Source organism: Tessaracoccus sp. OH4464_COT-324 (assembly GCF_003932855.1).
Classification (GTDB): Bacteria; Actinomycetota; Actinomycetes; order Propionibacteriales; family Propionibacteriaceae; genus Arachnia.
Window position 1 is genome coordinate 1 of sequence record NZ_RQYZ01000012.1, and the last position, 98,218, is coordinate 98,218.

The following is a 98,218-nucleotide window of genomic DNA, read 5'->3' on the forward strand; positions in this document are numbered from 1 at the left end:
CGTGCACAGGACACACACAAAAAATGTGCAAAAATTGGCATTGACTTAAAGCACGCTGTTGAGTTCTCAAGATTCGCTCGCGACCCTCACGGTGGCCTCATGTGAGGCATCCCATTCGGGGCTTTTAAACCTTCCGGCCCGACCACTCTATCACGACTTCGACGCGCTGTCAAATCGGATCTTCCTGAGGCTGGCCACAGGGCCAACGCGGTTGAAGCGGTGGGCTGGATTGCTTGGCCGCAAAGCGGCTGCTGTCTATCCTAGCCAAGTTCACTACTTCGGTCAAATCCGATCTCAGCTCGTCTCTGTGGAGTTGTGCGGTCGTCACCTTCAGGCAACTTGCCTAACTGTACTCCCCTGGTTTCTCGAAGTCAACTTCGCCACCAGGTCTTGATCCGACTTCTCCCGATCTTGAGTGGGTACTAATCGCACGCACACTCATCGGTTTCCGTCGCCTCAAGTCAGGCCCTGCCCCTTCCGGCCCATCGGCCCGGCCGAGGCAGCCCGGTGAACATTACACACCTCAAGAGGAACATTCAAATCGGCTTGCCAGCACCATGCTTCCCATAACTGCGACGGCGCGGCCAGCCCCTCGTGGCTTCGGCGTAGAGTGCTGCCATGCGACTCAACGTTCTGGCCGCCGGCTTCTGCTTGGCGCTGGTTTCTTGCTCGCCGGTTCTCCGTGCGGACTACACCGGTATGGCTATTTGGGACGCCTCCCATTGGCCGGACGAACTCCCAGACGTGCAGATCGCCAACTCACCCCACCCTCAACCAAGCTCGACTCCAACACCCACACCAGTTCCTTCCCCCAAGGCTCTACGCCGGGTGACAATCAACGTCTCCGGCGACCTTCTCTGGCACAACACACTGTGGACTAGCGCCCAACAGGACGCCAGCCGAACCGGCCGAGGCCAGATGGATTTCTTCCCCCAACTCGCCCACCTACAAAGCTTCGTATCCCGAGCAAGCATCGGGATCTGTCACTCCGAAGTGCCCTTTGCCCCTCCCCAGGGTCCCTTCCGGAACTTTCCCCTCTTCGCAGCCCCTCCCTCCATTGCCCCAGCCCTCAAGGAGGTTGGCTGGGACATCTGCACCACTGCCTCGAACCACACCATGGACGGCGGATGGCCCGGGGTCGTGCGCACGATCGAGACTCACGAAGAGGCGGGACTGCGCACCGTCGGTACCTACCGCACCCGGGAAGAGGCCGAAACCCCCACGATCTACGAAGCTGCCGGGGTGAAGGTGGGCTTCGTTTCCCAGGCCTACGGGCTCAATGGCCTCTCGCGACCCGCCGACAAGCCCTGGGCAGTCAGCTTGTTGGACGCCGACAAAGCGATAGCCGACGCCCGCAAGGCCAAGGAGGCCGGAGCCGACATCGTCGGTGTCCACATGCATGCGGGTACTGAATACTCCCGGGAACTGAATCGCGAGCAAATCGATTTTGTCGCTGCGGTCACGGCCTCCGAGCACGTCGACTTCGTTTTTGGCCAACACGCACATGTCGTGCAACCCATCGACCGTGTCAACGGGAAATGGGTCGTCTACGGCGCAGGAAACCTGATCGCCCAAAGCGGCCCACCCTATCCGTACACCTACGACGGCTACATGGCGGAGTTCACCTTTACCGAAACCTCACCAGGTGTGTTCGACTCAGAGTTGCTCTGGGCGCCGACACACATCACCCGTCATCGAAACGGCTCCCCTGCGCGGGTCTACCTCATACCCGAGGCGCTGGACCAAGGAATCGGCCCCACCACTCAACTGAAGGAATCAGCCGCGCGGACCCGAGCCATCGTCGGACAAGTCCCCGGGCTCAGGGAACTGGGCCAAGCCGACAACAACTGACCAGCCGCGCCGACCTCCGGTCAGCAGATCACTCCGCCCACGGTCTTGCGCCCCCGACGCAGCACCGCGAACCGTCCGTGCAACAGGTCGTCCGCGCCCAGCACTCGTTCGGAATCAGTCACCTTCTCGTTGTTCAGGTAGGCGCCGCCTTCGGCAATCGCCCGGCGGGCCGCAGACTTCGATTCCACTACCCCGGCCAGCACCATCGCGTCCACGACAGGTAGAGGCGCTTGCGCCTGAGCCGCACGCAGCGCTCGCATTGCTCCGGCGATGGATTCTTCGGACAGTTCCCGGAGCTCCCCTCGGCCAAACAGCGCCTGTGCTGCAGCGACTGCTTCGCGCCGCGCAGTGGCCCCATGGACCACATCAGTTACGGCGTCCGCCAGCGCCCGCTGCGCGGCCCGCTTGTGGGGGGCGTCAATCGTCTCCTGTTCAAGGGCCTCGACCTCTTCGCGACTGAGATCGGTGAATACCTTGAGATAGTCCACGACTTTCGCGTCCTCGGCGTTCAGGAAGAACTGGTGAAACTCGTAGGGGGTGGTCAAGTTCGGGTCGAGCCAAACCGTACCGCCCTCGGTCTTGCCAAACTTCGTGCCATCCGCCTTCGTGATCAGCGGGGTGGCCAATGCATGAACCCGAACCTGGTCGGAACGCCGCAGCAACTCCACCCCCGCCGTAATGTTGCCCCATTGGTCAGAGCCACCGGTCTGCAGCGTGACCCCGAAACGACGATGCAACTCCCGGAAGTCGTTCGACTGCAGCAGAACATAGCTGAACTCCGTGTAACTGATCCCTGACTCCAGGCGCCGCGCAACGACGTCCCGGGCCAGCATCCGGTTCACCGGGAAATGCTTACCGATGTCCCGCAGGAAATCGATCGCGCTCAGACCAGAAGTCCAGTCCAGGTTGTTGACCAGCACGGCAGCGTTCCCGCCTTCGAAGGAGACAAACCCCGTAGTCTGCTGGCGGATCGCCTCGACCCATCCTGCCACGATGTCAGCATCGTTCATGACACGCTCGCCGGTCTCCTTCGGGTCACCGATCAGCCCCGTCGCTCCCCCAACGAGCAGATGTGGGATGTGCCCGGCGAGCTGCAGGCGACGTGCCATGAGCAGCTGCATCATGTGTCCGATGTGCAGGCTGGAAGCCGTCGGGTCGAAGCCAACATAGAACTTGACCGGCCCCGCCGACAGGTGCGCGGCAAGCGCCTCCGGATCAGTGGAATGCGCGACGAGGCCGCGCCAGCAAAGGTCTTCGAACAAGTTCATGGGGCCAAGCATAGAGCCTCCGGTTGCGTCAATGCGCGGCCCAATCAGCCAACTCCGCCTGAGCTGCGCGCAGTTCCATGATCTGTTCCGCCACTCGCTCAGGCGCAGTTCCTCCGCGGCCGTTGCGCGCCTCAACCGAGCCGGCAACCGTGAGCACCGTTAGCACCCCGGCGTCGAGATGCTCCGAAATCTGCGGCAGGTCCGCACTCGTGAGATCACCAAGCTCAATCCCCTTAGACTCGCAGTATCGAACGGCCTCTCCCGCCACCTCGTGAGCGACCGCAAACGGCACCTTCGCACGCACCAGGTAATCCGCAACATCGGTGGCCAGCGAGAAACCCTTGGGCGCCACCTCGGCCATGCGCGCTGGGTGGAAGGTCAAAGTCGCTACCATGCCCGCAACCGCCGGAACCAGGACGTGCAGCTGGTCAATTCCATCGAAAATCGGTTCCTTGTCCTCCTGCAAATCCCGGTTGTAGGCCAGCGGGAGGCCCTTCAACGTCGCCATCAGCCCCGCCAAATTGCCAATCAGTCGACCGGCTTTGCCCCGGGCCAGCTCTGCCACGTCGGGATTCTTCTTCTGCGGCATGATCGACGATCCGGTGGACCACGCGTCGTCCAACGTGGCAAAGCCAAACTCCGCCGTGCACCACAGGATCACGTCCTCGCTGAGCCTGGACAAGTCCACTCCGATTTGCGCCAGCACGAAGGCGCACTCTGCGACGAGGTCGCGCGCTGCTGTCCCATCAATGGAGTTAGGCACCGAGGATTCGAAGCCCAACTCACGCGCCACCAGTTCCGGGTCCAGCCCCAACGAAGTACCAGCCAACGCGGCCGAGCCATATGGGCTGACCGCCAGGCGTCGGTCTAGGTCCCGCAGCCGCTCCACGTCCCGGACCAGCGGCCAAGCATGGGCAAGCAGATGATGGCTCAACAGAATCGGTTGCGCGGACTGCAGATGCGTGCGCCCCGGCAAAACGGCTCCCAAGTACCGTTCGGCCTGCTCCGTCAAGGCAGCAATCACCCCATCGAGGTCCTGCGCAATCAGGCGGGCCTCTGTGCGCAGATAGCTCCGAATCAGCGTCGCTATCTGATCGTTGCGCGACCGCCCAGCGCGCAACCTACCGCCCAGCTCGGTACCGACGATCTCCTTGAGGCCACGCTCCAATGCGCCATGCACATCCTCGTCGCTGTCGGCCGCCACGAATTCTCCCATCGACACCCGCCTGGCCAGCTCCGCCAGGCCGGCGTCCATCTCGGCCGCCTGCGCATCGCCAAGGTACCCCGCCGCATGCAAGGCCTTGGCATGAGCCCGCGACCCGGCGATGTCATGCAGAGCGAGGCGCCAATCGAACTGCGTCGACTTGCTGAGCGCGAACATTGCCTCGCTGGGCCCGCCCGAGAACCTACCGCCCCAGAGCCTTCCCTCAGTCATTCTTCCTCCGTAGCTTTACCAGTGATGGTCATTCTCTCCAGTTGCTCCGCAAGTGCCGCCGCGGACGGCTCGTCAACGGCGATCACCAGCACAGTGTCGTCGCCGGCGATCGTGCCTACGACGCCGTCCAACCCTGCCTGATCCAGTGCCGCACCAAAATACTGCGCTGCCCCCGGCGGGGTGCGCAACACAATCTGGTTCAGCGCCCGACGGATGGTCAGCAGCAGTTCAGCACACAGCCGGGCCAAGCGGGTGGCTGCCCGGGTATCCAACTCCTGCAACACGTAAACCAGCGAGCCGTCCGCACCGCGCTGGCGGGCGGCCCCCAAAGCCAGCAGATCCTTCGAAAGGGTGGATTGGCTGGCCAGGATGCCACGCGCTTCCAACGCCGCAGCCAACTCCGCCTGCGACGAGTAGCGCTGCTCGTGCAGCAACTGACGCAACGCCGCGTGGCGGCCAGCACGGGACACCTCCGTCATTGCCGCTCCAGCAAGGCCGGCAGCTGGGCGACGAACTCGCCAAGTTGCTCCCTCGTTATCACCAGCGGCGGCGCAAGCCGAAGCACGTTGGGCCGGGCCGCGTTCACAATGAAACCCGCAGACAGCGCGCGTTCCACAACCTCCGGCGCACCGTCGTCGTTTAGGACGATGCCGCGCAACAGCCCTCGACCTCGGACTTCGCGAATCCTCGGATGACCGAGCGCCACAATCTGATCGGCGAGCCAACCACCGAGGGCATTCACCCTCTCCAGCAGTTGCCCGACCTCATGCAGCACGGCCAGCCCCGCCGCAGCAGCCACCGGGTTCCCCCCGAACGTGGTTCCATGCATTCCGGGTCGTAGCCAGCCGGCGGTGGCGCCCGTGGCCAGGCAGGCCCCGATCGGGAAACCGTTTCCCAGCCCCTTCGCCAAGGTAACCAGGTCTGGCTCAACCGAGTAGTGGTGATGGGCGAACATGGCTCCACAACGCCCGATGCCCGTCTGCACCTCATCGATCCACAGCAACGCGCCCGCATCCCTCGTAAGACGCCTAGCCAGTTCAACGAACGACCCGGACGCCACCACCACCCCATTCTCGCCCTGGACTACCTCCAGCACTACGGCGGCCGTTCGCTCGTCCACCGCGCTTGCCAGCGCCGCTTCATCGCCGAATGGGACGAACTGCACCTCGCCGATCAGCGGGGCGAATGGCTCCCGGTAGGCCGGATTGTGCGTCAGCGCCAGCGAGCCAGTAGTTCGCCCGTGGAATGCTCCCTCCATCGCCACCAGCTTCATCCGACCGGTGAGACGCGAGATCTTCAAGGCCGTCTCGTTGGCTTCCGAGCCGGAGTTGCAGAAAAAGACCCGTGCGCTTGGGTCGCCCAACTCAGCGGCCAGCCGCTCGGCCAGTCGAATCTGCGGCTCGGAGGCGAACAGGTTCGAGATGTGGCCCAGCGTGTCCAGCTGACGGGCGATGGCACCGTTCACCGCTTGGTTCGCGTGGCCGAGCCCCACGACCGCCAACCCGCCGAGCAGGTCGGTGTACCAGCGGCCATCCGCGTCACGCAACCGGGCCCCTCGCCCCTCGACGAACACCCTTTTCGGGCTGCCGAACGCGTTCATCATCACCGAGTCGTACCGGCCCAGCAACTGCGCATTGCTCAACTCCACAGTCATTTTCTCACCATCGTTCCCACGCCCTCATCTGTGAAGATCTCAAGCAGCAACGAGTGAGGTTGGGTCCCGTCACTGATCGTTGCGCTCTGCACACCGCCGTCCACGGCAGCCAGGCAGGCCTCCACCTTCGGAACCATGCCCGTAGCCAGGCTCGGCAGCATGGCGCGGGCATCGTCGGCGCTGATCTCGGTGATCAGCGAATCCGGGTCTGGGTAGTTCGCGTAAAGGCCCGCGACGTTGGTGAGCATCACAAGCCGTTTAGCGCCAATGACCGCCGCGAGCGCGGCCGCAGCGGTGTCCGCGTTCACGTTGTGGATCACGCCGCCGGCGTCGGGCGCGACCGAGGCAACCACCGGGATGCGCCCCGCCTCGATCAGATCAATCAGCCCGGATGGGTTGACCGAGTCGATGTCGCCGACCAGCCCGAGATCAACCTCCTCATCGCCGACGGTGGCCAACCTGCGCACGGCCGTGAACAGCCCACCGTCCTCACCCGACATGCCGACCGCGTAGGGACCCTCCTGATTGATGAGGTTCACCAGCTCCCGGCCCACCTGGCCAACGAGCACCATCCGCACAACCTCCATCGCCTCCGGAGTCGTCACCCGGAAGCCGCTGCGAAACTCCGAATCAATGCCCAGCCGGTCCAGCATCGAAGAAATCTGCGGGCCGCCGCCGTGCACAACGACTGGCTTCACCCCCACCTGCCGCAAGAAGACGATGTCCTTCGCCAGGTCGCGTTTCAGGCCCTCGTCCGTCATGGCGTTGCCACCGTATTTGATCACCATGATCTCGCCGGCGTACTCCTTCAACCACGGCAGCGCCTCGATCAGTGTCGCGGCCTTCGCGGTGCTGTTTTCCAGGCTCACGATGAATACTCCGCGTTCTCCTTGACATAGTCATAGGTCAAATCGTTTGTCAGGATGGTCGCGCTCGCGGTGCCCGCGTGCAGGTCCACCAGAACGCGCACGTCCCGGGCGGACAGTTCGACCAGGGACCGGTCGTCACCGATCGCACCAGCCCGGCACACCTGAACGCCATTGAAGCTGACATCAAGCTGGTCAGGATCGAACTCGGCGTCCGTCACCCCAATCGCGCTCAGCACCCGCCCCCAGTTGGGATCCCCGCCAAAAATGGCGCACTTGAACAGGTTGGAACGCGCAATCTCCCGCCCGACCACCTCCGCGTCACGCTCACTCGCGGCGCCAACGACCTCGATGGCGATGTCATGCCGGGCGCCCTCCGCGTCGCGGATCAGCTGCCGCGCCAAGTCGGCTGAGACCGTCCGCAGTGCCTCGGCCAGTTCCGCCTGCGAAACCGGCACTCCAGAGGCTCCCGAACCCAACGCAATCACGGTGTCGTTGGTGGACATGCAGCCGTCGGAGTCGGCTCGGTCGAAGGTCGTGCGGGTGGCCTCGCGCAGCGCCCGGTCGAGACAGTCCGCGTCGACCTCGGCGTCGGTTGTGAGCACGACGAGCATCGTGGCCAGCCCGGGCGCGAGCATGCCGGCCCCCTTCGCGATGCCGCCGACGCTCCAGCCAGTCCCGCGGAACTCGCTCGTCTTGTGCACGGTGTCCGTCGTCATGATCGCGCGCGCGGCATCCTCCCCGCCGGTGATGCTCAGCCGCTCCACGGCCTCGGCCAGCCCCGCCAGGATCTGCGGCATGGGTAGCCGCACGCCGATCAGCCCCGTCGAGCACACCGCAACGTTGTCCGCAGGAAGCCGTAGCAGTTCGGCGGCGCGCACCGCCGTCGCCGCAGCATCAGCAAAGCCCGCCGCGCCCGTGCAGGCGTTTGCCCCGCCGGAGTTCAGCACAACGGCCTGCACCTGCCCGTCGGCGACCGCCTGACGGGACCACTTGACTGGCGCGGCGAAAACCCGGTTGGTCGTGAAGACGGCAGCCGCCGCCATCCGGGGGCCATCGTTGACCACCAACGCCAGGTCCGGTCGGCCGGTGGGCTTGATCCCAGCCGCCACGCCGGCGGCCCGAAAACCCTTGGGTGTGGTGACGCTCATGGAGCTACCCCGTTCCCGCTCAATCCGATGGACTCGTCGAGCCCGAGAGCGATGTTCATGGACTGGATGGCCCCGCCTGCGGTGCCTTTGCTCAGGTTGTCGATGGCGGCACAAACGATCACCCTGTCCGCGGCCTGATCCACCGTGATCTGGAGCGAAACCCTGTTGGAGCCGAGCACCGCCGCCGTCATCGGCCACCGGCCTTCCGGAAGCAGCTCGACGAAGGGCTCGTCGGCGCACCACGCCTCGTAGGCGGGGCGCACCAGCTTCGGGTCGCCGACCAGCGGTGCGCTGCACGTGGCCAGAATGCCGCGGGACATCGGCGCCAGGAGCGGAGTGAAACTCAGCCCGACCGGGCCGGAAGCCACGCCCGAGAGGTTCTGGATGATCTCGGGAATGTGCCGGTGCCCGCCGCCCACGGCGTAGGGCAGCACGTTGCCCATCACCTCGGAGCCCAACAGGTGCGGCTTTAGCGACCTGCCCGCCCCCGACGTGCCGGACACCGCGACGACGTTCAGCTGACCCGCGTCCACCATGCCCTGCGCCACGGCGGGCAGAAAAGCCAACGTCACCGCCGTCGGGTAGCAGCCAGGCACGGCGATACGCTTCGCCTGCCGCAGTACCGCGCGTTGGCCAGGCAACTCGGGCAAGCCGTAGGGCCAGGTGCCCGCGTGCTCCGTGCCGTAGAACCTCTGCCAGGCCGCCGGGTCGGACAGTCGGAAATCGGCGCCCGAGTCGATCACGAGAACATCTTCGCCGAGCTCTCGCGCGATAGGCGCCGAGGCACCATGCGGCAGAGCCAGGAAGACGACATCATGCCCAGCGAGCGTCTCAGCGGTGGTCGGTTCGACCACGCGCTCGGCGAGGGCCGCCAGATGCGGCTGGTGGTTGCCGAGCTTATCTCCCACCGACGAATTGCCCGTGAGCGCGCCGATCCGCGCGTTCGGATGGCCAGCCAGAAGGCGGAGCAGCTCTCCCCCGGCATAACCGGTGCACCCTGCAACAGCTATCGAGAAGGTCATAAGATAACTATGACATAGATTCCATATTTATTCTAGGGCTTGGGTCGGCTTTCGCAGCAGCCACAAACAGCTCAACCCCCACCCGGAACCGACGCTCAGCCGCCTCGGCATCCAACTCCGGGATGACACCGAGCTCCAACAGCTGTCGCTGGGTCTGATCGTGCATCGTCGCGCCCAGGATGAAATGCTCACAGGCCGCCAGCAGATCCTCCGAAACGACGCCGCGCAGCCCCGCCCACGGATCGGCGGCGCCCAGCCCCAAGGCCCTGCTGGACGCCACCAACTCCGCCCCGTCGCGGCAACTCAGCAGCGTCGCGCGATACTCGTCAGCCCAGACCCGCAGGTCATCGGCCCCCACCGGGCGCAACAGCTCGTCCGCCAGCGCCGCCAACAGCTGCTGCTTGTTCGGCACGTGGTAATAGAGGGCTCCCGCCTGCACCCCAAGCTCCTCCGCCAACCTGCGCATCGTCAAATCGGCCAGGCCATAGCGGGCCAGAATCTCCAATCCGCCCGCGACGATGGCCGCCTTCGTCAACGCCATCGTCGCACCATCCCCCAACGGCTCGTTCTCCTCACCCACCCTACGACGGAGCGACAGCCGTCGAAAGCGAAACGACAAGAGCCCGAACCGCGCCCCGTTCCGGGCTCTGCACCCCCGGCAGCGGTTGTTCCCAGCAAGCGGTCGCCCCTGGATACGACGCCCTTAAACGACGGACTGTCAGTGGCGGTCCACCCCCATCCCAGCTTGGCATACCGGCCGACCCAAGCAGCGAAAGCGAGCAGGCCCGCTACCGACAACACCACAACATGATTCCCGTGCGCCCGCACCGCGCCCCCGAGCACCAACGCTCCCTGGGGGAGCGCAACCCGGACGAATGGCTGGTATCCGGCACGAGGCAGCACCCCGTCAGCCGCCGTCGACTCATTCGTTAGTGACATGGAGGTGATTCTGCCAGTTAGCAACCTCGCCCCGGCAGGCAGCCTGGCGAGGCCCCGGGGCAGACGGTCCCCTCAAAATCAGGCGCGCTGAACGGCCCCGAAGCGCGCCACGGCCTCCGCCACCGCCGCCTGCCGGACCTCTGCTGCCTCAGCGTCAGTCAGCGTACGATCACCGCGGATCCGCAACGCGAAGGCGAGGGACTTCTTGCCCTCACCAACCTGTTCACCCGTGAAAACGTCGAACAACCGCACGGATTCCAGCAACTCTCCTCCTCCGGCGACCAGGGCCGAGTGCACGTCGGCCGCCGCCACCGATTGATCCACAATCAGGGCAACATCCTCCTTGGCCACCGGGAAGCTGTGCAGCAGGCCAATTCGCCCGGCGTGGGGCGCGGCGTCGAGCAGCGCGTCCAGGTTGAACTCCACCGCACAGGTTCGTGCCGGCAGACCGAAAGCAGCGATCACGTCGGGGTGCAGCTCACCGGCGTAGCCCAGCGAGGCCTCACCAACCAGCAGCTCCGCGGTTCGGCCCGGATGCCAGGGCGCTACATCGTCGCGCTGCCGCCGGACGAGGGCAACGCCCACCGCATTCGCCGCGCTTTCGGCCAGGGCCACGACGTGGGTCCAGTCAGCGGCCACCGCCGGCCCGGACCAACCTGCCGGAACCCAGTTGCCCGCCACGAGGCCGGCCACGAACTGCGGCTGAGCTGGCAGCGCCGCGTCGAGTGCGCGAATCTCCTTGTCCGACGGCCGATGCGTCACCGCCGGACGCGGCGCATCCATCGGTTCACCGGCGAAGAAAACACTGCCCACCTCAAAGATCGCCACGTCGTCAATCGACCGAGAAACGTTCGTTGCCAACGCGCGCAGCAGCCCGGGCAACAAGGTGGTACGCAGCAGCGGGTGAGCATCGGACAGCGGGTTGCTGAGCCGGACAGCGGAGCGCGCAGCCGACTGCTCGGGCAGGCCCAGCCTATCCAGTTCCTCGCTGCCGATGAACGGCAGGGTCATGCACTGCGTGAATCCGGCAGCCACCACCGCGTGGATGACCTCTCGCCGCGCCGCCTGACGACGAGTCAGCCCCCCGCCTCCCGCAGCCACCGGAAGTCGTCGACCAATGCGGTCATAGCCATACTTGCGGCCGACCTCCTCGACAATGTCATAGGGGTCGACCAGGTCGTTGCGCCACGTCGGAACCTCCAACGTAATGGAGTCGCCGAAGGCAGTGACCTCCGCACCCGTGGCCGTAAGCAGTCGAACTACCTCGTCGTAGTGGACTTCCGCGCCGAGCACGGCAGACACCAGCCCGGCTAGCAGCCGGATCGTGTGCCGCTCAGGCACCTGCCCGACGAAGGTCTCTCCCGCCACTTCACCGCCGCCGTACTTGATGATCAGTTCCGCAGCCTGACGGGCCGCGGAGAAGCCGAGTGCCGGATCCACGGTGCGCTCGAATCGCTTCGACGCCTCCGAGAACAACCCGTGGGCGCGGAAGGTGCGAGACACCGAGACCGAGTCGAAAGCAGCAGCCTCCAGGACAATGCGGGTGGTCCGCTCGTTCACCTCGGTGGTTTCACCACCCATGACACCGGCCAGGCCGATCGCACCCGAGTCGTCGGCGATGACCATGTCCTCGACGCGCAGCTTGCGCAGCTGCCCGTCAAGAGTGACCAGTTCCTCGTCCTGATCCGCCTGGCGAACACGGATGGCTCCCTGGAGCCGATCAGCGTCGTAAGCGTGCAGCGGCTGTCCGGATTCGAGCATCACGTAGTTGGTCACGTCCACGGCAAGCGAGATCGAGCGCACGCCCGACGCCCGCAGTCTGTCGACGATGTACCGGGGGGTCTTGGCCTGCGGGTTCGTCGCGTTAATCGTGATCGCGGTGAAAGCCGAACAATTCGGGGTCTGCAGAATCACCTCGTGCCCGCTGGCTGCATCCGCCACCGGCGGAAGTCGGTACGGGTCGGTGAAGCTGCAGTTGAAAGCGATCGCCGCCTCGCGCGCCAGGCCGCGCAGCGACAGGCAGTAGCCGAGGTCCGGGGTCACGTCGATCTCCAGCACCTCGTCCGAAGTCCACAGCAGCTCGATCGCGCTCTCGCCCGGCGTGCCGGAACCCAGCACCATGATGCCTTCGTGATTCTCGCCCAGTCCGATCTCGTCCTCGGCACAGATCATGCCGTCCGATACGTGGCCGTACGTCTTGCGCGCAGAGATCTGGAAATCGCCCGGCAGGACCGTACCAGGCAGGGCAACCACGACGAGATCCCCGACTACGAAGTTGTGCGCGCCACAGACGATGCCCCGAGAGGCAGGTGTGTCCTCGGTGGCCGCTTCGTTCAGTTCCTCGCCGACGTCAACCCGGCAGTAGCGGATAACCTTCCCGTTCTTTTGCGGTTCTTCGACGAGGCTGAGCACGCGGCCAACCACCAACGGGCCGGTTACGGGGGAGCCGACGCTCTCGATCCGCTCCACCGTCAGGCCGACGTTGGTGAAACGCCTAGCGATCTCCTGCGCGGTGGCCTCCTCTGGCAACCTCACCAAGTCACGGAGCCAAGAAACAGGAACCTTCATCGGGCGCCTCCAATCAACGAACGGCTGAAACGCACATCCCCCTCAACGAAATAGCGAATGTCGGGCGCTCCGTTTCGGAACATCACGGTGCGCTCGATCCCCATCCCGAACGCGAACCCTGAGTACTCCTCCGGGTCGATGCCGCAGGCCTGGAGGACGCGCGGATTAACCACGCCACAGCCGCCCCACTCGATCCAACCCTCGCTCCGGCATGTCCGGCATGAGTTCTGCGGGTCCCCCACGGACTTGCCGTGGCAGGCGAAGCACTGGAGATCCACCTCTGCAGATGGTTCGGTGAACGGGAAGTAATGCGGGCGCATGCGGGTCTCCACCTGGCCGAACAGCGCCTGAGCTAGGTGGTCCAAAGTTCCTCGAAGGTCCGCCATCGAGATTCCCTTGTCCACCACCAGGCCCTCCAGTTGGTGGAACATCGGCAGGTGAGTGGCGTCGTACTCGTCGGATCGGAACACTTTGCCCGGGCTGATTATGTACAGCGGCACACCACGGCTGAGCAGAGCGCGGGCTTGCACCGGAGAGGTCTGGGTACGCAACAGCTTGGCCGCGCTGGGCGGATCCACCCAAAGGGTGTCCTGTTCGCCGCGCGCAGGATGGTCCGGGGGCAGGTTGAGCGCGTCGAAGTTGTACCACTCGGCTTCAAGCTCCGGGCCCTCCGCGACCTCGTAGCCGAGCGCGACGAACACGTCGGTCATGCGATCGATCATGGCGGTTACGGGGTGGATGGCGCCCAGCGGCCGATGCTCGATCGGCAGCGTCATGTCCACCCGCTCCGCGACGAGTGCCTGCTGCAGCTCTTGGCGCGCCAACTCCTCCTGACGCGCGGCAACAGCCTGGTTCACTTGGCCGCGAGCCTGGCCCACCCGTTTGCCGACCTCCTTGCGGGCGGCAGGCGGCAGGGCCCCGATCTCCCGGTTCGCCAGCGCGAGTGGAGAGCGATCCCCGGCATGGGCGAGCCTCGCCTGTTTCAATTCTTCCGTCGTCGTCGCGGCAGCTACGGCCGCTAAAGCGTCCGCAACGTAGCCCTCGACTGTTTCGGGGCTGAGTTGAGAAACCTGCTTGGGATCGTAATTGTCATTGGGCCCGCTCATTGCGCACTCCTTCACTATTCCTTCGCTGTGCGGATGCCGTGGCGTACAGACAAACCGCCGCCGCGCTGGACAGGTTGAGGCTCTCTGCCCCGCCCCACATAGGGACGGCAACCACCTCGTCAGCCAGTGCGCGGTCGGCAACGGGCAGCCCCCAGGCTTCGTTGCCCATGATCCAGGCGGTAGGCCGCCGAAGTTCGCCGCGCAGCGCCTTCAGATCTAGCGGTTCCCCCTCCCCGTCGGCCGCCAACACGTGCAGCCCCAGGGAGTGCACGCGATCTACCGCGTCGCGCAGATCAACTCCGGTGAGTATGGGCATGTGGAAAAGACTACCGACAGTGGAGCGCACCACCTTCGGATTATAAATATCGACGGACCCCGTGGTCAGGATGACCGCGTCGGCCCCGAAGGCGTCAGCGCAGCGGATCACGGTACCCGCGTTTCCGGGGTCGCGCACCTGTGAACAAATCACGACGAGTCGCGCATCAGAAATGTGCTCCCAGCCGAAGCTCAGTTGACGACAAACCGCTATGACGCCCTGCGGCGTCACCGTATCCGAGAGCTGACGCATGGCCGATTCGTCGGCACGCCAGAGGGTTCCCGAGTAGCCGTCGAGCAGATCGGCGTGCTTGGCCGGGTCGTCGACGACGACCTCCTCGACGATGTCACCCGCTGCCAGGGCTTCGCGGACGGCTTGCCGCCCCTCCACGAGGAACTTGTTCGCGATGTCCCGACCGCGGCGCTGCGTCAAACGACGAACCGAACGCAGCACCCCGACCGGGAGCGCTGCGTCCGGTTCGTGGCGCACGGCAGACTCAGGCTGCGGGAGTCTGGTGTTCCTTCGCGACGGCAACCAGCGCGTTGAAGGCCACAACATCGTTCACGGCAAGCTCGGCGAGGATCTTACGATCAACCTCCACGCCCGCGTTCTTCAGACCGCTGATGAAGCGGTTGTAGGTCATGCCCTCCGCGCGGCAGCCCGCGTTGATCCGCTGAATCCACAGGCCACGGAAATCGCCCTTCTTGGCACGACGGTCGCGGTAGCTGTAAGTATACGAGTGAAGCAGCTGCTCCTTCGCCTTGCGGTACAGCCGAGAGCGCTGACCACGGTAGCCAGATGCCTGCTCAAGTACTTCGCGGCGCTTCTTCTTCGCGTTTACGGAACGCTTCACGCGTGCCATGTTGACTCCTTAGGAAAACGTATGAGGGATGCGGGTGGGTGGGTTGGCTCAGCGGCCCTTGTGCTTGCCAAGCAGCTTGCGCGCTTTCTTGGCCTCGACCTCGACGACCTCCACGTTGCCCTGCAGGCGACGGATTCGACGGGACGACTTGTGCTCGTTCAGGTGGCCGAGGTTGGCCTGACGGTGCATGAGCTTGCCCGACCCGGTAGTCTTGAACCGCTTCTTGGCACCGGAGTGCGTCTTCATCTTCGGCATGACGTGCTCGCTTTCTTCTTCTTTGGGGGTTACGAATCCGGCAGACGACCGACGCTCAGAAGAGGTCGATGTCCGGATCGATGTTGTCTGCGGGGCCGCGACGCTTCTTGGCGGGCTTGCTCTGTGCCGCCTTTTCGCGCAGCTTGGCCTCCGCGGCCTTTTCGGCAGCGGCGTCTTCCTGACGCTGGGCCATGCGACGGTCGCGATCAGCATCGCGGTCGGCCTTCGCCTCGGTCTTCTTCTTGGTGGGCCCGAGCACCATCAGCATGTTCCGGCCGTCCTGCTTGGGGGCGGATTCAACATAGCCGAACTCGGCCACATCGTCGGCCAGCCGTTTCAGCAGATCAATGCCCAACTCGGGGCGCGACTGCTCACGGCCGCGGAACATGATGGTGATCTTGACCTTGTCGCCGGCCTTCAGGAAGCGGACGACGTGACCCTTCTTCGTCTCATAATCGTGGCTGTCAATCTTGAGCCGCAGCTTCATCTCCTTGGTGGAGACATTCGACTGGTTCCGCCGCGCGTCCCGCACCTTCTGTGCGGCCTCGTACTTGAACTTGCCGTAATCCATCAGTTTCGCGACCGGCGGCCGCGCCTGCGGAGCGACCTCGACGAGATCCAGATCACTTTCCGCGGCGAGGCGCAGCGCGTCCTCCACGCGGACTATGCCGACCTGCTCCCCCTTGGGGCCAACAAGCCGGACCTCAGGTACTCGGATGCGATCATTGATCCGTGGTTCAGTACTGATGACAACTCCTATAGAGACAATCCGCGATCAACAAAAAGGCCTCCGCGCGCGCAGAGGCCGAGGCGGATAAGTCGCCTAATCGAACCCGGCCGCCTCGGCGATCGCGGGTGGGAGTGGCCTCCACTTGAACGGATCAGTGATTCGCTGATCATGTGCGGAACGATCTTAGCCCAACGTCGGCCCTGTTCCAAACCCGCGCTCCCCGTCAGACCTTAGTGTCCTCCCCCGCAGCTTGAGTCTCTCCGGCTGTCTCTTCAACCGAGCTTTCTCGCTCTGCCTCCTGGGCGGCGGCCGCCTCGGCCTCTACCTCCGCGATCATGGCCTCAAGAGAGCTGAGGGCCCCCTCAAGATTCGCTATCTGATCGGCATCGCTCTTCTTGACCCACCCGAAGGCCTCACCCTCGAACTCGACCAGCGCGAAACCTTGCGCGAACCGCTGCAATGGCTCACCCGAAATCACCAGGGACGTGGGGCCTGCAGCATCGATAAGCAATTGGTCGGCACCCGCCTCTCGCACGGTCACGCACAGGTCGTCGAGCGTGCACGGGACCGGGCGGGCACCCTTCTGCCAAGTTTCCATGGAGTCGAGGCCGGTGAACGCCAACAGGAAGGTTCCGTGATCGTTCACTAGCTTCACCGCCGCCATCTCCGCCTGTTTCTCCCCGCCCGAGTCGTCACCCGTCGCGACGATCGGCATCAGCAGTCGACTGGAGCAAAGAGCTACCAACGCTCGGATGTAGGAAATCTGGTCAGAAACCCGGGCGATTGCCTCCCGAGCGATCGGATCCGGCTCGCCGTGGTCGTCGGCAAAGCGAGCGTTGGGGTTAGACAAAGTTCGCATGAGCCCAACACTAGCGGTGGCGGCGTGCACCCTGTGCCAGACTTGATCCATGCTTACTCCATTGTTCGTCACCATCGTCCTCATGGCCTTCATCGGGGCGCTCGGTATCGGCTTCTGGGCCCGCAGCCGCCGAGCACGGCCCGTCGTCGGCGCGGTGGGCGCGATGCTGATTCCTCTCGGCCTGTATCTGCTGGGCGTAACGGGGTTGGTGATGCAGGGCATCAAAGCTGCCATCGACTGGGTGATCCAGACCCAGTGGACGGACGTGATGACCTGGGGAATCGGCCTGCTCGGCGGCGGCGTGATCCTGTGCGTGATAGCTGCTTTCCTGCCGAAGGATCCCAAGGAGCAGCAGTCACCCACACCTGCGCCAGCACCCGCCGTTCCCGGGAAACCCGCCCGGCCAGCGGTGGCCTCGCCCTCGGCCCCGGCCGCCGCTCCCACGCCCGGCGCAAAGCCCAGCAAGGGCGGCCTGACTGCCGAGGATCAGGAGATCGAGGAATTGCTCAAAAAGCGCGGCATCATGTGATGTCGCGCTCGACGCCGGTGGCGCCATTTGCCTTGAGCCAGCGACGCAATTGACGCACCTTCCTGCTTGCTTGTTCGCCCTCCACCGACTGGATGGCGAGCGCTGCCTTTCGCACGTAGCCGGCCTCGGCGTCCGGATCCTTCACCAGCAGGTAGGCCCAGGGGTCGCCTTTACGCAGACGGACCCCCGCGATCTGCTCGACCCGATAGCGACGCACGAACAGCCCGTTGCGAATCACCACCTCGTCCCCAACGGCCCACAGGTGGGAATACCCCAAGGACAGCATCACGCCGAGCAGGAGAAGCACGATGAACAGGAGCGTGCCCACTTGGAACACTGTCACCTGCGCGTGCACGCTCGGGCCCAGCAGGTACCACACCCATAGCGAACCCGCGAACAAAACGGTGGAAAGCAGCACGCTGGTCACCAGCGCCGGCACGCTGATGAAACTGAGTCGCTCTTCGGCGGAAGATTCCACAGTGTCCTCCTCAAAGTCTGCAAGCGGCCAGCTGGGTCAGCAAAATACCCCGAGCTCCCGCGTCGTAAAGCCGGTCCATCAACAGGTGCGCCCCTTTGCGGGGAACCAGTGCGCGCACTGCGTACCATCCGTCCTTGGCCAGCGAGCTGACCGTCGGACCATCAACCCCCGGCGCAAGCCGCAACGTTGCTTCGAGCTGATCAGCGGGCACGTTGTAGTCCATCATCAGGTAGTTCTGCGCAACCATCACCGAGCGCAGCCGTGTCTTCAACGCGCTTACCACCACGTCGTCCCCGCCCCCATCGGCTCGGCGAATGAGGACGGCCTCCGAATCGCAAATTGGCTCCCCGAACATCGCCAACCCGGCCTTGCGCAGCGTCGTCCCCGTATCGACGACATCGGCGACGACGTCCGCCACACCCAACCGAATGGCGGATTCCACCGCGCCGTCTAGATGAACGATCTCCGCCGCGATCTGCTTCTCGGCAAGGTAACGACCCAGCAGCCCTGAGTAGCTGGTCGCGATCCGCTTGCCCGCGAGATCCTGCACCGAGAGTTCCGCCTCCGCGGGGGCCGCAAAACGGAAGCACGAAGCCCCAAATCCGAGGGACATCTCCTCGATCGCGCTGGCACCGGAGTCGAGCAGCATATCCCTGCCGGTTATCCCCAGGTCAAGATCTCCCCGGCCAACGTACGTCGCGATGTCCCTCGGGCGCAGGTAGTAGAACTCGACGCGATGCTCGGAATCGATGAGAGTCAACTCCTTGCCGTCCGATCGCTGCCGGTAACCCGCGCTCAACAGCATCTCTTTGGCGGAGTCCGCCAGCGACCCCTTGTTGGGCACGGCCACACGCAAAAGTTCAGCCATTCTTCCTCCTGTCACAGGTGGCGGTAGACGTCTTCGAGCTTCATATCCAGCTTCAGCATCAGCACCTGCAGGTGATACAGCAACTGGCTGATTTCCTCGGCCGCCGCGTCCTTGCTCTCATACTCGGCAGCCATCCAGACCTCGGCTGCCTCCTCAACGATCTTCTTGCCGATGCTGTGCACGCCTGCGTCGAGACGCGCAACCGTCCCGGAACCCTCTGGGCGAGCCTGGGCCGCCAGCGACAGCTGTTCGAACAACTGCTCAAAGCTTTTCATCTGAACGCTTACCTCCTCGCTACCCGCCGCTCAGCTGCTCGGGGCACAGGGCTGCGGGTCTCGGCCACAATCTACCCCAGAAGAAGCACCGATCGTCGCGGCCCAGGTACGTGCGGCAACGGCGGAGCCTGTTCCGAAGGCGCCGCTATCCCAGATACACTGTGGGAGGTTCCGTTGAGTCCGCAGCAGCCGCCCATCGCGCCGGGCGCGCAGACTGGGATGCCACAGGGCCTTTTTCACCCATCACGACGTTCCGTAGCCCGCCACGGGCTCCCGAAACAGGTCCTAGCCGTGGAACAGCGGACGACGATAGCCGTTGGAGCGCGGGCAGATGTGGCTGTTGAAGATGGGCTGCCCGCACACGGGACAGGCGGGGCGACCTGCCTCAATGATGCGTTCCACGCGCCCGACAAATTCCCTTGTCCTGCTGGGAGTCAACCAGATCTGGATCAACCGCATATCGTCAGGATCCTCGGAGAACAACTCGATCTGGGTGCAAGAGTTGGCGTTGTCCCAGGCCAGGCCGATACCGCCCACCTTGAATTCCACGTCGACAGGAGAATCCAGCGGGCCCATGTCCCGGGGCGCGAAGGCTTCGGGGATCGGCCGGCCCAGATCCATCAGTTGATCCATCACATCGCCAAGCCGCCGTCCGAGCTTGAGAATCTGCTGCTTCTCCACCTCAACCGACACCAATTGACCACGACCGGAAATCTGCAGAATGAAGCGCCGCTTACCGGGTTCTCCCAAGGTGCCGAGAACGAACCGGTCCGGCCGGAAGAACTCCATCAGCATGTGCAACCTCCTCCCAACTAGTCAGCGGCCGATATCCCTGCCGAGATACTAATGCCTCGCACGCTGGGGGCGTCCCCGTACTCGACGATACTCACCGATCCCGGGGACACCTGGATGCGCTGATAGTTCGCGAATGGCATCCCGAGGGCATCGGCAAGAATGAGCTTGATCGGGTCCCCGTGGGTGAACACCGCGACGGTTCTCCCAGGAGATTCATATGCTATCGCCCGCGCCGCAGCCAGAACCCTCTCCCGGACCTCCGGAAGCCGTTCTCCCGCAGGAAAGAAGACCTGCTCCGGGGTGGCGCACATTCGAGACCAGTAGCTGAGCACCACCTCGTCGTCGAAGCGTCGCCCGGTGAGTTCCCCATAGTCCACCTCCGTCAGCGCAGCCACCAGCCGGGGCGCGGCGAAACCGGCCAGTCGCGCGGTGGCCACGCACCGCTCCAACGGCGACGAGTAAGCTCGACTCACCTGAGCCAAACCAGCTCTCAATCCAGCGGCCTGCGCCTGGCCTACTTCGTCCAGCGGAACCCCAGGAGCGCGTCCAGCGAGGATCCCCGTTGCGTTTGCCACGGAGCGCCCGTGTCGCACCAACAGCAGCGTAGTCATGTGCCCAAGCTACCCCGCTGAGCGTAAGGTTGGCCCCGGCATTCTTGTTTTGTTCCCCTAAGGAAGGACCGACATGGGTTGGATCGAGGCCATAGTTCTGGGCATCGTGCAGGGTCTCACGGAGTTTTTGCCGATTTCGTCCAGCGCGCACATCTCGATCGTCGGCCAGCTGTTCTTCGCGGGCCACGATCCCGGAGCTGCTTTCACGGCCGTGACTCAACTGGGTACTGAGGCCGCTGTCCTCGTCTACTTCGGCAAGGACATCATCCGAATCATCCGGAGCTGGTGCCTGGCTCTCGTCGGCAAGCATGAAAAGGACGACCCGGATGTTCGCATGGGATGGCTGGTGATCATCGGTTCAATCCCGATCGTGTTGCTCGGGCTCTTGTTCCAGGACGCCATCGATACTTTCCTGAGGAATCTCTGGATCACCACCGCGATGCTGGCCGGCGTTGCGCTTCTCCTGGAGGCTGCCGACCGTTTCGGCGCCGAGAACGACCGCGACCTGACCCGACTCACCTGGGGCCACGGCATAGCGTTCGGCTTCTTCCAGGCGGCGGCGCTGATCCCCGGTGTTTCCCGATCCGGGGCCACGATTTCCGGCGGGCTGTTCCTTGGTTACAACCGCGAAGCTGCGGCACGTTACGCCTTCCTGCTTGCCATCCCGGCTGTCTTCGGCTCGGGCCTTTACAAGCTCAAGGACATTGGGGGGGACCAGACAGTGGCGTGGGGCCCGACGATCGTCGCCACCGTGATCTCTTTCGTAATCGGGTATGCGGTGATCGCCTGGCTGTTGCGCTACATCTCCACGCATTCCTTCCGAGTATTCGTGCTCTACCGACTATTGCTGGCAGCAATCCTCGTTGTCCTGCTCCTGACCGGCGTGTTGGCCGCGTAGGCTGAGGAGCCATGGACAATCGCGCGCTTGGCTTGACCGGCCTGCACGTCTCCCCCATTGGTTTGGGGACCATGGCGTGGGGACGCGACGTGGAGCCCAACGAAGCCAGGCGGCTGTTGGAGGCCTTCGTGGACCGGGGAGGAAACCTCGTCGACACAGCGCCCGCCTACGGAGCGGGCACGGCGGAAAAGATCATCGGAGCGACGTTGAAGCGCGGCCTGCCTCGCGAGGAACTGGTGGTCGCTTCCAAGGCGGGTTTCGTGGTCCGAGACGGCAAGCGCGTCATCGATACATCGCGCGGGGCGTTGCTCGCGGATCTGGAGAACTCGCTCAGACGTCTCAGCACCTCGTACATCGACCTGTGGCAGATACACGCTTGGGGAGAGGCCCCGCTGGAGGAGACGTTGGCCGCCGCGGATTCCGCTGTCAGCCGTGGCCTGGTTCGCTACGTCGGGGTATCGAACTTCGTTGGGTGGCAGACGGCGACCGCAGCCACCTGGCAGTCTGCGCTCCCGGGGCGGGCACGTCTCGCAAGTGTCCAGGTGGAGTACTCGCTGCTGGCCCGGCGCGCCGAGGTGGAAGTGGTCGGCGCCGCCAGTTACCACGGCCTCGGTTTGATCGCCTGGAGTGCGCTCGGGCGAGGGGCCCTCACCGGCCAGTACCGCAATGGCAGGCGTCCGCGCGGTTCCCGGGCGGTATCGCAGCACTTCAGCTGGTTCCTGGAGCCGTACCTTCAGCCCCGCTCGGAAGCCATCGTCGACGCTGTGGCCCATGCCGCGCAGGGACTCGGGCTGACCCCGACGCAGGTGGCGCTCCTATGGGTACGCGACGCCCCACAGGTCGCTTCGGCCCTGGTCGGGCCCCGCACGCTGGATCAGTTGGACGAAATCATGGACTGCGATGGGAAGCGACTCGTCAACCCTATCGTCGAGGCCCTTGACGACGTCTCGGGCGGGACCAACGCGCTGCGCAGCTGACCCGGCGCCCGTCCCTGTCGAAACACCGGTGGCCCAAAAGCCGGTTCCTGATCATCGGGCCGCGCAGCCCACTGCCCCGGCTCCGAGGACAATAGTTCTAGTCCCGGCCTTGTCACGCGGGGTATTCACCCGAGCACCGTTACCGGTTTTACGACAAGCGTGTCAGGAGAACTCACCACGGGGCTTTGGTGGAGGGAAAGGGGGGACGAGGTCGCTGCCGGGAGGTCCCGCATCACCAAGGCTTCGCCGTCCAGCTGCTTCCACCTGCTCCTACGAGTCCTCCAGGAGCTTCTGATCGCCGATAGCCTTCCTCGTCCCCGAGCGTCAACGAGTTGAGCGTGAGATTCACAGGTTGGCGAGTCCCAGCGCCGCACGCATGGAAGGAAGCTGCGCGACAACCGGGACACCGCCGAACGTCTCAACCATGAGCCGAGCTTCTCGCCTCGGCCAGCCGATCGTAGATCTTCTCCATTCCATGATGCCGTTGATGCTCGCCCGTTCGATGGACGCGTCCGAAAGGGCAAGTGGGCTGACCCGGGGCAGGATGCCCGCCGCGCTTTGGGCGCGAGCATCGAACTCGTAGACGGCTTCCCGCGCGTTCCAGGAGATAGGGTTTGCGCCCTCGATCGTCGGGGCCGGGGATTCCAGGGCGAGACGTAGGATTCGCTAGTCCCCGACGGATTGTCTGAGAAGTTGAAAGTTGCCGCCAAAGGCGGTGGAACCCTGGTCGATCAGGACGATCCGCGCGCCGAGATCTTCGCGATCTGCCGTATTGTGGCTGGTGAAGTCCCCCGGCGTGTCTGGAGAGTGAATTCATTGAAAGGATTACTCTCATACCAGGTGTTTCGAAGTACCGGTCGGGGCTGCGGGAGCGGGACGTGTGGATGATGTTGGAGTCGCAAGGCGGCTATGCCCAGCCGGACTGCGACGATCAAGGCGGTTGCGGGCATGCTGGGGATCGCCTCGCCCAAGTAGTTACGAGTCTGGGTGAAGCAGGACGAGATCGATGCCGGGAAGCGTCCCGGGACGGCTAGCGAGGAGTCCGCGAAGCTGAAGCGCCTGTGTAAGGAGAACGCCGAGCTGCGACGGGCTAACGAGATTTTGAAGACGGCCTCGCCTTGTCTATCGCGGCGGAACTCGACCGCCCGCACCGGTTTGAGTCGCCCTCATCGAGCGCCTCTACCGCGCCCAGGGATGACACGGCAGATCTCGGCGTCACAAGTTCAATCTGACGGTTTCTGGTCAAGGTTGGACCCCGGTTGGGTTTTCCTGCATTGCGGCCCGCTCAGGATGACCATTCGGAGCCGCCTAGCCGTCACGTTGACCGCCAGTAGCAGCTCCACAGCGCTGGGCGGCACAACGTATTCCGAGAGGCAAGGGAACCAGCGCGTCAGAGGACAGTCCCGACGGTCCAAGCCGCTGAAACTCGACGCTGCCCCGTCGCCGATTTGGCAGGATCGGCAAGCATTGGTAGAGTTCAGTTTCGCTCCAGTACGGAGCGAAGTCCGGGTGGCGGAATAGGTAGACGCGCTAGCTTGAGGTGCTAGTGCCCGTTACAGGGCGTGGAGGTTCAAGTCCTCTCTCGGACACCGTGGAGTATCCCGCTTAGCAGCAGGGGCTGCTGGGCGGGTTTTCTTTTGATCGATTCGGCCCCGCCCGGCCTGGTTTGAGTTCTCTCGTCCCGAGGGGCGCAGCCGCGCTAAACAACATGACCGCTCGGCACTCCTTGTACCCCGCTGTGGCCCAGGCTTTGTGCCCCGCCCGAGCCGGACTGTGCGTCTTGACCGTCCATCGGCTTCCGAGCAAGATCGTTTCCTACCTCTTGCGGTACGGATAAGACGATCGTCAGGAGGCCCGGGCAGCAAGACAGAGGTGGGGCACCCCCACGGGCACCCCACCTCGATCTGCGTTGAGCAGTTGATCGCTCAGACGCCGGTCTTCGGCAAACCTGGCTTCTTCACAACCGGCTTCGACGGCTTGCCCGGCTTCGACGGCTTGCCCGGCTTCACCGGGTCAGACGGCTTGCCCGGCTTCACCGGGGGCATCGGCTTGCTGTCCACGCCGTATCCGAGCCAACGCGGGGTGACCTCAGCGGTCTTCCCCAGCGAGAGTCCGGCGACGTTGCCCACCTTCAGCTTCGGGCCACCGCTCCAGGCCTTCCACTTGATCGGCTTCGCGCCGGAAGGAGCGGACCAGATGTTCCAAGACTTTCCTGCCCCGGCTTGAACACCGTTCACGGACAACACCTTTCGGCCCTTAACAGCCTTGGCATCCAACGGCAGTAGGGAACGCGGCACAGACATCGTCGACCGCTCTCCGACAGGGCTCTGCTCGAACTCGACGGGGAACCCAGCAGCCTGCGCAGCGGTGATCGGATCATCGAATTCACCCTTGGCGCACGCACCCCATGCGGCATCGCCTTCCACCGAGTCGACCACGACGTATACCCCGCCATTGGCGGAGCAGGTCTTCGCAGCCTCGTCGTCCACAGGCGTAGTCACCAGTTTGGGAGCAGGCGGACAAGCAACCACATCCGGAATCGTCAACGTCCACTCAGCAACCGCACCCTCAGCCAACACAAAACCAGCCTTGGCCACAGGCACCCGAACCGTCTTCTCATCAACCCGCTCCTGAGAGTACTCAACACCCTCCACCTCAGGAATAACCACCTCAGCCAACTTGCCACACTCAGGCACAGTCAACGAAGGAGCCAACGGAGTCACCGCTATCCGCGACAAGCGCATGCACCGCGAGTTCCGCGACAGAGGCGAATTTCATGCCCGGCTGGGAGTTGTAGGTGTCCTTGATCGTCAAACGCAGATACTTTGACTTGTGGCCAACGAGATCAACGAACTGCTGCGCTGAACTGTTGGGCCAGCGGCCTTCGGCAACCGGGCGAAGGTTCGCCAAATCGTCACCAACCAGGATTTGGTAGTCCGCGATCCTGCCATTGTCACCGCCGGTGCGGCGCGGAGCATGCATCAAGAACCCAAGATCCTGCGGCTCTTCGCCCAGTTTAAGGTCGATGTTGAGCGGCAGCCGAACCGAAGTGTTCCACGGGGAATGCCACATGCTGTCGAGATCGTCGTCGAACATCTTCGATGGCGGCTCGGCATTTTGCCCGCCTTGGAACGGCAAATCATTGACCAGCTCGACATCCAACTTGCGCGAGGCGCTCTGCCCCGGACGGAGTTGCAACTCCACCGGAACCTCACCTGTCACGGCCACGTCACCGAAGGTGCCCTGGGCCACAAGCACGTGTGTTGCCGGGTCCGCAGCGGATGGCGCGGTCACGGAAACCTGATAGGTCTTCGTCTGACCTGCAGACACGTTGATATCAACCGGCCCGCTCACGGACCAGCCCGCAGGAACGCTGAACTCGACCGAGCCGACAGCCGCTTTACTGCCCTTGTTCGTGACAGTGAAGGAGACTGAGTTCTCCCCGCGCCGCACCGTTTGCAACTCGTGGCCGATCTGAACTCGCAGCAGCTTCAGCCAGTCAAGGGACACCGGCATGTACTCGATGCGGGGGCCGGGCCCCTCAAAGAGCAGACCGTACTTGCCCTGCTGGTTGAGTGGCGTGAGGGTCGAATAGGCCATCTCGCCGGGGGCGAAAACCTTGTGTTGCGACCATGTCTTACCGTCGTCGAGCGAAACACGGACGGCGCCGTTTCGTCTACCCGAAGCGCTAAACGAGTTCGAGAAGAGGAGCACCTTGGCATCCTCGCTGCCCTGTGCTGCGTTCGGGAACGCACGAATGATCGAGGCGTTGTTGACGGGGTCGACGAGGGACTGATCCACGTGCAGATCGGTCCACGTCTGACCCTGATCCTTCGAGTAGGCAACCCAGCGACCGCCCCCGCCGCTGGAACGGCGCGAGTTCATCATCAGAGTCCCGTCCGAAAGCTCAACGACCTTGTTCTCGTCCATGCCCGGTCCGATTGGGGAGCCGACATGCCAGGTCTGGCCGTGGTCATCGGAAAACACTGAGGCCGCGTAGTAACCGCCACCCACCTTGGCGAAGGTGAACTGCTGCACCAAGCGACCGGCCTTCGGGCCGTAGCGGAGTTGGATCCCCTCACCGGAGGCGGCAAACCGGCTGCGCCAGAGGTTGGTCTCACCGTTGGGAACGATGTCGCCCGTGATCACGCGGGGCTGGGACCAGGACACACCGTCGTCGGTAGATTCCACCACCACAGCATGCAGGACGTTGCGCTGCTGCGGGTCAGTGCCCACCCCAGAGCCTTGGAAGCTCTGATCATATGACTTGACGAAGAAAGCGAAGATCTTGTCCTGATCGTGGTCCACGACGTACGAGGGGTCGGAGTAGCCGAATTTGGCTGGACCACCCTGCCCGGCCGCGATGGTCGTCGGTTCCTCCCAGCTCTTGCCGCCATCTTTGGAAACGCGTTGGATGATGTGGTTCGGGTTCGGCGCATCACCGCAGTTGTTCGGGCGGCCGTCCCAGGCCGCGAGCAGCCAACCGTTCTTCGGCGATACCGTGAGTGCGGGAATCCGGTGACAGGTAAACCCGAAGTCTCCCGGATTGGCTAGAACTCGTGAAACACCGTCTTCCAGTTCGGGCCACACGATTGGCTCCGGATCACCCACCGCGACCTGGTTCTCGATAGTGATCGACGGGTAGATGGTTCCCGTCGCTGTTCCCGATGCCGTCCAGGTCACGGAGAACTTCGCAAAACCCTGCTGCAGATCCTGCTCGGTGATCGTGTAGGTGGTGTTCCTACCGCAGTTGTACTTCCCACCCGGGCCGGCTGGCAGATTCCGCCAGTTGCATGCGTTGGCATTGACGACGGAATCCGAAACGACGGAAATGTTGCTGATCTCGCTCAGATTTGCCTCAATGCGATAGCTGAGATTAAGCACATCACCGACTTGGTACTTCGTCTTCTGCGGGGCAATGCTGGTCAGCCGCACCCTAGCCCATTCCCCAGAAACCCAAGTTCCGGGATCCACCGGGTCGGCGTTGGCCAGCCCGGCCGGCAGCACGAGAACCAACGCGAGCAGCGCCACGATTAGTCCTCGCAGCCCCCTCGGTCTGCGAACAGTCATGTCATCCTCTCTGATGGCAGCCATAAATCAAGAGAACTCTAACTCAACAGACATCGGATCTCTACAAGGCTACGTACCTTGCCCGGATTCGCTCACCCGGGTTGCCCAGCTCCTGGCTGTTCCTGCCTCGGCAGCCGCGAGGCCGCCACCATTCCGACTGCCCCGGCAAGAATCACCGGGACAAAACCAAGCCTCGGGTCGGCAACCAGCTGCCCCGCCGTCGCGGCTCCCGCAGACACCCCAAGTGTCAGGCACATCGACAGCAAGGTCATTGCAGAAGCTATCCGGCCGCTCGGAGCAACCGACTCGGCTCGCGCGAAACCGTTGACCAGGATGATCCCGACGGCCCCGCCAATGGCCAACGCCAGGGCCACCGCCACGGGAGTTGGCGGCAACGATACGAAACCGAGAGCCACCAACACCACAGTCGCGGCCCCGAACATCAGCTTTCCCCGAAGTGACCAGCGCCGAGGGAGTCTCGGCGCCAACAATGACGCCGCCGCGCTGCCCGCGCCCACGCAGCCGTAGATCACGCCCGTCAGACCCGGAGTGCCGCGCTGATCGTTGACCGCCGTCAGCGCGGTCTGGGTGGAGCCGAAACAGACCCCGACGGTCACCAACAGCACCATCGGTACCATTACTTTCCTCAGCGGCATTCTCCCCGACGGGGCGCCCCGATGGGCTCCTGCCCCCCAGCCTCTACCCAAGCCGATCAGGTAACCAATGAAGATGCCCTGACCGACCAGGGTGCACCCCAGCAGGACAAACAATGCGTCGGTCGGCCCCAGAACCGCGACGAGTATGCTCGCCGCTATCGGTCCGACGATGAAACTGAGTTCGTCCATCGCCCCCTCGTAGCCGAGGGCGTCGCTGATCAGCCGCGGATCGTCGAGCGATCGGCTCAGATGCGACCAACGCGCCCGAACGATCGGACCAATCTGTGGATTCGCGAATCCGCACACCCCGGCCAGCGCGAGCAAAACCCCGCTGCTCAGCTGTCCAGCAACCAGTCCGGGCGTGCACAGATGGATCGCATAGAGCATTCCGGTCTGCACCAGCGTTGCGCCCAGAACCACGGGCAGCGGACCAAACGCGTCCACCAAGCGCCCCAGCACGGTGGCCCCGAGCGCCGTGCCCAAGCCCACAGCCGCGACGGTGAGCCCACCCAGGCTGAGCCCGAGACCCACCTCCGACACGTACATCAGAAGACCGAGCTGGATCATGGCGGCTGGCAGTCGACCCACCGCCGCCGAAACCAGGAAGGCCCAGCCGCCGGTAGCGACCAACGAAGTCTTTGACGACATTAACACTCCAAGGATGCGACGCCCGGCCGCAAATCCCAACCTCACTTTGCGGCGCACATCCCTTTGGCCCGGCCAGCCTACACCAGGGACAAGGATTTCATCCAGCCGTCCTGAAGCTCGTGTCGATCGTGAGGTAGGTTTGACGCCGGAGGTTAGCTCATGGGTTTCTTTGGCAAGCTGTTCAAATCGCATCCGCAACCAACACCGGAGCCGCGATTCGATGTCGAGGTGAAGCGCCAGCAGTTGATGGATCTCTCGCAGGCGCTGACGACCTTGGTTCGACGCATGAGCGAAGGCGATTTCCCCACCGACAACCCTGGCTGGCAAGGTAGGATCTCCGATCTCGCCGGGGCTCGGAGAGCAGCCGACGAACTGTATGGCCGAGATTTCACCCGCCAGGACCTTTTCGACTTCGGTACCACGGTGCGCCCGCTGTACCGTGGTAAGGCACCCGAGATATTCGCGGGGCTTGAGACAGAGAACGAGCTTGTGGTGCGCACGCTTGACGCGCTCCTCGACTGATACGGAGATTCCCCATGGAAGACACTTTGGAAACCCGCATTGTGCAGGCGGTGTCCGCGACGCCGAGGGAAGAGTTTCTGCCGGAGAAGTTGCGCTCCCGAGCCCACGAGGACCGCCCGCTGCCTATCGGACGCAACCAGACCAATTCTCAGCCGACCACGGTCAAGGACATGCTCTACCTACTCGATGTGCCGCCGGGGGCGAAGGTCCTCGACGTGGGGTCGGGGTCCGGCTGGACCACCGCCCTGCTCGCGGAGTTGACGGGCTCCACCGGGAGCGTGCTGGGTGTTGAGATCGAACCAGAGCTGGTCGAGTTCGGCAAGGGCAATCTCGGGAAGTTCAACCGCCCGTGGGCGCGTATCGTCGAAGCGACGAAGGGGCGCCTGGGCCAGCCCGATGAGGCTCCGTTCGACCGCATCCTCGTGTCGGCGGCAGCCCGCAAGATGCCGCCCGAACTCTTCGCTCAACTCGCGCCGGGTGGCATCCTGGTGATGCCTGTTCGAGGTCAGCTCTGGCGCGTGGTTAAGGACGAGAACGGCAAGCCGGTAATTGATCGCGTAGGCGAGTACCTCTTCGTCCCACTGCGTTAGCGCAGCCCGGCAACGAGTTCGTGGTTCAACTCGACGAGGCTGCGCAGCACCACGGTCTGCGCCAGCAGACCAGGGGCTGGACGGTGGAAGTCCTGGGGTACCGAAACCACGGCCAGCCCGGCTGACAGCGCGGCCTGGATTCCCGCCGCCGCGTCCTCCACCGCTACGCAGGCTTTCGGGTCGGCACCGAGCCGGCTGCAGGCAAGCAGATAGGCGTCCGGTGCGGGCTTTCCTCGCTCACACTCCTCTGTCGATACCGTCGCCCGCAAGCAGTCACGAATCCCAAGCACCTCCGTCGCCGCATCGATCAGCACGGGCGGGGATGAGGAGGCGATAGCCACCGGATAAGTCTGGGACATCAGCCGCACGGCCTCCGTGGCCCCCGGAAGCACCATGGGACCAGCCATGTAGTGATCCACCATTCCCTGCACCGTGATCCGAGCCGCTTCCTCGGGAGAGTAGGGCAGACCAACCTCCTCCGTAAGGTAGCGGCTCCACTCGGCGGTGGACATGCCCATCATCGACCTCGTGAACTCATCTCGCCATTCGATGTCTACGTCGGCCGCCATCTTGCGCCGCACCACATCCCAAACGAACTCGGTGTCGACGAGGGTGCCGTCCAGATCAAAAATTACGGCTTCAGGTGCCACAATATCCTCCTTGTCTCCTGCCACGATTGTGGCAGAGCTAAGCGGCCAACACGAGGAACCGTGATCAACAACCCCGCGTGGAGCCAATCTCCGTAGCGGCTGTCGACACGTGTCGAGCAACCGGGCCGAATCGGACGCCTCGTCATAAGACTGCAAACAACATGGGTGCACGTGACCTCGCAGCAACACTGCGGCCCCTTCGAACAAGGTCTGCGTGGCGAACGACGCTTCAGCCTGAGATGCCCGAAACCGCGTGGAGACGGCGACGCTGCCTTGTACGATGTCGTGGCCGCCGCGCTAGGGTGGTGAGGGCGAAAGTCGCCGAGCAACCTCGATCCCGTGTTGCTACGCCTAGCCATTCGTGCACCCGATGCGGCGCAGGCATTGTCGTATCGCGCGCTTGTCGTGGGCGGGGAACTTGCGTCATAGGCAGCAGAGCTCACGCGCCACGGCGGGAACTACCTGGAAGCGGGCTAGGCATCCGAAGGTATGCCGGATATCGTGCGAGATCATCAAGGCGATCGCCCCAGTCGTCAGCGGTACTGAAGGAGAGCTAACCCATGAGCACTCGGCCGGTAGAATTCACCCTTGACGGAATTCCCGCTCTGAGGTGGGGAAGGCCCGGCGGTCGGGCCGTTGTCGGCGTACACGGCCAGTTCTCGAACAAGCTTGATCCCGTCATGGCACGGTGCGGTGAGGTGATTGCGTCGCGGGGCGGCCAACTGATCGTCTTCGATCTGCCCGCCCACGGTGATCGCCAAGACGATAAGGCGTTCAACGCCATGGTAGCGAGTCCCGAGATACGGGCATTCGCACGATTGGCCCGCAGCCAGTCGACTGAGGTCGGCCTGCTCGCGAGCAGCGTTGGGGCCTACTTCGCCCTGTGTGACACACCCGTCGGGACGTTCGAGCGCGCTTGGCTAGTGTCGCCGCTCATCGACCTCGAGTACTACATCCGAGACGTGATGACCGAATATTCGGTGACGGACGAGCAGTTAGAGGCAGAGACCGCGATCGACACGCCTCGTGCGATGCTCGAATGGCCGTACCTACGCTTCGTCGAGGATCATCCCGCGAGGCTTGACATCCCCAGTTGGACCATTCGCGGCGACCGGGACGAGGTGGTCCCCCTAGACGCCCTCAGCCAGTTCGCGGGGGCGCCCGGGGCCGAACTCGTCCAGGTCGAGGGCGGCCAGCACTTCCTTGGCCGGCCCCCGCACCTCGACACGGTGGTTGCGTGGTTCGAAGAGCGCTATCCGGCCTGACTGCGGCTGTTTGGTTTGTCACCTCCTCGGGAGAATTCGTGGCCGGCTGTGCCGTGTCGCTCATCGAACTCCGCGATGGGGCAGTTATGGCGACGTTAACGGAGCGCCAAGCATCGGGAGAAGGACGGCTGGTTGCCGCAGGCTGTGTGCGGGCAGTGATGCTTGGAGTAGTGCAGCCAGCCGTCGAGGTCGCCGCGTCATTCGGCTTCGGAGGTGTAGCAGCGGGCGTAAGCCCAGCCGTCGGCCAGGGGCGCGGGGGAAGCCGTTCGATCTTGCCGCTGGTCTGCGGATGGTAGGAGGCGGGTGCGTTTGTGCGTGATGCCGAGTTCGGTGCAGGTATCTCGCCACAGGTGTGAGCGGTAGCCGCCGTCGTTGTCCGATAGCACCCGCCCGACGGTCACCCCGCGGGCGGTGAACCACTCGACGGTCCTCACCAGGACCGCGGTGGCGGTGTGGGTGGTTTCATCGTCGTGGATCTCTGCGTAGGCGGCGCGGGAGTGGCCTGCTCAGCGCTTCACGGTGGGCCAGGAGACCTGGAAACGGGCAGCTATCTCGTTGATCGGCCACCCATCATCAACGACGAGACGGGCGACACGAAGTCGATGGCAAGGTGTGGAGGCAGCGTTCCTGTGGCTCGTTCGGAGCTTTTCGTGTCAGAGGACGAGGGGCCAGCCATGACGGCCGGCCCCTCGGGGGTGGGGGGTGAGGTCAGTCGGTCAGGCTGGCTGAGGTGCGAATGGCGTCGGCGAGCTCTTGTGGGCGACTCCACATGGGCCAGTGGCCGGTCGGCAGATCGACCACCTCCATCTGGGTGAGCTGGGCCACGGCGCTAAACATGGGGTGTCCTTGCGCAGCCAGTTCGAGGACCTGGGCGCTGGGCAGGGAACAGCAGATCAGGGTAGTGGCCACGTCGTGGCGTGCAGCATTGGTCAGCTCGACGCGTGCACGAGCGACTCCAGCGGGTTCGGGCACAGCCTTGGAGCGGAATCGGGCGAGGTGATGGTCGTTGAGACCTTCAAGGCTCGCTTGCTGGCCCAGCGTGTCGAAGTCAGGTAGCGGCACCTCGGGGACCGCTGCCGGCAGTTCTGGGGCGAACGCGCCGTCGTTGGCCATCGGGCCGGAGTCGACCCAGATCACGCGGCGGATCAGCTCCGGGTTCCTGTCCAGGACGAGGCTTGCGGGCCCATTGGCGCCGCTGTGTACCACCAGAACGGCATCACCACCCAGCTGATTCAGCACGCCGGCAATGGCCTCGGCCTGGTCGTCGAGCGTCCGCGCCGCGCGCTGGGGGTCCCGCGGGTCGAGGCCAGGCAAGGTCAGGGCCGTGGCCAGGGCACCTGCGGAGGTCAACTTCTCAATCACCTCGTCCCAAGCCCAGGCACCAAGCCAATAGCCGGGGACTAGGACGATGTGCGGCTGCCGCGGCGAAAGCGATGTCGATGTCATGTGGAGAGTCTTGCAGGGAGCACGGACAGCAGGGTGTCACTATTTGTGACATGAAGGTCACTGAGGTCGGGCGGTGAGGCGATCGGAGCGGCTCCACGCACTGACCGAGTCACTGCGCCGGAGCGGAAATCGTGGACGGACCGCCGAGCAGCTGGCGACCGAGTTCGAGGTGTCGGTCCGCACGATCAAGAGAGACCTGGTCGCCCTTGAGGCGTCCGGGTTGCCGCTCTGGTCGCGACCTGGCCCCGGCGGCGGTTACGGACTGCTCAGCCGCGGAACGCTGCCGCCGGTGACCCTCACTGACGCTCAAGCCCTGTCGCTCCTGGCTGCTGTTGCGGCAGCCCCGGATGCGCCCTACTCCGACCTTGCCGCCGCCGCGGTCCGCAAGATCATGGATGTCCTCGATCCACACACGCGAGCGCGGGTCAATCAGCTCGCTTCACGCGTGTGGGTGAACCCAGCACCCAACGTTTCGAGAGTCATTCGTTCTGCTTGTGAGCAGGCCATGACCGAGCAGCGCGTACTGCGCATCGACTACGTCGCCGCCGATGGCGCTGCCACCCGGCGCGATGTCGAACCGATCCTGTTCGCCAACACCAACGGCACCTGGTACCTCATTGGATGGTGCCGCCTGCGCGATGCCGTGCGCTGGTTCTCGATCAGCAGGATCCGACGGGCGAGCGTCACCCGCGAACCGTGCACGGGTCATACCGTGGCTGAGATCGGCACACCCCCACCCACTGCTACGAGCGTGGGAATCAACCGCGGCTGACCACCCGATCAACCTGTCCGGCCAGTACACCTGATGTAGGACGGTGCTTTCGGCTTGGAACGTCACGCGCGTCTAGCTGTACTCCGCCATCAGGTTGGTGACAGTCGGCTGATTGGGGATAGTCCGCCGAGTGCGGTGTGGCGTCGTCCAGTGCTGTAGTTCTCGAACCAGAGCACAAGGGCTGCGGAGCGGTCGGCGTTGGATGTGAAGATCTGTCGATAGACCCACTCGGTTTGCAGGGATCGATTGAACCGTTCAACCTTGCCGTTTTGCCAGGGGCAGTGCGGGCGGATGAATATGTGCCGGGCCCCCAACGCTGACTTCAGCGGCCCCACGGGTGTGGCGGTAGGAGAAGCGCTTGTCAGTCATCACGCGTTCGATCCGGTCGATGCCGTGGCTGGCGAAGTAGGTCGCGGCCCGGGCGAGGAAAGCGGCACAGGCGGTGCCCTTCTCGCCCGGGCAGGATTTCGGAGTAGGCCAGACGAGAGTGGCCATCAACCATGGAGTGGACGTAGTCGTAGCCGATGCGGGCCTACTTGCGGGCCGCGGTGGAACCCATCTGGCGGCTGTGAGCCCGCCAGCCCCCCGCCGTCGGGGATCCGGCTGATCTTCTTTACATCCATGTAGACCAACTCGCCGGGCCGGTCGCGTTCGTAGCCGACCGCGGTCGTTTTTCGAGGCCCTGACCACCGCTGCGGTCAGCAGATCACAGTCACGCAAGTAGAGCAGGTGGTGGCAGCGCAGGATCCGCGACACGGCCCGTGGTGCGAGTCCGAGTTCGGGACCCAGCCAGTCCTGCCCGCAGCGTTGCTCCTGGCGCAGGGCTACCACGCGCTCCTCAACTCAACTGCGGGCGCTGTTCGGCGCGGGCTGTGGTGAGGGCGCGATGACCGACCGTACAGGCCAGTCTCGCCCTGGAGGTCGTAGCCGGCGATCCAGCGGTGCGCGCACCGCCGTGAGGCCCCTTGAGCCTTGACCGCGTGAGCGATGGGCCACCCCAGCACACGGACACGGTGGGACGTGAAGACCTCCGGTTCGGGGACGGCTTCAGCACCAACCACCGCACCGGAGGTCCTCCCCCATCTCAACCAGAACCTGTCACCAACATCCTGCCCGAGTACACCTAGCCGACTCTGGAGGGTAGCCGCCATTCACCAGAAAGACTCTGCTCAACCCAACCCTCGTCGAGCAGAAGCTGCAACGCCGCCAAGCATTGCATCATGGTAAGACCGGCTCGTCTGGCCAGGGCACCGGCCGTAGCTTCCTCACCTACGTGAATCGCCTCGCGCACCAACTGAGCATCCTCCGGAAGCAGATCGAAGGGTTTGTCAGGGCCCCGGGTTGCTGCCTCGGGCAGTCGGCCCACCGGCCCGACGACCTCTAGCACGTCCCGGCCCCCTGTCACCAGCACCGCCTGTCCGCTGCGGATCATGTTGTGCGGCGTAGTGGAGAGCGAAGAATGCACCGACCCTGGGGTCGCCATCACCACTCTGCCCAATTCCGAGGCCCAGGCGGCCGTGTTCTTCGCGCCAGAGCGCAAAGCCGCTTCCACCACAACCACCCCAACGCTCAACGCGGCAATCAACCGATTCCGCGCCAGGAAGGCGGCCTTGGTGGGATGAGTGCCCGGCGGGGCCTCCGACAGAATCGCCCCACGTCGAACCAGCAGCGACGCCAGGCTGGCGTTGGAAGCCGGGTAAGGCTTGTCCACCCCGCTAGCCACGATTCCAACCGTCACTCCGCCGGCTCGCAATGCCCCATTGTGGGCAGCTGCGTCGATTCCAAACGCGAGTCCGGAAAGAATAGGTATCCCGCTCGCGCTCAGCTCCGCTGCCAGTTCTCCGGCAACGGTGGTGCCATACTGCGTCGGCGCTCTGGAACCGACGATCGCAACGCTCTGCGACGTATCCGGCAGGTCGGCTCCTTTGATCCAAAGTCCGAAAGGGGCACCCGCCTGGTTGTTGACCATCGCGACGTTCAAATCCGCCAACTGCGCTGGCCAATCCGGGTCATCGGGAATCAGGAAACGCGCCCCAGCAAGCCGAGTGGCTCGAAGTATCTCCTCCGGATCAATGCCCACAGCCTTGCGCGACCAGCGGTTCTCCGTCGATTTCCTCAACTGCGCCCAGACCCACTCCGGCCCCTCCCGCTCAACGAGCTGAACCAGTTGCGGCGAACCCAGATGACCCAGCGCGCACAATCCCATCCGTGCCAACCGTTCGTTCAGATTCGACACGAGTCCTCCCCGTTCCTGAGCCGCATCGCCACACGCAAATGCGTCTTCGTCACCCGATCCTCGCCCGCCAGATCTGCCAACGTCCACGCCACGCGAAGGATCTTGTCCACGCCGCGCAGACTCAACGCACCCAACGCCAAAGAACGATTGATCAGCTCGATCCCCTCAGGCAACGGAAGCTGCTTACGCATGAATGAACCCGCAACCTCACTATTTGTCCGCCAAGGCGTGTCCTTGAGCCGACGCGACTGCCGCTTCCTCGCCTCCAAAACTCGCTCACGCACCTCGAAGCTACTCTCCCCCGGCTGCTCCGCCGAATCAACAAATCGCTGAATGGCCGGCAGCCGATGGACAATGTCGACCCGATCGAGGATGGGCCCGCTCAACCTCTCCTGGTACTGCCGGACACGAGCCGGGGCACACGAACACTCCCTCCCCACGACGCCATGAAAACCGCAAGGGCAGGGGTTGGCAGCCAGCACAAGCTGAAACCGCGCAGGAAAACGAACCTGATGCATAGCCCGCCCGATACTCACATAACCGTTTTCCAAAGGCACCCTCAGCGATTCCAACGTCTTCTGGCCAAACTCCGGCCCTTCATCCAGGAAGAGCACACCTCGGTGTGCCAGGCTGACTGCGCCCGGCCGCACCTCGCGCCCACCCCCACCCACCAAGCTCTGCCTGCTGCAGGTGTGATGAGGATCCTGGTAGGGCGGCCGCGTCATCAACCCGGCTTCGACGCGCGCCCCGGCCAAGGAGTGCAAAGCAGACACCTCGATCGCCTCGTCCGGCGTGAGTTGCGGCAATATCGTGGGCAGCCTCGACGCCAGCATCGTCTTGCCCACCCCGGGCGGCCCTTGGAAGAACAGGTGGTGCCTGCCCGCGGCGGCCACCTCCAGCGCAAACCGGGCCTCCTCGTTGCCCTGTACGTCAGCCAGATCGGGCTGCATCGCCTCCGGCTCGGGGATAGCTGGGGGCACGTCGTGCACCACTGGCTCCCCAGCCAGGACGCTCAGAGCTTCCAGCAGGCAGCTAACCGCCCAAACGGTGACTCCGGGAACCAGCTGAGCCTCAGCGAGTTGTTCGGCTGGCACGATCACCGCTTCGAACCCCTGCCTCGCAGCCGCGAGCACCAACGGGATCACTCCTCTGACCGGCCGCACCCGGCCGTCGAGCCCCAACTCCCCGAAGATCGCCGTCCTCGGCAGGCGCTCGGGATCGACCGCGTTGCCGGGTTCAACGCTCATCGCGGCGATGGCTATGGCCAAATCGAAGTGGGTGCCGTGCTTGGGTAGCGACCCAGGAGAGAGGTTCACGGTGACCACACCGTCGGGCCACTTCTTGCCGGCAGCCTTCACCCCGTGCCGCACCCGCTCCTTCGCTTCGCTCAGCGCAGTGTCGGGCAAACCAACGAACACCGTGCGCGGCAGGTTCATCGTGGTGGCCGCTTCTATCTCCACCTTCGCACCGACGAGTCCCTGCAGTGCGATACACCAAGTGCTGCAGCTCATGCCGACACCGCCTCCAGATGGCTGATCTTCCGACCCTCCCGGCCCAGCAGTACACCGACGCCATCGACACGCACCCGGCTTGCCCGCACAGAGTGGGCCTTCATCCACATTCGCGCCAACTCGTACAGCTTTCGCGCTTTGGCCTGAGTGATCGCCTCAAGCGGCGTGCCAAAACCCAGCCCGGTTCGCGTCTTCACCTCAACGAAGATCAGCGTGCGCGAGGCGTCGTCAAACGCCACCAAATCAATCTCTCCATGCTGGCAACGCCAGTTTCGGTCGAGTACGCGCAACCCTTTCTCAACCAGATACTCTTCTGCCAGCCGCTCACCATACCTGCCGAGTGCCTTCGACGGCCTACCCAGTCGAACCATTCGATCACCTCCTGCCCAATAACTAGGAGGTGAAGATCCGCTAGCGCCGGTTATCCACAGAAAAGCTACGGGCGATCCGGGATCTGCAGCTCGGAGTGCGCGATCTCCTCGATCGACACGTCACGAAACGTCAGAACCTTCGCCGACTTCACGAACCGAGCGGGCCGGTACATATCCCAGACCCAGGCGTCTCCCATCGACACCTCGTAATAGACGTCCCCGCCCTCCGTGCGTACCTTCAAGTCGACGGCATTGCACAAGTAGAACCGACGCTCTGTCTCCACCGCATACGTGAAGATCCCGACCACGTCCTTGTACTCGCGGTAAAGATCCAGTTCGAGCTTGGCTTCGTACTCGTCAAGGTCCTCGGCACTCATGGGCACAACTCTACTGGGCTGAGGTGCGCACGGGCAGCCCGAACGTTCGCATAGCTCATCCGATGCTCGACCGAGGGCCCAAACTGCGCCAGTCTGGCCGAGTGCAGCTTCGTGACATACCCCTTGTGCACCTCGAAGCCGTAGTTCGGGTACCGCTTGGCCAGTTCGACCATCAAACGATCCCGCGTCACCTTCGCAACAATGGAAGCCGCGCTGACGCAGGCGGCCACCTTATCACCTTTCCACACACCCAGGCTGGGCACCCCCAACCCGTCCACCGCGAACCCGTCGGAGAGCACGAAACCGGGTCGCTGAGATAACTTGCTGACCGCTCGGCGCAGCCCCTGAATGTCGGCCTCGTGCATGCCCAGGGCATCGCACTCAGCGGCACTGACCTCCGCCACGGCCCACACCGCACACCCCGTTATCTGGTCATAGAGTCGCTCGCGCTTCCCCGGGCTCAGGGTCTTCGAGTCTCCCAACCCATCAATCGGCCGATCGGGATCCAGGATGACAGCGGCCGCCACCAGCGGGCCAGCGCAGGCGCCTCGACCCGCCTCGTCGGTGCCAGCTATTGGCCCCAAACCGGCCGTCACCAGTGTCGCCTCGAAGTCAAAGCCTCCGCGCATCAGCGGCAGGGCTCGACGTGGTTCAGCACGGGCTTCTCGGGCGCCGGTTCCGCCGGGGCCGGGACTTCCTTAAAAGCCTCCGGCACCCGGAACGTCGCCATCCGATCCAGCGGGGCCACGATGGCCACCGACGCCCCAACCACCTTCTCAACCGGCACGAAAGCCGTCATGCCCGGCGGATCCCCCTGACGCACGTTGGTCAGTTTGCATCGCGAATCGCTGGACGCGTTGCGGTGGTCACCCAACACGAAGACATGCCCGGCTGGCACCACGACATCGAAAACTACTGTGGAGGGCGCGATCTGCACGCCCTGCTCCGAATACAGGTAGGCGGACTCATCCAACGCTTGGCCGTTGACCTCGACAAAGCCCTGCTCGTTGACCCGCACGCGGTCCCCCGGCATCCCGATAACCCTTTTGATCAGGTACTCGGTGCTGCTGTTAGGCAAAACGCCAACGAACTCCAGCGCCTGGATCACCGGGCCGCGTTCCTTGGGCGCATGGCTCAGCCAGCCGCCTGGATCCTCGAACACCACGACGTCCCCGCGCTCGAAGCCGCCAAACTTCTTCACCGCCACCCGGTCGTTGACCAGTAGTGTGTTCTCCATCGATCCGCTGGGGATCAGGAACATCTGCGCGATGAACAGCCTAACGAGCGAAGCGATGACGACCGCCACCGTCACAACCCAGACGGTATCCCAGACCCAGCCACGCACTCTGCGCCCGAAGGTGGGTGGTGACTCGATTTCGTCTGGTTTTTCTTCACTCACGATGCCTCATCCTACCCGCAACAGGGAGGGCCACCGGGTATTCCCAGTGGCCCTCGGTAAAGCTTTGCCAATTCAGGCGCGCTTCTCCTTGATCTTCGCTGCTTTGCCGCGGAGGCCCCGCAGGTAGTACAACTTGGCGCGCCGCACGTCACCGCGACGCTCGACCTCGATCTTCTCGATGATCGGGCTGTGCAGCGGGAAGGTACGCTCCACTCCGACGCCGAAGCTCACCTTGCGCACAGTGAAGGCCTCCTGAACGCCACCGGAGTTCTGGGCAATCACGACACCAGCGAAGACCTGCACGCGCGAGCGGTTGCCTTCGACAACCCTGACGTGTACCTTCACCGAGTCACCGGCGCGGAATTCCGGGCGATCCTCCTTCAGAGAAGCCTTGTCGATTTCCTTGATCAGCGGATGAGTCATGTTAATCCTCGTCAGTGCCACAGGTCACCGCGGTCGTAGTTCGCCGGCCGCCTGGTCAACCCCCCTGTGGCAGGAGCCAGACACACCGTCGGACGCCCTAACGGGCATCAGCTGCCAATGATGCCAGAAAACCCGGTGCCCCGCATAATCCTGCTGTGGGGCGCGCACCCGGCTACCTGAACGGCAGTGGGCGGCGACCAGCCCAAAGACTTGCCACCGCCCACTGCCGTGTGACGATTACTTGCCGTCGCCCTTGAACATCGCCTTCATGAGGTCGCGGTTCAACTGCGAGATGGACGCAAGCGGGATGCCCTTCGGGCAGACCTCAGCGCACTCACCAATGTTAGTGCAGTTGCCGAAGCCCTCGGCGTCGTGCTGAGCCACCATCGACTTGACACGCCGGTAACGCTCCGGCTGGCCCTGGGGAAGCATCGCGAGGTGCGTGATCTTCGCGGAGGTGAACAGCATGGCGGAACTGTTCGGGCAAGCCGCGACGCAAGCGCCGCAACCGATGCAGGTGGCGTTGTCGAAAGCGACGTCCGCTTCCCGCTTCGGGGCGGGGGTCGCGTGCGCATCGGGAGCGGAGCCCGTGTTCGACGAGATGTAGCCGCCAGCAGCAATGATCCTGTCCAGCGCCGTGCGATCCACGACGAGGTCCTTGATGACCGGGAACGGGCCGGCCTGCCACGGCTCGATGTCGATCGTCGCCCCATCGGAGAACGATCGCATGTGCAGCTGGCAGGTGGTGGTCACCTCGGGTCCGTGCGCGATGCCGTTGATGACGAGCGAGCACATACCGCAGATGCCTTCCCGGCAGTCATGGTCGAAGGCCACCGGCTCTTCATTCTTCTCCGTGAGTTGCTCGTTCAGCATGTCGAGCATCTCGAGGAAAGACATGTCCTCGGACACGTTGTCGAGCAGGTACTCGACCATCTTTCCCTGGGCGTCGGTGGAGGCCTGACGCCAAATGCGCAGCTTCAGCTTCACTTGTAACTCCGTTGCTTCAGTTCGATTGCCTTGTAGTTCAGGTCCTCACGGTGCAGCACCGGCTTGGCGCCGTCGCCGCCCCATTCCCACGCCGCGACGTAGAGGAACTCGTCGTCGTGACGCAGCGCCTCACCGTCCTCGGTCTGCGACTCAGCGCGGAAGTGGCCACCGCAGGACTCGCGACGGTGCAGCGCGTCGATGCACATCAGCTCGCCCAGCTCCATGAAGTCAGCAACCCGGCCGGCCTTCTCCAGCGCCTGGTTGAAATCCTCATTTTTGCCCGTGACGCGGACGTTGCGCCAGAACTCCTCGCGCAGCTCGCGGATCAGGCCGATTGCCTTCTGCAGGCCGGCCTCAGTGCGCTCCATCCCGCAGTACTCCCACATGATGTGGCCCAGTTCCTTGTGGAAGGAGTCAACCGAGCGGGTGCCCTGGATGGACAGCAGCTTGTCGATGCGGCCCTTGGCGGATTCGAAGGCCTCCACAACCGCGGGATGGTTGTCGGGCAGCTTCTCGAACGGGGCATCAGCGAGGTAGTCGTTGATGGTGTTCGGGAGCACGAAGTAGCCGTCGGCCAGGCCCTGCATCAGCGCCGAGGCGCCCAAGCGGTTGGCGCCGTGATCGGAGAAGTTGGCCTCGCCGGTGACGAACATGCCGGGGATGGTGGACATGAGGTCGTAATCCACCCACAGACCACCCATGGTGTAGTGCACGGCCGGGTAGATGCGCATCGGCACCTCGTAGGGGTTCTCCCCGGTGATGCGCTGGTACATGTCGAAGAGGTTTCCGTACTTCGCCTCGACGGCCTTCTGACCCATCCGGTTGATGGCGTCGGAGAAGTCGAGGTAGACGCCGCGCCGCACCTGCTTGGTGGAGCCGTCGGGCTGCTTCTCCGTGATCGCCGGACCAACGCCACGGCCCTCGTCGCACATGTTCTTCGCCTGCCGCGACGCGATGTCGCGCGGCACCAGGTTGCCGAACGCCGGGTAGATGCGCTCCAGGTAGTAGTCGCGCGCCTCCTCCGGAATCTGACGCGGATCCTTCGCGCAGTCATCCGCCTTCTTCGGCACCCAGATGCGGCCATCGTTGCGCAGCGATTCGCTCATCAGGGTGAGCTTCGACTGCTGGTCGCCATGCACCGGAATGCAGGTGGGGTGAATCTGGGTGTAGCAGGGGTTGCCGAAGTAGGCACCCTTGCGGTGCGCACGCCAGGCCGCAGTGACGTTGCAGCCCATCGCGTTGGTGGACAAGAAGAACACGTTGCCGTATCCGCCGGTGGCCAGCACGACGGCGTCCGCGGTCCAGGTCTCCACCTTGCCGCTGACCATATCGCGGGTGACGATGCCGCGAGCGCGGCCATCAGCGACGATGAGTTCCACCATCTCATGGCGTGGGTACATCTTGACGGTGCCCGCATTGACCTGACGCTCAAGCTGCTGGTAAGCGCCGATCAACAGCTGCTGACCCGTTTGGCCGCGGGCGTAGAAGGTGCGCTGCACCTGGACGCCACCGAACGATCGGGTGTCCAGCAGACCGCCGTACTCGCGCGCGAAGGGAACACCCTGCGCAACGCACTGGTCAATGATGTTCGCCGAGACCTCGGCCAGGCGGTAGACGTTGGTCTCCCGAGCCCGGTAGTCGCCGCCCTTGACTGTGTCGTAGAACAAGCGGTGCGTCGAGTCGTTGTCGTTGCGGTAGTTCTTGGCAGCGTTGATACCGCCCTGCGCAGCGATGGAGTGGGCACGACGCGGGGAATCCTGGTAGCAGAAGTTCAGGACGTTGTAGCCGGCCTCGCCGAGCGTCGCGGCCGCCGCGCCACCAGCCAGGCCAGTGCCGACGATGATGACGGACAGCTTGCGGCGGTTGGCCGGGTTGACCAAGCGGGCCTGGAACTTGCGTGTGGACCACACCTTGTCGATCTCCACTTTCGGGGCCTTGGTGTCCTCGATGGGCTCGCCAACGGTGTAGTAGTTAAGAGCAACATCAGTCATGAGTTTCATCCAATCCAGCCGACGAAGACGGACACCGGCATGATCATGAAGCCGACGTAGAGGACGACGGCCACGAACATTGCGAGACAGTTGAGGATCTTGCGCGACTTGGCCGACAGGTTGAGGCCGAGCGTGGCGAACGCGCTCCAGAAGCCGTGCCGGATGTGCATGCACACGAGCACCATCCAAACGGCGTACAGCGCGACGAACCAGGGCTGAGTGAAGGCGTGAACGACCATCTTGAAGGGGCTTTCCAGGTCGCCGCCGAACTGCCCGGGAATCACGGTGAACTGCAGCAGGTGCACGATGAGGCCGAGCAACACGATAATGCCGCCCCAACGCATCGTGCGGGCCGAGTAGGTCTGCGCGAGCCTAGCGGTGTTCTGATAACCAGGGCCGGCCGCCTTGGCCGAACGCTGCCACAGCGTCACCGCCGACCAGAAGTGCAGCACGATGGCCAGCAGGAGCGCCGCGCGGAACACCCAGATGAACGTGCCTGCCGGCATGATCGGGTACAGGATGCCGCCGTCTTCGGTGGCGCCCTTGAGCCAGTGCGCGTAGTGGTCGAAAGCGTGGGCGCCCAAGAACATCTTGAGGTTGCCGTACATGTGCATGAGCAGGAAGCCGATCATGATCAGGCCGGTCACCGCCATGATGAACTTCCTGACCACAGTCGAGCGCAGTGCTCGCTGATGAGTTGTCAATGTAGTCGTCACGAGCCGTACTTTATCCAATAAACCCGACGCTTGCGGACGCCGGGCCCACTTTTAATAACAATTTCAGAGCCCACCCGACAAGGCAATTTTCAGCACGTTGGCCTATCTTAAATATCTGGAAAATGAATCCCTGAAACTCAATCCAACAGGTCCGGACGTCGCTGACGCGTGCGCTCCTCCGCCCGCTCACGGCGCCAGCGAGCGATGAGCGCGTGATTGCCGCTCAGCAGGATTTCGGGAACCTCTCGGCCCCGCCAGACAGGGGGCTTGGTGTAGTTGGGATACTCAAGCAGGGAGTCGTGACCCAGCGAATGGCTCTCCTCCCGCAGCGACTCCGGATTGCCGATGACGCCTGGGATCAGCCTGGTCAGCGCCTCGATCATCGCCAGCGCCGCAACCTCCCCACCGTTCAGGACATAGTCGCCAAGGCTCACCTCGAATGTCTCGTAGCGCTCATGGCAGTGCTCCAGCACACGCTGATCGATGCCCTCATAGCGTCCGCAGGCGAACACCAGATGTTGACGCTCGGCCAACTCGTGGGCCGTGCCCTGGGTGAAGGGCCTGCCCGCCGGCGTCGGAATCACGACGGTCATCGGCGCGCCTGCCGAGGCCTCGATGCCATCCAGCGCCTCTCCCCAGGGTTCGGGCTTCATCACCATGCCCGCCCCCCCGCCATAGGGGGTGTCGTCCGTTGTGCGATGCCTGTCGTGAGTCCAGTCCCGCAGGTCGTGCACGCGGACGTCGAGGATCCCAGCCGAGATTGCCTTGCCGACGAGGCTGAGCCTCAGCGGCGCGAAGTAGTCGGGAAAAATGGAGACGACGTCAATGCGCATCTCAGATGTCCTCCAGCAGCCCTTGCACATCTGCCAGGCGGACGAAACCGCCCGCGATATCCACGACGGGCACCAGTTGGGCGACAAATGGCACCATCCGACGCTGACCGTCTACGTCGACCAGTAGCAGGTCCTGTGCGGGCAGGTGCGCCACCTCGGAGATCGTGCCCCGCACGGCGCCCGACGCGTCCTGCACGGCGAGGCCGATCAGCTGCCGATCAAAGAACTCATCTTTTCCGCTGGGCTGTTCCTCCTCGTCCACATCGACGAAGAGTTGTTGCCCGGTGAGCGCCTCGACCACGGTTCGATCGCTCAGCCCAACAAAAGAGAGCAGGAGGCGGCCGCCGTGCCAGCGCACGGCAGCCACCTCCAACACTGTTCCATCGCCACAGCGCAGCTTCACTCCCTTGGCGAAACGGCGGTGCGGCTCGTCGGTTGTCACGTGGATCGCGACGTCGCCACGGATCCCGTGAGCGCGACCGATCCTTCCAACAACGACTTCGATGCTCATCGACGGCGCGGACGATCCACGTCGACGAAGTCGACCCGGATCTGTTCCTTGCCGGCCAAGGCCCCGATCACGGTACGCAACGCCGAAGCGGTACGCCCCTGTCGACCGATAACCTTGCCCACGTCGTCCGGATGGACGCGGACCTCAAGCAGCCGCCCACGGCGGAGGTCCTTGTCACGAACGGTGACATCATCGGGGTTGGCGACAATGCCAGCGACGAGGTGTTCGAGTGCGTCGGCGAGCACTGTCAGGCCTCTTCGGCCTCGGCCGGCTCGTCGGCGACCTTGGCGGCCTTCTTCTCGCCGGCCTTGGTGATGGCGGACGCGACGTAGCTGGAGTCCTCGGCGAGAGCCTTGGCGAACTCCGCCTCCCGGTCCCGACGCTCCGGCTGCGGATCGATGCCCGCCGGGGTGGTGTCACCGGTGAATTTCTGCCAATCCCCCGAACGCTTGAAAATCGCGACGACGGCCTCGGTGGGCTGTGCGCCGACCGAGAGCCAGTACTGGGCACGCTCCGAGTTGACGCGGATCACCGAGGGGTCGTTCTTCGGGTGGTAGATGCCGATCTCTTCGATGGCCTGGCCGTCGCGCTTCTTGCGGGCGTCCATCACGACGATGCGGTAGTGCGGGCTGCGAATCTTGCCCATGCGCTTCAGACGAATCTTGGTTGCCACTTGTGTGGTTACTCCTTGTTTTAGCAGTTTGGGGCGGCAGCCTGGCGTGTGGGGCACGCTCGGCTGCAAACCATCAGGTCCTTCTTGGCAGATGAGAGAGGGCTCTGCACAAAAAGGTGCATCGGACATTGTGCCAGAGCATTCGCGGTTCGCCTAATGCGCGTCCAACAGTGGCTAGGCTTTGCCCATGACCGAGGCCCCCACCCAGCTCACCGAACTGACCGACGACGAGTTCGCGACGCTCGTCGAGGAGGCACTCGACGAGCTGCCTCCCGCCCTGACCGAGAACGTCGAGAACCTGCTGTTTCTCGTCGAAACAGAGCCGGACGATGGCTCGGACACCCTCGGCTACTACGAGGGCACATCAATCACGGAGCGCGGCGGCACCGAGTACGGCTTCGGCGAGTTGCCGGACCGCATCGTGCTGTTTCGTGGGCCGCTGACCCGCATGTGCGCCTCCCTCGACGAGTTGCGCGAGGAGATAGCCATCACCCTGATCCACGAGCTGGGCCATTACCACGGCATCGAGGAGAACAGGCTGCACGAACTCGGGTGGGGCTGAGCCACCCGAGCCCGGCGAAACGGCTCCAAGTAATGAAAGCGCTGCCAAGCTCGGGAGGTTCTTTGTCAAGAACCTCCCGAGGTGGGCGCACCGGTTAGAAAAGGTGCAGGCTTCCCTTTCCCCCAGCCCGGCGCGGCTTTCGCTGCAAGGCTTATCCGCAGACGCTGTGCAGCGAGCCGTGGTAGACCACCACGGACTGCGGGTTGCACACCCCGGAGTTGAGCGTAGGAACGATCCCCGGCCCCTGCTCCACCGGGAGGCTGGCTCCGAAGGCGCGCTTGGCGCCGAGCAGCTCGGCCAGGGGCCCGGGCTCGGCCACCATCTCGACCTTGGTCTCGTTGGGGTTCACGCCGAACTTCTCCGCGGCATAGCGGAAGAACTCGTCACGCCCTTTCACCCCGTTGATCAGGCCGTACGCCTTGGCCTTATCAGGCGCGAATACGGCGGCGCCCATCTCGTTGCGAATCACATCGGGGCTGATGCCGCGCCCCTGGGCCACCCGCTCGACAAAGTTGGCGTAATCCTCATCAATCATTTCCTGATACTGCTTCTTGACCGCTTCATCTGCAGGAGCGAACGGATTGCCGAAAACCTTCCCGCGCCCAGCGGAGATGAATTCCTGCTCGACGCGTTCCGCAGTGACGCCGGGCTGCAGGATCGTGCTGCCGATCCCAGTGACGTTCTCGTAGCGCGAGATCGGCCCAATAAACACGCCGATCGAGCCAACCATCGCACCCTCGTCTACCCAGATCTCATCCGCGGAGGAAGTGGAGTAGACACCGCCCGACGCCGACATTGACGAAACGTGCACGAGAACCGGCTTCCCCGTGCGCTGCTTGTAATCGCTCACCGCATTGGCGATCGCGGCCGATCCCGTGACGGAGCCGCCCGGAGTGTTGACCAGCAGGACGAGACCCGCCGCCTCATCCGCATCGAGCTCGCGGATCATGTCGGCGACCTCATAACCGTACGTGCCGCCCCCGAGCACCCCACCCTCGCCGCTCTCGGTAAGGATCGTGCCAGAGATCTGCACCGCGCGCAGCTTGTCCTTGGCGGAGTCCGGCCCCCAGATGGTCTCCAGTTGTGTGCTGGCGGTGCCCGCAGGTGTCTGGATCAGGGTGGCCAGCGACGCCATCATTATCACGGTGGTGATGATCGAGGACACGGTCAGCACGATCCCCAGGCCGAGAGCGAAGCCGAAGCCCGCGCCGAAACCGCGGCCGAATCCTCCCCGACCAGACTGGCTCTGGACGTAGGTCGGCTGCGCAACGACCGGTCTCTCGGGTGCGCTGGGCGGGGGCCACTGCTCGCTGGATGCGGGTTTGGCCTGCTGCGGTTGATCCGCTGTGACCGGCGGCTGGGACTGGGGCGACGGTGCTGCCGTATCGGATCGGAAGTCTGGTTGATCAGTCATGGATCGACTCTCCTCTTAAGAACAGGTGAACAGGGGAAAAGAGAACGTTGAGGTCCTTCAAAGGGTCGTGTTCAAAGATCAGGAAGTCCGCCGAGGCTCCTTCGACGATGCCCTCCGCCCCCAGCCATTCCCGGGCACGCCAGCTCGCGGCTCCGAGAGCGAACTCCGCGCCACCGACCTTCGCCAGCTCCAGCACTTCGTCGACTATGCGCCCGTGCCGCACGACGGTGCCCGCGTCGGTGCCCGCATAGATCGGCACCCCGGCGTCGCGCGCCCGGCCGATGGTGTCGTATCGGCGTGCGTGCAGATCGAGCATGTGCTGAGCGTATTTGGGGAATTTGGTTTGCCCCTGGGCCGCGTAGGTGGGGAAGTTGGCCAGATTCACCATCGTCGGCACCAGCGCGACGCCGCGTTCCGCCATCAGCGCAATCGTCTCGGCCTCCAGCCCCGTGCCGTGCTCGATGCAGTCCGCCCCGGCTTCGACGATCTCAGCAACGGACTGCTCGGCGAAACAGTGCGCGGTCACTCGGGCCCCGGCCTCGTGGGCGGCTGCGATGCCCTCCCGAACGGCAGCCGCCGGGAAGCTGGGCGCGAGATCCCCCGCGCCGCGCTCGATCCAGTCGCCGACGAGCTTCACCCACTCCCCCGGCCTGGCTTCCGCGGCCATCACCGCGACCAGCTCGTCGGGCTCAATCTCGTGGGCCGCGTGCCGGATGTAGCGGCGGCTGCGCGCGATGTGTCGCCCGGCGCGAACGATCCTGGGGGCTCGTGGATCTCCGTCGAGGAAACTCGTGTCCCCGGGCTGGCCGCAGTCCCGCACCAACATCACGCCCGCCGAGAGATCGTCCCAGGCCTGTGCGCGGGCGGTGGCCTCGTCGACGGCCCCCTCGACGCCCAACCCAATGTGGCAGTGCGCGTCCACCAGACCGGGCACGAAGAAGGCTCCCCGGACCACGGTGCGCGCTCCCGCCACGGGAGCAAACGTCACCCGCCCCCCGACCACCCAAAGATCGACTGCCTGGCCAGTGGGGACGACCACCCCGTTGAAGTGCAGCTGCTCCATAGGCAGAGAGTCTACGGCCACACCAGATCAGAACTTGTGTTGGTCGAACATCTTCTTCAGTTCCGGCGGCAACTCGAAGTCTTCCATACTCTGCGGCAGTTGCTGCGCCTGCTGCTGCGGCAGCGTGCGCTTGGCGGTGGTTCGCTTGCCCTTCTTCTTCGCCTTTGCCTTGGCCTTGGCGCTCAGCCGCTTCCCGGGGCCGCGCATCCCACCGGCGCCTGGCATCCCGGGCATCCCCGGCATACCGCCCAGGCCCGGCATCCGCCCGGCCATCGACTCCATCATCTTGCGGGCGTCCACGAACCGGTTGACGAGATTGTTCACCGCGCTCACCTCCACCCCGGCGCCTTTGGCGATCCGGGCGCGACGCGAGCCGTTCAGGATGGAGACATCATCGCGCTCCGCCGGCGTCATCGAGCAGATGATGGCCTCGATCCGGTCGATCTCGCGCTCGTCGATCTCGTTGATGGCGTCCTTGAACTGCCCAGCCCCGGGCAGCATGCCCAGGATCTTGGTCAGCGGCCCCATCTTCCTGAGCTGGCGCATCTGGTTGAGGAAGTCGTCGAGGCCGAATTGGTTCTTGCCGCCCAGCAGCTTCTCCGCGGCTGCCCGGGACTGTTCAGCGTCGAAGGTCTTCTCGGCCTGCTCGATGAGCGTGAGCATGTCGCCCATACCCAGGATGCGGCTGGCCATTCGGTCGGGGTGGAAGAGGTCGAAGTCCTCCAGCTTTTCGCCGTTGGAGGCGAACATGATCGGCTTGCCGAGCACGCGGGCGATCGACAGCGCGGCACCGCCCCGGGCGTCGCCGTCAAGCTTGGTGAGCACGACGCCGTCAACGCCCACGCCCTCGTCAAAGGCCTTCGCGGTGTTGACCGCATCCTGACCGATCATCGCGTCCACGACGAACAGGGTCTCGTGCGGGCCGACGGCGGCCTTGATGTCTGCCGCCTGCCGCATCAGCTCGGCGTCGACGCCGAGGCGGCCCGCGGTATCCACGATCACGATGTCGTAGAGCTTCTGCGCGGCGTACGCGATGGAATCGCGGGCGACCGCCACCGGATCTCCGACGCCGTTTCCGGGCTCGGGAGCGAAGACGTGCACACCCGCGCGCTCCCCGACGATCTGCAGCTGGTTGACCGCGTTCGGGCGCTGTAGGTCGGCCGCCACCAGCAGCGGGGAGCGTTTCTCGGCCTTCAGCCACTTAGCGAGTTTCCCGGCCAGCGTGGTCTTGCCCGCGCCCTGCAGGCCGGCCAGCATGATCACGGTAGGCGGGTTCTTCGCGAACCGGATTCGGCGCGCCTCGCCGCCCAGGATGGCGATCAGCTGCTCGTTGACCACCTTGATGATCTGCTGGGTTGGGTTGAGCGCCTTAGAGATTTCGAGCCCGGTGAGCTGCTGCTTCGAGTTGGCGATGAACTCCTTGACCACCGCCAGGTTGACGTCGGCTTCCAGCAGGGCAATCCGGATTTCGCGCATGGTGGAATCGATGTCGGCCTCGGTCAGCCTTCCCTTGGCGCGCAGTCCCTTGAAGACGGAGGCCAGCCGGTCCTGGAGAGTGTCAAACACCTTTAATCGCCCTTCTTGTGCTCAGCTACCCGCACAAGGATACCTACTTCTCCACCTCGCCCCGGAACCGAGCGGGCGCCCAAGCCCCCACGGAGCCGGGCGCCCGCCCTCGTTGACTTGGTTCTATTCGCCGAGGATGCCCGCGACGAAGCCTTCGGCGTCGAACGGGGCCAGGTCATCGACGCCCTCGCCCAGCCCGATCAGCTTCACCGGCACCCCGAGCTCGCGCTGCACCTGGACCACGATGCCGCCCTTGGCCGAGCCGTCGAGCTTGGTCAGCACGACGCCCGAGACGTCCACCACTTCGCCGAACACCCGCGCCTGGGTCATGCCGTTCTGCCCGGTGGTGGCGTCCAGCACCAGCAGGACTTCGCTCACCTTGGCGCGCTTCTCGACGACTCGCTTGACCTTGCCCAGCTCATCCATCAGGCCGGTCTTGGTGTGCAGCCGCCCCGCTGTATCGATGAGCACCACGTCGACCCCGAGCTCGATGCCCTTACTCACCGCGTCGAAGGCCACGGAGGCCGGGTCGGCTCCCTCGTGGCTGGACACCGTCTCGACGCCCACGCGCTCGCCCCAGGTGGCGAGTTGCTGGGCTGCTGCCGCCCGGAACGTGTCCGCGGCGCCGAGCAGCACCGCCTTGCCCTCTGCGACGAGCACCCGGGCCAGCTTGCCCACGGTGGTGGTCTTTCCAGTGCCGTTCACACCGACGACGAGCACGACCGCAGGGTTGTCCCCGTCCTTGTCGAGGTTCAGTGAGCGATCCAGGCTGGGGTCGGTCAGCGCGATCAGCTCACGGCGGAGCACTTCCTTCGCCGTGCTTACGTCGGAGACACCGTCCACGGCGAGCTCCTTGCGAAGCGCGGTGGTGAGCTCGGTCGTCGGGCCGACCCCCAGATCGGAGGCAATCAGCGTGGCCTCGAAGTCGTCCCAGACCTCTTCGTCGATGCGGTCCACCGAAAGCAGATCGGCGAGGGCACGCGCAAGCACATTGTTAGACGAGGCCAGCCGACGGCGCAGCCTGCCCATCCGGCTCCGCGACGGCTCCGGCCGTTCCACCTCAGGGGCGGGCTCAGCTTCGGGCGCGGGCGCCTCGGCCTCAGCCTCCACCGTCGTGGGCTCGACTTCGGGCCGCGCTGTCAGCTCGGCAGTGTCGGGCTCCTCGGGCGAAAGCTCCTCTAGGCCTGACGGCGGTTCGAGTTCACCCGGTTCCCCGCCCGCCTCGAGCCTCTTGCGCTTGTTGTCGAGGATCACGATGACAGCACCGGCAACGATGGCCAGGCCGACACAGCCGAGGACGATCCAGAAGATCAACGAATCAATACTGAGCAGAATCACCAGGCCATCCTAACCTTCGCCCGCCCGTCCGGCTGATGAGCAGCCACCCACCCGCCTTTTCACACACGGTGTTAGATTCAACTTCACTGGGCGAAAGGAGCGATGTTGCGGGGCCCTCAAGCTGAACTGCTGTACCAAGTAGCACAGCGGCACTACGTCGAAGGCGCGACGATGGACGCGATAGCGGCTGAGCTGGGCGTTTCCCGCCCGACAGTTTCGCGTCTGCTGGCCAAGGCCCGTAACACTGGTTTGGTTCGAATCACGATTGCCGAGCCGCCGGGCTCGCAGTCGCCGACGGCGGTGGCCATCGCCGAACGTTTCGGCATCCAGGTGCACATCGTGAACGTCGTGGACAGCGTTTCTCCCACGACACGAATCAATATGGTGGCGAAGCTGGCCGCGAAGATCCTCACCTCGCTCGTCAAGGACGAGTCCTCGCTCGGCGTGGCGTGGGGGGTCACTGCAGCCCGGGTGGCCCGCCAGCTCGACCCGGTGAAAGTCCATGGGGTGCGTGTCGTGCAGATGAACGGCAGCGCCCACGCCTATGAAGCGGCCCTACCGTATGCCGGTTCCCTGCTGCAGATGTATGCCCAGGCCTACGGTAACGCCACGATTGTGCCGTTCCCGGTCCCCGCCTTCTTCGACCACGCAGGCACCAAGGAGGCCATGTGGCGGGAGCGCTCGGTGCTGCGGGTGCTCAACGAAATCCGGCGCCTGGATGTCGCGGTGTTCGGTGTCGGCTATCCGAACGCTCGTGTACCGAGCCACGTGTACGCGAACGGCTACATCGATCCGGGAGACCTTTCCAACGCGATCGCCGACGGTGCCGTCGGGGACATCTGCACGGTGCTCATCCGGGCCGACGGCAGCTTCCGCGGCATCGCACTGAACGATCGTGCAAGCGGGCCGACGCCCGAGGAGATGCAGTCGATCGGGCGGCGCCTGTGCGTCGTCGGAGATCCCAGCCGCTCGGCGGTCCTGCTGGCCGCTTTACGCGCAAGAGCCGTTACGGATTTGGTTTGCGACAACGTGACGGCACGCACCCTGCATCGGATGATCGAGAGCACTGAATAATCGTTCACATGAACAAGTTTTCATGACCGTTGGTTCCTTCCTCACGACGATGAACCCCTCCTGCGGTTAGCTATTGGTAGCTCAACGTGCCCTCCGGCTGCGGTCGGACAGGCTGAAAGGACTTCAACGGTGAAACGTCTTCAAGCTGACGTGGTGGTCATCGGCGGCGGTTCCACCGGGCTGGGCGTCGTGCGCGACGCCGCGATGCGCGGCTACAAGGCCGTTCTGGTGGAACGTGACGACTTGGCAGTGGGCACCACAGGCAGATTCCACGGTCTCCTGCACTCCGGCGGGCGCTACGTCGTGAGCGACCCGCAGTCCGCCCGCGAGTGCTCCCTCGAAAACGAGGTCCTGCGCCGCATCCAGCCCGGCGCGATCGAGGACACTGGCGGTTTCTTCGTCTCCCTGCCCGGCGACGATCCGGCCTTCGTCGACCAGTTCCTCGCCGGAGCCAAGGAGACGGGGGTACCGGCCCGGGAGATCAGCGTCGGTGAGGCGCTGCGGCGCGAGCCTCGGCTGAACCCAGGCATCCAGCGCGCCGTGGAGGTGCGCGACGGGTCCATCGACGGATGGCAGCTAGTGTGGGGCGCTGCGCGTTCCGCCCGCGAGCACGGCGGCGAGGTACTCACCTACCACCGCGTAACCCGGATCGAGCGCAGCGGCTCGCGGGTGGCTGCGGTGATCTGCCGAGACACCAAGCACCACGACAACGTCACCATCGACTGCAATTTCGTGCTCAACTGCGGCGGCCCATGGGCCGGTCAGATCACGATGATGGCAGGCTGCGACCCGGTGCAGGTTGTTCCTGGACGCGGAATCATGCTCGCGATGAACCATCGCCTGGTGAACACCGTGGTCAACCGATGTGTCTATCCCACGGACGGCGACATTCTCGTGCCCGCACACACTGTGTCCATCATCGGCACTACCGACACGCGGGCCCAGGATCCCGACGACTGCACCATCCCCGCTGACGAGGTGCAGCAGATGCTGGACGCGGGCGAGCACATGATTCCCGGCTTCCGCAGGGCCCGGGTATTGCGCGCCTGGGCCGGGAACCGACCGCTGATCAAGGATCCTCGGGTCAGCGCCTCCGATACCCGGCACATGAGCCGCGGCATGGCGATCATTGATCACTCCGAGCACGATGGCCTGGACGGGATGCTGACCATCGGCGGCGGAAAGCTCACCACCTACCGGCTCATGGCCGAGCACATCGTCGACGCGATGTGCGAGAAGCTGGGTGACAACCGTCCCTGCCGCACCGCACAAGAGCCGGTGCCGGAGGCCCATCCGCGCATCCACAGGGTCACCGATCGGCTGAAGGAACGCGAGGCCCGGCGAACGGTGGAGCGCACGCTCTGCGAGTGCGAGTTGGTCAGCGAGTCTGCCTTCGTGCGCGAACTCGCCGAGCAGCCCGACGCCAACCTCGACGACGTGCGCCGCCAGTTGCGCGTCGGCATGGGGCCGTGCCAGGGCGGGTTCTGCGCCACGCGCGCGGCGGGCGTCGCGTGCAGTTCCGGGCACGCCGACCCCGAGCACTCCACCGCGCTGCTGCGCAACTTCCTGTCCGCCAGGTGGAAGGGAATCCGGCCGATTCTCTTCGGCGAACAGGTCAGGCAGACGGTGCTGGACGACTGGATCTTCACGGGCACCCTCGATGTCAACCACCTGCCCGCCAGCGAGGACCCGAAGGAGGAAGCACGATGAATAGAGTCGTAGTGATCGGTTCCGGCCTGGCTGGGCTGACCGCCGCAAACCGGCTGCTCGATGCGGGGCTGCCCGTCACCCTGATCGCTAAGGGGCCCGGCGGGCTGCAACTGGGGCAGGGCAGCATCGATGTGCTGGGCTACACCCCCGCTCGCGTACATCGGCCGCTGACCGCGCTGCCCCAGCTGGACTCCGCCCATCCCTTCGCCCAGCTCGGCGCCGATCTGGTGGACCGCTCGGTTCGCTGGGTGGGCGAACAACTCGGCTTCGTGGGCAGCCCCGAGACCAACTTCCACCTGCCCACCGCGGTGGGCGCGCTTCGCCCCACAGCGCTGGCGCCGCGCTCCTTCGTCGCGGCGGACGTCCGCGACGTATCCAGTTATGCGGTCGTTGGCGTGCGCCAGCTCAAGGATTTCCAGGCGGACCTCATCGCCGGAAACCTGAACCGAACCATCTTCGAGGGACGACAGTTGTCCGCGCAAAGCGCCTGGGCCGCCTTCGAGGCGCGCACGGGCGAGATCGACTCCGCCAACGTGCACTTCGCCAACGCCCTGGACGACCCCAGGGAGGCGGAGTTGTTCGCGGCCAAAGTGGCCAGCGTCGCCCCGGCCGGGGACGTGGTGCTGGTGCCTGCGGTCATCGGCCTGCGCAACCCCGACGCCTGGCGGGCGTTCGAACAGGCCCTGGACCGCCCCGTGGCGGAGGTGCCGACGCAGCCACCGTCGGTGCCGGGGCTGCGCATGTTCAACGCTCTCCTCGCGCGGGCGCGCAGGCTCGGGCTACGGCACATTCAGGGTGCGCTGGCCACGGGCTTCACCAGCGACGCCGGCCGCATCAACGCGATCAAGGTCGAGTCAGCGGGACACCCCACCCGGGTCGCCTGCTCGCACGTGGTGTACGCGCCGGGCGGGTTCGAATCCGGGGCCCTCGGCGTCGACTCCTACGGCAGGATCTCCGAACGGCTGTTCGGCCTACGCCCCACCCAGGAGGACGCCACCAAACTGCTGGTCGCCGACTACTGGTCGCCCCAGCCCCTGTTCGCCGTCGGGGTGCGCACCGACGACGCGGGCCGCCCCTTGGTAAATGACCACGCCCAGTACACGAATCTTTACGTCGCCGGAGGCATCCTGGCGGGCGCCCAGCGCTCGCACGAGAAGTCGGGCGACGCCATCGCAATCGCGAGCGCGGTGCGCGCTGCGGACAACATCATCGGAGGTGTGAGATGAGCGCTAAGAAAGCGGCCGAACTCAGACAACGGCTCGACAACGAGCTCAGGCGTGCCAGCCTCGATCACTGCGTGAAGTGCACCATCTGCGAAACCAACTGCCCGGTCATGGGTGTGACTCCCCTGTTCGGCGGCCCCAAGTATTCCGGCCCCCAAGGCGAGCGCTACCGCGACGGCGCGTCAGTGGACAGTTCGATCGACTACTGCTCGTCCTGCGGCACCTGCACCGTGGTGTGTCCCCAGGGCGTGCAGGTCTCCGAGATCATTTCCCTAGCCAAGGCCGTCATGCGCGCGGAGAACGGCATCCCGCTGCGCGACAAGCTCCTCACCCACACCACGCTCATGGGCAAGATGATGACCCCGGTCGCCCCGGTCGCCAACTTCGCCCTACGCAACCGACCGATCCGCAAGGCGATGGAGGCCATCGTCGGAGTTGCCAAGGACGCGCCGATGCCGCCCGCCCAGACGCGCTCGCTCTACGGGTGGTTGAAGAAGCGCCCACCCCGGCAGTCTCCGGCCACCAATGGTCCCGTCGTGTTCTTCCACGGATGCGCAGGCGGCTACTTCGAGGTGGAGGCGTCCAAGTGCTCGATCGAGGTGCTCGAACACCTAGGCTACGAAGTCCTCGTGCCCAAGCAAGGCTGCTGTGGGTTGGCCGCCCAGAGCAACGGGCTGTTCGATCAGGCAACCAAGTCCGTACTCAATCTGGTCAAGGACCTGGCCAGCGCGGGCAAGGACCTGCCCATCGTGTCCAACGCGGGCAGCTGCGTCGGCATGCTGAAGCACGAAGCCAGCCACTACCTGGGCATCAAAGATCCCGCGCTGGAGGAGATCGGCACTCGCTCTTACGACATCTCGCAGTTCCTCATGGAACGCTACGAGGCGGGCGAATTGGTCTTCAACCTGCAGCCCATCGAGATGACGCTGCCCTATCACCAACCCTGCCAGGTGCGTTCCCAGGGGATGGGCGCGCCTGCGTCAGATCTGCTGCGACTGATTCCAGGTCTGCGAGTGATCGATTCCAACGCGACGTGCTGCGGAATCGCGGGCACCTACGGGCTGAAAAAGGAGAAGTACGAGGTGGCCGCCGCCGTCGGAAAACCGTTGTTCGACATGGTTGCGGAAACCAACGAGGGGCTCGTGGCCTGCGACACAGAGACCTGCCGCTGGCAGATCGCGAAGGCCACAAAGGTGCCGACGGTTCACCCGATCGTGCTGTTCCACCAGGCGCTCGGGTTGAAAAGCGGCGGCCGCGGCTGAGAGCGTTGCGCAGCGAAGCGAATCTTGTAACTGCCTGAACATACGTTCATTCCCACGCCCCCCGACCAGCCGGGCTGCTTGCATTTGGGCATAGAACCGCGCAATGGCTGCGCGGCGACAATGAAGTCAGAAATCGGAGTGTTCTAATGGAATTGACATTTGGGACTATCTTCCTGGGCGAGACCGTCGGCACGGCGGTGCTCATCCTGTTGGGTTGTGGCACCGTAGCCAACACCCTGCTCACCAAGTCGAAGGGCAAGGACACAGGCTTCCTCTTCGTCAACTTTGGCTGGGGTCTCGCGGTCATGATGGGTGTGCTGGTTGCGGGCCAGACCGGCGGCCACCTGAACCCCGCAGTCACCATCGGTGTGCTGGCCGCAGGCACGAAACTCACCGCCACCCAGGTGGCGGCCTACATCCTCGGGCAGTTCGCGGGCGCCATGATCGGCGCGACGCTGTGCTGGGTGGCCTACAAGGAGCACTACGACGAGGAGCCAAACCCGGCGCTCAAGCTCGCCACCTTCTCGACCGCTCCGGAGATCCGCAAACCGCTGTGGAACTGCCTGACTGAGATCGTCGGCACCTTCGTGCTCGTCTTCGTCGTCGTCGGTGCCGGAGTCTTCGGAGCGGGGGCCCAGAACCTGGGTTGGCTCAACGCCCTGGGTGTCGGCCTTCTGATCGTGGTCATCGGCATCGCGCTCGGTGGCCCAACGGGCTACGCCATCAACCCAGCCCGTGACCTTGGCCCGCGCATCATGCACGCCATCCTGCCCATCAAGGGCAAGGGCAGCTCCGACTGGGGCTACGCCTGGGTGCCCGTCGTCGCCCCGATGATCGGCGGCGTCCTGGGCGGCCTCGTTGGCGCGGCCGTCTTCTGATCCCACCACACACAATCCAACGCCGAGGAGCAACTGAATGACTGAGAAGAACTACGTAATCGCCATCGATCAGGGCACGACGAGCTCGCGGGCCATCATCTTCGATCGCTCGGGCAAGATCGTCGCCGTGGGTCAGAAGGAGCACGAGCAGATCTTCCCCCGCGCCGGCTGGGTGGAGCACAACCCGATGGAGGTGTGGGATAACGTCCGCGAGGTCGTGGGCACCGCGCTGACGCGTGCCCAGATCAACCGGCACCACATCGCTGCGGTCGGCATCACCAACCAGCGCGAGACCACCGTCGTGTGGGACAAGAACACCGGTGAGCCCGTGTACAACGCCATCGTCTGGCAGGACACCCGCACCAACAAGATCGTCGAGGAACTCGGCGGCGAGGTGGGCCAGGACAAGTACAAGGAGCGCGTCGGACTGCCGCTGGCCACCTACTTCTCCGGCCCCAAGGTGAAGTGGATCCTCGACAACGTCGAGGGGGCTCGCGAGCGCGCCGAGGCCGGCGACCTGCTGATGGGCACCATGGACACTTGGGTGCTGTGGAACCTGACCGGCGGCGTTGACGGCGGCGTGCACGTCACCGACGTCACCAACGCCTCCCGCACCATGCTCATGGATCTCAAGACCCTAAGCTGGGCCGAAGACATCGCTGCGGACATGACCATCCCCATGTCGATGCTGCCCGAGATCAAGTCGTCCTCCGAGGTCTACGGCTACGGTCGCAAGCAGGGCCTGTTGGTGGATACCCCGATCTCCGGCATCCTGGGCGACCAGCAGGCCGCCACCTTCGGCCAAGCCTGCTTCGAGGTCGGTATGGCCAAGAACACCTACGGGACCGGCAACTTCATGCTCATGAACACCGGTACCGAGCCAGTCCCGTCCAAGAACGGCTTGCTCACAACGGTGTGCTACCAGATCGGCGACCAAGCCCCCGTCTATGCTCTGGAGGGCTCGATCGCGGTGACCGGCTCGCTCGTGCAGTGGCTGCGCGACAACCTCCGCATGTTCGACTCCGCCCCGGAGATCGAGCAGCTGGCGGCCACCGTCGAGGACAACGGCGGCGCCTACTTCGTGCCCGCTTTCTCGGGCCTGTTCGCGCCGTACTGGAAGTCCGACGCCCGGGGCGCCATCGTCGGCCTCACCCGCTTCGTCAACCGCGGCCACATCGCCCGAGCGGTGCTGGAGGCCACCGCCTTCCAGACCCGCGAGGTGCTCGACGCCATGGAAGCCGACTCCGGTGTGAAGTTGGCCGAGTTGAAGGTTGACGGTGGCATGACCGCCAACGAGATGCTCATGCAATTCCAGTCCGACCTGCTGGACGTGGACGTGGTGCGCCCCGTCGTCGCGGAGACCACCGCGCTCGGAGCAGCCTACGCGGCCGGCATCGCCGTCGGATTCTGGAAGGGCGAGCAGGACGTCATCGACAACTGGGCCGAGGACAAGCGCTGGAAGCCGCAGATGGAGGTCGAGGAGCGCGACCGCCAGTACCGCCTGTGGAAGAAGGCAGTCACCCGGACCTTCGACTGGGTGGACGACGACGTACGCTGACCCCGACCTGTGGGCCCCGGAGTTTTCCGGGGCCCACAGCCGTCAATCGTGCAAGCGCTGGCTCACCACCGTCGAGATGCCATCGCCACGCATCGAAACCCCGTAGAGGCTGTCCGCGATCTCCATCGTCCGCTTCTGGTGCGTGATGATCAGCAGCTGGGAGTTCGTGCGCAGCTCCTCGTAGATGCCGAGCAGGCGGCCTAGGTTGGCGTCGTCGAGGGCGGCCTCCACCTCGTCGAGGATGTAGAACGGGCTGGGTCGCGCGATGAACAGGGCGAACAGGAACGCGACGGCCACCAGCGAGCGCTCGCCACCGGACAGCAACGACAGGCGTTTGACCTGTTTCCCAGCCGGGCGGGCTTCGACGTCGACACCGGTGTTCAGCCAGTCGCCGGGCTCGGTGAGCACGAGTTTGCCCTCGCCGCCAGGGAACAGCCGCTCGAACACCTTGCCGAAGGCGCGCTCCACGTCCAAGTAGGCCTGCTCGAACACCTCCTGAACCTTCTGATCCACCTGGCGCACGATGTCGGCGAGATCGGCTCGGGTGTCCCTGATGTCTTGCAGCTGGTCGCTCAGGAATTGGTGCCGGGCCGTCAGCGCGTCGAACTCCTCCAGCGCAAGCGGGTTCACCCGGCCCAGCAGCTGGAGGTTCTTCTCCGCCGCCTTTAGCCTGCGCGCCTGCTCTTCCCGCACGTAGGGAACGTACTCAGGCCCTTCCTCTGTCGGCGCCGAGCCGTCGGACGCCGACAGCTGCGGCACTGGCTGATCCGGTCCGTAGTCGGCGATCAGCGTCGCGGGATCGAGGCCCAACTCCGACTGGGCGCGCTCCGTCAACTGTTCCACGCGCATCCTGAGTTCGATGCGCGACATCTCCTCGCGGTGCGCACCGCGCACCATCTCGTCCAACCGCGCCGCGGCGGCTTTCACCGCGTTCCGGGCCAGTGTCGTGCCCGCCTCGGCCGCCCTGCGTGCGCCGTCGGCTCGCTCGCGGTCCGCGATCGCCTGCTCCAGCGCGGCATCAACCAGCTCTGCAAGCCGGCCGGCTGCCCCGGCCACCGCCGACGCCACTTGGGCTTCCTGCTGCAGTTTCGCTAGCCTCGCCGCCGCCTTCGCTCGGGACTGCCGCTCCTGCTGCGCCGCGTTCAGCAATCCCTCCGCTCGGCCTGCGATGGCCTTGGCCTGCTCCTCGGCTGTGCGCAACTTGAGCCGCACATCCATCTCCTGTTGCCGCGCAAGTCGCGCCGCCGTCGCCTGCTGCTCACGTTGGGCGGGGTCTGGCTCGACCATTTCCTCCGCAGCCGCGAGGCTCAGGCGCTGCTCCAGCTCGCCGAGCAACGCCTGATCGGCCACGCGTGCCACCACGGCCTGGCCCGCAGCATCAGCGAGCCGATCGGCCTCGGCGCGCGCCGCGTCGGCCGTCAACCGATGGGAACTCGCCCGGGCCTGCAGCGCGGTGAGCGCGGAACCCGCGTCCTGCAGCTTGTCGCGCAACTCCTTCTCGATGGCCTGGTGCCCGGAGAGTTCCTCCTCCGCGACGAGAATCCACTCCTCCAGTTCCTGCCCGCTACTCTCCAGTGCCTGCAGCTCCGAGCGGGCCTCAGCGAGTTCTGCGGCCACTTCGATGAGCGACGGCCCGTCCCCGGAGCCGCCCTCCACCAGGCAGGCACGGTACACGGTGCCCCGCCGGGTCACGACGCAGCCCGCCTGCTCCAGCCCGGCCAGTGCCCCCTCGTCGTCCTCCGCTAATGCGATGCCCGCCAGCAGCCGGCTGACGGCGTTGGCCACCGCAGGGGCCGGCTGCACCACGTCGAGAATCTGTTCGTCAGGCGCTGCTGGCTCGGCGTCGGCGACGACGATGCTTGCCCTGCCGCCCTCGGTCTCCGCCAACTGCTGCGCGGCGGCTCCTGCCTCGGCGAGGGAACCTACGACCACCGCCTCCGCCGCCGAACCGAGCGCCGCAGTCACGGCTGCCTCCCAGCCTGGGGCCACCTGTAGATGATCGCTCAGCCTGCCTAGGGAGGAAAAGTCGGGGTCGTCGAGGAGCGCGGCAGCGCCGTCCTTGCGCTCCGCCAGCAGCCTGAGCGCCTCCACTCTTGCGTCGAGGGCCACTCTGCGGGCGAAGATCTCGCTTTCCCGATGCCGAAGCTCCTGCAGGTTCTCTTGCCTGGCCGCCACTCGGCGTGTTGTCTCTCCGTGCGCCGCGCTCAGCGCGCTCTTCTCCGCGGTCAGCTCGGCCAGTTCCGCGTCGACCTCCTCGGCCTCCGCATCGGCTGCCGCGGCTCGCCCCAGCGCCTCCGCCCGACGAACCTTGAGCCGGCGGGCCTCGTCGTCCGCGGCCTCAAGCCGGGTGCGCACCGTCTGCGCACGGCCGCTCAGCTTCGCCAGCCCCTCCCTCCGGTCGGCGGCTGCCCGCAGCGCCCGGGAGTAGGCGACTTCCGCCTCGCTGTGTGCCTGCTCGGCTGCGGCGCGTGTCATAGCCGCTGTACGCAGCTCGGCCTCCGCGGCGGCCACGCCAGCCATCAGCTCGGCCTCCCGGGCGCGAAACTGCTCCGCCTCCTGCTCCAGCTGTTCGGGATCTCGTCGGCTGATGTCCAGCTCAGGTTGGCTGTCTGCCAACCGGGAGCGCTCCCGGGCGACAGTCATGGTCGAGGCAATTCGTTCCTTGAGAGCTGAGAGCCCGTACCAGATTTCCTGGGCCCGGTCGTAGTCCCGCGCGCTCTGCTTCAAGGCCCTCTCAGCCTCTTCCTCGCCGACTGTTGCCGTAGCCAACGCTGACTCTGCCCGGGCCTTGGCCTCAAGCAGCGCTCTCTCGCTGTCGAGTTCAGCCTGCAGCTCCGTCTGAGCCGCGACGAGGTCGTCAGCGAGCAGCCGCGATTTGGCATCGCGCAGTTCGGCCTGGATGAAAGCCGCCTTGCGGGCCGCCGCCGCCTGCCGGCCGAGCGGCTTCAACTGCCGACCCAACTCCCCAACCAGGTCGGTGAGGCGCTCCTGGTTGGCCCTCGTCGCCTCCAGCTTCCTGAGCGCTTTCTCCTTACGCTTGCGGTGTTTCAGCACCCCTGCAGCCTCTTCGATGAAACCACGCCGAGATTCGGGCGTGGCCTGCAGGATTGTGTCGAGCTGCCCCTGCCCGACGATGACGTGCATCTCCCTGCCGATGCCAGAATCGGAGAGCAGCTCCTGCACGTCCAGCAGCCGAGCGTGCGCACCGTTGATCTGATACTCCGAACCGCCGGAGCGAAACATTGTGCGGGTGATCGTCACCTCGGAGTACTCAATCGGGAGGGCGCCGTCGCTGTTGTCTATGGTGAGTTCCACCTCCGCGCGCCCCAGCGGCGCCCGCTTCGTCGTACCCGCAAAGATGATGTCTTCCATCTTGCCGCCGCGCAGCGATTTCGCGCCCTGCTCTCCCATCACCCAGCTGAGTGCATCCACGACGTTGGATTTGCCGGAGCCATTCGGCCCGACGACGCAGGTGATCCCCGGTTCGAACACCAGCGTGGTGGACGAGGCGAACGATTTGAAACCGCGCAGGGTCAGCTGCTTCAGATACACCTACGCGCCCCCGGAGGTCTCCGGCTGCGGGCCACGCACCGCCTTAAAGGTCCAGAGCTTGTTCACGACGAAGTTGATCGGCAGCGTCAGGAAGATGGCGATCAGCTGACTCCAGTATTCCCTGGAGCGCCACCACACGGCCTCCGTGAAGTAGGGCTCCGGCAGCAGCAGCGGGCTGGCCGGGTTGGTCATCACCCACTTCAGCAGGGCTCCCACGAGCATCGCCACCGAACCCACCGCGAAGAACGGCCAGAACTCGCGCCACCAGCCCGCCGCGCGGTGCGACTTGAAGGTCCACCAACGGTTGAGTTGGAAGTTCCACACGTTCGCCACCAGAAAAGGCACAAACCAAGCAACCATCGTGAACCGAAGGTTGAACGGGGTCCCCGGGAACGCGAACAGCACTGCCTGCGAGTTCTCCGGCCCACCGTTGATGCGGTTCATCAGAACGTTCACCGCCATGTTGACGAATACCCCGGAGCCGCCCACGATGCCGAACTTGATGAACTGCCACAGGGAGTACCGGTAGCGGTTGAACAGCCTCCTCACGAGCGCAACTCCTGACAGCTGGGACACCAATAACTAGACCGATTCATGAACTTGCTCCGCCGAATCTCGCTGCCGCACCTGACGCACGGCAGACCCTCTCTACCGTAGGCGTTCAGCCCCCGTTCGAAGTAACCCGACTCGCCGTTGACGTTCACATAGAGGCTGTCAAAGGAGGTGCCGCCCGCGTCCAGCGCCTCGGTCATCACCTCGCTGGCCGCCGCCAGCACGTCGAGGGCTTCGGCTTGGCTGAGCAGCGCCGTGGGCGTGTCGCCGTGCAACTGCGCCCGCCAGAGCGCTTCGTCGGCGTAGATGTTGCCAATGCCGGACACCAGCCGCTGGTCGAGCAGAGCACGCTTGATCGTCGTACGTCTACTAACGATGCGCGCCGCAGCCGCGACCGGATCGAAGCCCGGGCTGAACGGATCTGGGGCGACGTGGCTCACCGGGTTCGCCGTGTCCCGTCTCAGTTCCAGCCCGCCGAACATCCGCTGATCGACGAAGCGCAGCTGGCTGCCGTCATCCAGGTCGAACAGCACGCGGGTGTTGCGGGGTTGCTCGTCGCCCGGCGCGGCGACCCGAAACTGGCCGCTCATGCCCAGGTGCACGAGCAGGCAGTCGCTCGCCATCGCCAGCCAGAGATACTTGCCCCGACGGTGCGCGCCGGTGATGGTCCTGCCGGTCAGGTCCGCGGCGAAGCCCCCCGGCCCGGCGGCATGGTTGCGGACGGGACGCGGGTGCAGCACCGCCACCGCGACGATGGTGCGGCCGAGCGCGTGCTTCTCCAGGCCGCGACGAACGACCTCCACCTCGGGTAGTTCAGGCATCGCCCAGCTCTGCGACCGCTTGGCGAGCAGCCAGCTGCTCGGCTCGGCGCTTGTTGGGGGCGGTACCCTGGCCGCGCGCCACCCCGTCAATGAAGACGGTGGCGTGGTACTCGCGGTTGTGGTCCGGGCCGCTGCCCTCGACCTCGTAAACAACCTGCCAACCGTGCCGGGCGCTCAGCTCCTGGATCGTGGTCTTGTGATCCGAGTAGTCACCGACCGTGAGGGATTCCACGATGAGCGGATCAAAGATGTGATGGATGAACCGCTCCGCGCCCGCCATCGAGCTGGACAGATAGATCGCGCCGATGATGGCCTCCGTGGTGTCGGCCAGGATCGACTTCTTATCGGCGCCGTTGGTGGCGATCTCGCCTCGGCCGAGCTTGATCATCGGGCCGATGCCCAGTCTGCGCGCGATCCCGGCGAGCGCAACTGCGGACACCACGGAGGCGCGCAGCTTGGCGAGTTCGCCCTCCGACAGCTCCGGATAGGTGCGGTAGATGTGGTCGGTCACGACGATCTCCAGCACCGCGTCTCCCAGGAATTCGAGTCGCTCGTTGCTGGGAAGACCGCCGGCCTCGTAGGCGTAACTGCGGTGGGTCAGCGCCAACTCAAAGAGCTGGACGTCTACCACGACGTCCAGCTCGTTGAGCAGGTCAAGCAGCTGGCTCAGGCCTCTACAACCTGACGGCGCTGGCCGCGGGGGCCGTACTGGCCACACGACGGGCAGGCGGTGTGCTGCAGATGCGGCTCACGGCAGGCCGGGTTTGCGCAAGTCACGGTGGGGACGACGGACGTCTTCCACTGCGCACGACGCGAACGGGTGTTGCTGCGCGACATCTTCCGCTTCGGAACGGCCATGTCAACTCCTTGTACTAAAAGCTCTATTCGTTGTCTCCGGTCAAGCCGGCGAGTTTCGCCCACCTGGGGTCCACCCGCGCGCCGTGATCGTGATCCGGATCGGCGTTGAGGTCGAGCCCGCACTCGGGGCACAGTCCCAAACAGTCCTCGTCACACAGGGGCGTGAACGGAAGTTCGAGCACCACGGCGCCCCTGAGCGGTTCTTCGATGCACACCGTCTCGTCGACGATGAGGCTCTCGTCATCCTCGATCTCGCGACCGGGATAGTAGAACAGCTCCTGGAACTCGAAGGACGCGCTGTCTTCAAGTTCCGCCAGGCAGCGGGAGCACTGGCCGACGATATCCGCCGCAGCCCTACCCGACACCAGGACGCCTTCGACCACCGACTCCATCTTCAGGTGAAGCTGAATTGGTGAGCCTTCCGGCACTCCGATCACCGCGCTGCCGAGCTCGCCGGGGGCGGGTACCGTGACCTCGAACTCCTTCATCACACCCGGACGCCGGCCCACTTCATGCACGTCGAAGACGAGCGGTGAGCGACGATCAGCTGCGCGATGATCAGACTTCATGGCGGGTATCCCAACTCCTAGCCGAGCTTGACCTCGTAGTTGACCGACCGCCAACTGTACCGGAGAGCGCCCGTAGACGCAATTTGCTCAGCTGCCCAAACCTGCGAGCGCGTCCGCGAACTCGGCGGAGATCCGCACCTCTTCGGGCACCGACACCTGGTGGCCAAGGGCGCCCAGGATGGTGGCTGCCACCTCGAAGCGGCCCCGGCCCATCCCGTCGGATAGTTTGAAGGAGATGCCGGTGCCGTCGGGCAGCCCGACGGCGAGAATACCCTCCGCGCCGAGCTTGGCGACCAGCCCGGGAACTGCACGGTGCAGTGCGACCGAGGGATCCTTCGTGCCCGACATGTATTCGGGATGCTCGCGGAACGCGTCGGCGAGCTGTCGGGCGGGGCCCTCAGCGGCAGCGGCCAGCCGACCGAATCCACGCGCCAGCCCGGGCAGCGTCGTCGCGAATGCGGGAGCCGTGCAGCCGTCCACCACCGGTTCCCCCACCACCTGGCAATAGTCCGCGATAACCGCCCGGATCGCGCGCTGCAGTGGATGCTGCGGATCGCGGTAGCCTTCACTAGGCCAGCCTGCGCGCACACAGGTACGCAGCATTGCCGCATGCTTGCCGGAACAGTTATGGGCTATTGGCTCCCGGCCCCTACCCGCCGCCAGCCAGGCCATTCGCGCGTCCTCGTCGACCGGCAGGTCGGGGGTGTGCACGAAGTCGGCCGGGCTCAGCCCAACCCCAGCCAGAATCTCCTCGGCGCCCGTCAGGTGTAGGTCCTCCCCCGCATGGGAGGCCCCGGCCAGGGCCAGAAGTTCGCCGTGGAGATCGAGCCCGTTTTCCACCATGGCGATCACTTGGAAGGGCTTCAGCGCGGAACGAGGCAGCGTCGGTTCCTCCTGGCTGCCCAAAGCGAGCCGGATGCTGCCGTCCGGGCGGGTCACGACGACGCGGCCACGGTGGTGCGATTCCGCCACCCAGCCGCGGTGCACCACCGCGAGTTCGATGTCTAGCATGTGGCACACCTTATTGCACCGTCCTCGGACGCGCACCCGGCGGGCGACAAACCACTTGGGGCGGGGAGATGCCCCCGCCCCAAGCAGTATCAGCGCAGTTCAGTTACCGGTCTTGGGCAGGCCGGGGCGTGGCTTGGCGACAGAAGGCTGCGACGCCGAGGGCTGCCCCTGCGACGGCTGCGGCTTGGGCGCGGGCGGGGCATCCGTCGGGGCGGGCTTGGGCGCCGTCGGCTTGGGATCCGTCGGCTTGGGATCCGTCGTGGGCTGCGACGATGCGCTCGGGCTCAGATCGACCGACGGCTGTGGCTGCGTGCTCGCACTCGCCGAAGCGGACGCACTGGCCGAAGCCGACGCGGAGGCGCTAACGGAGACCGAAGCACTCGCCGAAACGGAGGCGCTGACCGAGGGAGAAGCACTCGCCGAGGGAGACACGCTGGGCGAAGCCGAAGCACTCGCCGAGGGAGACACACTGGGCGAAGGAGACACGCTGGGCGTCGGCGGCGCCACCGGCGGATTCTCCGGCAGATCCGGAGCCGCCGGGGTGGTGACCGTGGGATTCGCAGGGACCAACTCCAGTTCGGCCGCATGCGACCAGTTGCCGAAACCAGCCAGCGAGGTGAACTTCACATAGCGCGCGCTCACCGCATCATCGCCGAAGGAAGCCTCCTTCGGATCCTTGTTTGCCAGAGTCCAGTCCCCGGTGGACACCTCCGTCCACTGCACGTCGGCCGGCTCCGGGAACTCGGGAGAAGCCATCTGATCCTCGGTGGGCGCAACGAACGCGCCCTCCGTCGCGACATGCACCGCGTAGCGCGACACCTGGCCGTTGTAGTTCGCCCGGTCGCCCTGGCGGGCGTGGTAGATCAGCTTCGTGAGTTCGACCGGCTCGCCCAGATCGATGACCACCGAGTTCGGCGGGCGAACCTGCCGGGCCTGCCACTGCGAATGCCAGTAGGTGCCCATGTCCCCGTCAACGGCGGCGCTGGCCCAACCGTTCGGCGCACCCTCACCCGTGGGTTCCTGGCTCGACCAGGCGACGACGTTCATCGCCTCCGGGCTCAGTTTCAGCGGATCCCGCAACGTGAGTGTGGTGCCGACGGGCAGCGAACCGTGCTGGTGCTTCAGCGTCACCGTAGCCCGAGCGCTGGTGCCCGCGGCCGGCGCCTTGATGCGGAACCGCTGGTAGGTGGTGCCCTGCACAGCGAGCGGGTTGTCGCTCAGCACCTCCCAACCCTCGGGCAGGGTCAGTTGAAGCTGGGAGCCCTCGGGCGCGTTGTTGGCTTTCACTTGGAGTTCTGTCTCGGCACCGTAGGTGATGTACTCCGGCACCCAGTGGAACTCGACGCTCACCTGCTCGCCGGTGATCCGGTACTGTTTGCCCGGTTCGCCTTCGAAAGCCACGACTCCCTCGACCACCTCGGCCTCAACCTTGTTGCCCTCAGGATCCAGCACCTTCGTGCTCGACGAAGCCAAGGTGGTGCCCACCGCCACCAGTCCGGCCCGATCCGGGGTCACCCGAACCTCAGTGGCCAAGCCCTTCTCCCAGGTGGCGCCGACGGTCAGGCCATTCCAGGCCCGGATTCCGTCGAACGAACCCTCCGCCCAGGCGGCGGGCAGCGCGGGCAACACCGCGACGTGGTCGCGCTCGTTCTGGACCAGCATCTCGTTCACACCCGACGTGGCACCGAAGTTGCCATCAATCTGGAACGGGGGATGCTTATCCCAGAGGTTGGGGTACGTGCCCTTGGACAGCAGGTTGGTGAGCAGCTTGTGCGCGTGGTTGCCGTCGCGCAGGTTGGCCCAGAAGTTGATCTTCCAGCCCATGGACCAGCCGGTGCCCAGATCTCCACGGTCCAGCAGGGTCTTCTCCGCCGCCGCGACGTACTGCGCGTCCGCCGGATCCGCCGGGGAAATCATGTGTCCCGGGAAGAGCGCGTAGAGGTGGCTCGTGTGCCGATGCTGCGGCTCGCCACGAACGCTGGACACCTTCCACTCCTGCATCAGCCCGTCGGAGCCGACGTGCAGGCCACGGTCGATCTTCGCCAGCTTGGCCACCACGTCGGCGACTTCGTTTTCCTTGCCCAGCTCCTTGGCCACCGCGACGGTGCTCTCGAACAGTTCCGTCGCAATCTGCTGCGACATGGCGGCACCCGCCGTGAACGGGCCGTGCTCCGGGGAGTAGGAGGGGCTGGCGACGAGGGTGCCGTCGCGCGGGTCGTCCACCAGGTAGTTGACCCAGAAGTCGGAGGTCTTGCGCAGCATCGGCCAGACCCGCTCGGCAAGAAACTCGCGGTCACCGTTATAGAGCCACTCCCAGTAGAAGGCCTGGGCCAACCAAGCGTTCGCCTCCGGGAACCAGAAAGCGGTCGCCCAATCGAACACACCCGTGAAGCCGTAAGGGGTGGTCTCATTCATGACCATCCAGCCCTTGTCGAAGCCGAAAATGCTCTTTGCGGAGTCGACGCCGGCCTTCGCCAGGTCCTCAATGTAGGCGAGGTAGGGGGCGGTAGTTTCGCCCAGGTTCGACGACAGCGCGGGCCAGTAGTTCATCTGCAGGTTGATGTTGGTGTGGTAGTCGGCACTCCACGGCACGCCCTCGTTGCCGTCTTCCCAAACGCCCTGCAGGTTTGCCGGCAGCGACCCGTCGCGCGATGACGAGATCAACAGGTAGCGGCCGAACTGGTAGAACATCGTCTCCAGCGCCCGGTCCTGCGCGCCAGAGCCTCGGTAGGCGCTGCGCACCGCGTCGGTGTGCTTCGTCAGCCTGGCAGCCTTCAGGTCGAGCTTGACCCGGTCGTAGAGCTTCTTGTAGTCGGCCTGGTGCGCCGATTTCACCTCGGCGTATCCGGCCGCGGCGGCCGCGCTCACCCGGCCACCCACCTTCTGTTTCAGCACCTCGGCGTTTTCGCCGGAGCGGTAGCTGGGGTATTCCAGCTTGTAGTCGGTGCCCGCGCTCCAGAAGATAGTGACGGAGTCGGCGTTCGCCACCTGCACCCCGTCGGCAACCTTGGTACGCGTGCCGGACTCATTGACCACCTTGGTCTGCGCGTGGTACTTCAGGCCGTTGTCCTCCAGCGCCCCGAAGACGTCGATCACCCCGTCCTCCGAGACCTCGATGTTCGCATCGGCCAGGCCACGTTCGTGCCGGTTTCGGGCAGCCTTGTTCGCGTTTCGGTCGTAGGTGGTGGTGAACGACACCTTTCCCGGCTTGTCGGCACTGACCCGCATCGCGATCACGCCCGCGGGATAGGAGGCGAAGTACTCGCGCTTGAACTTCGTGCCATCGACGGTGTACTCGACGGCTGCGAGAGAGTTGTCCAGGTCGAGGGAGCGCACATAATCCGTCGCGTCCGCGGTATCCTCGAAGTTGAACTTGAGTTTGCCGAAACTCTGGTACGAGCCGTAGCCGAGCTTCGGCTGGCCGAGCAGCTGGGCGACCCGGTTGGCGTTCACCGTGTGGTTAGTACGCAGCTCCTGCCGCAGGGCCTCCAGGTTGGCGTGCCGCCTGCCCTTCTCCTCCTCGGTGTAGTTGCCGTAGCGATAGCCCGGAACGCCCGGGCCTCCCGTCCACAGGGTCTTCTCGTTCAACGTGATCTCGTCGGCTCGCAGCTGGCCAAAAATCGAGGCTCCCAGGGCGCCGTTGCCGATCGGCAGGGACTCGTCCTGCCACATGTCCAGCCTGGCTGGCTGACCATACGTGAGCTTTAGCGGCACCTGATCGGTCGTGGCTGGCGCGGCCGCTGCCTCGAATTGTGGGGTCACTACAAACCCGCTTGCTGCCAGCGCCAATGCGAGCAGCCCAATGCGATATTTCATGCGAACACCAATCGTGCTTCGTTACAAAGGTGCTCCATATATTGCCAACGGCTCCGTAGGTTGAGAACCGCTCGGCACAAAGCGCGCAGACAAACTGCGCGACCTAGCTCTGTCTACGCCTTATGGCCTCGTTAACGTTGCCAGGAACGTACTGGCTGACGTCTCCGCCCAGCCGAAAAACCTCCCGAAGGATCGTCGAGGATAGCGTCACGAAACCGCGCGCGGCCGGCAGCAGGATCGTCTCGATGCCGGTCAGGGACTGGTTCATGTGCGCCTGCTGCAGCTCGAAGTCGAAGTCCGCCCCGAAACGCAGCCCCTTGACGATCGCGGTGGCGCCGTGCTCGGCTGCGAAGTCCACCAGCAGCCCCGACAACGGCTCCACCGATGTGTGCCCCAGATGAGCGAGCGCGCCGCGCACCAGCTCCATCCGTTCCTCGTAGGGGAAGACGTAGCGCTTGGAGGAGTTGTTGCCGACGGCCACCACCACCTCGCCGAACAGGCGCTCGGCACGCTCGATCACATCGACGTGGCCCAGCGTGATCGGGTCGAACGACCCCGCGCACACCACCTTCATCCGGCCTCCTCGTCCGGGACCTGGTTGGTCCCGAAATGCAACGTGGTCTCACCGTACCCGCGCTCCCAGGAATCTGAGAAACCCGCGGGCCACGTCGGGGCCGGGCTGCGCTTGGCCCGCTCGACGACGACCAGCGCGTCAACCGTGAGGAAACCGGCTGCTGCCACGCCCGCCAGCACCTCGGCCACCGTGGCGTCGGGCAGGTCGTAGGGCGGGTCCGCGAAGACCAGGTCCCAGCCCCCCGACACCTTTGCGAGCCCGCCGGGCAGGCGGGCGCAGATCACCTGCGCGGCCAGCCGGGCGTCGGCGGCGTTGCGGCGGATCAGCTGGACGGTGGCCGGATCGGCCTCGACGATGGTGACGCGCGCCGCGCCCCGGCTCGCCGCCTCCAGCCCGACGGCCCCGGAGCCGCCGAACAGGTCGAGCACGGCCAGGCCGGACAGCTGCTCGTCGGCGGGAAGTTCGCTGGTGCCGAACCAACTCGCCAGCGCGGAGAACAGTGCCTCCCGCACCCGGTCGGTGGTGGGGCGAGTCCGGTCCCCCTTCGGCGTCGCCAGCCTGCGGCCACGCGCGCTGCCCGCGATGATTCTGCTCATCCCTTCTCCAGCCATTCCCCGGCGGCCACCTGCCGCGCCTGTTCCAGCAGATCCGCCAGCCGAGGATCGTCGGCTGCGCGCGGATCGCTCAGCACCCGCTCGGCCAGTTCCTTTGCCCGCTCGATGACCTCCACGTCGGCGATGCGCAGGATCTTCAGCGACGAGGCCCCGGACTGGTTCGCCCCCAGGACATCGCCCTCGCGACGAATGGCGAGGTCGGCCTCCGCGAGTTCGAAGCCGTCGGTGGTGCTGGCAACCGCCGCTAGTCGCCGCTCGGCCGCAACATCGTCGGGACCGACTGGGGCCAGTAGTAGCGCCAATCCCGGGTGCTGGCCCCGCCCAACCCGGCCGCGCAGCTGGTGCAGCTGGGAAATGCCGAACCGGTCCGCGTCGTGCACGATCATCATCGTGGCGTTGGGGACGTCCACACCCACCTCAATCACGGTGGTGGCCACGAGCACGTCCGTCTCCCCGTCTGCGAAGCGGCTCATCTGCCGGGCCCGCTCGTCCGCAGACTGTCTGCCGTGCACAACCCCGAGCCGCAGCCCGGCCAGCGGCCCGGACCCGAGCCGGTCCGCAAGTTCGACGACGCTCGTCAGCTGGCGTTCGCCGGCCGACTCGCCGGGCTCAATCGCCGGGCAAACGACGAACACCTGCCGACCGGCGGCCACCTCCTCCCGAGCCCGCTGCCAGGCCCGCTCCACCCAGGCGGGGTGACGGCTGGTGTTCACGAATACGGTCTGCACCTCCGCGCGGCCTGCCGGGCGCTCTCGCAGCTCGGACACCTCAAGGTCGCCGAAGATGGTCATGGCGATCGATCGCGGGATCGGGGTGGCGGTCATCACGAGCGTGTGCGGCTTGGCTCGCCCCTGAGCGCTGAGCACCGCGCGTTGCTCCACACCAAAACGATGCTGTTCGTCGATCACCACCAGGCCGAGGTCGAAGAAGCTCACCGGGTCGGAGAAGAGGGCGTGTGTGCCCACGACGATGCCTGCCTCCCCGGTGATGATTGAGTTGAGTGCCGCGCGCCTGTGCGCTGCGGGGAGGCTGCCGGTGAGCAACACCACGTCGGTAGCCCCCGGATGCGCCAGGCTGCGGCCCTCCCCCAGCGGCCCGAGCAGCTGGCGGATGGCCCGGTGATGCTGCCGAGCCAGCACCTCCGTCGGGGCCACCAGCACCGCCTGGCCGCCGTTGTCCACCACGGCGAGCATCGCGCGCAGCGCCACCAGAGTCTTGCCCGAGCCCACCTCGCCCTGCAGCAACCGGTGCATCGGACGGGTCCGGGCCAACTCCGTGAAGATCGTCTCCCCGACACTCACCTGGCCGGGGGTCAGCTCGAACGGCAGCTGGGCGTCGAGTACTTCCAGCAGCCCGCCCAAGACGCGGGGCCGAGCCACTGCGGGCGCGCTGGCCGCAGCAGCGCGCTTGTGCGCCATCGCCAGCTGGATGCCGAAGGCTTCGTCGAAGCGCAGCCGTTCCTTTCCGCGCTCCGCCGCTTGCAGGTCTGTGGGTTCGTGCACGGCCCTGAGCGCGTCGGACAGGGCCGGCATGCCCGCCTCCTGCAGCACCCACTCGGGCAGTGGATCCTCCGCGATGGTGGGCGCCACCAGCTGCACGGCCTCGGCGACGAGCCACGTGGGCATCCGCGCGGTGGCGGGGTAGATCCCGATCATCGTGGCACGATCCGCCAGGCGTGCGAGCGCCGCCTTGGAGCGTTCCTTCACCGAGTCGCTCTTGCGTGCCGTGATCCGCGCCCCCTCGACGATCACGTAGTCGGGGTGCGTGAGCTGCAACCGCCCCTGAAACTCACCCACCCTGCCGACGAAGATGCCTCGCGCCCCTGCGGCGAGCTGGCCCGCCCAGTGCGTCGCATAGTTCTCCATCGGGCGACCGGTACGTCGGCTGGAGGGCACGAACAGCGTCACGACGAGTTCGGTGCCGGCGGCGTCGGCGATCACCGACTCCACCCGCATGCGCGTGCCGCTGCGGATCGTCGTGGAACGCACCGTGGCGATGACCACGACGTCGTCGCCCACCCGGATGTTCTCCAACTCGGTCATCTGCCCACCCGAAACGTAGCGGCGCGGCACGTGACGGATCAGGTCGTCGACGGTTTCCAGCCCCAGTCGCGACAGCTCTTTCGCCGTGGGCACGCCGACGACGTCGGGCAGCTTGCGCGCCAGTTCACGATAGATCGCGGAACGGTACATGATTTGAGCCTAGCGGGGCTGTTTGCGGGAACGGAGCACTCGTTGGAAAAGAAAAAGGGCGGCCCTGAAGGACCGCCCCTGAGCTCTCGCGTCAGCGTGCGAGGATCTTGCCTGACTTGATGCAGGACGTGCAGGCGTTGATACGCTTCGCACGGCCGCTAACGGCAGCACGGACGGGCTGGATGTTCGGGTTCCAGCGGCGCTTGGTCTTCTTCTTCGACCAGGGCACGTTGTGCCCGAAGCCGGGACCCTTGGCGCAAATGTCACACACGGCGGCCATCGGAATCTCCTCGGTTAGTACTACGTTTTGCCCGAAGGCAACTGCAAAACTGTAACGCATATCCACATGTCGCGCAAAACGACCGGGAACTGCTTTGGCTCGTCCTTCCTGGCGCATCAACCGGGCTAGCGCTTCCGGCGCCTGCGCGTGGCGCGGTCGCCGCCGTCGGCGGGTGCCTGCGAATCCACCGGCTCCTCGAAACGATGGTAGCCCTGGCCGTGGCAGGTCTCACACTCCTCCGTGAAGGCCTCCGCGAGCCCCGTTCCGATGCGCTTGCGGGTGAGCTGCACCAGGCCCAGGCTGGTGACCTCCGCCACCTGGTGGCGCGTGCGGTCCCGGCCCAGACACTCCACGAGGCGGCGCAGCAGGAGCTCTCGGTTGCTGGGCAGCACCATGTCGATGAAGTCGATCACAATGATGCCACCCAGGTCGCGCAGCCTCAGCTGGCGAACGATCTCCTCGGCCGCCTCCAGGTTGTTCGACGTGACTGTGGCCTCCAGATTGCCCCCGGAGCCGGTGAACCGCCCGGTGTTGACGTCAATGACGGTCATGGCCTCGGTGCGATCGATGACGAGCGAACCACCGGACGGCAGGAAGACCTTACGCTCCAACGCCTTCGCGATCTGCTCGTCGATGCGGTTGCGCGCGAACACATCCTTGCCGTCCTCACCCACCTCGAAGCGGTGCACCCGCTCGATGAGCCCGGGGGCGACGTGGGAGACGTAGGCGGAGATCGCTTCGAAAGCGTCCTCCTGCCCGCCGTCGCCCTGGACGATGATCTCGCCGAAGTCCCCGGTGAATAGATCACGGATGATGCGCAGCGTCAGGTCGGGCTCCGCGTACAGCGCCTGCGGGGCCCCGCCCTGCTTGGCCCGTTTCTCGATGATCTCCCACTGGGCCTTCAGCCGGTTCACGTCGCGCACGAGGTCCTCCTCGCCCACGCCCTCGGCCGCAGTGCGCACGATCACCGACTCGTCGTCGCCGATCAGATCGGACAGGATGTCCCGCAGGCGCGAACGCTCGGTATCCGGGAGCTTGCGGGAAATGCCCGAGAGGTGCCCCCCAGGGGAGTAGACGATGTAGCGCCCCGGCAAGGAGATGTGGTGTGTGAGTCGCGCACCCTTCTGACCGATCGGATCCTTGGTGACCTGCACGACGATCGACTGGCCGGATTTCAGGACGTTCTCCACCTTGCGGTCCTCGCCAGTGACGCCGAACGAGTCCCAGTCGACCTCGCCCGCGTACAGCACGGCGTTACGCCCGCGTCCGATGTCGATGAAGGCCGCCTCCATGCTGGGCAGCACATTTTGTACCTTGCCCAGGTAGATGTTGCCGATGAGCGACGACGCGGAGGGCCGGTCAACGTAGTGCTCGACGAGGATGTCGTCCTCAAGCACCGCGAGCTGCGTGTAATCCTCGCCCTGGCGGACGATCATCTTGCGCGCGACGGACTCGCGGCGCGCCAGGAACTCCGCCTCGCTAAGGATGGGTGCGCGGCGCCGCCCTGCGGCGCGGGACTCCTTGCGGCGTTGGCGCTTGGCCTCCATCCGGGTGGAGCCTTCGATGCCGGTCACCTCGTCATCCGTGGACTCCGCCTCGTCCGAGCCGCTGGAACGACGCCTCCTCCGGCGTCGACGGCGCGTCGTACCGCTCTCCTCGCTGGCGGCCTCGTCTTCCTCGCCCGGTTCCTCGGCACCCTCGGCGGGTTCCTCGGCCTCGTCTGACTCGTCTTCGGAATCCTCCTTGCCAGCCCGCCTGCGACGGCGGCCTCCGCGGCGGCGACGACGGCGCGACGGGCGTTCCTCGTCGGAGTCCTCCGCTTCCTCCGCGTCGTCCTGCGCCCCTTCCTCGGCGTCCGCTTCCTGCTCGGCGTCGCCGGGAACCTCGGGATCCTCACCCGCCGCGATCGCGCCGGCGAGCGCAGCCAGCTGGGTGTCCCGGTCAGCGTCGGTCATGAATGGATTCGCGACGATCCGCTGCTGCGCCACCCGCTGGGCCTCGGCCAACGCGAGCGCGATCTCGTCGATCTCGTCCGGCTCCTGGGGCTCGTCGGTCGACTCGGCCTCCTGGGCGACGGGTTCGGGCTCGGGCTCGGTAGTCTTCCGCGAGCGGCGACGCTTCGGTTTCTCCTCGGCGGCGGGCGCCGCCACATCGATGATCGGTTCCTGCTTGGGCGGTTCCTCCGCCGTCACCACCACCTCGGCATCCGCATCCGCAGGCGCTGCCTTCCGGCTAGCGCGCCGCCGCACAGTGCGCTTCGGCTTCTCTTCCTGAACCGGGGCGGGCAACTCCACGAGAGCCGGAGCCGCGCCCTTGTCCTCCTCGGGGTCGGCCTGCGGAGCCGGCGTGGCCTCGACCTTGCGGCTACGTCGCCGCTTGGGTTTCTCCTCCGCCTGGGCCAGCGCCTCGGCCGCCTCGTCGGCGACGGGCGCGTCGGCTGCGGTCACCACGACTTCGGCATCCACACCCGCGGGCGCTGCCTTCCGGCTGGCGCGCCTCCGGGCCGAGCGCGGGCTGGGGGCGGGCGACTCCGCGACGACGGCCACCCCCGTCACGGGGGCGGCCAGCCCGGTGACCGCCTCCACGGGCGTCACCTCCACCTCGACGGGTGGGCCGGCCGGCCGCGAGGCGGCGCGACGACGACGAGTGGGCTCGGTTGCTTCCGATTCGGCCATGTACTACAGGCTCCTAACGCGCAGCGCGCGGACGGGCACTAAGTGCCTAAAACTCACGATCTCCGGGGTTCGAGCAGTCGCGTGCGGAACGTCGTCGCGGTGCAGCTCAAAGCCGTCCGGTGGCGCCGGCGGCGCCTTGACCTCCCTGCATTCTGGCACACTCCACCAAGTTCGCGCCAACAAAACCTCAGGGACGGAGAGGATCGCCGATGCCGTCAACCGTCAACGGGCCCTGCGTCACCCGGTGCAGCAGCACCAGTTTCGGCAGCTCGGGCGCGAAACCCCGCAGCGCCGACACCACGTCGTCGGGCCTAACCAGCGGCGTGGTGTGTCGGATGCGCACCTGGAATCCGTCCGGGTGCTTGACGCAGCCCAGCACGGCGGCGCGTACGTCGAAGGAGCGCAGGCCGTTTTTCGTCATGCGTTCGACGACGACGGATTCCTGCCCCAGCAGCTGTTCGATCGCCTGAGAAACGGTCTTCGGGTCGGCTTCGAGGCTCACTACCCAGTCCGAAGCCTGGAGCAGATCCCCCAGCGGTTCCGCCAGGGCCTCTGCGGCGTCGAGCATGACGAAGCCTCCAGGCAGCGAGTCGTTCAATGCAGCCAGCAACTTGCCGGGGTCGCAGGTCTTGGCGAGGCCAAGCTCGACGTACTCGGCTTCCGACGAGGCGCCCGTCGGGGCCGCGTTGGCGTAGGAGATTCGCGGGTGGGGGTTGAAACCGGATGAGTACGCCATGGGCACGTCGGCACGCCGCAGTGCCCGCTCCAGCGCCCGGCCGAAGTCTCGGTGCGAGGTGAAGCGAGCCGTGCCACGTTTCGCGTAGCGCAGGCGCATCTTCTGCGCGGGCGGCGGCTGTTGCGGCGGCTGTTTACGGGGTACCACGGGCCGTGATTCTACTTCGATTTTCCCCACCCGCCCACGCGCTGACCTGTTGTGAGCGTAGATTGGACGCTGATTCAGCGTCGAAGTGAATGGAGCAGCCGTGCACGTTGGCATCCCAACCGAAGTCAAGAACAACGAGTTTCGTGTAGCGATAACGCCCGCCGGGGTGCATTCCCTTCGGAAGCGCGGGCACACCGTGCTGATTCAATCGGGTGCCGGGATCGGCTCGGGGATATTCGATGACGACTTCCGCTCGGCCGGGGCAGTCATCGTTGGCGGCCCGGAGCAGGTGTGGGGCGAGGCCGAGATGGTCTTGAAGGTCAAGGAGCCAGTCGAGAGCGAGTTTGGCCTGATGCGCGCCGGTCAGGTGCTGTTCACCTACCTGCACCTGGCGGCCGAGCCGCAGCTCACCGAAGAATTGCTCGCCCGACGGGTGACCTCGATCGCCTACGAAACCGTGCAACTCGACGACGGCCAGCTGCCGTTGCTGGCCCCGATGTCGGAGATCGCGGGTCGGCTGGCCACGCAGATGGGCGCCAATGCCCTGCTGAAGTTCGCCGGCGGCGCGGGTGTGTTGCTCGGCGGGGCCACCGGGGTGATCACCGGCGAGGTGGCGGTGCTGGGCGGCGGCGTTGCGGGGCTGTGCGCGGCGCGGGTCGCGCGCGGCATGGGAGCGAATGTCACGGTGTTCGACGTGAACGTGGCCCGGATGCGCTACGTCGAGGAGATCACGGGCGGCGCCATCCGCACCGAATACTCCACCCCATTCGGCATCATGCAGTTTTGTGAGACCGCCGACCTGGTGATCGGCGCCGCACTCGTCACGGGCGCGAAGGCCCCGGTCCTCGTGACGAACGAGATGGTTCAGCGGATGAAGCCGGGCTCCGTGCTGGTGGACATCGCCGTGGATCAGGGCGGAAACTTCGAAGACAGCCGCCCCACCACGCACACCGAGCCGACGTTCAGGGTGCATGAGAGCATCTTCTATTGCGTCACCAACATGCCGGGAGCGGTCCCGGTGACGTCGACGCGGGCGCTCACCAACGCGACCCTGCCTTACACGCTGCGGCTGGCCGACTCCGGCTGGCGTGCCGCGCTGGCCGCCGACGGCGCCCTCGCCCGGGGGCTGTCGACCCACGCCGGGGAGCTCTACTCGCGCCCCGTCGCCGAGGCTTTCTCACTGCCTTGGCGCGAGGTGGCCGAACTCAACTGAGGTCGCGCGTCACCACGCTCAGCGGGATCAACGTTGCCCCGGTGGGGCCGATCTGGATGTCGGTGCCCATCTGCGGGCACACGCCGCAGTCGAAGCACGGCGTCCAGCGGCAGTCCTCGACGGGTTGTTCGTCGAGGGCGTCCTGCCAGTCCTCCCACAACCAGTCCCGGTCGAGGCCGGAATCCAGGTGGTCCCAGGGCAGGACCTCCTCGTAGCCACGCTCGCGCGTCGTGAACCAGTCGACGTCGATGCCGTACTTGGCCAGGACCTCGCCTGCACAGGTCATCCAGCGCTCGAAGCTGAAATGCTCACTCCAGCCGTCGAAGTGTCCGCCCTCGCGCCACACCCGCTCGATCACTTCCCCAACCCGACGGTCGCCCCGGCTCAGCAGCCCCTCGACGATGCCGGGCTTGCCGTCGTGGTAGCGCAGGCCGATGGCTCGCCCGTAGTGCTTGTTCTGCCGGATCTTGTCGCGCAGCAGTTGCAGCCTGCGGTCGACAGTGTCGGCGTCGCACTGCGCGGCCCATTGGAAGGGAGTGTGGGGTTTGGGAACGAAACCGCCGATCGAGACGGTGCAGCGGATGTCTTTCGTTCCCGACGCCGCACGTCCGGTCTCGATCACCCGGGCCGCCAGGTCGGCGATCGCCAGCACATCGTCGTCGGTTTCGGTGGGCAGGCCGCACATGAAGTACAGCTTCACCTGCCGCCAGCCGGAACTGAAGGCGGCGGCCACTGTCTGGATCAGGTCGTCCTCCGTGACCATCTTGTTGATCACACGTCGCATCCGCTCAGAGCCGCCCTCCGGCGCGAAGGTCAGACCGGAGCGGCGGCCGTTACGGGAGAGTTCGTTGGCCAGGTCGATGTTGAACGCGTCCACGCGCGTGCTGGGTAGGGACAGTGAGACGTTCGTCCCCTCGTAGCGGTCGGCGAGTTGTCTGGCCACTTCGCCGATCTCGGAATGGTCCGCCGACGAGAGGCTGAGCAGGCCGATCTCCTCCAAGCCGGTGGCTTGAAGCCCACCTGCCACCATCTCGCCGATGGTCTGAATGCTGCGCTCCCGAACCGGGCGCGTAATCATCCCCGCCTGGCAGAAGCGGCACCCACGCGTGCAGCCGCGGAAGATCTCGACGGAGTAGCGCTCGTGTACCGTCTCCGCCAGCGGCACGATCGGCTGCTTCGGATAAGGCCATTCGTCGAGGTCCATCAGCGTGTGTTTACGCACCTGGAAGGGCGCGACGTCGCGCACGGGGATCACCCGCTGGATTCGCCCGTCGGGCAGGTATTCGACGGCATAGAACTGGGGCACATAGAAGGAGCCGGTGCCGGCGACCCGCTCCAGCAGCCCGTCGCGGCCGCCGGGACGGCCCTCGTCCTTCCATTCGCGGACTATCTCCGACAGGATGATGGCGGCCTCCTCGCCGTCGCCCAGCACGGCCACGTCGATGAAATCTGCGATGGGTTCGGGGTTGAAGGCCGCGTGGCCGCCCGCGACGACGAGCGGATGCGCGTCGGTTCGTTCCGCCGAGTGGAGCGGAATCTGAGCGAGGTCGAGAATGCTCAGCAGATTGGTGTAGCCGAGTTCTGTAGAGAAGCTGACGCCCAGCAGATCGAAAGCGCCGACGGCGCGGTGCGCGTCGAGCGTGAACTGCGGGATGCCTTGTTCCCGCATCAACTGCGCCAGGTCGGGCCAGACCGCGTAGGTGCGCTCGGCCAGCGCCCAGTCGAGTTCGTTGAGGATCTCGTAGAGGATGGCCACCCCCTGGTTGGGCTGGCCAACCTCGTACGCGTCCGGGTACGCCAGGCACCAGCGCACGGCCACCGAGCCCCAGTCCTTCTGGACAGAGTTCAGTTCGCCGCCCACGTACTGGATTGGTTTGGAGACCTGGGCGAGCAGCGGCTCTAGGTCCGGGAACAGGGATTCGCCTGGGAAAGTCGCAGTCATAACCCGGCGATTGTAACTGTCAGCGGCCAGGGAACCACAGCCCGATCTCTGCAGCCGCCGATTCGGGGCTATCCGAGGCGTGCACCGCGTTTCGCCGCACGTCGGTGCCGAAGTCGGCCCGCACTGTGCCGGGCTCGGCCGCCGCAGGGTCGGTGGCGCCGTTCAACTCACGCACGCGCCGAACCGCGTCGTCGCCTTCGACGATGGCCGCGACGAGCGGGCCGGAGGTCATGAACTCCTTGAGAGGCGGGTAGAACTCCCGGTGCACGTGGGCTGCGTAGTGCAGGTCGGAGAACGCATCGTCGATCCTGCGCATCTCCAGCTCGACGATCCTGAGGCCTGCTTCCTCGTAGCGGCTGAGGATCGCGCCGAGCCGACCCGCGGAGACGGCGTCGGGTTTGACGAGAACGAGTGTTTTCATCGGGTTGCCTTTCGGTGGGTTTCGATTCGGGCGCCCAAGATGAATGCGGTCAGCCAGATGAGGGCGAAGATTCCGCCCATCAGATACATCCAAGGGGTAAGCAGGCCGAGCAAGATGATCCCAAGCTGCGTCAGCCAGCCGGCGATAAACCCCCAAGCCTTCTTGAGGCCGATGATGGCCGCCACGCCGAGCGCCGTCGCGACACCGCACCAGACGAGCGCATCGCGCACGGACGCCTCCGACACCTGGAGCATGCCGGGGAAGGCCAGCCAGACGATCACCACCTCGAACACCAGGATGGCGCGCAGCGTGGTCAGCATCGGGTTGCTGGGCTCAAGCCTCATTCGGCTCCTCCTTCTTGAGCAGACGGCAGGCTTCACCGGCCGCGATCACCGAGCCCGCGATCAGTACTCCCCCGTGTTCGGAGAGCGTGTCGGCCAGCATGACGGCGGTGTCGATTGCCTCTGCCATGGTAGTCGCCCGGTGGACCGCCCCAGCGGGAAAGAACTCCTCGGCCAGCGCGGCCAGTTCGGCGACGGGCCTGGCGCGCGGGCTGCCGGCCACCTGGGTGATCACCACCTGGTCCATCACCTCCGAGAATATGCTCAGCACCTCCGCGGACGCCTTGTCTCGCATCATCGCGACGATGCCGATGGTTGGTTGGCAGCTGTAGGCCTCTGCGAAGCCGCGCACCAGGGTGCGGGCCGCGGGCTCGTTGTGCGCTGTGTCCACGACGATCGGGGGCGACGTGCGCACGAGCTCGAGCCGCGCGGGGGCGCTCACTCGGTCGAGGCCTTCGACGATGATCTCCGGGTTGAGCGGCTGCCCGGCCAGGAAGGCTTCGACGGCGGCCACCGCCAGCGCGGCGTTGCGGGCCATGTGCTCGCCGTGGAGGGGCAGGAAGACGTCGGATACGGGCCCGCCGGTCGTTTCCAGCCGCAGCAGTTGCCCGCCGATGGCCACGCGGCGGTCGAGCACACCGAAATCCGGTCCCTCCGCCCTCACCCGCGACCCCATCTCGACGGCGCGTCGCAGCAGCACCCCCGCAGCTTCCGGCTGCTGGCCGGCCAGCACCGCCACGGAGCCCTCTTTGATGATCCCGGCCTTCTCGGCCGCGATCTCCGCCAGGGTGCTACCGAGGATGTGGGTGTGATCCAGGCCCACCGGGGTAACGACCGCCACTGCGGCGTCGGCAACGTTCGTAGCGTCCCAGCGCCCGCCTAGGCCCACCTCCATCACGGCCACATCGACTGGGGCGTCCGCGAAGGCCGCGTAGGCCATGGCCGTGATCACTTCGAAGAAGGTCATTGCGACGCCGTCGTGGCGGGCCTCGTCAACCAGTTCGACGTAGGGCGCGATCTCAGCCCAGACGTGGATGAAGTCTTCGCGGCTGATCGGTTTGCCGTCGATGCAGATCCGTTCGCGGACGTCGCTCAGGTGCGGTGAGGAGAACCGCCCGACGCGCAACCCCGTCGCCATCAGCAGGCTCTCGATCATGATCGCGGTGGAGCCCTTGCCGTTGGTACCAGCCACCTGGATCACCGGGACCGCGCGCTGCGGGTCGCCGAGCAGCTCCATGAGGCGCGCCACGCGGGTGAGCGTGGGGGCGACGCGATGCTCGGGCCACCGGGAGGTCAGTTGCTGCGTGAGCGCTGAGTAGTCGTGCATGATGGCACTGAGCCTAAGCGAGGCCGCCAGCGCGCGCCAGCTGACTGGGCCGCTGGCTTCGGAGTGCCGCTAGACTGTGGGCGACAGCCGGGACCGCCGCGCTTCATTGAGCGTTGTCCTGGCTGCCGAAGGAGTAGTCGTTTCGTTTGAGGAGCCCTATGGCCAGCAACCAGAACCTGAGCCGACGCGCAGCGCTGCAACAGCAACTGATGCTGGAGGAGAAGCGCAAGCGCACCAACCGGATCATCACTTGGGTTTCAGCGATCCTCGTCGTTGCGGTGCTGGCGGTCATCGTCATTCTCACGGTGCCCGCGCTGCTCAACAAGGGATCCGGGGCAGGAGGCAACGAGACTCCGCCCAACGCCACCGCCGAGTTTGGCATCCTGCTCGACGGAAAGAAGCCCCAGGATGGCGTGCCGCACCTCGTGATCTACGAAGACTTCCGCTGCCCGGCCTGCAAGCACCGCGAAGACGATTACGGCCCGATCTATAAGAAACTGGCTGCGGAGGGCAAGCTCACGGTGGAGTATCGCACGGCCTACTTCCTGGATCGGGGTCGCGGTGACAATTCGCAGCGCGCAGCGATCGCTGCGGCTACGGCGGACGCCGTCGGCCGCTACAGCGAGTACGCTTCGGTGTTGTTCAAGAATCAGGCTCCTGAGTACACGGACGAGCAGCTGCGCACCACTTTCGCCGAAGAAGCCGGGATCACCGGCGATGAGTTGAAGAAGTTCCAGGGACTCTACGATTCCCGCGCGTTTGCGGGTTTTGCCCGCTCGGCGAATGACGCCTTCAACACCTCGGGTGTTACTGCTACGCCGTCCTACGTGGTCAATGGCCGCTTGCTGGTGTTCTACGATGAGGCTGCCAAAGAGGTGCTCATCCTGCCCGACGAGAATTCGTTCCTGACGGCCGTCACCAAGGCCACGGAGGGCGCGGACGATCGCACCAACAAGCCGCTCTGAGCCCCGGGTTAGGCCAGACCCATCCATAGTCTTCGCTGCTCCCCGTCGACCGGATTTCCTCCGGAGGGCGGGGAGCGGCTTTTGAGGCAGGGTCTTGTTCGGGCCGTGGTGTGGCCGTGAGGACCGTTTCTGTATCGATTCCCCGGCCAGTACGTCCAGGCCCCGCCGGGTTGGCTGCTGCCCCACCATCGTGCCAGTCTGGTGCCCTGCGAACGGAGATGCCCATGACCCCTCAAGCGATTCTCGCTGCCCTGGCCCGGGCGGATCTGGCCCGGCTGGGATTCCGCGACGAGGATGCAGCCGCCTGCCGCGACCTCGTCGCTTCCCTGCCCCATAACCCTGAAGTTCTGGAACGTGTGATGCGGCTCGCCGAGCGGCTGGTGGCCCGCATCGGCCGGTTCTTCGACGACAACCTCACCGTCCGTGATGACGCCGGTCTCGCGACCTTCGACGAGGGGTTGGTCACGCTGCTGGGCCTGGTCGCCGTCGCCGACACGGTCCACGACGCGCAAGTCGCTCGGGGGCTACCCAGCGACCTGGCCTGGGCAGCCTTGTCCGATCTCGGACAGCAGGTGCACGTCTTCCGAAGAGTGTTCGGGTTCTTCGGGTTCCGAGCTCAGACGTGGTGTGTGGCGAACTTCACCGGCAGGCACCTGTGGCTGGGGCGCCTCCAGTTCTCCTTGGAGCGCACCGACGACGGCACCCCCTTCGTCGGCGTCCACATCCCCGAATGCGGACCACTCACCCCAGAGGCGGTTGACGAGTCTCTCTCACGAGCCGTGGAAGTTGTACCGCTTCTCCTTCCAAACGAGCCGCTGCCGGAGTTCCGGATGGAGTCCTGGCTCCTCGACCCGCTCATCGTCAAGCAACTCGATCCCAAGTCGAACATGGCCCGTTTTGCACGACGGTTCACGATCCTCGAAGACGGAGGACGCTCTCCTCGTAGCGCCTATTTCTTCGTCTTCCGCAAGGAGTTGAGTCTCCAGCCCGTCGACTTCTCGGCACTGCCGGCCCAGTCCTCCCTGCAGCGCGCCATCCTGTCAATTCCCTTGGATCAGCTCACGGTGCCGGTGGGCCGACTCGATCTGGCACAGCAGGTTCATTAAGGATTCATGCCTGAGGTCTGGACAGACAACCTCGGGGAGCGCGACACTTGGGAAGGCGGCTTTCCTAACATCAGAACCGCCTGACACAAGGGTCACGCGGACATGGGCGGAGGAATGAACGCATGGGCAAAGACGCCAACTCAGCAGCTAGAGCCAAGCGCGCCCGTCGTCTGCTCCACTCGCTGCGGGCTCGTGGCGCGGCCACCCTCGCGACTCTCGCCAAGGATGCGGGAGTGTCCCGCCCCACCGCGAGTCTCATCGTGGCCGATCTAGAGGCGGAAGGACTCGTCGCGCAAAGCGCCACCAGCTCCGGCGCCGGGCGTCCCGCCGCCCTGTATTCGTTCGCCCCACGCCACGGATTCGTAGTCGGCCTCGACATCCAGCGCGACGAAGTGGCGATCGCCGCCGCATCCATCGCTGGGAAGGTCCTGCACGCCACCGTCCGGCCACTCACCGAACGCGCCCGGGACAGCAGGTTGCAGGAACTATGCCGCGCCCTGCGCGAGGTGGTCGAGGAACTGGAACCGAAGCACGGGCAACCCGTCTGTGGCTTCGCTTCGACGACGGGCATCGTCGACGGCGCCGGCCTCATCCTCCGCAGCTACTCGGTCCCCCAATGGCATGGGCTCCGGCTGTCCCAGCTCCTCACCGAGCGCAGCGGGATCCGGTTCCACGCCGCCAACGACATCAACAGCGCGGCCTACGGCGAGTTCGCCACACGTGTGTCCGACGGGCGCATCGACCTGCTGGACACCCTCCTCCACATCAGGGTGTTCGCTGGTTTCCGCACCGGACTGATTCTCGGCGGGGACATCCACCAGGGCCACCACTGGCATGCCGGGGAGATCAACGACAGCCTCGACGGCGAACTCCGAGCCCGCCTCGACACCGAGACCAGCCACACGCGGTGGGCCCTCCGGGCGGCCGCGACGATCAGCACCGTGTCCTCCGCGATCGACCCGACCCTGGTGGTCATCTCCACGGCAGGCCTTGAAGACGAAGATTCGGCGACTGAGATGTGGGCACATCTGAGCGCCATGCGGCTCCCGACCGCGCCGAAGATCGATATGGAACCGGGAGAACTGGGTGGGGCCGCCTCGACGATCGGGGCCCTGTCCCTGGCCCTGCGCGACGCGGAGTCTCACTTCCTGCATGCTCGCACCCGCTACCCTGTCGCAGTCTCCGGACTGCAGCAAATCATCGACGCCCACCGTGCCTACGCCGACCGCCGCAAGGCCGAGGCACACCGTCACGCTGTCGTGGTCTCCGAGCCGCTGCGGGTTGGAGTGGTGGGACTCGGGGTCCGTTCCCAGCTGGCACAGCACGTCGAGTCCCCCGAAAACAAGGCGGTGCTGGTAGGCGCCTGCGATCCCGACCCCCTCGCCGCCACCCGGGTCGGGCATCTGTTGCACAAGGCCCCCGAGGATTGCCCGGTGTTCACCTCGGTGAGAGAACTGATCGAGAGTGGGATCGGTGCGGCCTTCGTCACCTCACCCGACGACACTCACGAGGCCACCGCAATCGAACTTCTTGAGGCCGGAATCCCCGTCTACCTGGAGAAGCCCCTGGCCACCAGCATTGATGGCAGCACCCGCATTCTCCGGGCCGCGTACAAGAGCCGAGCGCGCTTGTACGTCGGCCACAACATGCGGCACATGTCCTTCGTGCGCCAGCTGCGGCAGCTCATCCACGACGATGCAATCGGCGAGGTCCAGACCATCTGGTGTCGTCATTTCGTCGGCCACGGGGGCGACTACTACTTCAAGGACTGGCATGCGGATCGACGGCACAGCCACGGCCTGCTGCTGCAGAAGGCCGCCCACGACATCGATGTCATGCACTGGCTGGCCGGTTCCGAGGCTTCCGAAGTCGTCGGGATGGGTGATCTCATGATCTATAGCCGCAACCGCTCCCGGACCGGTCAGGGTGGGTCTCTCATGCCGGACTGGTTCTCCTTGGACAACTGGCCTCCTGAATCCCTCACGGGCCTCAACCCCATCGTTGATGTCGAGGATCTGTCGATGCTCATGATGCGGATGCGCTCAGGCGTGCTCGCCTCATACCAGCAGTGCCACTTCTCCCCTGACTACTGGCGCAACTACACCGTCATCGGTTCTCGGGGGCGGATCGAGAACTTCGGCGACGGCGAGGGCGGGGTCATCCGGTTGTGGAACCGCCGGGGCTTCTACGATGCCGACGGCGACGAGCAGTTCCCGATCCTCGGCGATTTGGAGGGCCACGACGACGCCGATGCCCTCACTGTTGCGGAGTTCCTGCGTTTCGTGCGTACCGGGGCCCCCACTGACACCTCGCCGGTCAGCGCCTGGTACGCCGTGGTTGCCGGCATCCAGGCCACCGAGAGCCTCCGCGACGGCTCCACACCACGGCGCATCCCCACCCTGCCGGCGGAACTCACCGAGTATTTCCTGAACAACCAGGTCTAGAGCGCGTAAGGGCTTGCCAATCCGTGGACGGCGGGCGCGAAGTCGACCTCCCGGTCATCAATGAGGAAACGGTACCGACCGAGTCGGCTGGTGGCGGGCAGCGGACCGAGGTAGTTTCTGAGGTCGTCGCGTTCGACGTCGGTCAGCCACGACGGCGGATCCGACAGAGCACGGAATCCGGAGAGGATGGCTGCGTCCTTGAGCCACTGCATCTGCTCACCGCTCAGCAGGTTCCGGGCATGACGGGCGAAGACAACATCCGGGTCGATGCCGATGAGCCCCCGTAGCCACAGCCTCTCGACGGCGTTGCGCAGCGCATTGAAGGCCATCGCATCCGATGGGTCGTCCGTGGCGTAGTTCGTCCACATCGGGGCCACATCCGGTCCGGTACGCACCGCGTCGAGCACCCCCAGCGAGGCGAACAGCGGCGCCCCCGAGCCGAGCAGGAAGATGTCGTCACCTGCCGCGTCGCGAATGGTCTCGATGGCCATCCGATAGACCGCTTCCCGATCCGTCGCCACGCTGTGTCTGCCGGGCGCCGCTGCGGCCTGCAGGAAGTCGAGTTTGAGGTATGTGAAACCCCACTGCTCGACGACGGTTCGGATGAGTTCGGCTAGGTGGTCTCGGGCATCTGGGCGGGAGTAGTCGTAGGTGTAGTAGGGCGAGCCCCAGTTCTCTCCGGCTTGAACGAGTTCCCCAGACGCATCGGTCAGAAGCATCTGGCGTCGCTCCGCGAAGGCCTGGGAACCGGGGAGGACGATGAAGGGGGCCAGCCACAGCCCTGCCCGGAGTCCTCGATCTGCTGCCACCTCCGCGAGGTCGGCTACCCCTTCGGGGAACTTGAGGTTGGGCTGCCAGTCACCGACGATCTGCTGCCAGCCGTCATCGATCTGGAAGGTATCGAAGCCGAGCGTGGGAAGCTCTTCGAGCACCTCATCGAGTTTGGAGCGGCAGATCGTCTCATAGAACGAGTACCACGACGACCACACCGTGCCCGGGTCCCGATCCCGGGTCCCGTAGCGGGCCGCGAGCAGGTCCCGGTAGCGGTCGAAGACCGCAAGTTCCGTTCCTTCGAGCAGCACCCATAGTCCCGGCTCTCCCGTCTCCGTCCAGCCGGCGAGCAGGTCGCGATCAGCGTGCAGGCGCGGGGTGTCGGCTTCGAGGGCGCCCAGCAGGACGGCACGTTCGCCATCGCTGAGGGCCAGCAGCCACGACGAGTGGTGCCGCACCGGGTCGTCCCAGCGGTTGTCATCAGCGGTATTGCGGCGCACCGGGTTCTCGATGCGCAGGGGCTCCGCGTCGAGTCGACGCCACCCGGCCGGAGACCACGAGTTCTGCCCTGACCGATATACCTCGGCGGTGTCCGGCACTCCGTGGAGCAATGCGATCCGCGCGGACCGGTGGAAGGTCTCGGTTACCTGGCCGGGTGCTGGCACCCATGACGGTGCGGTGGTGGGGGGATTGTTAGTCAACATCATGACTCCTGAGAACAACGGCGGGCCGACCACACAACCCGACCCGCCAACGGTTGAGGGTTGAAGGGTGCGCAGATAGGTAGGAGGGTCGTCGCGAGAAGCGTCGTGGTGGTGTCCTAGCGGGACTGACCGCAGTGGGTCACGCCTATCCGCGCATCCTTTCACTTGTAGAGGGCTTCGGCGTCGGCATTGGCCTTGGTGAGGACAGCCCGCGGGTCCTCGCCCTCGGCCACCTTGGCCATGGCGTCCTGGATCAGAACGTTGAGCTCGTTACCCTTGCTCACCAGTGGGACGGCGAAGGTCTCGCCAGCATTCACCATCTCGATGAAGGGAGCCGGGTCGTAGCCCTGCTCCTTGAAGGCGTTCATGGCGATGTTGGTGGAGGATGTGATCGCCGGGAACACCCGGGCTCCCTTGGCTACCGTGTCTTGGCACTCCGCCGATGCCAAGTACTTAACCCACTCGAAGGCCTGGTCGGGATGCTTCGTACCGGACCAGATGGCGTCGGCCAGTCCGTTGGTGGCAGCGAACCGCCCCTTGGGCCCCTTGGGCAGCTTGGCGAAGGCAAACTTCACAGGCTCGTCCTTGCCGAGGTAGGAGCCCATGGTCCAGGAGCCCTGGATGGTCGAGGCTGCGCTGCCGTTCTTCATCACGGCATCTGTGCCGAGCGAGGACTGCTGGTCATAGCGCGGGGCGTAGCCGTCTTTGATGAGGTTCTGCAGCCATGCGGCGGTGGCGACCATTTCGGGCGAGTCGTAGTTGAAGTCGGTGGGAAGGCCCTGCTGGTCGGAGTAAGTGAAGCCGTTGGCATGGGCCAGGTTGCCCCACCCGTTCTGCCCGACGGCGCCGTCGGCCCACTCGGGGTAGTAGCCGTAGCTCTTGACGTTGTTCTTGTCGAAGGCGGGATCGGTTGCGCTCTTACCGTTGACGTCGACCGTGGTGGCCTTGATGAACTCGCCGAAGGTGCCACCGTCGGTGGGGTTCCAGGTGAGGTCGTTCATCTTGGCGGCGTCGAAGCCGGCCGATTCGGCCAGTTCCACGTTGTAGAGAAGCCCGACGGAATCCCAGTCCTTCGGCAGGCCATAGCGTTTGCCATCAAGCACCCAGCGCTCGGGGAGGTTCTCGGCGTACTGGTTGAGGTCGATGTCAGCTTTGTCGATGCGATCGGTGAGGTCCAGAATCTGCTGGTTCTCCACGAACTGCGGGAAGTAGGACACTTGATTGGTGAACACGTCCGGGGCGTCCTGAGCCGCGATCTGGGTGTTGAGGTTGGGCCAGTACTGCCCCCACGCAGTCTGCGTGATCTCGATCTTGATGTTGGGGTTCTTGGCGGTGAAGTTGTCCGCACACTGCTGGTAGAGGGGAAGCTGGGTGTCATCCCACAGCCAGTACTTGAGCGTGACTTCTTCGGTGCCCGAACCGGATCCGCCACCGGCCGGGCCGCTGCATGCACCCATCCCGAGGGCCAGGGTGAGGGCCCCGAGAGGGAGGATGATCTTGCGCAGGGACATGTGAATCTCCTTTGGTTCGTGTGTCTACTTGTTCCCTGAGAAGCTAAGGGATTGAACCAGCTGCCGGCCCAGGAAGATCAGGATGAGTAGGGCGGGCAGCACCGACAGGGTGGATCCGGCCATGAGACCAGTCCAGTCGGGCGCGGTATTGGGGGATTGCTGCTGGAACACCCCGAGTGCAACTGTCAACAGCCGAGTGTGTTCCTGACGCCCCACAACGAGGGGCCAGAGGTAGTCCTTCCACATGCCGACGAAAGTGATGAGAACCATCGTGGCGATCGGTCCCAGATTCATGGGGATGGCGATCCGCGCGAACCGTTCCAGGGGTCCGAGCCCGTCAAGCATGGCCGCTTCCTCAACCTCCAGGGGCATGGATAGGAAGAACTGCCTCAGGAAGAAGATGGAGAACGGGGTCATGAGCATGGCGGGGAGCATCATGCCGAGCGTCGTGTTCATCAACCCCAGATCTCGGATGAGCGTGAAGTTCGGCAGCAGCGTGAAGATGCCGGGGATCATGAGGCCGCCGATGATGATGAGGAACAGCGTGTCACGACCGGGGAACCTGAGCCGGGCGAAAGCGTAGGCCGCGGCGGCACAGGCTAGGGTCTGGACGACGGCGACCCCTCCGGCATAGATGATGGAATTGAGGGTGTAGAGCGGAAAGTTGATCGAGGCCCCGGTGCCTCCGGCGGCGATGGCTTCCTCTCTGGAGACCATGCCCAGCACACGCTGGAAGTTGATGAGGGTGGGGTTCGACGGCCACAGCTTGCCGGAATCCCCAACGAGTTCAGCGGCCGGTGTCAGCGCGGTGCGGACCATCCAGTAGAAGGGGAAGGCAGTGATGACCAGGGCGATGATGAGCATCAGCCAAGCGAGAGCCCGTGAGGGTCGCAGGTGGGGGCGGCGCACGCTCATGCCAGGTCCGATCGGTTGGCGCGTAGCAGTCTCAGTTGCACGAGGGTGAGGACAGCCAGGATGATGGCCAGCAGCAGCGCGATGGCAGATGCGTAGCCCATCTTCAGGAAATTGAAGGCCTGCTGGTAGATGTAGAAGTAAATGACTCGTACTTCCGGGATTGGGTTGTTGCCGTAGCCGACCTGCACGAGATCGAAGACCTGGAACGATCCGATGAGGGACACCACGACGACCAGCGCGATCACCGGCCGGATCAGCGGCAGGGTGATGCGGAAGAACATCGTGGTCTCACTGGCGCCGTCGATGGCCCCTGCCTCGTAATACTCGGTTGGCACCTGCATCATCCCGGCGAACAGCAGCAGCGCGGTGTAGCCGACTCCGGCCCACACTCCGATGAGGATCACGATGTTGAGCGCGGCCTCGCTGTTGTAGAAGGTGAAGTTGGTCAGGAAGTTGAGGTGGAGGGTCTCACCGACTCGATCCAGCAGGCCTTTGAGGTAGCCGACGTTGGCGTCGAGCAGCCAGGCCCAGATGAGCGCGACGGCCACGTTCGGCACCAGCCAGGGCAACAACAGCCCCGCTCGCACCCAGGTTTTGGTACGCAGCCGCTGCATGAGAGCAGCCAGCAGCATGGCCAGGGTGAGGGAGATGACGACGCTCCCGACAGCGAAGACCACGGTGATCCTCAACGACTGCCAGACCTGCCCATCGTTGATCGCGTTGATGAAGTTCTCCCCGCCCACGAATTTGCCCTGGTTGAGCAGGTTGTAGTCAGTGACGGAGTACCCGAAACCGCGAATAGCCGGGTAGATCCAGAACACAAGGAATCCGAGGAGCGCCGGCGCCAGAAGGATGGCGGCCGCGAGACTGTGCCCCCGGGCGGCTGGGGGGATCCTTTGCCGTACACGCCCGCCGCTGGGCGCGGATGGTTCAGTCATTCGGGTCCTTCCGACTCTGGAGCTTTCCCGATGGTTCCCCGCTTATTGAAGCACCCCTTACAACTTAAGTCAATGGATTGCGTAATGGGTGAGGGTGTGATGGACTGGGGTATCTCACAGGCACAGCGACGTGACCCCAAGAGTGGTCGACGTCGACCAACAGGAAAGAAGAGTCATGCTGATACTTCGTACCCTCGCTGCGGCTGCTGCTGCGGCTCTGACCCTGACCGTGCCCTTGGTCCCAAGCCACGCCAACGATGCCGGCTGGCAGCAGCTCAAGACGACGGCAGCCCGGTTGGACAACCCGCTCAAGGGGTTCGTGCCGTTCGGCGCGAAGAGCGGCGATCCCGCCACTGTCTTTCCCCACACGATGGAGTGGTTCTACCTGCCTCTGAAGGCTGTGGTCAAGGGCGAGAAGACCTACGACTGGACCCAGTTTGAGACCGAGTTGGAGGGCATCAAGTCCCGCGGACACCAGGCGGCGCTGCGGTTCTACCTGGACTACCCCGCGAAGGAGTCAGGTGTCCCCGACTACCTCCTGGGACCGGACGGGATTGATCAGTCCCGCACGTATACCGTGTTCGGCAACGACAACCTGAGCTTCTCCCCGGACTACAACGACCCCCGGATCCAGGATCTCATCAAGGACTTCGCGGCTGCCTTCGGCAAGAAGTACGACGGTGATGTCCGCATTGGATTCATCACCACCGGTCTCGTTGGTTTCTGGGGTGAACAGCACACTTGGCCCATGAACGGTTCCGTCAACGAGCACAACCCGACGGGAGTGAACTGGATGCCCACCCGCGAGGTGGAGCTTGGTTTCTACCACGCCTGGGACAAGGCCTTCGACAAGACGAAGCTGCTCAACCGCTACCCCGCCCAGGACCTCGCTGATGCCCAGGTCGGTTTCCATGACGATTCCTTCGCGGTCTCGACCCTGTCGGATGTCGACTGGCACTTCATGAGCCTGATGGACAAAGCCAAGCTCGGTGAGCGTTGGAAGACCCAGCCTATTGGCGGCGAGATCCAACCCCCGGTTCAGATCTGTCTGTTCGACACCTCCACCCCCTGCGAGAATAACGCCAGGGCGGAGAACTTCGAGGAAGCCGTCAAGGTTAGCCACGTCTCCTGGTTGATGAATGATAGAGCATGGAGCATCGGCTACACCGGCGAGGCGCTGGCAAAGGCCAAGGCAGCCCATGCCTCCTTGGGCTATGACCTCGCGGCCACGAGCGCGAAGGTCGAGAAGAACGGCGATGTCGTCAAGGTGGCGTTGAAAATCACCAACCGTGGCGTTGCCCCGTTCTACTACGACTGGCCAATGGAGTTCTCCATCCTCGACGTTGGCGGCAAGGCCCTAAGTTCCGCCACGGTGGATGCCGACATCGACTCCATCCTGCCAGGGCAGACCGTCGAAGTGAATGCCACCCTCCGCAGCGCCCTCGGCACCATAGGCGTCCGGATCCCCAATACGATGCCGGGTGGCGCCCCCCTAAAGTTCGCCAACGCCACCCAAGACACCGTCGTCGACGGCTACCTCACCTTGGGTAGCATCACCGAGGCACAGGAAGCTGGCGCTGTGACGACCACGCCGATGCAGTCTTCAAAGGCGCAGCCTGCCAAGGGGGTCCCCGCCCCAAGTCTGCCAAAGACGGGAGGTGTCACCTCCTGATCTCCTGAGCAGGGTCGCGAGGATCGCCAGGGGGCGGCTCCCGCTCGGTGCTGGGCATCCTCCGCTTGGTAGGCGAAGACGGTTGTCTTCTGATCAGCGATCCTCGCGTCCTGCATTCCAACGGTTCCGTCCAGTTCCTGCGGGTTGGTGTCGAGCTTCCCCGACTAGTCCCAGTTGAGTTGCAGCCGTGAGCCCCTACCCGCCAGTCGAGGAGATCGTTGACGGCCAGCCCTTGGCGGATCCCCGGAGCGGCGACGACGGCGCGATCCTCGATCGCCTTGTGGGCTTCCTCGCGCCCCACCCTGTGACGAATCGCAGCCATGAGCACCCTGGTCGTAGTAAGAATGGCAGGTAACTATCCAGTTCGGCGGCGATCGCGTCGGGAAATCAGTGCGCGGTGAAGTAGGCGTCAATCACTTCCCGGTAACTATCCAGTTCGGCGGCGATCGCGTCGGGAAAGGCCCCGAGGTCGATGGGGGATGAGGGTGGTGGGGAAGCTCCCAGACAGTCCATCGAGTCGTGGTGGCTGTCTTCGGCGGTGCCGCTGCGGCCTATGCCAACGTAGTGACGATGTCGTGGTCGAGGCTACGCGAAGTACACTCGCCCGGTGGAGGCCAGCGCATGGTGCTATTCGACGCTCGCGGTGAGGCCTCTGGAAGTCATATGCCCTCGTGGACATGCTCGTATCCGGCGAACGAATTGGTCTCCTCGAAGCGAGCCGAAGATGAAGTCGTCGGGGCCAAGCTGCGATGGAGGCGAGATCAACTCACCCGCCGACGGTCTCGTAGTCCCGGTTGATGGCGTCAGGGTCTGTGCCTTCCGCAGTCGACTCCGAGACCACGCTGGGTGCGAAGCACGGCCAACCGTAACCGTCGTTCCGCGACAGCCTTCGCCTCGGGGCCCCAGCTGGCGAGCATCTGTTCGGAGGCGTAACGGGTTGCCAACGCGTTGGGGATTCCAATGACCCCAACTCTATTGGGTAGTCACCGCCCCAGCATGTCGCGCAGGACCCCGGCGCCGTGGCGGATCGAGGAGTCGTGGGTCTCGCCGGGAAGCACCTTCAATGCCGTGCGGCTCATCCCCAGCTCCCGGTACGCCTGCTCAGCGGCTCGGCTCTCGCCAAGGGCGTCGAAGTTGCCATCCGCGCCGCCCTTAGCGGGGGTGTCAAGCTCCCCAACTAACCATGTCATCAGGAATCCTGCGCGAAGCTGTCTGCTCAGGGGGAGGGTGAACTCCACTTCGGGGTCTAGACTGCCACCACCAATCATGAGTGCGCCACCGCCAGCGAACAGGTCGGAGTGGTGGGGCAGCAGGATGTTGGTGATAGCCTCTGCCCCACCGGAGTAGCCGACGAGCCATACTCGGGAGGTATCGACGGGCAGGGTCCGCCCGAGGTACTCGATGAACTCGCGCAGCCACTGCCCGGAGGTCTCGGCACTCCACCAGGTTCCTGTGGCTTTGTCGGGGGTGATCGGCGCGGCCAGAAGGAGTCCGTGGTCCCCCGCGACGGCGGCGTAGTCGTCGATGGCGGTAGCTCCTGGCTCAAACTCACCGTAGCCGTCGCCGTGGAGGTAGATCACGATCCCCTTTGATGAGTCGTCGCCAGCGGGCTTGTGGAGACGGTAGGAGCTTCTGAGGCCGCTGCTGCTGGTAAACGACGATGTCGTGCCCGGGCTGGGCGGCGTGGCAACAGGGGACGGCGAGACGCAGCCCACAGCCCCGGTTGCCAGAACCGCGGCCGTGAGTTGGAACAGGTCGCGACGTCGGAGGGACCTTCGCGGACGGGTCTCAGCGCCGGCTCCGGCTCGCAGCGGTACTTCCCGGGAGGCCTGCTTCTCAGAAACACGCATGACATCACCCTAAGCACACCTCGCCCGGAAATCGCGCTTTCAACCCTTCCTTCTTTCTTCTTTGCCCAGCGACGGCATCTGCGCGACGACGTGTCGCGGGATCGAAGAAACTGTGACGTCGTTGTCCAGTGCCGCGGTCTGGTAGTGGGCCACGGGGGTTCTCAGAACCCGCTCAGTGGCTCGATTCACTCGCTCCAAGGAGATCGTATGCCCGCTTTCCTTTCCCGGATACGGAGCCGCACCGTTCCCACTCGGCGTCGCATCGGGTTGCGACTTTGGCAGGGCTGATGGCCGGTGCGTTCTCCGCCATCGTCAAGCTCAGCTGGGAGGCCCCATTCCCGCCACGCACCCCGGAGCGTGACGCCACGAACCCGCCGCAGAGGATGTTGGAGCTGTGGTTCGGGATGAGCCCGGAGCAGTCACACGCCCTGGTCTTCTTCAACGGCAACCCCAGGCCGATCTACTCGCTCATCGTCGACTTCGCGTTCTCCATCGTGATCGCGCTGTTCTACTGCATCGTCGCCGAGTGCTTCCCCACGCATCAAGCTGTGGCAGGGTGCCGTTTTCGGCTTTCTGGCATGGAGCTTCTTCCACGTGTTGCTGATGCCTACCACTGGTCTGGTCCCTCCCCCGTTCCCGTGGATGGAGGGCGGCCAGGCCTGGGATGAGCACTTCTCGGAGTGTTTCGAACACATCCTGTGGGTGTGGTCCATCGAGGTGGTCAGACGCGACATCCGCAACCGCATCACCCATGAACCTGGCCCGGAGGTCCCACTGGCCGAGACCACGCGGTGAGAGCGGCCGGCCGCCTGGGCTCGCCCGTGCGATGTCACCCGCGTTGCGGGATACGATGGCCGCATGACTGTCGGCCCGAGTGCTCGAAGACCGTTGTCCCATCAGCAGTGGTTGGCCCACGTCGCGGCGGCGTGCCGAGGAACGGTCCTCGACCTCGGGGCCGGCAACGGCGCCCTGGGACGGCTGCTGCCTGCCACGACTCGGTGGATCGCACTGGAGCCCCACCCGACGAGCGGCTTGCGCAGCCGTGTGGCGGAACGTGCCGGCGCCCGGCTGCTGGCTGCTCCGGCCGAGGCTATCCCGCTCAAGGACGCCAGCGTCGATGTGATCGTGTGCGCCACGGTGCTGTGCTCCGTCCATGACCCGGCACAGGTGCTGCGTGAGGCCCACCGAGTCCTCACACCGGAAGGTGTGATGCATGTCAGCGAACATGTCGCGGCACCTGCTGGAACGTGGGCCCGACGCATCCAACACCTCGTCACCCCCCTGACGAAGCTCCTTGACCGTGGGTGTGACCCGTGCCGGGACACGACGACGACCCTCGAGGCGAGCCCCTTCCGTGACGTCACACTGACACAGATCCGGCATCCGGGACCCCTCGGCCAGCTCGGACCACTGATCCGCGGAACGGCGTCACGATGAGCGTCCCTGCCAGAACCCTTTGAAGACGGCTTGTCGCGTCGTCGTCGAGCCGCCAGGACCCGAAGATGGCAGGGTACGGAATCCGGGGCTGCGCATAGCGGAATCCGTTGATCTACGATGGTCAAAGCAGTGTCATGCTCAACAACCATGTCTCTCACTCACGAGCCGCCTCCATGATCGACCTATCGATCTGCGCGACCTGCTGGACCACCTCGGCTTTGAACTGCGGGCTGAACTACCGTCGTGATGCACTCCCACGTCCCAAATCCCCCTCAGAAGGAACTACCCAAGAGCCTTGAGACATTCAACGCCAACGCCAGCGCAAGACATCAGCCACCCCCCAACTGGTGATCAACAAACTCATTCAACCGAGCAACAATCTCCTCCTCCGACACACCAGCCCTACCCTGATAAGCCTCCAACTGAATGAATAAAAGCATCCTCCGCATAAGCAAGACAACTGAACCGCCCATTAATACTGTCATGACCGCAAGTCAACCGCCCCACATAATGCGCATCCGAGAAATAAACCACATTACGATTGAAAGTATCATGTGGCTCCACACCGCGACTGATACTCAAGATCAGCTCCGGATCATGCCTATCCCCCGACCCATAATACGCAGTAGCAACGAAAATATAGATACGACTCTTCT

At 65.1% G+C, this 98,218-nt stretch carries 92 protein-coding genes, 1 tRNA gene and 4 pseudogenes; 25 read left to right on the forward strand and 72 right to left on the reverse strand.

Annotated elements, in window-relative coordinates:
• The first annotated feature begins 699 nt into the window (after positions 1-699).
• On the forward strand, positions 700-1,851 hold the full coding sequence (locus EII42_RS07665) for a CapA family protein (protein WP_233558322.1): 1,152 nt from the start codon (positions 700-702) through the stop codon (positions 1,849-1,851).
• Between the two features lie 20 nt (positions 1,852-1,871).
• Here EII42_RS07665 and tyrS read toward each other — a convergent pair whose 3' ends face one another.
• The 15 genes from tyrS to EII42_RS07740 form a co-directional block, all read right to left on the reverse strand.
• Positions 1,872-3,119 (reverse strand): tyrosine--tRNA ligase, encoded by a 1,248-nt coding sequence (gene tyrS, locus EII42_RS07670; RefSeq protein WP_125171538.1) that lies wholly within the window; start codon positions 3,117-3,119, stop codon positions 1,872-1,874.
• Between the two features lie 28 nt (positions 3,120-3,147).
• Positions 3,148-4,554, reverse strand: coding sequence for an argininosuccinate lyase (gene argH / locus EII42_RS07675; RefSeq protein ID WP_125171539.1), 1,407 nt, complete (start codon positions 4,552-4,554; stop codon positions 3,148-3,150).
• On the reverse strand, positions 4,551-5,033 hold the full coding sequence (gene argR / locus EII42_RS07680) for an arginine repressor (protein WP_125171540.1): 483 nt from the start codon (positions 5,031-5,033) through the stop codon (positions 4,551-4,553). Before argR ends, argH begins: the two co-directional genes overlap by 4 nt.
• Positions 5,030-6,208 (reverse strand): acetylornithine transaminase, encoded by a 1,179-nt coding sequence (locus EII42_RS07685; protein ID WP_125171541.1) that lies wholly within the window; start codon positions 6,206-6,208, stop codon positions 5,030-5,032. The genes argR and EII42_RS07685 overlap by 4 nt, the downstream gene beginning before the upstream one ends.
• The gene (gene argB, locus EII42_RS07690) at positions 6,205-7,077 is read right to left on the reverse strand and encodes an acetylglutamate kinase (RefSeq protein ID WP_370318105.1); all 873 of its coding nucleotides are present in this window, start codon (positions 7,075-7,077) and stop codon (positions 6,205-6,207) included. Before argB ends, EII42_RS07685 begins: the two co-directional genes overlap by 4 nt.
• Positions 7,074-8,225, reverse strand: coding sequence for a bifunctional glutamate N-acetyltransferase/amino-acid acetyltransferase ArgJ (gene argJ, locus EII42_RS07695; protein ID WP_125171542.1), 1,152 nt, complete (start codon positions 8,223-8,225; stop codon positions 7,074-7,076). The genes argB and argJ overlap by 4 nt, the downstream gene beginning before the upstream one ends.
• Positions 8,222-9,247: an N-acetyl-gamma-glutamyl-phosphate reductase gene (argC, locus tag EII42_RS07700; RefSeq protein WP_125171543.1), complete on the reverse strand. Its 1,026-nt coding sequence runs from the start codon at positions 9,245-9,247 to the stop codon at positions 8,222-8,224. Before argC ends, argJ begins: the two co-directional genes overlap by 4 nt.
• A gap of 7 nt (positions 9,248-9,254) precedes the next feature.
• Positions 9,255-9,788, reverse strand: a complete 534-nt coding sequence (locus tag EII42_RS07705) for a TetR family transcriptional regulator (RefSeq protein ID WP_125171619.1) — start codon at positions 9,786-9,788, stop codon at positions 9,255-9,257.
• A 476-nt stretch (positions 9,789-10,264) separates the two neighbouring features.
• A complete protein-coding gene (pheT, locus tag EII42_RS07710) occupies positions 10,265-12,754 on the reverse strand; it encodes a phenylalanine--tRNA ligase subunit beta (RefSeq protein ID WP_125171544.1) in 2,490 nt (829 codons plus the stop codon).
• Positions 12,751-13,860, reverse strand: coding sequence for a phenylalanine--tRNA ligase subunit alpha (gene pheS, locus EII42_RS07715; protein ID WP_125171545.1), 1,110 nt, complete (start codon positions 13,858-13,860; stop codon positions 12,751-12,753). The genes pheT and pheS overlap by 4 nt, the downstream gene beginning before the upstream one ends.
• Positions 13,844-14,665 carry an RNA methyltransferase gene (locus EII42_RS07720; RefSeq protein ID WP_233558314.1) on the reverse strand — a complete coding sequence of 274 codons (822 nt, stop codon included), beginning with the start codon at positions 14,663-14,665 and terminating at the stop codon, positions 13,844-13,846. The genes pheS and EII42_RS07720 overlap by 17 nt, the downstream gene beginning before the upstream one ends.
• A 7-nt stretch (positions 14,666-14,672) precedes the next feature.
• Positions 14,673-15,038, reverse strand: a complete 366-nt coding sequence (gene rplT / locus EII42_RS07725) for a 50S ribosomal protein L20 (RefSeq protein ID WP_125171547.1) — start codon at positions 15,036-15,038, stop codon at positions 14,673-14,675.
• Positions 15,039-15,086: 48 nt separating this feature from the next.
• Positions 15,087-15,293: a 50S ribosomal protein L35 gene (gene rpmI / locus EII42_RS07730; RefSeq protein WP_125171548.1), complete on the reverse strand. Its 207-nt coding sequence runs from the start codon at positions 15,291-15,293 to the stop codon at positions 15,087-15,089.
• A 55-nt stretch (positions 15,294-15,348) separates the two neighbouring features.
• Positions 15,349-16,062: a translation initiation factor IF-3 gene (gene infC, locus EII42_RS07735; RefSeq protein WP_125171549.1), complete on the reverse strand. Its 714-nt coding sequence runs from the start codon at positions 16,060-16,062 to the stop codon at positions 15,349-15,351.
• Positions 16,063-16,246: 184 nt separating this feature from the next.
• The gene (locus EII42_RS07740) at positions 16,247-16,882 is read right to left on the reverse strand and encodes an SseB family protein (protein WP_125171550.1); all 636 of its coding nucleotides are present in this window, start codon (positions 16,880-16,882) and stop codon (positions 16,247-16,249) included.
• A gap of 49 nt (positions 16,883-16,931) precedes the next feature.
• On the opposite strand from EII42_RS07740, the gene EII42_RS12925 reads away from it, so the two are divergent.
• Positions 16,932-17,411, forward strand: coding sequence for a hypothetical protein (locus EII42_RS12925; protein WP_158676442.1), 480 nt, complete (start codon positions 16,932-16,934; stop codon positions 17,409-17,411).
• Here EII42_RS12925 and EII42_RS07750 read toward each other — a convergent pair.
• The 5 genes from EII42_RS07750 to EII42_RS07770 all read right to left on the reverse strand — a co-directional run bounded on the left by EII42_RS07750 (position 17,404) and on the right by EII42_RS07770 (position 20,438).
• Positions 17,404-17,889: a PH domain-containing protein gene (locus tag EII42_RS07750; RefSeq protein WP_125171552.1), complete on the reverse strand. Its 486-nt coding sequence runs from the start codon at positions 17,887-17,889 to the stop codon at positions 17,404-17,406. The two genes, EII42_RS12925 and EII42_RS07750, sit on opposite strands and share 8 nt — an antisense overlap.
• A 10-nt stretch (positions 17,890-17,899) precedes the next feature.
• Entirely contained in the window at positions 17,900-18,757 is an 858-nt protein-coding gene (hisG, locus tag EII42_RS07755) for an ATP phosphoribosyltransferase (protein WP_125171553.1), read from the reverse strand.
• 11 nt (positions 18,758-18,768) lie between these two features.
• A complete protein-coding gene (locus EII42_RS07760; RefSeq protein ID WP_125171554.1) occupies positions 18,769-19,032 on the reverse strand; it encodes a phosphoribosyl-ATP diphosphatase in 264 nt (87 codons plus the stop codon).
• Between the two features lie 285 nt (positions 19,033-19,317).
• Positions 19,318-19,827, reverse strand: a complete 510-nt coding sequence (locus EII42_RS07765) for a DUF3090 domain-containing protein (protein WP_125171555.1) — start codon at positions 19,825-19,827, stop codon at positions 19,318-19,320.
• 17 nt (positions 19,828-19,844) lie between these two features.
• Positions 19,845-20,438, reverse strand: coding sequence for a histidine phosphatase family protein (locus EII42_RS07770; protein WP_125171556.1), 594 nt, complete (start codon positions 20,436-20,438; stop codon positions 19,845-19,847).
• A 73-nt stretch (positions 20,439-20,511) separates the two neighbouring features.
• Here EII42_RS07770 and EII42_RS07775 point away from each other — a divergent pair, with 73 nt between their 5' ends.
• From EII42_RS07775 to EII42_RS07785, 4 genes and pseudogenes are all read left to right on the forward strand, one after another.
• Positions 20,512-21,336 carry an undecaprenyl-diphosphate phosphatase gene (locus EII42_RS07775; RefSeq protein WP_125171557.1) on the forward strand — a complete coding sequence of 275 codons (825 nt, stop codon included), beginning with the start codon at positions 20,512-20,514 and terminating at the stop codon, positions 21,334-21,336.
• 11 nt (positions 21,337-21,347) lie between these two features.
• Positions 21,348-22,313: an aldo/keto reductase gene (locus EII42_RS07780; RefSeq protein WP_125171558.1), complete on the forward strand. Its 966-nt coding sequence runs from the start codon at positions 21,348-21,350 to the stop codon at positions 22,311-22,313.
• A 987-nt stretch (positions 22,314-23,300) separates the two neighbouring features.
• Positions 23,301-23,474 (forward strand): annotated as a pseudogene (locus EII42_RS13850) (IS3 family transposase); the annotation flags it as partial.
• Between the two features lie 342 nt (positions 23,475-23,816).
• A tRNA-Leu gene (locus tag EII42_RS07785) sits at positions 23,817-23,902 on the forward strand.
• A 336-nt stretch (positions 23,903-24,238) separates the two neighbouring features.
• Here EII42_RS07785 and EII42_RS13285 read toward each other — a convergent pair.
• The 3 genes from EII42_RS13285 to EII42_RS07800 all read right to left on the reverse strand — a co-directional run bounded on the left by EII42_RS13285 (position 24,239) and on the right by EII42_RS07800 (position 28,687).
• On the reverse strand, positions 24,239-25,015 hold the full coding sequence (locus EII42_RS13285) for a hypothetical protein (RefSeq protein ID WP_199729832.1): 777 nt from the start codon (positions 25,013-25,015) through the stop codon (positions 24,239-24,241).
• Positions 25,002-27,383, reverse strand: coding sequence for an exo-alpha-sialidase (locus tag EII42_RS07795; RefSeq protein WP_158676443.1), 2,382 nt, complete (start codon positions 27,381-27,383; stop codon positions 25,002-25,004). The genes EII42_RS13285 and EII42_RS07795 overlap by 14 nt, the downstream gene beginning before the upstream one ends.
• Positions 27,384-27,475: 92 nt before the next feature.
• Complete coding sequence (locus EII42_RS07800) at positions 27,476-28,687, reverse strand: MFS transporter (RefSeq protein WP_158676444.1); 1,212 nt, start codon at positions 28,685-28,687, stop codon at positions 27,476-27,478.
• Positions 28,688-28,846: 159 nt separating this feature from the next.
• Here EII42_RS07800 and EII42_RS07805 point away from each other — a divergent pair, with 159 nt between their 5' ends.
• Both EII42_RS07805 and EII42_RS07810 read left to right on the forward strand, forming a co-directional pair.
• Positions 28,847-29,209 carry a hypothetical protein gene (locus EII42_RS07805; RefSeq protein ID WP_125171561.1) on the forward strand — a complete coding sequence of 121 codons (363 nt, stop codon included), beginning with the start codon at positions 28,847-28,849 and terminating at the stop codon, positions 29,207-29,209.
• A gap of 14 nt (positions 29,210-29,223) precedes the next feature.
• Positions 29,224-29,799, forward strand: coding sequence for a protein-L-isoaspartate O-methyltransferase (locus EII42_RS07810; protein WP_125171562.1), 576 nt, complete (start codon positions 29,224-29,226; stop codon positions 29,797-29,799).
• Here EII42_RS07810 and EII42_RS07815 read toward each other — a convergent pair.
• Positions 29,796-30,449: an HAD family phosphatase gene (locus tag EII42_RS07815; protein ID WP_158676445.1), complete on the reverse strand. Its 654-nt coding sequence runs from the start codon at positions 30,447-30,449 to the stop codon at positions 29,796-29,798. The genes EII42_RS07810 and EII42_RS07815 overlap by 4 nt on opposite strands.
• Before the next feature lie 560 nt (positions 30,450-31,009).
• On the opposite strand from EII42_RS07815, the gene EII42_RS07820 reads away from it, so the two are divergent.
• Positions 31,010-31,714: an alpha/beta hydrolase gene (locus tag EII42_RS07820; protein ID WP_125171564.1), complete on the forward strand. Its 705-nt coding sequence runs from the start codon at positions 31,010-31,012 to the stop codon at positions 31,712-31,714.
• Positions 31,715-31,809: 95 nt separating this feature from the next.
• Here the strand turns inward: EII42_RS07820 and EII42_RS07825 are convergent.
• The 3 genes and pseudogenes from EII42_RS07825 to EII42_RS07830 all read right to left on the reverse strand — a co-directional run.
• Positions 31,810-32,214 (reverse strand): annotated as a pseudogene (locus EII42_RS07825) (DDE-type integrase/transposase/recombinase); the annotation flags it as partial.
• A 6-nt stretch (positions 32,215-32,220) separates the two neighbouring features.
• Positions 32,221-32,307: pseudogene (locus tag EII42_RS13855) on the reverse strand (helix-turn-helix domain-containing protein); the annotation flags it as partial.
• Between the two features lie 115 nt (positions 32,308-32,422).
• Positions 32,423-33,160, reverse strand: a complete 738-nt coding sequence (locus tag EII42_RS07830) for an alpha/beta fold hydrolase (protein ID WP_125171565.1) — start codon at positions 33,158-33,160, stop codon at positions 32,423-32,425.
• 73 nt (positions 33,161-33,233) lie between these two features.
• Between EII42_RS07830 and EII42_RS07835 the strand changes: the two genes are divergently transcribed.
• Positions 33,234-33,932 (forward strand): YafY family protein, encoded by a 699-nt coding sequence (locus EII42_RS07835; RefSeq protein ID WP_125171566.1) that lies wholly within the window; start codon positions 33,234-33,236, stop codon positions 33,930-33,932.
• 89 nt (positions 33,933-34,021) lie between these two features.
• Here EII42_RS07835 and EII42_RS13490 read toward each other — a convergent pair.
• The 15 genes and pseudogenes from EII42_RS13490 to rpsP all read right to left on the reverse strand — a co-directional run bounded on the left by EII42_RS13490 (position 34,022) and on the right by rpsP (position 45,960).
• Positions 34,022-35,083, reverse strand: a pseudogene (locus EII42_RS13490) (IS481 family transposase).
• On the reverse strand, positions 35,056-36,168 hold the full coding sequence (dprA, locus tag EII42_RS07855) for a DNA-processing protein DprA (RefSeq protein ID WP_125171569.1): 1,113 nt from the start codon (positions 36,166-36,168) through the stop codon (positions 35,056-35,058). Before dprA ends, EII42_RS13490 begins: the two are co-directional and overlap by 28 nt.
• Positions 36,156-37,679 carry a YifB family Mg chelatase-like AAA ATPase gene (locus EII42_RS07860; RefSeq protein ID WP_125171570.1) on the reverse strand — a complete coding sequence of 508 codons (1,524 nt, stop codon included), beginning with the start codon at positions 37,677-37,679 and terminating at the stop codon, positions 36,156-36,158. The genes dprA and EII42_RS07860 overlap by 13 nt, the downstream gene beginning before the upstream one ends.
• Complete coding sequence (locus EII42_RS07865; protein ID WP_199729834.1) at positions 37,676-38,050, reverse strand: YraN family protein; 375 nt, start codon at positions 38,048-38,050, stop codon at positions 37,676-37,678. The genes EII42_RS07860 and EII42_RS07865 overlap by 4 nt, the downstream gene beginning before the upstream one ends.
• Positions 38,051-38,115: 65 nt before the next feature.
• On the reverse strand, positions 38,116-38,427 hold the full coding sequence (locus EII42_RS07870; RefSeq protein WP_125171571.1) for a DUF2469 domain-containing protein: 312 nt from the start codon (positions 38,425-38,427) through the stop codon (positions 38,116-38,118).
• A complete protein-coding gene (locus tag EII42_RS07875) occupies positions 38,424-39,056 on the reverse strand; it encodes a ribonuclease HII (protein ID WP_125171572.1) in 633 nt (210 codons plus the stop codon). The genes EII42_RS07870 and EII42_RS07875 overlap by 4 nt, the downstream gene beginning before the upstream one ends.
• Positions 39,056-39,826 carry a signal peptidase I gene (gene lepB / locus EII42_RS07880; protein ID WP_233558315.1) on the reverse strand — a complete coding sequence of 257 codons (771 nt, stop codon included), beginning with the start codon at positions 39,824-39,826 and terminating at the stop codon, positions 39,056-39,058. The genes EII42_RS07875 and lepB overlap by 1 nt, the downstream gene beginning before the upstream one ends.
• Positions 39,827-39,898: 72 nt before the next feature.
• Positions 39,899-40,249, reverse strand: coding sequence for a 50S ribosomal protein L19 (rplS, locus tag EII42_RS07885; protein ID WP_125171574.1), 351 nt, complete (start codon positions 40,247-40,249; stop codon positions 39,899-39,901).
• A 237-nt stretch (positions 40,250-40,486) separates the two neighbouring features.
• Positions 40,487-41,236 (reverse strand): succinate dehydrogenase/fumarate reductase iron-sulfur subunit, encoded by a 750-nt coding sequence (locus EII42_RS07890; RefSeq protein ID WP_125171575.1) that lies wholly within the window; start codon positions 41,234-41,236, stop codon positions 40,487-40,489.
• Positions 41,233-43,227, reverse strand: coding sequence for a fumarate reductase/succinate dehydrogenase flavoprotein subunit (locus EII42_RS07895; RefSeq protein ID WP_233558316.1), 1,995 nt, complete (start codon positions 43,225-43,227; stop codon positions 41,233-41,235). Before EII42_RS07895 ends, EII42_RS07890 begins: the two co-directional genes overlap by 4 nt.
• A 5-nt stretch (positions 43,228-43,232) precedes the next feature.
• Positions 43,233-43,910 carry a succinate dehydrogenase cytochrome b subunit gene (locus tag EII42_RS07900; RefSeq protein ID WP_125171622.1) on the reverse strand — a complete coding sequence of 226 codons (678 nt, stop codon included), beginning with the start codon at positions 43,908-43,910 and terminating at the stop codon, positions 43,233-43,235.
• A 170-nt stretch (positions 43,911-44,080) separates the two neighbouring features.
• Positions 44,081-44,776, reverse strand: coding sequence for a tRNA (guanosine(37)-N1)-methyltransferase TrmD (gene trmD, locus EII42_RS07905; RefSeq protein ID WP_125171577.1), 696 nt, complete (start codon positions 44,774-44,776; stop codon positions 44,081-44,083).
• A 1-nt stretch (position 44,777) separates the two neighbouring features.
• Complete coding sequence (gene rimM / locus EII42_RS07910) at positions 44,778-45,287, reverse strand: ribosome maturation factor RimM (protein WP_125171578.1); 510 nt, start codon at positions 45,285-45,287, stop codon at positions 44,778-44,780.
• On the reverse strand, positions 45,284-45,532 hold the full coding sequence (locus tag EII42_RS07915) for an RNA-binding protein (RefSeq protein WP_125171579.1): 249 nt from the start codon (positions 45,530-45,532) through the stop codon (positions 45,284-45,286). Before EII42_RS07915 ends, rimM begins: the two co-directional genes overlap by 4 nt.
• Before the next feature lie 2 nt (positions 45,533-45,534).
• Complete coding sequence (gene rpsP / locus EII42_RS07920) at positions 45,535-45,960, reverse strand: 30S ribosomal protein S16 (RefSeq protein WP_125171580.1); 426 nt, start codon at positions 45,958-45,960, stop codon at positions 45,535-45,537.
• Between the two features lie 187 nt (positions 45,961-46,147).
• Here rpsP and EII42_RS07925 point away from each other — a divergent pair, with 187 nt between their 5' ends.
• Positions 46,148-46,522 carry a metallopeptidase family protein gene (locus EII42_RS07925; protein WP_125171581.1) on the forward strand — a complete coding sequence of 125 codons (375 nt, stop codon included), beginning with the start codon at positions 46,148-46,150 and terminating at the stop codon, positions 46,520-46,522.
• Positions 46,523-46,673: 151 nt separating this feature from the next.
• On the opposite strand, the gene EII42_RS07930 is transcribed toward EII42_RS07925, so the two are convergent.
• The 4 genes from EII42_RS07930 to ftsY form a co-directional block, all read right to left on the reverse strand.
• Positions 46,674-47,936, reverse strand: coding sequence for a S49 family peptidase (locus EII42_RS07930; protein WP_125171582.1), 1,263 nt, complete (start codon positions 47,934-47,936; stop codon positions 46,674-46,676).
• A complete protein-coding gene (locus EII42_RS07935) occupies positions 47,929-48,999 on the reverse strand; it encodes an amidohydrolase family protein (protein ID WP_125171583.1) in 1,071 nt (356 codons plus the stop codon). The genes EII42_RS07930 and EII42_RS07935 overlap by 8 nt, the downstream gene beginning before the upstream one ends.
• Positions 49,000-49,026: 27 nt before the next feature.
• The gene (gene ffh, locus EII42_RS07940) at positions 49,027-50,565 is read right to left on the reverse strand and encodes a signal recognition particle protein (RefSeq protein ID WP_125171584.1); all 1,539 of its coding nucleotides are present in this window, start codon (positions 50,563-50,565) and stop codon (positions 49,027-49,029) included.
• Positions 50,566-50,688: 123 nt separating this feature from the next.
• Positions 50,689-51,897: a signal recognition particle-docking protein FtsY gene (gene ftsY / locus EII42_RS07945; RefSeq protein ID WP_233558324.1), complete on the reverse strand. Its 1,209-nt coding sequence runs from the start codon at positions 51,895-51,897 to the stop codon at positions 50,689-50,691.
• 108 nt (positions 51,898-52,005) lie between these two features.
• Between ftsY and EII42_RS07950 the strand changes: the two genes are divergently transcribed.
• The 6 genes from EII42_RS07950 (at position 52,006) to glpK (ending at position 59,608) form a co-directional block, all read left to right on the forward strand.
• Entirely contained in the window at positions 52,006-52,977 is a 972-nt protein-coding gene (locus EII42_RS07950) for a sugar-binding transcriptional regulator (RefSeq protein WP_125171585.1), read from the forward strand.
• 129 nt (positions 52,978-53,106) lie between these two features.
• Positions 53,107-54,687: an anaerobic glycerol-3-phosphate dehydrogenase subunit GlpA gene (glpA, locus tag EII42_RS07955; protein WP_125171586.1), complete on the forward strand. Its 1,581-nt coding sequence runs from the start codon at positions 53,107-53,109 to the stop codon at positions 54,685-54,687.
• The gene (glpB, locus tag EII42_RS07960) at positions 54,684-55,913 is read left to right on the forward strand and encodes a glycerol-3-phosphate dehydrogenase subunit GlpB (RefSeq protein WP_125171587.1); all 1,230 of its coding nucleotides are present in this window, start codon (positions 54,684-54,686) and stop codon (positions 55,911-55,913) included. Before glpA ends, glpB begins: the two co-directional genes overlap by 4 nt.
• Positions 55,910-57,172, forward strand: coding sequence for an anaerobic glycerol-3-phosphate dehydrogenase subunit C (locus EII42_RS07965; protein ID WP_125171588.1), 1,263 nt, complete (start codon positions 55,910-55,912; stop codon positions 57,170-57,172). The genes glpB and EII42_RS07965 overlap by 4 nt, the downstream gene beginning before the upstream one ends.
• 146 nt (positions 57,173-57,318) lie before the next feature.
• The gene (locus EII42_RS07970; RefSeq protein WP_125171589.1) at positions 57,319-58,050 is read left to right on the forward strand and encodes an MIP/aquaporin family protein; all 732 of its coding nucleotides are present in this window, start codon (positions 57,319-57,321) and stop codon (positions 58,048-58,050) included.
• 37 nt (positions 58,051-58,087) lie between these two features.
• Entirely contained in the window at positions 58,088-59,608 is a 1,521-nt protein-coding gene (gene glpK / locus EII42_RS07975; RefSeq protein ID WP_125171590.1) for a glycerol kinase GlpK, read from the forward strand.
• Positions 59,609-59,650: 42 nt separating this feature from the next.
• On the opposite strand, the gene smc is transcribed toward glpK, so the two are convergent.
• The 14 genes from smc to EII42_RS08045 form a co-directional block, all read right to left on the reverse strand.
• The gene (gene smc, locus EII42_RS07980; protein WP_125171591.1) at positions 59,651-63,160 is read right to left on the reverse strand and encodes a chromosome segregation protein SMC; all 3,510 of its coding nucleotides are present in this window, start codon (positions 63,158-63,160) and stop codon (positions 59,651-59,653) included.
• Entirely contained in the window at positions 63,161-63,709 is a 549-nt protein-coding gene (locus EII42_RS07985; protein WP_255416251.1) for a GtrA family protein, read from the reverse strand. It lies immediately after the preceding gene.
• Entirely contained in the window at positions 63,706-64,533 is an 828-nt protein-coding gene (gene mutM / locus EII42_RS07990; RefSeq protein ID WP_125171592.1) for a bifunctional DNA-formamidopyrimidine glycosylase/DNA-(apurinic or apyrimidinic site) lyase, read from the reverse strand. The genes EII42_RS07985 and mutM overlap by 4 nt, the downstream gene beginning before the upstream one ends.
• Positions 64,526-65,164 carry a ribonuclease III gene (rnc, locus tag EII42_RS07995; RefSeq protein WP_233558318.1) on the reverse strand — a complete coding sequence of 213 codons (639 nt, stop codon included), beginning with the start codon at positions 65,162-65,164 and terminating at the stop codon, positions 64,526-64,528. The genes mutM and rnc overlap by 8 nt, the downstream gene beginning before the upstream one ends.
• Before the next feature lie 35 nt (positions 65,165-65,199).
• Positions 65,200-65,391: a 50S ribosomal protein L32 gene (rpmF, locus tag EII42_RS08000; RefSeq protein WP_125171593.1), complete on the reverse strand. Its 192-nt coding sequence runs from the start codon at positions 65,389-65,391 to the stop codon at positions 65,200-65,202.
• Positions 65,392-65,414: 23 nt separating this feature from the next.
• Entirely contained in the window at positions 65,415-65,960 is a 546-nt protein-coding gene (locus EII42_RS08005) for a DUF177 domain-containing protein (protein WP_125171594.1), read from the reverse strand.
• Positions 65,961-66,047: 87 nt separating this feature from the next.
• The gene (locus EII42_RS08010; protein ID WP_125171595.1) at positions 66,048-66,971 is read right to left on the reverse strand and encodes an asparaginase; all 924 of its coding nucleotides are present in this window, start codon (positions 66,969-66,971) and stop codon (positions 66,048-66,050) included.
• Between the two features lie 99 nt (positions 66,972-67,070).
• Positions 67,071-70,787, reverse strand: a complete 3,717-nt coding sequence (locus EII42_RS08015; RefSeq protein ID WP_125171596.1) for a glycoside hydrolase N-terminal domain-containing protein — start codon at positions 70,785-70,787, stop codon at positions 67,071-67,073.
• A 103-nt stretch (positions 70,788-70,890) separates the two neighbouring features.
• A complete protein-coding gene (gene coaD, locus EII42_RS08020; protein WP_125171597.1) occupies positions 70,891-71,361 on the reverse strand; it encodes a pantetheine-phosphate adenylyltransferase in 471 nt (156 codons plus the stop codon).
• A complete protein-coding gene (gene rsmD / locus EII42_RS08025) occupies positions 71,358-71,957 on the reverse strand; it encodes a 16S rRNA (guanine(966)-N(2))-methyltransferase RsmD (RefSeq protein ID WP_125171598.1) in 600 nt (199 codons plus the stop codon). Before rsmD ends, coaD begins: the two co-directional genes overlap by 4 nt.
• Positions 71,954-74,167, reverse strand: coding sequence for an ATP-dependent DNA helicase RecG (locus EII42_RS08030; RefSeq protein ID WP_125171599.1), 2,214 nt, complete (start codon positions 74,165-74,167; stop codon positions 71,954-71,956). The genes rsmD and EII42_RS08030 overlap by 4 nt, the downstream gene beginning before the upstream one ends.
• Before the next feature lie 91 nt (positions 74,168-74,258).
• Complete coding sequence (rpmB, locus tag EII42_RS08035) at positions 74,259-74,447, reverse strand: 50S ribosomal protein L28 (protein WP_125171600.1); 189 nt, start codon at positions 74,445-74,447, stop codon at positions 74,259-74,261.
• A 125-nt stretch (positions 74,448-74,572) separates the two neighbouring features.
• Complete coding sequence (locus EII42_RS08040) at positions 74,573-77,122, reverse strand: Rne/Rng family ribonuclease (RefSeq protein WP_125171601.1); 2,550 nt, start codon at positions 77,120-77,122, stop codon at positions 74,573-74,575.
• A gap of 187 nt (positions 77,123-77,309) precedes the next feature.
• Positions 77,310-78,005, reverse strand: coding sequence for a TIGR03936 family radical SAM-associated protein (locus tag EII42_RS08045; protein WP_233558319.1), 696 nt, complete (start codon positions 78,003-78,005; stop codon positions 77,310-77,312).
• 100 nt (positions 78,006-78,105) lie between these two features.
• Between EII42_RS08045 and ald the strand changes: the two genes are divergently transcribed.
• Complete coding sequence (gene ald, locus EII42_RS08050; protein WP_125171603.1) at positions 78,106-79,218, forward strand: alanine dehydrogenase; 1,113 nt, start codon at positions 78,106-78,108, stop codon at positions 79,216-79,218.
• On the opposite strand, the gene EII42_RS08055 is transcribed toward ald, so the two are convergent.
• Genes EII42_RS08055 through EII42_RS08070 form a run of 4 tightly spaced genes read right to left on the reverse strand, consistent with a single transcriptional unit; the run spans position 79,211 to position 83,249 of the window.
• Complete coding sequence (locus EII42_RS08055; protein WP_125171604.1) at positions 79,211-81,160, reverse strand: TIGR03960 family B12-binding radical SAM protein; 1,950 nt, start codon at positions 81,158-81,160, stop codon at positions 79,211-79,213. The two genes, ald and EII42_RS08055, sit on opposite strands and share 8 nt — an antisense overlap.
• Positions 81,161-81,179: 19 nt before the next feature.
• Positions 81,180-81,581, reverse strand: coding sequence for a nucleoside-diphosphate kinase (gene ndk, locus EII42_RS08060; RefSeq protein WP_125171605.1), 402 nt, complete (start codon positions 81,579-81,581; stop codon positions 81,180-81,182).
• Complete coding sequence (locus EII42_RS08065; RefSeq protein WP_125171606.1) at positions 81,578-81,925, reverse strand: DUF4233 domain-containing protein; 348 nt, start codon at positions 81,923-81,925, stop codon at positions 81,578-81,580. Before EII42_RS08065 ends, ndk begins: the two co-directional genes overlap by 4 nt.
• Complete coding sequence (locus EII42_RS08070) at positions 81,915-83,249, reverse strand: folylpolyglutamate synthase/dihydrofolate synthase family protein (protein WP_125171607.1); 1,335 nt, start codon at positions 83,247-83,249, stop codon at positions 81,915-81,917. Before EII42_RS08070 ends, EII42_RS08065 begins: the two co-directional genes overlap by 11 nt.
• 158 nt (positions 83,250-83,407) lie before the next feature.
• On the opposite strand from EII42_RS08070, the gene EII42_RS08075 reads away from it, so the two are divergent.
• From EII42_RS08075 to EII42_RS08085, 3 genes are all read left to right on the forward strand, one after another.
• Positions 83,408-84,214: a thioredoxin domain-containing protein gene (locus tag EII42_RS08075; RefSeq protein ID WP_125171608.1), complete on the forward strand. Its 807-nt coding sequence runs from the start codon at positions 83,408-83,410 to the stop codon at positions 84,212-84,214.
• 224 nt (positions 84,215-84,438) lie between these two features.
• The gene (locus EII42_RS08080) at positions 84,439-85,320 is read left to right on the forward strand and encodes an acyltransferase domain-containing protein (protein WP_125171609.1); all 882 of its coding nucleotides are present in this window, start codon (positions 84,439-84,441) and stop codon (positions 85,318-85,320) included.
• Between the two features lie 122 nt (positions 85,321-85,442).
• Positions 85,443-87,764 (forward strand): ROK family protein, encoded by a 2,322-nt coding sequence (locus tag EII42_RS08085; protein ID WP_125171610.1) that lies wholly within the window; start codon positions 85,443-85,445, stop codon positions 87,762-87,764.
• On the opposite strand, the gene EII42_RS08090 is transcribed toward EII42_RS08085, so the two are convergent.
• The 4 genes from EII42_RS08090 to EII42_RS08105 all read right to left on the reverse strand — a co-directional run bounded on the left by EII42_RS08090 (position 87,761) and on the right by EII42_RS08105 (position 92,603).
• The gene (locus EII42_RS08090; protein WP_125171611.1) at positions 87,761-89,242 is read right to left on the reverse strand and encodes a glycoside hydrolase family 36 protein; all 1,482 of its coding nucleotides are present in this window, start codon (positions 89,240-89,242) and stop codon (positions 87,761-87,763) included. The genes EII42_RS08085 and EII42_RS08090 overlap by 4 nt on opposite strands.
• Positions 89,243-89,400: 158 nt before the next feature.
• Positions 89,401-90,750 carry a sugar ABC transporter substrate-binding protein gene (locus EII42_RS08095; RefSeq protein ID WP_125171612.1) on the reverse strand — a complete coding sequence of 450 codons (1,350 nt, stop codon included), beginning with the start codon at positions 90,748-90,750 and terminating at the stop codon, positions 89,401-89,403.
• 24 nt (positions 90,751-90,774) lie between these two features.
• The gene (locus tag EII42_RS08100; protein ID WP_233558320.1) at positions 90,775-91,614 is read right to left on the reverse strand and encodes a carbohydrate ABC transporter permease; all 840 of its coding nucleotides are present in this window, start codon (positions 91,612-91,614) and stop codon (positions 90,775-90,777) included.
• A gap of 47 nt (positions 91,615-91,661) precedes the next feature.
• Complete coding sequence (locus EII42_RS08105) at positions 91,662-92,603, reverse strand: carbohydrate ABC transporter permease (protein ID WP_125171614.1); 942 nt, start codon at positions 92,601-92,603, stop codon at positions 91,662-91,664.
• 175 nt (positions 92,604-92,778) lie between these two features.
• On the opposite strand from EII42_RS08105, the gene EII42_RS08110 reads away from it, so the two are divergent.
• Complete coding sequence (locus EII42_RS08110; protein WP_125171615.1) at positions 92,779-94,275, forward strand: DUF4832 domain-containing protein; 1,497 nt, start codon at positions 92,779-92,781, stop codon at positions 94,273-94,275.
• 387 nt (positions 94,276-94,662) lie between these two features.
• Here EII42_RS08110 and EII42_RS13700 read toward each other — a convergent pair whose 3' ends face one another.
• From EII42_RS13700 to EII42_RS12930, 3 genes are all read right to left on the reverse strand, one after another.
• Complete coding sequence (locus tag EII42_RS13700) at positions 94,663-94,788, reverse strand: hypothetical protein (protein WP_255416252.1); 126 nt, start codon at positions 94,786-94,788, stop codon at positions 94,663-94,665.
• A 470-nt stretch (positions 94,789-95,258) separates the two neighbouring features.
• Complete coding sequence (locus EII42_RS08115) at positions 95,259-95,855, reverse strand: hypothetical protein (protein ID WP_125171616.1); 597 nt, start codon at positions 95,853-95,855, stop codon at positions 95,259-95,261.
• 309 nt (positions 95,856-96,164) lie between these two features.
• Complete coding sequence (locus EII42_RS12930; protein ID WP_158676448.1) at positions 96,165-96,314, reverse strand: hypothetical protein; 150 nt, start codon at positions 96,312-96,314, stop codon at positions 96,165-96,167.
• Positions 96,315-96,412: 98 nt separating this feature from the next.
• Here EII42_RS12930 and EII42_RS08120 point away from each other — a divergent pair, with 98 nt between their 5' ends.
• From EII42_RS08120 to EII42_RS08125, 3 genes are all read left to right on the forward strand, one after another.
• Entirely contained in the window at positions 96,413-96,793 is a 381-nt protein-coding gene (locus EII42_RS08120; RefSeq protein WP_255416253.1) for a DUF1440 domain-containing protein, read from the forward strand.
• Complete coding sequence (locus EII42_RS13705) at positions 96,699-96,920, forward strand: DUF1440 domain-containing protein (RefSeq protein ID WP_255416254.1); 222 nt, start codon at positions 96,699-96,701, stop codon at positions 96,918-96,920. The genes EII42_RS08120 and EII42_RS13705 overlap by 95 nt, the downstream gene beginning before the upstream one ends.
• A 63-nt stretch (positions 96,921-96,983) precedes the next feature.
• Positions 96,984-97,562 carry a class I SAM-dependent methyltransferase gene (locus EII42_RS08125; protein ID WP_125171617.1) on the forward strand — a complete coding sequence of 193 codons (579 nt, stop codon included), beginning with the start codon at positions 96,984-96,986 and terminating at the stop codon, positions 97,560-97,562.
• 402 nt (positions 97,563-97,964) lie between these two features.
• Here the strand turns inward: EII42_RS08125 and EII42_RS13495 are convergent.
• A partial coding sequence (locus EII42_RS13495; RefSeq protein ID WP_233558321.1) for a hypothetical protein occupies positions 97,965-98,218 on the reverse strand: 254 nt, incomplete at its 5' end.

Coding starts and splice junctions, on each gene's coding strand:
- EII42_RS07875 (WP_125171572.1), bottom strand. CDS start 39,056: ATGCGCGGAGGCTTTGACTTCGAGGCGACACTGGTGACGGCCGGTTTG.
- EII42_RS07810 (WP_125171562.1), top strand. CDS start 29,224: ATGGAAGACACTTTGGAAACCCGCATTGTGCAGGCGGTGTCCGCGACG.
- EII42_RS07705 (WP_125171619.1), bottom strand. CDS start 9,788: ATGGCGTTGACGAAGGCGGCCATCGTCGCGGGCGGATTGGAGATTCTG.
- EII42_RS07865 (WP_199729834.1), bottom strand. CDS start 38,050: ATGGTTCGACTGGGTAGGCCGTCGAAGGCACTCGGCAGGTATGGTGAG.
- EII42_RS07860 (WP_125171570.1), bottom strand. CDS start 37,679: ATGAGCTGCAGCACTTGGTGTATCGCACTGCAGGGACTCGTCGGTGCG.
- EII42_RS07805 (WP_125171561.1), top strand. CDS start 28,847: ATGGGTTTCTTTGGCAAGCTGTTCAAATCGCATCCGCAACCAACACCG.
- EII42_RS07770 (WP_125171556.1), bottom strand. CDS start 20,438: ATGACTACGCTGCTGTTGGTGCGACACGGGCGCTCCGTGGCAAACGCA.
- ndk (WP_125171605.1), bottom strand. CDS start 81,581: ATGAAAACACTCGTTCTCGTCAAACCCGACGCCGTCTCCGCGGGTCGG.
- EII42_RS07760 (WP_125171554.1), bottom strand. CDS start 19,032: ATGAAAAGCTTTGAGCAGTTGTTCGAACAGCTGTCGCTGGCGGCCCAG.
- mutM (WP_125171592.1), bottom strand. CDS start 64,533: ATGCCTGAACTACCCGAGGTGGAGGTCGTTCGTCGCGGCCTGGAGAAG.
- EII42_RS08085 (WP_125171610.1), top strand. CDS start 85,443: ATGGGCAAAGACGCCAACTCAGCAGCTAGAGCCAAGCGCGCCCGTCGT.
- rplS (WP_125171574.1), bottom strand. CDS start 40,249: ATGACTCATCCGCTGATCAAGGAAATCGACAAGGCTTCTCTGAAGGAG.
- EII42_RS07965 (WP_125171588.1), top strand. CDS start 55,910: ATGAGCGCTAAGAAAGCGGCCGAACTCAGACAACGGCTCGACAACGAG.
- EII42_RS07935 (WP_125171583.1), bottom strand. CDS start 48,999: ATGGAGCAGCTGCACTTCAACGGGGTGGTCGTCCCCACTGGCCAGGCA.
- pheS (WP_125171545.1), bottom strand. CDS start 13,860: ATGAGCGGGCCCAATGACAATTACGATCCCAAGCAGGTTTCTCAACTC.
- EII42_RS07795 (WP_158676443.1), bottom strand. CDS start 27,383: ATGACTGTTCGCAGACCGAGGGGGCTGCGAGGACTAATCGTGGCGCTG.
- EII42_RS08065 (WP_125171606.1), bottom strand. CDS start 81,925: ATGAGGCTTGAGCCCAGCAACCCGATGCTGACCACGCTGCGCGCCATC.
- argJ (WP_125171542.1), bottom strand. CDS start 8,225: ATGAGCGTCACCACACCCAAGGGTTTTCGGGCCGCCGGCGTGGCGGCT.
- trmD (WP_125171577.1), bottom strand. CDS start 44,776: ATGCGCATTGACGTCGTCTCCATTTTTCCCGACTACTTCGCGCCGCTG.
- glpK (WP_125171590.1), top strand. CDS start 58,088: ATGACTGAGAAGAACTACGTAATCGCCATCGATCAGGGCACGACGAGC.
- hisG (WP_125171553.1), bottom strand. CDS start 18,757: ATGGCTGAACTTTTGCGTGTGGCCGTGCCCAACAAGGGGTCGCTGGCG.
- EII42_RS12925 (WP_158676442.1), top strand. CDS start 16,932: ATGCTTACTCCATTGTTCGTCACCATCGTCCTCATGGCCTTCATCGGG.
- EII42_RS07780 (WP_125171558.1), top strand. CDS start 21,348: ATGGACAATCGCGCGCTTGGCTTGACCGGCCTGCACGTCTCCCCCATT.
- EII42_RS07830 (WP_125171565.1), bottom strand. CDS start 33,160: ATGACATCGACATCGCTTTCGCCGCGGCAGCCGCACATCGTCCTAGTC.
- EII42_RS08105 (WP_125171614.1), bottom strand. CDS start 92,603: ATGACTGAACCATCCGCGCCCAGCGGCGGGCGTGTACGGCAAAGGATC.
- rpmF (WP_125171593.1), bottom strand. CDS start 65,391: ATGGCCGTTCCGAAGCGGAAGATGTCGCGCAGCAACACCCGTTCGCGT.
- EII42_RS07930 (WP_125171582.1), bottom strand. CDS start 47,936: ATGACTGATCAACCAGACTTCCGATCCGATACGGCAGCACCGTCGCCC.
- EII42_RS07820 (WP_125171564.1), top strand. CDS start 31,010: ATGAGCACTCGGCCGGTAGAATTCACCCTTGACGGAATTCCCGCTCTG.
- EII42_RS08055 (WP_125171604.1), bottom strand. CDS start 81,160: ATGACTGCGACTTTCCCAGGCGAATCCCTGTTCCCGGACCTAGAGCCG.
- EII42_RS08015 (WP_125171596.1), bottom strand. CDS start 70,787: ATGAAATATCGCATTGGGCTGCTCGCATTGGCGCTGGCAGCAAGCGGG.
- EII42_RS13700 (WP_255416252.1), bottom strand. CDS start 94,788: ATGGACTGTCTGGGAGCTTCCCCACCACCCTCATCCCCCATCGACCTC.
- rpmB (WP_125171600.1), bottom strand. CDS start 74,447: ATGGCCGCCGTGTGTGACATTTGCGCCAAGGGTCCCGGCTTCGGGCAC.
- EII42_RS08100 (WP_233558320.1), bottom strand. CDS start 91,614: ATGCTCATCATCGCCCTGGTCATCACTGCCTTCCCCTTCTACTGGATG.
- EII42_RS07895 (WP_233558316.1), bottom strand. CDS start 43,227: ATGACTGATGTTGCTCTTAACTACTACACCGTTGGCGAGCCCATCGAG.
- pheT (WP_125171544.1), bottom strand. CDS start 12,754: ATGAAGGTTCCTGTTTCTTGGCTCCGTGACTTGGTGAGGTTGCCAGAG.
- rsmD (WP_125171598.1), bottom strand. CDS start 71,957: ATGAGCAGAATCATCGCGGGCAGCGCGCGTGGCCGCAGGCTGGCGACG.
- argR (WP_125171540.1), bottom strand. CDS start 5,033: ATGACGGAGGTGTCCCGTGCTGGCCGCCACGCGGCGTTGCGTCAGTTG.
- argH (WP_125171539.1), bottom strand. CDS start 4,554: ATGACTGAGGGAAGGCTCTGGGGCGGTAGGTTCTCGGGCGGGCCCAGC.
- rplT (WP_125171547.1), bottom strand. CDS start 15,038: ATGGCACGCGTGAAGCGTTCCGTAAACGCGAAGAAGAAGCGCCGCGAA.
- EII42_RS07970 (WP_125171589.1), top strand. CDS start 57,319: ATGGAATTGACATTTGGGACTATCTTCCTGGGCGAGACCGTCGGCACG.
- rimM (WP_125171578.1), bottom strand. CDS start 45,287: ATGAGCATCGAAGTCGTTGTTGGAAGGATCGGTCGCGCTCACGGGATC.
- EII42_RS08005 (WP_125171594.1), bottom strand. CDS start 65,960: ATGAAGTCTGATCATCGCGCAGCTGATCGTCGCTCACCGCTCGTCTTC.
- EII42_RS08110 (WP_125171615.1), top strand. CDS start 92,779: ATGCTGATACTTCGTACCCTCGCTGCGGCTGCTGCTGCGGCTCTGACC.
- EII42_RS08120 (WP_255416253.1), top strand. CDS start 96,413: ATGGCCGGTGCGTTCTCCGCCATCGTCAAGCTCAGCTGGGAGGCCCCA.
- EII42_RS08125 (WP_125171617.1), top strand. CDS start 96,984: ATGACTGTCGGCCCGAGTGCTCGAAGACCGTTGTCCCATCAGCAGTGG.
- EII42_RS07800 (WP_158676444.1), bottom strand. CDS start 28,687: ATGTCGTCAAAGACTTCGTTGGTCGCTACCGGCGGCTGGGCCTTCCTG.
- EII42_RS08075 (WP_125171608.1), top strand. CDS start 83,408: ATGGCCAGCAACCAGAACCTGAGCCGACGCGCAGCGCTGCAACAGCAA.
- glpB (WP_125171587.1), top strand. CDS start 54,684: ATGAATAGAGTCGTAGTGATCGGTTCCGGCCTGGCTGGGCTGACCGCC.
- rpmI (WP_125171548.1), bottom strand. CDS start 15,293: ATGCCGAAGATGAAGACGCACTCCGGTGCCAAGAAGCGGTTCAAGACT.
- EII42_RS07740 (WP_125171550.1), bottom strand. CDS start 16,882: ATGCGAACTTTGTCTAACCCCAACGCTCGCTTTGCCGACGACCACGGC.
- EII42_RS07925 (WP_125171581.1), top strand. CDS start 46,148: ATGACCGAGGCCCCCACCCAGCTCACCGAACTGACCGACGACGAGTTC.
- EII42_RS08080 (WP_125171609.1), top strand. CDS start 84,439: ATGACCCCTCAAGCGATTCTCGCTGCCCTGGCCCGGGCGGATCTGGCC.
- coaD (WP_125171597.1), bottom strand. CDS start 71,361: ATGAAGGTGGTGTGCGCGGGGTCGTTCGACCCGATCACGCTGGGCCAC.
- EII42_RS07950 (WP_125171585.1), top strand. CDS start 52,006: ATGTTGCGGGGCCCTCAAGCTGAACTGCTGTACCAAGTAGCACAGCGG.
- EII42_RS08090 (WP_125171611.1), bottom strand. CDS start 89,242: ATGATGTTGACTAACAATCCCCCCACCACCGCACCGTCATGGGTGCCA.
- EII42_RS08010 (WP_125171595.1), bottom strand. CDS start 66,971: ATGCTAGACATCGAACTCGCGGTGGTGCACCGCGGCTGGGTGGCGGAA.
- EII42_RS07685 (WP_125171541.1), bottom strand. CDS start 6,208: ATGACTGTGGAGTTGAGCAATGCGCAGTTGCTGGGCCGGTACGACTCG.
- tyrS (WP_125171538.1), bottom strand. CDS start 3,119: ATGAACTTGTTCGAAGACCTTTGCTGGCGCGGCCTCGTCGCGCATTCC.
- EII42_RS08030 (WP_125171599.1), bottom strand. CDS start 74,167: ATGTACCGTTCCGCGATCTATCGTGAACTGGCGCGCAAGCTGCCCGAC.
- EII42_RS07870 (WP_125171571.1), bottom strand. CDS start 38,427: ATGAGTGCCGAGGACCTTGACGAGTACGAAGCCAAGCTCGAACTGGAT.
- EII42_RS07665 (WP_233558322.1), top strand. CDS start 700: ATGGCTATTTGGGACGCCTCCCATTGGCCGGACGAACTCCCAGACGTG.
- EII42_RS08040 (WP_125171601.1), bottom strand. CDS start 77,122: ATGGCCGAATCGGAAGCAACCGAGCCCACTCGTCGTCGTCGCGCCGCC.
- EII42_RS07775 (WP_125171557.1), top strand. CDS start 20,512: ATGGGTTGGATCGAGGCCATAGTTCTGGGCATCGTGCAGGGTCTCACG.
- EII42_RS08095 (WP_125171612.1), bottom strand. CDS start 90,750: ATGTCCCTGCGCAAGATCATCCTCCCTCTCGGGGCCCTCACCCTGGCC.
- argC (WP_125171543.1), bottom strand. CDS start 9,247: ATGACCTTCTCGATAGCTGTTGCAGGGTGCACCGGTTATGCCGGGGGA.
- EII42_RS08070 (WP_125171607.1), bottom strand. CDS start 83,249: ATGCACGACTACTCAGCGCTCACGCAGCAACTGACCTCCCGGTGGCCC.
- EII42_RS07765 (WP_125171555.1), bottom strand. CDS start 19,827: ATGCTGATGGAGTTCTTCCGGCCGGACCGGTTCGTTCTCGGCACCTTG.